Source organism: Amycolatopsis methanolica 239 (assembly GCF_000739085.1).
Classification (GTDB): Bacteria; Actinomycetota; Actinomycetes; order Mycobacteriales; family Pseudonocardiaceae; genus Amycolatopsis_E; species Amycolatopsis_E methanolica.
In genome coordinates this window covers 7,116,118-7,231,094 of sequence record NZ_CP009110.1, presented here as the reverse complement: position 1 = coordinate 7,231,094, position 114,977 = coordinate 7,116,118, and the positions used below count along the sequence as shown (strand labels likewise).

Here is a 114,977-nt window from a genome sequence, read left to right as displayed (position 1 = left end):
CGGCACGGTCGATGTCTCGGTGAGGCCTGGCGACGAGTTCACTTCGAGGAACTGGACGGTGCCGTCGGCACTCACGATCGCGTCGGTGCGCGAGATGTCCCGCAGACCGAGCAGCTTGTGCGCGGCGACAGCCAACTCGCCGACCGCCTTCGCGGACTCCTCCGGCAGGCGGGCCGGCGCAAAGAAGTCGGTAAGCCCGGCGGTGTAGCGCGAGGTGTAGTCGTACACGCCGCTCTCCGGCACGATCTCCACAGCGGGCAGCGCCTCGGGCTCCCCGTCCCGCTCGACGACCGCCACCGCGACCTCGACGCCCTCGACCAGCCGCTCCGCCAGCACGGTGTCGCCGTACGCGAAGCAGCCGACCATGGCGGCCGGCAGCTCGGCGGCGTCCCGCACGACCTGGGCGCCCAGCGCGGACCCGCCCTGGTCGGGCTTCAGGATCAGCGGCAGGCCGAGGTGGTCGACGATCGCATCTAGCACGCCCTGCGCGCCCAGCTCCCGGAACGTGCTGTGCGGCAGCACGACCCAGTCCGGCGTCGCGTACCCGGCGGCGGACAGCACGGCCTTCGCGGTCGGCTTGTCCCACGCCCGCCGGCACCCGCGCGAGCTCGTGCCCACGTACGGCACTTTCAGCATCTCCAGGACGGTCTGCACCGACCCGTTCTCGCCCTGGCCACCGTGCAGTGCCACGACGGCCGCGTCGGGCCGCTCGGACCGCAACCGGTCGAGCAGGCCCGCGTCGGTGTCCCACTCCTCGACGGTCAGGCCCTGCTCCCGCAGCGCGGCGGACAGCCTGCGGCCGGACCGCAGCGAGACATCGCGCTCATGCGAAAGCCCGCCCGCGAGAACGGCGACGGTCGGCATAACCACGCCGGCACTCTCCTCAATCAACAGTCTAAATAGGACTCAGCGCGCGGCGATCAGGCCGTGTCCGGCGACGGAGTCTCCGGACCGGGGATCGCGCGCATGCTGACGTTACCGAACGTGCGCACCAGGTCCATTTCGGACTCGAGCACCGCGGCGAGGCGCCGCACGCCCTCCTTGATCCGCTCGGGCGTCGGGTAGCAGTACGACAGCCGCATCTGCCTGCTGCCGAAACCGTCGGCGTAGAACCCGGTGCCGGACGCGTAGGCGACCCGGGCGGTGACGGCGCGCGGCAGCATCGCCTTGGTGTCGACACCCTCCGGCACCGTCACCCACACGTAGAAACCGCCGTCCGGGTTCGTCCAGCTGCAGCCGGACGGCAGGTGCTGCTCCAGGGCGGAGAGCATCGCGTCCCGCCGCTCCCGGTAGTTCTCGCGGAAGGTCTTGATCTGGCCCTTCCAGTCGTGTGTGGCCAGGTACCGCGACACGATCATCTGGTTGAGGCTCGGCGGGCACAGCGTGGCCGACTCGGCGGCCAGCACCAGCTTCTCCCGAACCGCGTGCGGCGCCAGGACCCAGCCGACCCGCAGGCCGGAGGCGAACGTCTTGGAGAACGAGCCCAGGTACACCACGTTGTCCGGGTCGAGCGACCGCAGCGCCGGGTAGGTCTGGCCGTCGAAGCCGAGCAACCCGTACGGGTTGTCCTCGACGACCAGCACGCCGTGCGCCCGGCAGATCGCGAGGATCTCGGCGCGCCGCTCGACCGCGAGCGTCACACCGGCCGGGTTGTGGAAGTTCGGGATCGTGTAGAGGAACTTGACGCGCTGACCGGCGCGCTCCGCGGCCGCGAGGGCCTCCCGCAGCGCCTCTGGCACTAGCCCCTGGTCGTCCATCACGACGTGCACAACCTTCGCCTGGTACGCGGCGAACGAGCCCAGCGCGCCGACATAGGACGGCCCCTCCGCCAGCACCACGTCACCCGGGTCGCAGAACAGCCGGGTGACCATGTCCAGGCCCATCTGGGAGCCGACGGTCACGACGACGTCGTCGGAGTGCGCGTTGATGCCCTCCATCGCCATGACCTCGCAGATCTGCTCGCGCAGCACCGGCACGCCCTGCGCGGAGCCGTACTGCAGCGCGACTAGGCCGTCTTCCGCGATGATCTCCCCCACCTGCGAGGACAGGCTGTCCAGCGGGAGCGCGGCGAGGTTCGGCATGCCGCCGGCGAGCGAAACCACCTCCGGGCGGCTGGCCACCGCGAAGAGAGCTCGGATCTCCGACGCCGTCATGCCTGCCGTGCGGGCGGCGTAACGGGCGAGGTGGGGATCGAGGTCTCGGCGGCCAGTGTGCTCGGGTGGATTCGCAGTCATCGCACTTCGCTCTGTCGAATGGTCAGTTTCCCGAGTGTAACCACTCGTCCTTGTGATATTCCCGGCCTTCCGGCGTGGGTCACAGACGCCTATCCTCGAATTCGGCCGAGCAGGCTGTGGCGGTACGCCACGCCCTGCTCCACGTCGGGCCGGCCGCCGCGAATCCGGGGAGGGGATCAGGTGTCGCGTCGAGTCGTGGGCGTCACCCTCGACAACCTGGAACACCTGCCCAAGAACTGCCGCCGGTGCGTGTACTGGGAGCTCGCGCCGCACCTGCGCGCGCAGGCGGAGGAGTTCGGCCAGACCGAGGTCGAGAAGGAGGCCTGGGTCTCCTCGGTGCTGCTGGAGTGGGGCTCCTGCGGCCGCATCATCTACAGCGACTCGCTGCCCGTCGGGTTCGTGCTCTACGCCCCGCCGAACCTGGTGCCGCGCTCGGTCGCCTTCCCCACGTCCCCGCCCAGCGCGGACGCGGTGCTGCTGACGAGCTTCCAGGTGCTGCCCGAGTTCCGCGGCGGCGGGCTGGGCCGCACCCTCATCCAGGCGGTCGCCAAGGACATGACGCGTCGTGGTGTGCGTGCGATCGAGGCGTTCGGCGACGCGAGCCCGGACGACGCCGACAACGAGCTGCTGGGGCACACCTGCGTGGTTCCGGCCGACTTCCTCACCGCGGTCGGGTTCAAGACCGTGCGACCGCACCCCAAGTGGCCCAGGCTGCGCCTGGAGATCCGGTCGGCGCTGTCCTGGAAGGAAGACGTCGAAGCGGCGCTGGAGCGGCTCCTGGGCCAGGTGAGCATCACCACGGCCGAGGCCAGCACGGCCCGCGCATAGACGGAGTTATCCACAGAAACGGTCCACAAGGCAGCAGTTGTCCACAGGTTTCTGTGGACAACTGCTGTGAACGAGTGGTTGTTATTCGGCCTTCGCCAGCTCGTGGGCGAGCACGTCGGCGAACGTGAACGTGCCGGTCGGCTGGTCGCCCTCGCCGAGCAGGTACAGGCGCTTGACGGCGATCAGGATGCCCTCGGCGACGATGTCGCGGAACGCCGGGTCGGACAGCTTCGCGCGGTCGCCGGGGTTGCTCAGGTAGCCGATCTCCATCCGCACCGCCGGGCACCGCGTCAGCCGCAGGATATCCCAGGTCTTGGCGTGCGTCCGGCAGTCCAGCAGACCGGTGCGGGCGGCCACCTCGCGCTGCAGGTAGCCGGCCAGCAGCTCACCCACCGTCGACGTGGTGCCGAGGCCGTTGCCCCAGTGGAACGAGGCGACCCCCTGCGCGTGCGGCGAGGAATTGCGGTCGCAGTGCAGCGACAGGAACAGGTCGGCGCCCGCGTTGTTGGCGAACGCGGCGCGCTCGGCCTCCGCAGGCCCGCTGTCCGGGCCACGCGAGATCAGCGCCTCCATGCCGGTGGCCTTCATCCGGCCTTCCAGACGGCGCGCCAGGTCCCACACGATGTCGGCCTCACGCAGGCCGCCGATCTCCACCCCCGGGTCGGCGCCGCCGTGACCGGGGTCGATGACGATCCGCTTGCCACGCAGCCGCGGCCCGGACTGGCGGACCTGCTCCTGCTCACGCAGCAGCACCGGGCGGCCACCACGGGCGCGCGGGGAGAGCTGACGCAGCGCGCGGACGGTCGCCGGGCCGCAGATGCCGTCGATCACCAGGCCGTAGTCGCGCTGGAAGTTGCGCAGGGCGTGCTCGGTCTTCGGGCCGAACATGCCGTCCGGACGGCCCGCGTCGTAGCCCAGCTCGGTCAGCCGGTCCTGCAGCGCGAACACGTCGTCGCCGTGCACCGGCGAGGAGATCAGGTAGGCCAGCGGCCTGCTGCCAAGGTGGAAGGTCGCGCCGCGCAGCACGTGGTAGGTGGCCGGGCCGACGACACCGTCGATGAGCAGCCCTCGGCGCTGCTGGAACCCGCGGACGGCCCGTTCGACCTCGTGGTCGAACAGGTTGCCGGCATCCGGCCGGAGCAGACCGATCGAGGCCAGCATCGACCTGATCTCAGCGACGTCGTCCCCGACGTCGCCGCGGCGGAGCACCCGCATGCACTCCTCGCTCTTTCCTTGGGCATCGATCAATAACCGATGCGGCACAAACAGTCTCGGGCTATCCTCGGGTACCCATTCTGCCCTGAGGACTCTCCGTGACCGCGCAGGGCCGGTCGGTGCGTCATCCGGGCGGGTGGCATGAAAAACCCGGGGGCCGTCCGTAGAAGACGTTTACCCCCGGGTCCTGGTTGCCTTCGTCAGGCGAGAACGTCGGAAAGGTCCGACAGCAGCGCGGCCTTCGGCTTGGCGCCGACGATCTGCTTCACCGGCTTGCCGCCCTGGAACAGGATCAGCGTCGGGATCGACATGACCTGGTAGTCGCGGGCGGTGCCCGGGTTCTCGTCGATGTCCAGCTTCGCGACGGTCAGCTTGTCCTTGTGCTCGGCGGCGATCTCCTCGAGCACCGGGGCGACCATCTTGCACGGCCCGCACCAGGTCGCCCAGAAGTCGACCAGGACCGGCTTGTCGCTGGTCAGAACGTCGTCGGCGAAGGACTTATCGGTCACCTTGACGGTGTCGGACATTTCATCTCCCTACTTGGTACGAGCTTGGAGTTCAGTTCGCGGAGCCGTAGCCGCCGCCCACCAGTTCGGGCGCGATCTCGGCTTCGGGGTTGCCGGCGTGCTCGGCCAGCCAGCGCTCGGCGTCGATGGCCGCGGAGCAGCCCGAGCCCGCGGCGGTGATGGCCTGCCGGTAGGTGTGGTCGACCAGGTCACCGGCGGCGAAGACGCCGGGCAGGTTGGTGTAGGAGGTGCGGCCCTTGGTCAGGACGTAACCCTCGGCGTCCAGCTCGACCTGGCCCTTGACCAGATCGCTGCGCGGGTCGTGGCCGATCGCGACGAAGAAGCCGGTGACGTCGAGCACCGACTCCTCGCCGGTGACGGTGTCCTTGAGCTTCAGGCCGGACACGGTGGTGTCCCCCTGCACCTCGACGACCTGCTTGTTCAGCGCCCACTTGATCTTCTCGTTCGCGCGGGCGCGCTCGAGCATGATCTTGGAGGCGCGGAACTCCTCGCGCCGGTGCACGATCGTCACCGACCGGGCGAACTTGGTCAGGAAGGTGGCCTCCTCCATGGCGGAGTCGCCACCGCCGAGTACGGCGATGTCCTGGTCGCGAAAGAAGAAGCCGTCACAGGTCGCGCACGCCGAGACACCGCGGCCGAGCAGCTCCTGCTCACCGGGCACGTTGAGGTAGCGAGCGGCCGAACCCATGGCGAGGATGACGGCCTTGGCCGCGTAGCGCGTGCCGTGGGCGGTGACGTACTTGACGTCGCCCTCCAGCTCGAGCTTCTCCACGTCCTCGGCGCGCAGTTCGGCGCCGAAGCGCTCGGCCTGCTTGCGCATCTCCTCCATCAGGTCGGGACCCTGGATGCCGTCCCGGAAGCCGGGGTAGTTCTCGACCTCGGTGGTGGTCATCAGCGCGCCGCCGAACTGGGAACCCTCGAACACCAGCGGTTCGAGCTGGGCACGTGCGGCGTACACCGCGGCCGTGTACCCGGCCGGACCCGACCCCACGATGATGAGGTTCCGAACGTTTTCCGCTGCCACCCGTAGACCTCCGCTCGTCGTGACCTGCGTACCAGGCTCAACACGATCGTAGGGTCCCGTGTTCCCAAGGTGACACGCGTCGCCCGTGTCGCGGAACGCGCTTACCCGATCACCTTGTCCAAGAGCACTCCGGCGTTGCCCGCGCCGCAGGTCGGGGCGAAGGCGACCAGCCGGAACTTCGCCAGCTGACCGGTGGTCAGCAGGGTCAGCACGGCCGGCTGCCCGTCGATGGAGCCCTGGCGGACCCCGATCGGCTTGGCGGTGTCGGCGAAGCCGGCGGCGGTCAGGCACGTCTGCAGCGCGTCCGCACCGCCCAGCGGGCCGTAGTCGAACGTGCCCTGCATCTGGCCGACCGCGCTCGCGGCCTGGTCGCTGCGCAGGTTCAGCGGCGGCTGCGGGGCGCTCTGGCCGGGCGGCGGCGCGGCGACGTTCCCGCCCGAGGAAGGCGACGTGCCGCCCGGGATGGCGATCGCCACGGCGGCCACCGCGGCGGCGGCCACGGCCACCACCCCGCTGATCCAGCCGATGCGCTTTTTGCGGCGATGGCGGGCCGCGTCCAGGCTCACCACCGGCGCCACGCCGGGCTGCTGCTGGGGGAACGCGCGGCGGGACTCCTCGGCGATCGCGGCGTCCAGGCGGGCTGCGAACTCGGCCGGCATCGGCGGGACGTCCGCGCTCAGGTCCGCCAGGTCGGCAGCGGTCACCTCCAGGGCGTCGATGATCGCGCGCGCTTCGGGATCGGCCTGCACCAGTGGCCACAGGCGGGCGGCTTCGTCGTCGTCCAGGACGCCGGCGTGCAGGTCCGCGAGCAGGTCGACAGACCAGGGCGGGCCGGCGGCCTCGATCCCCCGACTCTCGTCCGTCATCGTCCCTCCCTCTCGCGCTGTGCCCCAGACCGGCCGCCGCGCTCCCGTTTGCTTTCGGGAGTTGGGACGTTCGCTAATGCATCCGGGTTCCGGAGGTGACCGAGAACTTTGGCGAGTTTGGCGCGGCCGCGGGCGCACCGGCTCTTCACCGTGCCCTCCGCGATGCCGAGCATCTTGGCGGTCTCGCTGACCGAGTACCCCTCGACGTCGACCAGCACGATCGGCATCCGCTGATCCTCCGGCAGCTGCGCCAGGGCCTCCTTGATGACCAGCCGGGTCTCCCGGTCGGCCATCGAGTCCCGCGGCGTGGCCGGCTCGTTGACGCCGGCCTCCGGCAGCGGCACCGTCGGGCGGGCCTGCCTGCGCCGGACCCGGTCCAGGCAGGCGTTGACCACGATCCGGTGCAACCAGGTCGTGACCTGGGATTCCGCGCGGAAGTTCGCGGCGGCGCGGAAGGCGGAGATGAAGGCGTCCTGCAGAGCGTCGGCGGCTTCCTCGGGGTCGCGCAGGGTGCGCAGGGCCACCGCCCACATGCGGTCCCGATGCCGCCGGACCAGTTCGCTGAACGCGTGCGGGTCCCCCGACGCGTGCGCCGCGATGAGGTCGGCGTCCGTTGGTGCAGCTGCGGTCACCCGCAGCACCCTACTGGGCGGGGAGGAAGGTCAATTCGCCTATCTGTGACTGGTAGCCCTTGTCCGTGTCACTCAGCTGAGTGATCCAGATGATCACGTACTGCGCCTGCTGGGGCTGCGGAAGGGTGATGTCGGTGGTCTGCCCGTTCAACGTGGCCGTGCCGATCACGCGGGTGTCGGCCAGCTCCGGGTTGCGCGAGTCGGCCAGCCGGACCTCGATCGAGGTGCCCGGGCTGTCCGCGGCCACCGTGATCTTCGCCAGGTTGATCGGCTTGTCGAAGCTCGCCAGCAGCCCGACGCCCTCCTTGATGGCCGGGAACTGCTGCCGGTACTGGTCGGTCCGCCAGATCGTGGTGGGGTCGCCGTCGACCGTGTTGCGGGCCCGGCTGGTGTTGTCGCCGTTGCCGTCCGGGTTGTAGACCGTGACGCTCGCCGGGCCGACCGCGGCGCCGATCTGCGCCTGCCCGCCGGTCGACGGCGGCTGGTTCGGCGACGGGTTGACCGGGGCCGACGCGGACGCCGTCGGGGTCGGGTTGGCCACGTTGATCGGCGGGCCGCCCGAGCTGGGGTCGTCCTGGAAGAAGCTGATCGCCAGCATGCCGAGCCAGGCCAGGATCGCGACCGCGGCGACGACCAGCACGGTGACGCCGAGCGCCAGCTTGCGGCGCCGCGCGCGGTCCTTCACCGGCTTCTTCGTCGTCCAGATCGTGCCGTCGCCGTCGGCCTCCATCTGGGCCTTGATCAGCTGCGTCCGCTCCTCGGCCTCGGCCGCCATCTCCAGCGCGCGCACGATCGCCGCGCTGGTGCGGATGCCACCCGGGCCGCCGTCCTCGACCGTGCGCACCGCCAGCGACGACAGCTCCTGCGGCACCGAGGGCTGCAGCGAGCGCGGCGGGACGAGCCGTCCGTTCGGGGCGTGCGGCGCCGCCGGGATCGCGGCCGGCCCGCCCGGCAGCGGCCAGCGGCCGGTGAGCAGCAGGTACAGGATCCCGCCGATGGCCTTCACGTCGTCGCGCAGCGTCGCGTCCGGCAGCGGGCCGGGGAACGCCAGGCGGAGCGAGCCCTCGGTGGTCAGCCGCAGGCGCTGCGGGTGGTCCAGACCGAGCACGAGACCGGAGTGGTGGGCCCGCTCGACAGCCTCGGCGAGCCGCTGGACCATCCGGGCCGCGGCGAGCGGCTGGACCGGCCGGTCGGCGACCAGGTCGATCAGGTCGGTGCCCTTGGTCCACTCGGTGACCACGACGCCCAGCAGGCCCTCACCCGAGGTGATGCCGTTGCCGAGGGTGAGTACGTCGAGCACTCTGGCGACCGCTTCGTGGTTGAACTTGGCCGCGTGCGTGGCGCGTTCGAGGGTCTTGCGGGCCTGACGCGCGGCTTCGGCGTCCGCGGGGTCGCCGACGAGCAGCGTCAGCGCGACGTCCCGCCGCAGCTGGCCGTCCCGCGCACGCCACAGGTGGGCGCCCGCCCGCTCGTCGATGCCGAACTGGGCGAGCAACCGGTACCGGCCGTCTCCGACCACGCTGCCCGGCGCGAGGGAGCCTCCCCTCGCGCGGACGCCCGTCCGGATCGGACCGGACTGCTCGCTCCGCTTCTCGTTCACCCCACGCTCTCTTTCCCGCGCCCTGTGGTCGAGGGTACGTGAACACACGGGGTGAGACAGGGTTATCCGTGAGTGGTTCGTTACCCGCGCTTGATCAATCGGGTGATTCTTTTCGTGGCCGGCGACAGCTCGTCCACCCTGAGCAGCGCCAGTACGCCGAACGACACACCGAGACCCACGATGCCCTGCAGGATCAGCTTGATCCACGCGGTCAGCCGCTCGCCGAAGTCCGGGACCACCCAGCCGGCCGCGACCGCGGCCAGCACACCCAGGCCGCTCGCCACGACGGTGAACAGGATGACGCCCAGCACGCGCTTGCTGCGCAGGTTGCCCAAGCTCACCCACAGCCAGACCTGGCCCATGATCGCCCCGACCACGAACGTCAGCGAGTTGACCATCATCGCGCCCAGCACGATGTTCTGGTCCGACAGCAGCACCGGGCACAGGTACAGCAGCGGGATCTTGACCAGGGTCATCACGACCATGATCAGCGTTGGCGTGCGCGCGTCCTTCATCGCGTAGAACACCCGCAGCTGCAGCATCACCAGCGCGTACGGCAGCAGGCCGAACGCCGAGATGGCCAGCGCCTCGCCCAGCCGCGACGCCTCCGCGGTCGAGTTCTCCCCGCCGCTGAACAGCGCGACACCCACCGAGGTGCCGATCACCGACATCACCGCGGCGATCGGCACGAGCATCACCGTCGAGATGCGGGAGGCGTAGGACAGGTCGGCGACCACCTTGCGGGTGTCGCCGTCGGCGGCGTTGCGCGACAGCCGTGGCATGATCGCGGTCAGCAGCGAGACGCCGATGACGCCGTACGGCAGCTGGAACAGCAGCCAGGCGTTCGAGTAGATCGTCACACCACCCGGGTCACCGCTGGTCAGCACACGGGTGTTGACGGTGAAGCCGATCTGGCTGACCGCGACATAGCCGAGGATCCACAGCGCGAGGCCGCCGAACTCCTTCATGCGCTTGTCGATGCCCCAGCGCCACTTGAACCTGAACCCGCTGCGCAGCAGGGGTGGCACCAGCATGATCGCCTGCACGACGATGCCCATGGTCACGCCGATGCCCAGCAGCAGCAGCTTCGGCTGGCTCATCTCGACCGGGTTGAACGTGATCTCGCCGGGGGTGAGCATGAACACGGCCAGCGTGAAGATCACGACCAGGTTGTTCACCACCGGCGCCCAAGCAGGCGGCCCGAAGATCTGCTTCGCGTTGAGGACGGCCGAGAGCAGCGCGAACAGGCCGTAGAACAGGATCTCCGGCAGCAGCAGCCTGGCGAACGCCGTGGTCAGGTCCGAGCTGGTCTTGCCCGGTTCGCCGTCCAGGTACAACGAGGTCAGCCATGGTGCGGCGGCCACGGCGACCACCGTGCCGATCACCAGCAGCACGAACGCGACGGTCAGCATGCGCTGGGTGTAGGCCAGGCCGCCGTCCTTGTCGTCCTGCGACCGCACCAGCAGCGGCACCACGACACTGCTCAGCACGCCGCCGAGCAGCAGCTCGAAGACGATGTTGGGCAGCGTGTTGGCGATGTTGAACGAGTCGTTCACCACGCCGGTGCCCACGGCCCAGACCAGCATGATCTTCCAGAGGAACCCGGTGATCCGGCTGATCAGGGACGCGATCGCGATCCGGCTGCTGGACTTCGCCAGCGACGGCGCGGCCGGCTTCTCCGGCGCCTCGACCGGCGCGTGGAAGCCGGTGGCGTCCAGCCCCGGGCCCTCGCCGAACGAGGTCGACGGCGACGCCGAGATGCGCGGCATCATCCGCGTCGCGAGTGCGTCGTAGGGCCGCAGCACGTCCGGGTCGGCCACCGGCCAGCGGTTGCCGCCCTGCACCCCGCTGATCCGCGGGATCAGCATGGTCGCGTCGGGGTCGTTCGGCGGCAGCGGCGGCGCGCCGAACGGCATGCTGTCCTGGTGGCGCTGCCGCTCCTGCCGCCACGGCCGCACCGGCTGGCGGCGGTCGGGCGGGGCCTGCCTGCCGGCTGGCGGCGGTTGCCTGCGGTCCGGCGGCGGCTGGCGGCGCGGTGGCTGAGGCAGCCGGTCCGGCGGCAGTTGTCCCTGCTGACGCGTCGGCTGCGGGGGCCGTGGCCTGCCGTTCGCCGCCGGCGGGATCCGGCGGGTCTGCTCCTGCCGAGCGCGATCAGGCGGCGGCGGACGCCGTGTTCCGCGGTCGGCGGGACGCTCGGGTGGCCACCCCGGGTCTCTGTCCAACGCGCGCGCCCAATCCTCGCCGGTCCGGTTCTGGCACCCCAGAGTAGTCGGTCAGGCCTTGCGGGCCCGGACGCGACGGTAGATCTGCCGCGCGGAGAGCAGGACCAGGGCCGCCGCGCCCGCGATCGTGAGGACCAGTGTCACGACGCCGTACTCGTTGGACCGCAGCTCGAACCGCGCCGCGTTGCCCAGCGGTGTGCCGCCGGGGGTGGTCAGCGAGACGGTCAGGTTGAACACACCGGCGCGCAGGGCCTCGGCCGGGATCCGCTCGCTGCCGCCGAGGCCGGCAGGCACCAGGCGGTCCGGCACCTGCTCGACGCGCAGGCCGGGCGTGTTGCTCAGCTGGATCCGCACCGCGATCTGCACCGGCAGCCCGTTGTTGAACGACACCGGCAGCGGCGCCGACCCGGACGCCATCGAGATCGGCACCGGCGGGGTGTCCACCGTGACCCGGCCGAGCAGGCTGTCCAGTTCGGCACGGGCGTCGGCGGCCGAGGCCTCCGCGGCGCCCTGCCGCGCGCGCCAGGCCGCCGACGTGCTGCGGACCAGCGCGAACCGCAGCGGTTCGAGCAGCTCGGCCGGCTCCACCTGCGCGGCCGGGTCGATCTGCATCGCGCCCTGCAGGTCGGTCATCGTGGTCTCGATGGAGGTCATCTCGTCGGTGACCGACGTCGGGGTCGAGGTGGCCAGGTCCTCGGCCGTGTAGCTCATCTTGGCGTTGCCCGTGCTCGCGGTGGCCAGCAGCGCGGGCAGCGACTGCGGGGTCAGCATGTTGCGGTCGACGAAGTCGCCGACGTTGCGCAGGAAACCGGTCAGCTCGTCCTGCGTCGCGGTCCAGCGGCGGGGCGGGGCGACCAGCACCGGCCGCGAGGCGCCACCCGCCAGGCCGCCGCGGAAGGCGAGCGCGGCCAGTCCGTTCTGCGTCGCGATGTCCGGGTCGTCCACCGGCGTCGCCGCGGCCGCCTCGATGCTGCCGGACGCGCCGGCCAGCCCGGACAGCACCAGCGAGTCGACCTGCTGGGCCCGCAGCGCGGTGCCGTCCAGCGTGACCGCGCCGGCGTTCTGGCTGCTTGTCGACGAGTCGACCGGATCGGTGATCAGGGTGCGCACCCCGGCCCCGCTCAGCGCGCCCAGCGTGCTCTGGTCCAGCGCGTCGCCCGCCCACAGCACCCCGTTCTGCGGGGTGACGCCGAGCAGTTCCTGCACTCGCGCGCCGGTGTCCAGCGCGAACGGCAGCAGGTCACCGCTGCGGACCTTGGTCAGGGCGGTCAGGTCGGCGTCGGCGTAGGGCAGCTGGACCACGCACTGCCCGGTGACCAGCTCCCGCAGCGACTGCAGCCACGCCTTCGCGGCCTCCGCCCCGGTGCCGCCGGTGGTGCCGGTCGAGGTGCGGACCTGGTAGCCGCGGGACATCGCGTCCACCGTGTCCAGCAGGTCGGGGTCGATGGCGTAGCAGAGCGCGCGGGTCAGTTGCGGGTCGTCGCGGACCGCGCTCGCCGACTCGACCAGCCCGTACAGGCGGCCACCGGGCCGCAGCTCGGTCGCCAGGACGTCGTCCGACAGCACCGCGGTGCCGCCGAGCGGCGCGGCCACGATGCGCGGGCGGGTGTCGGCGATCGGCCACAGCATCGTGAACTGGGCCGGCGCGGAGTTCTGGCCGGTCACGCTCTTGCCCGGCGCGGACAGCACCGGCAGCAGCATGCTCATCGACGCCAGCCGCGCCGCGCCGCCGTAGTCGGGCGTGCCGTTGACGTTGACCAGCATCGGGTACACGCCGGCGCTGTTCACCCGCAGGTTGCCGCGCGTCCCGTCGAGCCGGACCGTGACGCTGAGCTGGGCGGTCTGCCCCGGCTCCAGTGTCGACGGCTCGACGTCGACCCAGTCGGTGCTCGACGCGGCGGCCGCGGCCGCGCCGCTCATCGCGGTGCGCACCTGGCGCTCGGTGGTGAGCCGCTCGCCCAGCTCCAGCCGGACCTGCAGGTCGCTGATCCGCCGGTCGCCCACGTTCGTCACGGTGCCGGTGACGTTGAGCGTCACCGAGTTCGTGGTGATCACGCGCGGGTTGAGCTGCGCGACGTCCAGCCGCAGACGGCTGGGCGCGTCCGTCTGGGCACTCGCCGTGACCGGGGTGAACATCGCGAGGAGGAACGCAACCAGCCCGGTGGCGGCGAACCGCTTCACTCCGACGCTCCTTCTGTCGCTCGCGTGTCGTCGTCGAACAGTTCCCGCGCCTTGCGCACCAGGGACCGCTCGTCGGTGTAGGCGAGCCGGGTCTCCAGGTCGGCGATCGGCACCCAGGCCACCTCGGTGACCTCCGAGTCCTCGTCGGACAGCTCGCCGCCGGTGGCTTCCAGCAGGAAATGATGCACCGTCTTGTGCACCCGCCGTCGCTCGGCCACGAACCAGTAGTCGATGGTGCCGAGCGGCCGCAGCACTTCCGCGGAGATCCCGGTCTCCTCCTTCACTTCGCGCACCGCAGTCTGCTCGATCGTCTCGCCGTCTTCGATGTGGCCCTTCGGCAGGGACCAAAGCAGTTTCCCGTGGCGGTCCAGCCTGCCGATCAACACGGCGTTCTCCCTGGCGGGATCGACCACGAGGCCGCCGGCGGAGGTCTCCACGGAGGTCGTCATCTTCCGGCCGCGGCGGCGGCGTGACCGGCGTCGCGGCTTACCCCCGCCGGAGCGACCGGCCGATCCAGACATGCTGCGATGCTAGTGCGTGGCGGCCCCTTCGTGCCGCTACTGCGTAGTTGACTGTTCACTCCTCGTCGATCGGTAGGCTGGTTCCTCGTGTCTGTCATGGTTGAGTCGACTCCCGAGGCGGTTCGATCCCGGTGAACGAACTGACCGCGAAGCGGAACGCGGTGGCCGAGCTGATGCGGATCTCGCCGCTGGCCGACGAGCTGGCCGGGCTGTTCGCGAGCGCCGGGCACCGGCTGTACCTGGTGGGCGGCAGCGTGCGGGACGCGCTGCTCGGCAGGCTGTCCGCCGACCTCGACTTCACCACCGACGCGCGGCCGGAACAGATCCTGAAGATCGTCCGCGGCTGGGCCGACGGGGTGTGGGAGGCGGGCATCGCCTTCGGCACCGTCGGCGTCACCAAGCGCGGCTCGACGCTGGAGATCACCACGTTCCGCGCGGACGTCTACGACCGGGTGAGCCGCAACCCCGAGGTGACCTTCGGCGACTCGATCGAGGGCGACCTCAAGCGCCGCGACTTCACCGTCAACGCGATGGCGATCGACTTGTCGACCAAGCAGTTCGTCGACCCGCACGACGGGATGGACGCGCTCCGGCGGAAAGTGCTCGACACCCCCGCCACCCCGGAGGAGTCCTTCGCCGACGACCCGCTGCGCATGCTGCGCGCCGCGCGGTTCGCCGCCCAGCTCGGCTTCGAGCCCGCGCCCCGCGTGGTGAGCGCGATGACCGAGATGGCGGGCGAGATCCAGCGCATCACCGCCGAGCGGGTGCAGACCGAGCTGTCAAAACTGATGCTGGGCCGGTATCCGCGGCGCGGGCTGGAGCTGATGGTCGACACCGGGCTCGCCGAGCACATCCTGCCCGAGGTGCCCGGGATGCGGCTGGCCATCGACGAGCACCACCAGCACAAGGACGTCTACCAGCACTCGCTGACCGTGCTGGACCAGGCGATCGCGCTGGAGCGCCGGGACGACCCGGACGCCGAGCCCGACCTCGTGCTCCGGCTGGCGGCCCTGTTGCACGACATCGGCAAGCCCGCCACGCGCCGGTTCGAGGACGGCGGCGGCGTGAGCTTCCACCACCACGAGGTGGTCGGCGCCAAGATGGCTCGCAAGCGCTTGCGCGCGCTGAAGTACCCGAAGCAGGTGATCGAGGACGTCGGCCAGCTGGTGTTCCTCCACCTGCGGTTCCACGGCTACGGCAAGGGCGAGTGGACCGACTCGGCGGTGCGCCGGTACGTGACCGACGCAGGTGACCTGCTGCCCCGGCTGCACAAGCTGGTCCGCGCCGACTGCACGACGCGCAACAAGCGCAAGGCAGCCGCGCTGCAGCGCACCTACGACGAGCTCGAGGAGCGGATCGCGCGCATCCAGGCCGAGGAGGACCTCGCCAGGGTGCGGCCCGACCTGGACGGCAACGAGATCATGAAGATCCTCGGCCTGCCGCCGGGGCCGATGGTCGGCAAGGCGTGGAAGCACCTGAAGGAGCTGCGCCTGGACCGCGGGCCGCTCGACCATGACGAGGCCGTCGCCGAGTTGCGCCGCTGGGCCGAGGAGAACGGCCTGTAACTTCTGGGTGCGTCGAGACGACCGGGAGGTCGTGATGTCCCCACCGCGAGCGGCGAGGTACCTGGGCACCCTGCTGCGGCGCGGCGCGCCCGCGATGGCCGGCGCGACCGGTGGACTGGACGAGGAGGTCGCCGACCCGGCGCGGGTGTCCCCGCTCGCGCGGATGCGGCGCATGGCGGGGCCGGTCGACACAGCGGCGCAGGACAACCTGCTGCTCCGCGCCACCCGGTACGTCGCGATGGTCCCGCTGGTCTACCGCGTGCTGGCGGTGGCCGGGGCGCTGGTGGCGTTCCTCGCCGGCGACCACGGTGGCGTGGCGCCGGTGGTGGCGGTCGCGGTGTGCTCGATCGCGCTGAACCTGTACGGGCTGCGCTGGCTCTTCCGGTCGACGCCGTTCCACGGTGGTGGCGCGGTGCGGCTGCTGGTGCTCGACGTGGTGTTCACGATCGCGGCCAACCTGGTGGTCGCCGCGACGGTGCCTCCGCTGGCCTTCGTGGCCGCGATGCAGGTGCCGGGCAAGCACCTGCTCGGCGGGGTGGCGTTGCTGACCCTCGCGCTGGGAGTCGGGTACGGGCTGGGGCTGACGGTGCTGAGCGTGCCGCTCGCCGGGGTCGCGTGGTGGCTCAACAACGGTGTGTTCAACGTGAAACAAGCCTTCGCCGGCTTGGGCACGATCGTGGGCGTCCTGGTGACGGCGACCGGTGCGCTGGTGCTACTCGGCCTCGGCACCCGGCTGGCGCTGGCGTACGGGATCAGGCATGGCCGCGAGGCGGAGCGCGCCCGGCAGCACCGGATGCTGCACGACACGGTGCTGCAGACGCTGGAGACGATCGCCCTGCCGTGCTCCGGCAGCAGCGAACACCAGCTCAGCGAGATGCGACGGCTGGCCCGCGCGCAGGCGATCGAGGTGCGGCAGGCCCTCGAGGGCGCGGAAGGCAGCGGCCCCCTCGGCGAGAAACTGGCGGCCTTGGCGGCGGAAATGGCCCGGGACGGCCTGCGCGCCCAGCTGGTCATGGCGGAGCTCGACCCGGACACCCTGACGGAGGTCCGGCAGGTCGCCATCCGCGACGCGGCCCGCGAGGCGCTGCGGAACACGCTGAAGCACTCGGGAACCGACCGGGTCGTCGTCCGGGCCGAGGAACGGGACGGCGGGGTGGCGGTGGTGATCCGCGACCAAGGCGCCGGCTTCGATGCGGCGGACCGCCCACCGGGCTTCGGAATCAGCGAGTCGATCACGGCGCGCCTGGCCGAGGCGGGCGGCCAGGCGCGGGTGGAGTCGAGCCCGGGCAGCGGAACTCGCGTGACGCTCTGGATGCCGCGATGATTGCCGGGGTATCGCGCGGTATGGCGCGTTCGCGCTGAAAGGGGCTGATCACGGGTGGATAACTTGCCGCGCATGACCGAAGAACAGAACGACGCCCGGAGGCTCGCCATCGAAGCACTGGAGACCGCCCGCGAAGCCCGTGTGCTCGCCGTCGCAGCCTCGAAGGAGGTCGGCGACGTGTCAGCTCAGCTGAGAGGGCACATCACGGTGCTCCACACGCTGCGCGAAACCCAGCTCGAGCAGGGGGCCCGGTTGGATCGACTCGAACGGAGGGTGGACGAGGGCTTCGCGCGGGTGGACGCGAGGTTCGAGCAGGTCGTCGACCAGATGAACGCGAGGTTCGACCAGCTGACCGCGCTGATCAAGAGCATCAAGCGCTAAAGCCGTTCCAACCCGCCCGTCTCCACGTGGTGCCCGACGGGGTACGGCAGGAAGTACGCCACCGCCCCGCCGGGCATCGCTCCCCAGGGTTGGGTCACGCCGGTCAGCACGCGCACCGGCCGCGCCACCCGGTATAGCGCCCGCTGCCCCTCCCGCTCCGGCAGCAGCGACGTCTCCGGGAACCGCGCCGTCTCGTCGTGCACCAGGTTGCCCGCCTCGCCGCCGAACCGGACCAGCGTCGTGCCGGCGGGCAGCGTGATCAGCCGCTTCGCGCGGTAGAACGTCAGCGGCGGCTCGCCCCGCTGCGGCGTGATCGGCCAGTCGCCCTCGTCGTCGACCACCCGCACCGGGTACAGCAGCAGCGATCCGAGCAGGAACCGCGCCGCCTCCTCGACCCGCGCGAACGCCGCAGGCTCCGCGCCGTCCGGGCCGGTGACCTCCCAGCTCGACTCCGTCCGCTGCAGGCTCCACGCCCCTTCGGCCCGTGCGCCGATCCGGTACGCCGAAGCCGCGATCCCGTACTCCGCCAGCCGCCGCTCCAGGACCGTCAGCACCTCCGACGCCCGCAACCCGTACGGCGGGTCGCCGCCGCGGTCGATGAGCGTGACCGCGTCCACCTCACCAGCGTCGGGCTGCGGCGGCAGCGGCCTGCCCAGCAGCTCCGCCTCCGCGGCCGCGAGCAGGTGCGCAGGCACGGTCGGCGCGCGGTAGCCCTGTGCCCGCACGTGCTCGACCAGCTCCGGCTGCGGCGGCAGACCGTATTTCCGAAGGTAGTGCGGCACCGCGGCGGCCCAGATCCACGTGCCGTCGGTGTGGAAGGCGTCGGGCACGTCGGGCTGCGCCGCCGGCGCGAACAGGTCCGGCAGCCGGTTCGGCCTGGCCACCGCGACCGGCGCCCGGTACAGGTAGTCGAACAACGCGCGGGCCTCGTCCGGCGGCAGGGCCTGCCGGTTCACCACGGGTGGTTCGCCGGGCCCGTCGACGACCGCGGCGTGCCGAAACGCCGCGTCCACCGGCAACCCGGCTTTCGCCGCGAGCCAGTCCGGGACCTGCTTCCGGTCGCGTGGGAAGTGCTCCAGCTCGGCCTCGTACGCGCGGGCGGTCGGCCGGCCCGCAGGCGACTGGCGCCAGTTCGGCTCGGCGGACGAGTCGTAGTCGAACGTGAACTCGGCGGGGGCGACCAGCGTCAACGTGCCCTTGAACCACGTCCCGGCGCCCGGCTGGTACATCGCGGCCCGCAGGTCGCCGAACAGCTGTCCGAGCCGCGGCGACGCGGGCAACGACACCGACTCGCCCTCGCCCGCGGCGCGGACCTCGATCTCCGCGTAGTCCCCGACCTGCCGGAACTGGGCGGCGATCCGCTCCCAGCCGTCGGGCACGACGTCGCGCAGCAGCCGCGCGATCTCCCGCACCAGCTCCTGCGGATCCCCGGCGCCGAGCTGCCGCATGCCGGCGGCGAAGTCGTGCCGCTCCTGCCAGATCGCGGTGATCTCGGCCTCGGTGGCGTCGACGGCGGAGTCGTGCAGGCCGAGCTGCCGCGCCCGCGTCTCGTCGGTGCCGTTCCAGCGCAGCGTCAGCCCCTCGCCGGGGGCGACGCGGTAGATGTCGTCGTCGAACAGGCAGTGCGTCTGCAGGCTGAAGGTCGCGGCGACCTCGGCTTCCGGCAGCACCTTCGCCGGCCGCCCCTCGAATTCCTGGTCGAAGTCCGCGGGCGCGTCCTCCCCGGGCGGCGTCACGAGCAGGACGGTGCCGTCCGCGCTGGAGCGTTGCGCCGGGAAGACGCGCCCCTGCCACACGGCGTACAGCCCGTCAGGGCGCTCCGCCAACTCCACTCGGTACCGCACGACTTCCCCCTGCGTCCGGAAAACGGGCCCGTCAAACTTAGCCGGGCGGGTACCGCCGCGCCCAGTCCTCCTGCAGCGACCGGCTGCGCGTGACGCCGTACAGGTTGAAGTGCAGGTAGATGTCGTTGGCGATGTTGTCCAGCAGTCCCAGCGGCGTCAGCGCCCCGACCAGGTCCGCGGGCAGGCCAGGGCCGCCGAGCCGGGCGCCGACCAGCGCCCCAGTGAGCGCGGCGGTGAGCGGCGGTTCGGCCGACTGCTGTGCGGCGGCCTGGATCGCGGCGAACGGGTCGTGCTGCCGCTTGGCGGTGGCGAACACGGCGCGCCCGGCCACCGCGAGCGGGCTCGCCGGGTCGCCGAGCGTCTCGATCTGCTCGGTGTCCGGGATGTCGCGGCCGTCGCGCATCGCGAGGACGATCGCCGCGATCTCGTCGTACGGCGTCTGCCCGGACTTCCGCAGCTCACCCAGGACGGCGTGGAACGGCCACGGCGGCTCGCCGTTGACCAGCACCTTCGTGAGCAACCGCACCACCAGCTCGATCGCGGTGGCGGCCTCGCCGTCCGCGCCGGTCAGGGCCCGCGCGACGGTCATCTGGTACGGCAGCCCGGCGTTCTCCAGCTCCAGGCCCGCGGTCATGGTCGCGGCGAGCACGGCGGTCAGCGGGTTCGGCGGCGCTTCCGGGCCGTCGCCGAGCGCGACCGAGAGCCAGCTGTCCGGCTTCGGCGCCGGCGGGAACCCCTCGGGCACGTCGCCGGTGAGGGTCATGAACGGCAGGCCGCGCAGGACGGCTTCGGTGTGCCGGAGGGCCTGCCGGGTCATCGGGCCGAGCACGTCGCCGTTGCCGAGGGCGAGGCACTCCCCGACCGCGAACCCGACGTAGGCGCCGACGACGCGGTGCCAGGCGAACAGCCCCGAGGGTGTGCCGGCGTCCTGGAACTTGCCCAGCGTCCACGGCCTCGGTTCGGTCCGCCCGGTGTGGTCGTAGTGGTTGATCAGGCCGGCCCCGGCGAGATCGGCGGGCCACTCGACCGGCCGGCCGTCGTGGCGCAGCCGCAGGTTGCGCACCCACAGGGCGTACGCGCGCGCGTAGCGCTCGCATTCGTCGGCGCTGAGCTCGTACCCGTTCTTCCTGGCCCAGCCGCCGACCGCGCGGAGCCGCTGCGTGACCAGGTCGCCGAGCCCGGACTCGGCGGCCAGCTCCGCGATCCTCGGCGAAACCTCGGGTGCGACCTCGTCGACATATCGACCCGGGTCCGGTTCGACCCTGGTGATCTCCTCCGCCAGATCGACCGCCAGGGCCAGGGCGTGCCCGGCGTCCAGGTCCAGCCGGGTCTCCCCCGCGCCCGGCCGCAGCAGGTCGCGGGGCCTGATCCGGCGCCACCGGTGCACACCGGCCGGGATCGTGCGTGTCGCGGTGTAGGCGGCGACGACGACCTGGCCGTCCCGCGTGCGGTTGCGGACCGGCTCGCCGTCCGCGCCCAGCGGAACCAGGACCTCGCAGTCCAGCAACAGCCTGCGCATGGTCGGCCCGTCGATCCAGCCGACGCGGTGCATGCCCATCAGCCTCCCCGCCGGGGTGGTGGCCTTCGGGCTGCCGAACCACTCCGGGCCGGGCCGGTGCGCGGGGTTTTCCCGGACGTTGCCGGTCGGCTGCTCGCGCTCGTCGACCTCGATCCACCGCACGATCGCCGGCTCCGGCGTGCCGAGCCCCGGGAACTCGTTGCGCCGGAACTCGGGGTCGGTGACGGCCTTCCAGTCGGTGAAGCGCTGAGCCGTCACGGCCGGATCGCCGGATAGCGCCGAAGCCATCGCTGTCCTTCCTCCCCCTCCGGGATCCCCTCGAACCGGCGGGCGACGTCCGTGACGACCCGCTCGATCAGCGGTTTGAGTTCGAGCTGGTCCACCCACTTCTGCGGCAGGTCGGGCACGCCGTTGCGCGCGCCGACCAGCGCGCCGGCGATCGCCCCGGTCAGCGCGCTGCGGCCGGAGTGGTTCACCGCGCGCAGCAGCGCGACCTCGGGGTTGTTCTCGAACCCGCTCACCGCGGCGAGCGCACGCCCGAGGACGGACGCCGTGTCGTGTCCGTCGCCGATCTCCTCGGGCTCGGGCAGGTGGTACAGGCCCTGCTCCGGGACGGCGATCAGGGACCGCGCGGCCAGCTCGCGCACGGCGTCCCACCGCGGTCCTTCCCGGTCCCGCAGCACCGCACCGGCCGACACCCACAGCGCCGGGCTGAAGGCCCGGTCCAGTCCCCGTTCCAGCAGCAGGCCGAGGAAGACAGCGAAGGTCACCTCGTCTTCGCCGGACTCGGGCAGCGCGCTGAAGGCGCGGACGGCCTCTTCGGACGCGCCGAACGGCACCTCACCGGGGCCGCCGATGGTCAGCACACCGGGCAGGGCGCCGAGCAGGACCGTCGGCCCGGACCGGAGGTCAGCCGGGTCCGGGCCGCGCGTCGAGTGCAGTTCGCGCAGGTGCGGCAGCCACCCTTCGATGCCCGGCACCGTCTCGCCCTGCGTGTGCGACCAGCGGGACACCGCCTCGGGAACCGCTGCCGCACCGCCGCGCAGGAAGGCCTCGGTGAGGAACAGCAGGCGCTGGGTGAGCGGGCCGACCGGACCGGGCTCGGTCCCGTCCGCCGAGGTGCCCAGCGCTTCCCCGAGCGCGAACCCGACGTACGCGCCGAGCACCCGCTGCCAGCTGAAGTTGGTGTCCTGGCCGACGTCGGCGAACTTGCCGAACGAGTCCACCCGCAACACCGGTTCGCCGTTGTCGTCGTACCCGAGGGTGAGGCCGAACGCGGCGGGGTCGTACGGGGGTCGCGGCGGCAGCGCCATGCCCATGCGCCGTACCCAGGACCGCCCGGTGACCACCCGGTAGCACTCGTCCGCGGTGAGCTCGAAGCCGTGCGCGCGGGCGCTGTCACCCGCGTCGACCGGCAGCTCCACCGGCTCGGGCAGTCCGATCCGCGCCGCGGTGTCGGCGGCCCAGCGGGTCAGGTCCGCCGAGGCCTCCACGCATTCGCCGGTGACCTCGATCTTGTCGCTGTACCGGGGGAACTCGGCGTGCGCCGCGCGGATCTCCTCGGTGGTGACCTCGACCGGGAGCTGCCACGGGCCGTGGATGACCAGGTCGGCTTCCGGCACGTGGGACAGCAGCGTCACCGGGTCCAGCCAGAACCACTCCCGGCTGCCCGGCGGGAAGAAGCGCGTCGACGTCCACAGCTCCACGGTGCGACGACCGTCCTTCGTGGACTGGTGGCGCACCCGGCCGTCGGACAGCGGCACCAGCACGCTCTCCTCGAGCAGCCCGATGACGAACTTCCGCTGGTCCAGCCAGCCGATGTGGCGGAACTCGACGAGGTGGTCGAGCGCGGTCCACGGCACCGGGTAGCCACGCCGGCTCGGCCCCGTCCGGTACTCGGGGTTCGGCCGGAACTCGCCGGTGTCCGTGCCGTCCGGCAGGTAGCGCTGCCAGCCCGTGATCGCGGCGAGCGGCACCCCGAGGCGGCCGAGGCCGGAGGCGGCGTACTCGGGGTCGATCACCTCGGCCCAGTGGTCGCGGCCCGGGTACTGGGCGGGGATGCTGAAGCCACCGCTGATGGGCGACGCGTGGCGCAGGTCGCCCTCCGGGTCGCGCACGATCAGCGCGGGCGGCGGGATGATCTGCTCGCCGAGGTCGCCGCCGTCGAGGTAGGCGGTGGAGTTGTAGGGGACGTACCAGCCTTCCGGGCGCCGCACGAGGTTCGCCTGGTCGGCGCGCAGGCCGGCGCCGGGGTGGACCTCGTGCAGCCACTCCTCGACCTTCGCGACCGCTTCTGCCGCTTCCACTACTCGATCCTTTCCAGGCTTGCGTCCGCCACGTGCTCGCTCAGCGGTTTCGGCAGGACGTACGCGACACCGCCCCCGGGCAGGTTCGCCCAGGGGATCGCGATGCCGGTCACGACCGCGAGGCTGCGCCGGAGCCGGTAGCGCCGCTCCTCGCGGTCCCGCTCGATGGGCAGCGAGGTCGCGGGGAACCGGGTTTCGTCGTGGTGGACCAGGTTGCCGGTCTCGTCGCCGAAGCGCTGCACGACCGTGGCCGCGGGCAGCCGGATCAGGCGTTTGTTGCGCAGCAGGGTCAGCGGCGGGTCGCCCTCGGTGGGCTGGATCGGCCAGTCGGCGAGTTCGGCCGAGGTCTCCAGCGGCGTCTCGGCGCCGCCCGTGGTCCGCGCCGGGTGCAGCAGCAGGGCGCCGAGCAGGTGCTGCGCCGCGTCCTCGGCGCGCTCGAAGTACTGCGGGCGCACCGGCGCCCCACCGGCGTAGCGCGCGACCTCCCAGCCGCGGTCGGTCGGGTTGAGGCACCACGCACCGTCGGCCCGCGACGCCAGCCGGTAGGCCGCGGGCCAGATGCCGTGCTCGGCCAGGCGCTGCGCCAGCACCACCAGCAACGCCGGGTCCTCCAGCGCCGGATCGGTGCGGGTCTCCAGTTCGGACGCGATGTCCCCGGTGGTCGGCAGCGCCTCGCCCGGATCGGCCTTCGGACGGGACCGGCCGAGCAGGTCGGCCGCCGCGGTGCGCCGGGTCAGCTTATCGACGTAGGGCGGCTGGAAGTCCTGGTCCCGGATGTGCGCGAGGAAGTCCGGTTCGGGCGGCGTGCCGTACTTGCGCAGGTAGTGCGGCACCGACGCGTGCCAGATCCACGCGCCGTCGGTGTGGTAGCTCTCCGGCACGTCGGATTCGGTGCCACCGCTGAAGATGTCCGGGCCCAGCCCGCTGCCGACCAGCACCGCGGGCTGGCGTTCGAGGTACCGCAGGAGCGCGGGCACCTCGTCCTCGGGCACAGGCGGACGGCCCATGACGGGAGCGGCGCCGTCCTCGTACGTGTCGACCACGCGGGCGTGCCGGAACTTGACGCCGAGCGGCAGGCCGGCGGCGCGGCGCCACCAGTCCGGCAGGTGCTCCGGATCGCGGGGAAACGCTTTCAGCTCGGCTTCGAGCGCGGCGGGCAGGTCGTCCGGGGGCGTCCGCCACCAAGGCGCGGTCGTGGTGCTGACGTCGAGGTCGAACTCGCCGGACGGGTGCAGCGCGTAGCGGGCCTGCAGCCAGGCGCCGACGCCCGGCTCGTACATGGCCTCCCGCAGTTCGGCGAACACCTCGGCCAGCTCGCCCGACGCCGGGTAGGTCCGGCCGGAGCCGCGCGTGAACGCGATCGGCTCCAGCTCAGCGTGGTCACCGACCTGCCTGAAGTGCAGCTCGATCCGTTCCCATCCGGACGGCGCGTCGGCCCTGGCGAGCGTGCCGATGCGCACGAGCAACGGACGGTGCGGCTCCATGATCGCCGTCGCCTCCCTGCCCATCTCCGTAGTGCCGCTCACTGTAACCAGCTCACGCGAGGATGGAGGTGCACGGGAAACCAGCCGGCCGCGCCTCCCACATGCCGAATGTGCGCCGCTGCACCGACTCGATGAAGGACTCCTCCTGTGCGGTGAGCGCTCGGCCCTCTTCCTTGGCCTGCTTGCGCATCCCGTCGACGGTGGCGTAAAGCGCGAACAACGGTCCCTCGCCGCGGAGGTAGAAGGCGCGCTCCCGCTCGGTCTCCGCGATGAACTCCGCTTCGGTCAGCGAGCGGAAGTTCGACGGCAGCTCGTCCTGCAGGACCTTCTCCAGGTGCGTGCTGTTCTCCTCGAACTGGCCCGTGCGGACGTTGAGCAGGAAACCGGTGAGGTTGCCGTCGCCGTCCCGGTCGACCTTGTAGGTCTTGTTGAAGCACTTGAAGTACTGCGGGGTCGGCACCTCGGCGGCTTCCTCGACCAGGGGTTGCTGGGGTCCGTCGAGCTTGCGGTGCCTGCCACCCCGGGACGCGCTGCCCGCGGCGCCCGGACCGGCCATGCCCGGCATCGGCGGCATCATGCTCACCGCGCCGACCGTGCCGTCCGAGGTGCGCACCTGCATGTCCAGGCCGCCGCCGTGGGCGAGGCGGTCGTCGGTGGCGAGGACCTCCAGGCCGGGGGTGCCGGCGAGCTGCGCGGCCGCGCGGTAGGCGTCGTCCGCGCTGCCGACCTGCATCCCTGCGGACGCCAGGCCGGACAGGCGTGAGGCGTCGCCGTCGAACCCGGCGAGGTTCCGCTGGAGCTCGTCCCAGCTGGGCGAGGACGCGGGGATGGCGGTGCCCCCCACCGCGTTCGCGATCCCGCCCAGCGCGGAGTCCAGCTCCTGCCTCGCGGCCGTGGCGCGCTCCAGCTGGTCGCGCAGATAGGCGTCGGAGTAGGCGGGATCGGCCGCGCGCGAGTGGTCGAAGCCGGGCTGCAGCTGGTCGCCGATGCCGCCGGCTGGGAAGCCTCCGCCTGCCGGGGCGAAGCCGGGCTGCTGGTGCCGCTCGGGCGGCTGGTGGTGCTCGGCCGGTGGCCTGAAGTCGGCTTCGACGTGGTCCGGGAACTCCGGCATCGGCAGCTGCTCGTCCCAGGCTTCCTGGACCACCGGGATCGCGTCCGGGTAGGTGATCAGGTTGACCAGGAGGCCCAGGTTGGTCAGAAGCAGGCGCCGGAAGCCCGGGTTGTTGTCGACGGCGTCGCGGAGCTCGGGGTGCTCGTCCAGCAGCCGCTGGAAAGCGTCGTCGATCCGCATGGTCTGCCCATCGACGACGACGGTGTTATCCCCGGGGGCCAGATCGTCGGCGGTCCGGTTTTCGTCCGGTTCGTCCCCGCGCCGCTCCGGTTCGGCGGGCGTGTCGTCGCGCGGACGCTCGGATTCGGCCGGTGTCTCGTCACGGGGCAGTTCCGGATCCGCCGGTGTCCCGTCACGTCGAAGCTCCGGAATCTCCCGGCCCTCGCGGCCCGGAAGCCCGTCTTCCGGAAGCTCCGCCGCCCGGCCAGGCGCCGGCGGATGTTGCGGCCCGACCGGCAAATCCGGCGCCGTGACCTGCGACGAGTGCCCATCGGCCACCCGCGGATCAACCGAAGCCTGCGGCGACTGTGTATAAGCCACGCGCGGCTCGACGGGCGCCTGGCCCTGCTGCACCGGCGGCTGCTGATGCAGGGGAGCCTGCGGCGGCTGCTGCACCGGAGGTTGCGGCGGTTGCTGCACCGGCGGCTGGTGCTGCACCGGGGCCTGCGGCGCCTGCTGATGCAGGGGAGCCTGCGGCGGCTGCTGCACCGGAGGTTGCGGCGGTTGCTGCACCGGCGGCTGGTGCTGCACGGGCGATTGCTGGTGCACGGGCGGCGGCTGCGGCGCCTGCTGCTGGACCGGCGGCCGCTGATGCACCGGCGCGACCGGCCCCTCCGTCACCGGCGTGGTCGGTGTCGGCGAGCCGTGCTGCAGCGGCGTCGTCGGTGTGTGGTGGATCTGCGGGATCTGCTGCACCGGCGTGTTCGGCACGTGCGGGGCAGCCGTGTGCGGCGCCTGCGAATGCCCGTACGGCAACGCCATCTGCGGGTTCGCTGCGAGCCCGTTGCTGGTGGCGAGCGACCCGAACGGCAGGAGACTGACGTTCGTCGGGTTGGTCGGCAGCCTCATCAGCCCGCCGTTCTGCGGGTCGATGAACACGACGCCTTCCGGCGTGTTGACGGCGAGGGCGACGTGCGACGGGTGTGAACCGTCGGGCTCCAGGAAGGACACGAAGATCACGCTGTGGGCGCCGTGCGGCATGTTCGAAACGTGGGCGATCGCGTTGTCGTACGTGCCGATCCCGTGCACCCACTTGGCGCCGAGCTGGTTCTCCAGCCACTTCATTCGGTCGAACGAGGCGAGGTCCTTCGGCAGGACCGGATCCGCCTGCGAGTCGATCCCGATCAGCCGCTGCGCGTAAGCCACGACGCACCGCGTGCAGTTGTGCCAGTAGCCCCTGTCCACGGCGCTCGGCAGGTCGCGGTTCGGGTTGACGTTCGGCAGCTCCGGGTGCCGCGCGGCGACGTAGGCGCGCTCGTTGGGGCCGACCGTGCCCGCGTGGATGGCGGGCAGCTGGTGGAGCGGTGTCGCGCTGGCCATGTTCGACCAGGGCGCCGGCTGGTTCTGCAGCAGCGGCACGCCCTGGTGGGTCAGCGGGCCGGGGTGCTGCTGCAACGGTCCCTGTTGCTGGGGCCACCCGTGCTGCGGCGGCGGCGCGGACTGCTGGTAGGGGTTGTGCACCGGCGGCTGCTGGTGCGGCGGGCCCTGCTGGTACGGCCCGTGCTGGACCGGCGGGCCCTGGTTCGGGTGCGTGGGGGCGGGTCGCTGGTACGGGTTGTGGGGAACCGGCGCCTGCTGCTGCGGCCAGCCGTGCTGGACCGGCGGGCCCTGGTTCGGGTGTGTCGGCGCGGGTTGCTGGTACGGGGTGTGGTGAACCGGTCCCTGCTGCTGGGGCCAGCCGTGCTGCGGCGGCGGCGCGGACTGCTGGTAGGGGTTGTGCACCGGCGGCTGCTGGTGCGGCGGGCCCTGCTGGTACGGCCCGTGCTGGACCGGCGGGCCCTGGTTCGGGTGCGTGGGCGCGGGTTGCTGGTACGGGTTGTGGGGAACCGGCGCCTGCTGCTGCGGCCAGCCGTGCTGGACCGGCGGACCTTGGTGCATGGGTCCGCCCTGGTGCGGCGGCGGCTGCTGGTGCACGTGCGTCGCGGGGGGTTGTTCCGACCGGCGGAACGGGTTCCATCCCCCGGGCTGCGGCATTTCGCCGTCCAGCCGGTTCCGCAGCGCGCTGCCGTCCGTGGCGTTCCAGACCGGCTCGCTGCGCTCGGGACCCCCGCCGAGCAGCTCGCTGATCCGGTTGACCGACGGTTCCGGCTGGGCGGCCGGCGTCGGCTCGCTCCGGTTGGCCAGCGGTGTGCCGTCCCCGGTGTGGGTCGGCATCAGGTGCACACCGGACGGGTTCGGCGGCAGGTCGGCGAGCCGGTTCGTCATCGCGTCGACCAGCGCCACGCCGTGCTCGGTGTTGACCACGCTGAAGGCGCGCTGCCCATCCGGCGTGTCGACCGACAGCACGGCCCGCGAGCCGACCGGCTGACCGGCCATCTCGCGCACCACGCTGTTGTAGTCCGGCATCTGCTGGAATTCGCCACCGAGCTGCCGGGACAGGAAGTCCCTGCCGCGCGGGTCGTCCAGCTTGCCCGGTTGCGCGTCGACCTGGAGGCCGTCCATCCGCATCTCGAACGCGAGCACGGACTCGGCCGAGTTGTTCCGGTAGGACTCCGGCATGCCGTCGGCGTAGTAGCCGCGGGTGTTGACGTCCGCGATCTCCGGCAGGTGCTCGCGGAGGAACCGCACCTCCTGGTGGGCGTTGCGGGTCGGGACGCTGGGACCGGTGCTCTGGACCCTGGGGTCCACCGGGTCCGTGCTGCGTGCGTGGATCGCCGGTTCACCGACGACGTCGGACGACCGGCGGATGTCGCCCCAGCCGTTCACCGGCTCGCCGATCTTCCGGGGCTCCGGTGTCTCCGTCTTCGGGCCGGTGTCCGGTTCGGACTTCGGTGGGAGGTCGGCCACCGCAGCCTCGCCGCCGAACGCCCGCGCGAAGTCACGCCTGGACGCGGCCGCGATCTCCGCTTCCTGGACATCGGCCAGGTCGCGGTTGCGGTCCATCTGCTGCTTGGCGGCCTCCGGCGGGAGGTAGCGCGGGTCGTCCGGGGTGATCTCCTCGAGCCGGATCACCCACTTCTTGCCGCCGCTGGGGGTCTCGACCTCGATCTTTTCCTTGACGACCAGCTGGGTGCCGGGCTTGTACAGGACCTCGTGTTCCGCCTTGTTCGAGGCCAGCGACTCGATGTACCGACCCGTCTTGCCCTCGATGATCATTTCGACGTCGCCGGGCCACTTCGCCGAACCGAGGTCGGCGCGGCTCGAACTGAGGAACTGCGACTCGACCACGACCGCACCGGGCTCGTACCGGCCGGCGACGATGGCCGCCGCCTCGCCTCGCACGTTGACCCGGCGCACCGTCTCGCCCTGGTAGGTGGGCATCTCGTTCAGGCCGGACGCGAGCGCACGGACCATCGGCATGACCTCGTCGAGGCTCCGGCCGGTGCGCAGCGCCTCGTTGATCTGGTCGAAGACGGCGCTCGAGGTGTAGCTGTGCACGGCGTAGGCGCCCTGGTCGCTCATGTGCCGCAGGGTCGCGTCCAGGTCGCGCATCGCCAGCGCTTCGAGGAACTCGTGCTCGTGGGTGAGCCGGCCCGTGCGCTCGTCGACGATGCCGGTCTCGATCTGGGCCTCGCCGAGGGCGTCGAAGTCGGCGCGGTCGTAGGTGCGGAAGTTCGGGTCCGCGATGTACGGCTCGTCGACCACCGGACGGTCGCTCCGGGGCGTCGCGTCGTCGGGGGACCGCTCCGGCTGGGGTGCGGTGTCCTGGTGGGGCGGGCTCTGGTCGGTGGCCGGTGTCTCGTCGCGGGGCGGGGTGGCGGTGTCTTCGGCCGCGTCGGACTGGCTGCGCTCGGCCGCAGGTGCGTCGTGCGTACGGGGCAGCGCCTCATCGAACGGGCTCCGCTCCGAGGTGGGTGTCTCGTCGCGGACAGGGGTGACCGTGTCTTCCGTGGGGTCGAAGGGGCTGCGCTCGCTGGCGGACGGCTCTTCGCGACGTGGGGTGGCGGTGTCCTGCGCCGGGTCGAACGGGCTGCGCTCGGTAGTGGATGGCTCCTCGCGGGGCGGGGTGGCGGTGTCTTCGGCCGGGTCGAAGGGGCTGCGTTCGGTGGTGGGCGCCTCTTCGCGGGGCGGGGTGGCGGTGTCTTCCGCGGGGTCGAACGGGCTGCGCTCCGAGGTGGGTGTTTCGTAGCGCGCGGGCGTGGCCGTGTCCTGCGCGGGGTCGAACGGGGTCCGCTCGGCGGCAGGCGCCTCCTCGCGGCGTGGGCCCGCGTCGAACGGGCTTCGGTCGGTCCCAGGCGTCTGCTGTGTGGCGGGGGTCCGCTCGGCGGGCGGGCCCGCCTGGTGGACCTGCTCCGGCGGGCGCGCCAGCATCCAGCGCGGGTCGACGGGCGCGCCAGGACGGCCGCCCTGTGGCGGCTGTTGCGTGGGCGGGCCGTACCCGCCCTGCGGCGGACGTTGCGCCGGAGGCCCGTACGCCGGCGGCTGCCCACCTCGCGGCGGTTGTTGCTGCGGCGGACCGTAGCCACCCTGAGGCGGTTGCGGCGGACCACCGTTCGGCGGCGCACCCATCGGGCCACGCGGGCCCTGGGGTGGCGTGTTGCCGTACCCGCCCTGCGGCGGCTGACCTTGGAACGGCGCCCCTTGGACGGGACCGCCTTGGGGCGCGCGGTTCGGCCCGCCCTGCACGGGCCCGCCGCGGACGGGGCCGCCTTGTGTGGGGCCGCCCTGGGGCGGCTGGCCGCTTTGCTCGGGGTTGCCCTGGATGGGGCCGCCCTGGGGCGGCCGGGTGGGTGCGCCTTGTGTGGGGTTGCTTTGGAACGGCCCGCCCTGGATGGGACCGCCTTGCGGTGGGCGGTTCGGGCCGCCTTGGAAGGGTGTGCCCTGCGCGGGGCTGCCCTGAGGTGGCCGGGTGGGTGCGCCTTGGGTGGGGTTGCCCTGGAACGGCGCGCCCTGGGGCGGGCCGTACTGAGGGGCGCGCGGCGGCTGTCCGCCCTGCCCGTAGCCCTGCGGCGCGCCGCCGGGGTAGCCCTGCATCGGCGCGGCGGGAGACGTCTGTGGCGACTGCTGTTGAGGCGCTCGGTCGCCCTGTTGAGGGGCTCCGCCGGTCGGGCCGAAGGCGCCGGGGGCGTAGCCGGCGGCGGTCACACCGTCCGGGCGCGTCGGCGGCGGGTCGTTGGGCCCGAACCCGCTGCCCGGCTGCACCGGACTCGCTCCCGCCGGGACCAGCATCCGGTCCGCGCCGCTCACTGGGGCGCCGTCCGACCCCGACCCACGGGACGCCCCGGCCGAGGACGCGGAACCGGCCGACGAACTCACCGGCGATCCGGCGGAGCCCACCGAGGACCCGCCGCCGATCGAGGAACCGGCGGAGGAACCCACCGAGCCTGCCGAGGAGCCGGCCGAAGAGGAGCCCGCGGAGCCAGCTGACGAGCCGGCAGCGCCTGCGGAGGAGCCTGTGGAACCGGCTGAACCGGCCGAGGAACCTGCCGATCCCGCCGACGAACCGGCGGAAGAACCGGCCGAACCTGCTGACGAGCCGGCGGAAGAACCGGCTGAGCCGGCCGAAGAACCAGCGGAACCGGCCGAGGAGCTCGGCGAGCCCGCCGAGGATCCTGCCGAACCGGCTGATGAACCGGCGGAAGAACCAGCCGAACCGGCCGAGGAGCCCGTGGAACCGCCCGAACCGGCCGCGCCAGCCGGTGAGCTGGTCGACGAAACTCCCGCCGTTCCCGCTGGGGAACCACCGCCCTGGTTCGGTGCCGCGGCGGCGGGCGCCGCTGTCGCGGGGGGCTGGCTGCCCTGGTGCGTGGCGGCACCGTCCGAAGTAGACCGTGGCGGTTCAGCCGTCGTGGCCGGCCGGTCCGCCACCATCGCGGACTGGCCGCTCACCCGGTCGTTCGCGAGCGCGTTCGAGACCGAGCCCGACGAACCGCCCGAGTGGGACGACGGCGCGCCCGCCACCGCCGGCTCCCGGGCGCCCGACGAGCCACCCGCCGAAGAACCGGAGTCCGAACGGGACGAACCACCCGAGTCCGACGAGCCGGAATCCACCGGCGATCCGTCGACCTTGATGTTGCCCGCCCGCACGTCGGCGTTGAAGCTCTTGATCTCGTTGATCTGGTCCTTGGCGCCACCGGTCGCGCGGTCCACGGCGCCCGCGGACGCGCCCATCGCCAGGTCCTGCATCTTCAGGTTGCCGAGGTCGCCGGTCAGCGCGGCCTGCCCGACCGTCGTGGCCACGCCTTCGACGGCCCCGCGCGTGCCCTCCCGCACGGCGCGGTCCGCGATCTGCCCGGCGACGCTGTCCTGCAGCCCCTTGGTCGCGCCCTTCGGGATCGCGTGCCCGGCCGCCCCCGCGACACCGCCGGCCACACCGCTGGCCAGCGCGCCGGCGGTCTTGTCGAAGTCCCAGCTCTTGCGGTCGCCCTTGGCCATCTGCAGCGCCTGGATGCCGCCGTCCAGCGCCAGGTTCATCGCGACGTTCATCGCGATCTCCTTGGCCAGCCGCTTCAGCAGTTGCATCGCGACCTTGCGGAACCCCTCCTGCAGCATCTTCTGCACGAGCTGCCGGAAGACCATCTGCACGGTCATCCGCGTGGCCACCTGTGCGGGCACGATGCCCGCCGTCGACCCGCCGAACGTCACCACGGCCGCCGCGATCATCGCGGCGATCTGGATCGCCAGGATGATCAGCGAGGCGATGATCATGTACTTCGTGTACTCGACGTCGAGCGCCGTCGCGTCCGCCGACTGCGCCAGCGCCTCGCACGCCTTGGTCAGGTTCGTGAAGTAGGCCTCGTCACCGGTGACGAACTTGTCCCACATCTTCTGGAACTCGACCGAGGGCTGACCGGTCCAGGTGGTGAGCACCTCCGCAGCGGCCGCGTTGGCCTTGTCGACGATCGGCCCCAGCGCGTCGCGGGTGGCCAGCCACGCGTCCCGGACCTCGCGCAGCTTGTCCTCGTCGCCTTCCGGCCAGTGCTCGCCGACGACGATGGGCAACAGCCACTTGACGTCCTCGGGGAACTCCATCCCCATGGTCAGACCTGACCCGTGTTCTTGATGACCTTCTCGGCGTCCTTGTGCGTGCCCTCGGTCGCGTCCGCGGCGTCCTTCACGGCCTTCGCCACGTCCTTCAGCGCCTGGCTGAGGCTCCCGAAGGCCTCGGTGCAGTTCTTCGCGGCCGGTTCGTAGTCCTTGGCGAACGCCTGGCCGGACTCGTCGTTGCCCCAGCAGGCGCCCTGCGCTTCGAGCGCGGCCTTGAGCGCCGCGCCGGCGGCCTTCAGGTCGTCACCCGCGGGCGGGAACTTCCCCGCGCCGGATCGGACGGTGTCCGGGTCCATCTCGTGGCCGGTACCGGCTCCGGTCATCGGTCACCCCGCGTCATCCAGGTGTCGGGCATTTCGTCGTCGTCGTGGGTGGGACGCCGGCGGCGCGCCGCCGGTTTCGGCGCAGGCGGAGAAATCGGCGCGTCCCGGCGCATGATCGTCTGCGACTCCGGGTCCTCGGCGGGCCGTGGCTCCGGTTCCGGCTCGGGTTCGAGGAAGTCCGGGATGTCCGGCATCAGGCCGGCCAGTGACGGCGCGCCCTCGATGAACTCGGACAGGTCGGGCAGGTCCGCGGTCAGCGGCCGGAACAACTCGGCCTGCTGCTGCTTGACCTGCAGCATCCCGCGGCGCACCAGGTCGCTGATCGTGCGCGCGAGCGCCTCCGGCCGGGTGCGGTCGAACGTCGTCGGCGCGAGCTTGAGGTCGGCGAGCGTCCCCTGTGCGTCGATGGTGACCTTGACCAGGCCGTCCGGCGAGGACAGTTCCGCGGTGAGGGCGGACGCGGCCTGCTGCGCCTCCCGCAGCTGCGCCGTCTGCTGGTGGAACTTGTCCATCAACTGGTCGACGGTCTCACGCATGGCCGCGTTGCGGGCTTCCTTCTGCGCGCGGTCGTCCCCCGGGGTGCTCACGCGGGCCACTCTAGTGGGCCGTCTTCCGCCGGTCGGCGTAATCGGGAAAATTCCGTCACTCGGTGCGGGCGCGTCGCGCGATCACCAGGTATCCGGCCGCGCCGAGCAGGTACAGCGCGGTGGCGACGAGCAGCAGCGGCACCGACCGCCCGGTCAACGGCACGATCGTCGCGGCGAGCGAGACCGCGATCACCTGTGTGATGTTGAACAGGGTGTCGTACAGCGAGAACACCCGGCCGCGGGACTCGTCGCGCACGTCGTGCTGGATCGAGGAGTCCACGCACAGCTTCACGACCTGGCCTGCGGCGGTGATGACGAACGACGCGACCAGCACGGTCGGCAGCTGCATCGGCAGGCCGAGCCCGGCCTGGGCGACCGCGGCGACCACCAGCGCGCCGGGGATCGCGCGGCGGCGGCCGAGCCTGCGCACCAGCCGCGGGGTGAGGAAACCGGCGAACAGGATCCCGGCGCCCGCCATCGCGGCGAGCTGCCCCAACCCGGGCAGCCCGGCCTTGAGCAGCCCGTGATCGGTGAAGGTGAACCGCAGCAGCAGCACCGTGATCAGCAGCGAGATGCCGTAGGACGCGCGGTGCGCGAGCAGCGCGACGAACCCGGCGACGACACTGGGCGCACCGAGCGCGGCCTTGGCCCCGTCGACGAGACCGCGGGCCACGGCGAGCACCGCGTCGCTCGGCTCGTCGACCGTGTCCGGACCGAGCGCGCCGCGGGCGAACCGGCGCGCGATCGCGGCGGAGGCGAGCGTGCCGAGCACCGCGACGGCCGTGGTCCAGCCGGAACCGGTGTTCCCGGCGCCGATCAGCGACCGCAACCCGATGGCGACGCCGCCGCCGAGCACCGCGACCAGCGAGCCGAGCGTGGTCGCGACCGCGTTGGCCGTCACCAGGGTGCCCGGTGGCACGACGTGCGGCAGCGACGCGGACAGACCGGACCCGACGAACCGGGAGATGCCCTCGACGATCAGCGCGAGCACGAACAGTTCCAGGCCGGCGAACCCGAGCCCGACCGAGACCGCGGTCGCGACGATCGCCGTGCCGCGCAGCAGGTTGGCCACGATCAGCACCCGCCGCCGGTCCCAGCGGTCCAGCAGCGCGCCGGCGAACGGCCCGATGAACGAGTACGGCAGCAGCAGGACGGCGAACCCGCCCGCGATGGTCAGCGGGTCGGCGCCGCGCTCGGGGTTGAACAGCATCGCCCCGGCCAGCCCGGCGCGGAACATGCCGTCGGAGAACTGGGCGGCGAAGCGGGTGAACAGCAGCGTGCGGAAGCCCGCCATCGCGAAGAACGCGCGCGGTGACACCTTCTCGACGGACTGTGCACTCACTGTCACGGCTCACCAGCTTACGGTGCCGGGGCGCCGGAAGGAGGGGGAGATTTCGAGGGCCGGCGCACTTGGTCGCCTCTCGGCGGCATTGCGCAGTGTGGCTCCTGCCGAACGGTATTCCACAAAGGCTTTTCTTCAGTGAGCCCGGGGGACACGGAGTGCGCCGGCCACCCTGTTCAACGGGTGGGGGCCGCGCCTTGTTCCCGGCCGTGCGGCCCGGTTTTGCGGGAATGGGATCATGGGGGCGTGCCAGCGGACGCCGAGGTTGAACCGGGATCGCTCCTGGTCGCCGCTCCTACGATGTTCGACCCCAACTTCCGCCGCACGGTGGTGTTCATCATCGACCACCGGGAGGAGGGAACGCTCGGGGTCGTCCTCAACCGCCCGAGCGACGTGCCGGTCGACGACGTGCTGCCCAGCTGGGGACGGCACGTGGTGGAGCCCCAGTCGGTGTTCGTCGGCGGCCCGGTGGAGAAGAAGACCGCGTTGTGCCTGGCCGCGCTGCGCGCCGGGGAGACCGCATCGGGTGTGCCGGGGCTGATCGGCGTGCGCGGCCCGGTGGCGCTGGTCGATCTGGACGCCGATCCGGACGCGCTGGTGCCGAAGGTGCGCGGCCTGCGGGTCTTCGCGGGTTACGCGGGCTGGGACTCCGGCCAGCTGGACGGCGAGATCGACCGCGGTGACTGGCTCATCGTCCCAGCGCTGCCCAGCGACGTGCTGGCCACGCCGGAGCGGGACCTCTGGGGCCAAGTTCTGCGTCGCCAGGGTGTGCCGACGGCCTTGCTGGCCACGCACCCGGGCGACTTGCAGCGAAATTAAGCGCGCTGCACAGCGCAGCCACCGCAAGCGCAACCGGAGCAGCCGGCCGGCGCGGCGGGAGCGGGCGGCGGCACGGCGGCCGCGGCCCGGTTGCCCAGCACGCCACCACCGGCGACCAGGGCGAACATGCCGACCAGGCCGATCGCGGTCGCGGTCAGGGCACCCGCCGTGCCGGGCATGAGCAGGCCGGCGATCCCGGCCACGATCCCGACCACCCCGGCGACCATCGTGGGCAGCCCGGCGACCCGGTTCGCGACGCGGAACGCCTCGTCGGAGCGCAGGGTGGCGGCCGTGCGCACACCGGCGCCGCGGTCGCGCGGGAGTTTCTCCCGCCAGCCGAGCAGGCCTCCCCAGCCCACGACGACACCCAGTACGAGCGGAACCAGCGCGACTACGAACACGTCAACGAGGATAAGCGTGATGTTGGCGCTACCCGCTGGATACCCACATGCGCTGTGCTGCACGCCATGCTGAAGCGACTCTCGGTCGGCGCCCTCGCCGGCTCTCTGCTCTTGACCGTCGCTCCCGCCGCACAGGCCGCTCCCACGCCCGTGCGTTTCCTGGGGGAACAAATCATCTCGCACGCACTGCCCGTCGGCGACTACACGATCGGGGAGTTGTCGAGCATCGACTACGACCCGCGCACCGGCGAGTACGTCTTCATCGCCGACGACACCTCCGAGGCGCCCGCCCGGTTCTTCACGGCGAAGGTCCCGGTGTCCGCCAACGGGCTCGGCCCGGTCACCTTCACCGGCGCGCAGCTGTTCCGGCAGCCCGACGGCGGCACTTACCCGGAGGACTCGGTCGATCCCGAGGAGATGCGGGTCGACCCGTGGACCGGCGCCTACTTCTGGAGCCAGGAGGGCTTCCGGTCGGACACCGCGCTGATCGACCCGTCGGTGCAGGTGGCCCGGCGTGACGGCGGTTATGTGCGCACCCTGCCCACGCCGGACAACGAGCGGATGCGCCCGGACTCCGGCCCGCGCCGCAACCTCGTGCTGGAAGGCCTCACCTTCGCCGCCGCGGGTACGCTCGTCGTCAGCTCGGTGGAGGGCCCGCTGCTGCAGGACGGCCCGGTCGCGACGCCCGAGCGGGGCGCGCTGTCCCGGATCACGGTCCAGGCCCGCACCGGTCCGGTCCTCGCGCAGTACGCCTACCCGCAGGAGCCGGTCTTCGCCGACTCGAACCCGCCCGGCGGCGCCACCGACACCGGCGTCTCGTCGATCCTCGCCGCCGATCCGCTCGACCCGGCGCGCTTCCTCGTGATGGAGCGCTCCTACGTGTCCGGCGTCGGCAACAAGGTGCGGATCTACGAGATCAACACGGCCGGCGCCACGAACGTCCTGCACACCGCGTCGCTGGACGGCGCGAAGGTGCGGCCGGTGCGGAAGAAGCTGCTCCTCGACCTGGCCGACTACCCGCTGTCCAAGGTCGACAACCTGGAGGGCATGACCTGGGGGCCGCGTCTGCCGAGCGGCGAGCGGACACTGCTGCTGGTCAGCGACGACAACCTGTCGACCCGCCAGATCACGCAGGTCATCGCATTCGCGGTGCGCTGAGAGCCGGGCAGGCCGGGCCGCTTACCATGGTTGGGTGAGTGAAGCAATCGAGGAAACGCCCGGCCACCGGTACAACGCCGAGCTGGCCGGTCGGGTCGAGCTGCGCTGGCAGAACTACTGGGCCGATCACGGCACCTTCCACGCACCGAACCCGGCCGGCTCGCTGGCGACCGACTCCAGCGTTCCCTCGGACAAGCTCTTCGTGCAGGACATGTTCCCCTACCCGTCGGGGGCCGGTCTGCACGTCGGGCACCCGCTGGGCTTCATCGCGACGGACGTCTACGCCCGCTACCACCGGATGATCGGGCGTAACGTCCTGCACACCATGGGCTTCGACGCGTTCGGCCTGCCCGCGGAGCAGTACGCGGTGCAGACGGGGCAGCACCCGCGCACGACGACCGAGCAGAACATGGAGACCTACCTGCGGCAGATCCGCAGGCTGGGCCTGGGCCACGACGAGCGCCGCCGGATCGCGACGATCGACCCGGATTACTACAAGTGGACGCAGTGGATCTTCCTGAAGATCTACAACTCCTGGTACGACGAGAAGCTGGGCAAGGCCCGCCCGATCGTCGAGCTGGAGGCCGAGTACGCGCAGGACAAGCGCCGCACGCCCGACGGCCGCGGCTGGTGCGAGCTGACCCGCGCCGAGCAGCTGAAGATCCTGGACGAGCACCGGCTGGCCTACATCTCCGAGGCGCCGGTGAACTGGTGCCCCGGCCTCGGCACGGTGCTGTCCAACGAGGAGGTCACGCCGGACGGCCGTAGCGAGCGCGGCAACTTCCCGGTGTTCCGCCGCAACCTGCGTCAGTGGATGATGCGCATCACCGCCTACGCCGACCGCCTGGTCGACGACCTGGACCGGCTGGAGTGGCCGGAGAAGGTCAAGTCGATGCAGCGCAACTGGATCGGCCGCTCGCACGGCGCGCGCGTCACCTTCGCCGCGGGCGAGCACAAGATCGAGGTCTTCACCACCCGCCCGGACACGCTGTTCGGCGCCACGTACATGGTGCTGGCGCCCGAGCACCCGCTGGTCGACGAGCTGACCACGACGGAATGGCCGTCCGATGTGGACGAGCGGTGGACGGGTGGGGCCGCCACCCCGGCCGAGGCCGTCGCCGCCTACCGGCGCGCCGCGTCCCGCAAGTCCGAACTGGACCGCCAGGAGAGCAAGGACAAGACGGGCGTCTTCGTCGGCTCGTATGCGGTGAACCCGGTCAACGGCAAGGAGATCCCGGTCTTCATCGCCGACTACGTGCTGATGGGCTACGGCACCGGCGCGATCATGGCGGTGCCGGCGCAGGACCAGCGCGACTGGGACTTCGCGGAGAAGTTCGGCCTGGAGATCGTGCGCACGGTCCAGCCGAGCGAGGGCTTCGACGGCAAGGCGTTCACCGGCGACGGGGTCGCGATCAACAGTGGCTTCCTGGACGGGATGAACGTCGACGACGCCAAGAAGACGATCATCCAGTGGCTGGAGGAGAACGGCCACGGCGCCGGCACGGTGCAGTACAAGCTGCGCGACTGGCTGTTCTCGCGGCAGCGGTACTGGGGCGAGCCGTTCCCCATCGTGTACGACGAGGACGGCCAGGCGCACGCGATCCCGGAGCACCTGCTGCCGGTCGAGCTGCCTGAGGTGGACGACTACTCGCCGCGCACCTTCGACCCGGAGGACGCCGACAGCGAGCCGTCGCCGCCGCTGTCCCGCGCGACCGACTGGGTCGAGGTCGAGCTGGACCTCGGCGACGGCAAGAAGACCTACCGCCGCGACACCAACACGATGCCGAACTGGGCCGGTTCCTGCTGGTACCAGCTGCGCTACATCGACCCGGACAACGCGGAGCGGTTCGTCGACGCGGGCAACGAGAAGTACTGGATGGGCCCGCGCCCGGCCGAGCACGGCGTGAACGACCCGGGCGGTGTCGACCTGTACGTCGGCGGCGTCGAGCACGCGGTGCTGCACCTGCTGTACTCGCGGTTCTGGCAGAAGGTGCTGTTCGACCTGGGGTACGTCAGCGCTGAGGAGCCGTACCGGCGGCTGTTCAACCAGGGCTACATCCAGGCCTACGCCTACACCGACGAGCGCGGCTTCTACGTCCCGGCCGACGAGGTCGAGGAGAAGGACGGCAAGTTCTTCCACCAGGGCAAGGAAGTCAAGCAAGAGTACGGGAAGATGGGCAAGAGCCTGAAGAACGTGGTCACGCCCGACCAGATGGCGGCGGACTACGGGGCCGACACCTTCCGGTTCTACGAGATGTCGATGGGCCCGCTGGCCGACTCCCGGCCGTGGGCGACCAAGGACGTCGTCGGCGCCCACCGGTTCCTGCAGCGCGTGTGGCGGCTGGTGGTCTCCGAGCAGACCGGTGAGCTGCGCGTGTCCGGCGCGGAGGCGACGGACGAGGACCGCCGGATCCTGCACCGGACCATCGCCGGGGTCCGCGACGACTACTCGGGCCTGCGCTTCAACACCGCCGGCGCGAAGCTGATCGAGTACAACAACCACCTGACCAAGGTCTACGGCGCCGCCGAGGCGACGCCGCGCGAGCTGGTCGAGCCGCTGGTGCTGATGCTGGCGCCGCTGTGCCCGCACATCGCCGAGGAGCTGTGGCACCGGCTGGGCCACGAGGACTCGCTGGTGCACGGCCCGTTCCCCGTCGCGGACGAGAAGTTCCTGGTCGAGGACACGGTGGAGTACCCGATCCAGGTCAACGGCAAGGTCCGCGCCCGGATCCAGGTGCCCGCCGACGCGGCGAAGGACGCCGTAGAGGCCGCCGCGCTGGCCGACGAGAAGATCGTGGCGCTGCTGAACGGCGGCACGCCGCGCAAGGTCATCGTCGTGCCAGGCCGCCTGGTGAACGTGGTCCTCTAGGGGGTGTCGAGGCCGATCTCGCGCGCGAGGTCGGCCAGCAGCGCGTCGAACACGGCGTCCGGCTTGGACATCGGGATCGGGTAGTTGCCGAACACCTCCAGCGTCACGTGCCCGTAGAGGCGCGCCCAGAACTGGATCATCACGTACGTGGTGCCCAGGTCGAGCTTGTCGGGCGGGAAGTCGACGCCGGATTCGCGCAGCACCGCCAGCAGGTCGTCCTGGAACGCGGCCAGGTCGTCGTGCAGTTCGACGGGCACCGCTTCGGCGGGCGGGATCTCCAGCTGGAAGTTGGCCAGCAGGTGCCCGGCCGCGGTGAGGAAGATCCGGCCGAACGGCTCGTTGGCCCGGTTCAGGGTCGCCACGCTGCCCGCGGCCGAGCCGACCTCGCCGGTCGGCGACGCGAACACGAGCGTGAACTCCTTGGTGTGGGTGAGCGCCCAGCGGCGGAAGCCGCGGCAGATCGCGAAGAGCTGGACCGCGCCGTCGTCGGGCAGCCCGGAGAGTTCTTCGGTGAGTTCGGCGGCCAGGTCGGCGACGACGTCGAGGCGGAGGTGCTCGACGAGGTCGTCGCGTGAGCCGTAGTACCGGTAGAGGGCGGGTGCGGTGATGCCGAGCTCGCGGGCGATGGCCCGCAACGTCACGGCTTCCGGTCCGTGCTCGACGAGGAGCTTGCGCGCGGTGCGGCGGATGTCCTGATCGGTCGCCGCGCGCTCGCGACCCCGTCGGGTCGGCTTGTCCATCCCGGCATTCTAGAAGGTGAGCGCGGCATTTCCGACGGAATCGGGCGCCGCCGGTACCGATCGCTCGGGGGGCTACGCGATCGGTACCAGCGACCCGATGCCCGGCTTCCGGTGGCGCAACCGGTGCCGGACGCCATGTGAGAGCCCGCGTGAACCCTGGCGGGACGGCCCGATGTCGAGATTGCCCCGATCGGGTGAACGTCGCGAACGCTCACTCTAGTGTCGCACCATCAGCCGCAGAAGTTACAAGAATCTTCACGTTTGCATTCCGAAGAGTGCCCGGACGGGCTACCCGGCGGTCGGGTCGCGCGGCCCGCCCAGGCCGACGGCTGCGGAAGCCGCGGGTTCGTGGAACGCTGGTCGGGAACGGATCCGGAGAGGGTATGGTCTAGACCATGTCGGAAACGAGGCTGTCCGGGGTGCCGGTGAGCCCGGGTCGCGCGAGCGGTCCGGTCGTCGCCGTGGCCGAACCCGCCGGCGCGCCCGAGAGCGGGCCCGCGCCGTCCGATCCGCAGGCCGAGGCCGCGCGGATCGCCCCCGCCGCGCGCGTGGTCGCCGAGCGGCTGGAAGCGCTTGCGGGCCAGGCGTCCGGCGACGCCGCGACGATCCTGCTGACCAGCGCGGCGATGGCGGGCGACCCGGCGCTGATCAGCGAGGCGGAACGGTTGGTGGCCGCGGAAGGCAGGCCTGCCGAGCGGGCGGTCTACGAGGCGGCGAACGGCTTCGCGAAAGCGCTTGCAGCAGCCGGTGGGTACATGGCCGAGCGGGTCCGCGACATCGAGGACATCCGGGACCGCGTGATCGCGGAGCTGCGGGGTGTGGCGCCGCCGGGCGTGCCGGACCTGGCGGGCCCGAGCGTGCTCGTCGCGCGGGACCTGGCGCCTGCCGACACGGCGGGCCTCGACCCGGCGCGGGTGCTCGCGTTGGTGACCGAAGAGGGCGGGCCGACCAGTCACACCGCGATCCTGGCCCGGTCGCTGGGCATCCCGGCGGTGGTGGCGGTGCGCGGGGTCCTCGCGCTGGAGGCGGACGCGCTGCTGGTGGACGGCGACACCGGCGTGGTGGAGGTCGTCGCGGCGGACGCCCCGGTGGTCGCCGCGACGCGCGAGGGCGCGTCGGAGTGGAACGGCATCGGGGCGACGGCGGACGACCACCGGGTCAAGGTGCTCGGCAACGTCGGCTCACCCGCGGACGCCCGCGCCGCCGCGGACGCGGGCGCGGAGGGCGTCGGCCTGTTCCGCACGGAGTTCTGCTACCTGGATGCCCCGGCCGAGCCGCCGGTCGGCGAGCAGCGTGCCGCGTACGCCGCGGTGCTGGCGCCGTTCGCGGGCAAGCCGGTGATCGTGCGGACGCTCGACGCGGGCGCCGACAAGCCGCTGGCCTTCCTGTCCCCGGCGGCGGAACCGAACCCGGCGCTCGGCGTGCGGGGCCTGCGCGTGGCGTTCGACCGGCCGGACGTGCTGGACCGGCAACTGGAGGCGATCGCGGGCGCGGCCGCGGATTCGGGCGCCGAGGTGTCGGTGATGGCGCCGATGGTGGCGACGGCCGAGGAGGCGGCGTGGTTCGCGGAACGCGTGCGGGCGGCCGGGATCGCGCGGGCCGGGGTGATGATCGAGGTGCCCGCGGCGGCATTGGCGGCCGAGGAGATCCTGGCGGCGGTCGACTTCGTCTCGGTCGGCACGAACGACCTGGCGCAGTACACGTTCGCCGCGGACCGGCAGCTGGGCGCGGTGGCGGGCCTGAACGACCCGTGGCAGCCCGCGCTGCTGCGGCTGATCGCGATGATCGGCGCGGCCGCGAAGGCGAGCGGCAAACCGGCGGGCGTGTGCGGTGAGGCGGCCGCGGACCCGCTGCTGGCCCGCGTGCTCACCGGCCTGGGCATGACGAGCCTGTCGATGAACGCGAGCGCGATCCGCGCCGTGGGAGCCGGCCTGGCCACAGCTACGCTGGCGGACTGCGAGGCAGCGGCTCGGGCGGCGCTCAAGGCCGCGACACCGGCCCAGGCCCGGGCCGCTGCAAGGGGCTGACCCGCACACCGCTGGTGGGGCAGTGCTGCTGGCGATGTGCTGCTCGCGGGGTGCTGCTGGCGCCAACGGTTGCCCGCGCGCCAGGTCCCGCGTCACACCGACCCGCAGCGCCTTGGGCGCCCGGGAATGACCGCCCGCAGCTGACGGCGCCCACGGACCGTGGTGCCCCGCCCGAGGGTGCGCCGCCCTCGGGCGGTCTGCCGTTTCGGCGGATTTGCCGGCCCTCCAGAGCTGACCGCCGGGCGGCGGCACCCTCCGGCGCGAGTGCGCCACCGAGGAGGGCGGCGGCGCGACCGCCCTCAGCCGCGCCGGTGCCGCCCGCTCTCCGACCCCCCGACGCCATCGCGCCTCCGGCGCGCTCTCCGGCGCGCCGCCCCCGACCGCCGCTACAGGCCGAAGATCCCCCGCCGCGGGTGGCGGATCACCAGCGAGCCCCCGTGCAACCGTCCGGCGAACACCAGCCGCGGGTTGCCCGGCCGGCCATCCGAACCCGTCTTGTCCTGCAGCGAGCCGTACTTGATCTCGGTGATCGCGTTCAGGTCGACCGCCGCGTGCTCCGGGATGATCACCTCGACCGAGCCCCACTTGCAGTCCAGCTCGACGCGCACCACCGGGCTGCTCACCTGCGCCTCGCTGAAGTCGAGCTTCGTCGAGCCGTACCGGTTGCGCACCACGACCTCCGGCGGCACCAGCCAGCGGCCGTTGCGCACCAGCGCCGAGTACTTCGCGTTCAGCTCGAGCCGCTGGTCCGGCGAGTACGACACCGGCGGCGCGGCCGGGTAGACGTCGGGGTGCACCAGCCCGGGCAGGTCCGCGAGCACCGCGTTCAGCTCGCCCCGAGTGCGCGCCGCGAGCGCCGTGTCGGTGCGCTCGGTGAACTCGTCCAGGTCGATCATGCCGCGGCCGATCGCCTTCTGCAGCACCTCGACGACGTGCTCGCGCTCCGCGTCCGACACCCGCAGGTCGCGCGGGCTCATCGGCTTGGTCCCGGTCTCCTCGCCCATGCCACCACGCTACGGCCGCGGACCCCGAGCCGAGATCCGGGAAAATCCCTAGTCTTTGTCCAGCCCGTGCTCGATCGCGTAGCGCGCGAGCTCCACGCGGTTGTGCAGTTGCAGCTTCCGCAGCGTCGACTGCACGTGGTTCTCCACCGTTCGGTGCGACAACACGAGCCGCTCGGCGATCTGCCGCGCCGTGAGGCCCTTCGCGACCAGCCGCAGCACGTCGGTCTCCCGTTCGGTCAGCCGCGGCGGAGCCACCCCGCCCGCCGGCGCGTCCGCCATCCGCCGGTACTCGCCCAGCACCAGTCCGGCCAGCCCGGGCGTGAACACCGGATCGCCCTCTGCCGTCCGGCGCACCGCCCCGACCAGTTCCCGCACCGACGCCGACTTCACCAGGTACCCGGACGCCCCGGCCTTGACCGCCTCCAGCACGTCGCTGTGCTCACCGCTGGCCGACAGCACCAGCACCCGGGTGTCCGGCAGCGACGTGGTGATCTCGCGCGTCGCGTCCACCCCGGAGGTGCTGCCCAGGTTCATGTCCATCAGCACCACGTCCGGCCGGACCGCGGCCGCGATGCGCACCGCGGCGGTGGCGTCCGGCGCGGTCGCCCGCACGTCGAAGCCGTTCTCGGTCAGGTCGCGCGCCACGCCGTCGCGCCAGATCGGGTGGTCGTCGACGACCATCACGCTGATCATTTCCTCGGCACCCGGATCTCCCATTCGGTCCCCTGCCCTGGCGCGGTCTCCAGGGAGATCGTGCCACCGAGTTCCGCCACCCGTCCCCGCATCGAGCGAACAACGCCCAGCCGGCCCTCACCCGCCGCATCCGCGAGCCGTCCCTCGGGGATGCCCGGGCCGTCGTCCCGCACGGTCACCACGACTTCGCGGCCGACGTCCTCCAGCAGCACCCACGCCTTGGCCGCCGGACCGGCGTGCTTGTCGACGTTGGACAGCGCCTCGCGGACGACGGCCACCAGCTCCGCGGTCGTCCGCGACGGCAGGTTCACCTCACCGGCCGGAGCGGAGACCTGCACCTTCGACGACCCCAGCAACTGCAGCGCGGCACGCAGGTCGGTCTCGCCGGTGCTGTGCCGCGTCGGCGCGGTGGTGACCAGCGCCCGCAGCGCGATCTCCTGCTCACCGGCCAGTTCGGCGAGCTCGGCCGCCTCCCCGCCCAGTTCGGCGCCGCGCCGCCGGACGCGCGCCAGCACCTGCAGCACGCTGTCGTGGATGTCGCGCGCCAGCCGTTCCCGCTCGGCGTTCGCGACCTCGGTGCGCAGCGCCTCGGCGAGCACCGCCGCCGACTTGCGGGCGGTCGTCGCGCTCATCCCGATCAGCAGCCCGCTCGCGACCAGCAGCACACCGTCGCGCGCCACGTCGAGCGTGAACCCCTGTCGCGCGATCCCCGTCGCGGCCGCGACCACGAGTCCCGCGGCCACCCCACCGACCCCGCCGAAGCGGGTGCCGGCGGCGACCGGCGCGCCGGCCACCCACACGGTCGTGATCAGCGGCGCCACGGCCGCGTTCTGCGCGTCGGTCAGGATCCACGGCGAGGTCAGCATCAGCGCGCAGGTGACCACGACGTCGGCGAGGACGAACCAGCGCCAGCGCCACCGCAGCGCCTCGCGCGCGTAGACCAGCGCGGTCGCGATCGTCCACAACGCCATCGCGCCGAGCACGGTCCAGGCCAGCCACGGGCGCTGGTAGCCGTCGCTGTGCACGATCACGGCACCCAGTGCGAACAGCAGCGTCAGCACGCGCAGGCCGATCGTGCCCCACCACAGCGGGGTGGCCGGTTCGCGCGCCGTCGGGCCGAACCGGCGGCTCACGACTTGCCCGGTTCGCCGGGCTCCTCGTCCGCCTCCGCGGGTTCGGCGTTGGGCACGGCTTCGATGTAGTGCAGGACGTCGACCTCGGCCGGGTCCGGATCGGTTTCGTGCAGCAGCGAGCGCACCCCGGCGTTGATGATCGACATCAGCGGCACCGCGAGCAACGCGCCCGGGATGCCGTAGATGACGAGGCCTGCGGCGATCCCGAGCACCACGGCCAGCGGGTGCAGCTTCACGGCACGGCCGAGCAGCAGCGGCTGCAGGATGTGGCTCTCCAGCTGCATCACCGCGATCAGGATCGCCAGCACGATCAGCGCGGTGACGAAGCCCTTGGTGACCAGCGCGACGAGTACGGCGACCGCACCGGTGATCACCGCGCCGAAGATCGGGATGAACGCGCCGAGGAACACCAGCGTGGACAGCGGGATCGCGAGCGGGACGCCGAGGATCGCCAGGCCGATCCCGACGCCGACGGCGTCCACGACCGCGACCGCGGCCGTGGCGCGGACGAACGCGACGAGCGAGGCGAAGCCGCGCCGCCCCGCGACGTCCACCCGCTGCCGGACCTGGCCCGGGACGCCCAGCATCAGCCAGCTCCAGATCTTTTCCCCACCTGCCAGGAAGAAGATCGTGACGAACAGCGTCAGCACGAACCCGGTGAGGATCTCGCCGACGGTGGTCGCCGTGGTGAGCGCGCTGTTGGTGAACGCCGCCTGGTTGTCCTGCAGGAACGCGATCGAGTTGTCGAGGAACTGCTGGATCTGCTCCTGCTTGAGGTGCAGGTCGTTGATCAGCCAGTCGCGGATCTGGTCGAGGCTGTTGTTGACCTGGCTGGTCAGCGCGGGCAGGCCGTTGGTGACGTTGATGACCACGAACGCGAGCAGCCCGCCGAGCACCGCGAGCCCGCCGATCAGCACGATCGCCGTCGCGAGCCCCCGGGGCACCCGGACCTGCACGAGCCGCGCCACCGCCGGGGCGAGCAGCGCGGCGAGCAGCAGCGCGATCGCCACCGGGATCACCACGACCGACAGGAAGGCGAGCAGTCGCAGGATGAGGTAGGCGGCCGCGGCCACCACGAGGAACCGCCAGCTGAACGCGGCGCTGACCCGGAGCCCGCGCGGGACGACCGAGTCGTCGCTGAGGAATCCGTACTTCGGGGGCTGCGGCTCACTCACGGATCCACCCTATCGAGCCGGACGAATACGGCAGCGCAACTCGCGCAAGCGGCGTCCCGCCCTGGTCGTCACACGATCAGGCGCAGTGCCGGCAGCCGGCCAGCGCAGGTTCCGCCGGTATGTCAACCTCGGTCAAGATCGACACTGCGTGATCGCGTTGAGCACCTAGCGCGATGAGGGGAGTGGAAACTTCTCCATGTCGCGACGGACCACGGCCGGGACCACCCCGGTGCGCGTGCTGCTCGGTATCGCCGGGGCGTTCGCGGTCACGCTGGTGTCCTGGCTGCTCGCCTCCTCGGCGTCAGCCGCCGAGGAGTGGCCGGATCCACTGGCCCCGTTGACCGACCTGGTCGGCACGGCGACCAAACCGGTGCACGAGGCCGTGCGGCAGGTGACCGAGGTGGTCGTGCCGCCGCTGCGGACCGACCGGATCGTCGCCGGGCTGACCGGCACCAAGCCGGTGTTCCGGGAACCGGTGCGCCCGCACGCGACCGGGACCACCAGCGCGACCCGGGCGAGCGTCCCGCCACCGGCCCCGCCTCGCCGAGCCGCCCCGGCGACGCCACCACCGAAGCCGCAACCGGTTCCGGTGCGGGTCACGCCGCTGGCGCCGCAGGCAGTCAAGGACGTGGTCGCGCCGGTCCGGCTCCCGGAACCGGCGCCGGACGCGGTGCCCGACCAGCCGCGGCCGGTGGAGCCGAGGCCGGACGTGCCGGAACCGGCGGCTCCGGTGCCGCCCGCGAACGGAGTCTGCACGGCTACAGCGCACCCCACGGACACGGCCGGCGCGTGCCCGCCACGTCCGGCGCCACCGCCGGTGTCGGCCGGAACCGCCGACCGCTTCCGTCCGGACTTCACTGAATTCATCCGGGCGGACCGCCCGCAGGTCTCCCCCGACTGATTACCGCGTAATTATCAGCGAGTTTTCCAACTGTTCCCCGATGTGCCCTTTTTTAGCCGCTCTGACCAGCAGTTGGGCGGCTGTTTGTGCTGCCCGGAAACGCTTTCTTCACACTTCTGGGTAGTCGATCTGGTGAATTCTTCCATTCGACGTTTAACGTCATTTGCGACGGGAGTGCGTGGAACTTCCGGCCGAATGAAGAGGAGTGCATTGACGATGTTCAGCAAATTCCGCAAGACGACGGCGGCGGCGGTGCTGGTGGGGGCCGGCCTGCTCGCGATGGGCGCCACCGGGGGGACGGCGTCGGCGGCGACCGGATCGGAACCGTCCGGCCTGACCTGCCCCGCGCAGGTGCCGTCGGGGCCGACCGGCAGCGACTACGTCAACGCGTGGAACCAGTCCGGGGCCTGCTTCGGCGCCGGCGCCGCGGGGCTCGTCAGCTCGGCGTGGGCGGGCGCGATCCCGTCGATCCTGCAGGGGGCGGCGGGGGCCACCGGCGTCCGGGACGACAGCGGACTGACCGCTCCGGTGGTCGTGCCGTCGCACCCGACGGGCGCGGACTACGTCAACGCCTGGAACGAGTCCGGTGCGCTCGCCGGCGGGGGCGCCGCCGGCCTCGTCAGCTCTGCCTGGGCGGGTGCGATCCCGTCCATCGTGCAGGGCGCCCTCGGATAGCGCTTTCACCCACAACCACAACACAAGGAGTGCACGTCATGCGCAAGACCCTGATCCGCGGCACCGCCGCTTTCGCTCTCGCCCTCGGCGCCTTCGCCTTCGCCGGAACGGCGTCGGCCGACGAGCTGACCGCTCCGGTGGTCGTGCCGTCATATCCGACGGGCGCGGACTACGTCAACGCCTGGAACGAGTCCGGTGCGCTGGCCGGTGCGGGTGCCGCCGGCCTCGTCAGCTCTGCCTGGGCGGGTGCGATCCCGTCCATCGTGCAGGGCGCGCTGGGCTGATTTTCCCTTGGTGCGCCCAGGATCCCTCGCATCCTGGGCGCACCAGGGTGTGGTCACCTCCAGTGAGGCCCGACCACACCCAGTGTTCTTCACACGATCGTGCGATCAAGTCGTGTCGAAGGTGCGAGGGCCGCCCGGGGTTTGGTTATCTCGACAGCGCAAGCGGTTACCGCATCAATGCGAATACGTTTCGGACACGATCCGGCGGGGACACCGCGATCAACTTTTTCGACAGGAGAACGGTGTTGCAGGCGAACGCGGCCATGGGACGGGGTACGGCATCCGCCGTGCGCTGGCTCGTCCGCGCCCTGCTCGTGATCGCCGGTGCCGCACTCGGCACGGCGGCCGCCTGGCTGATCGGCGACGCCACCGCCTCCGCCACCCAGATCGCCCCCGCTCCCGCCGACACGCGCACGAGCGGTGACGAGCCGACCCCGGTCACCGACCGCGTGGTCACCGCGACCGACGACCTCACCTGGGGCGCGTCCGACCTGGTCGGCAACGCCACGGCGACCGTGCTGAAGTACGGCATGGCCGGCGGTCCGGTCGACCCCGCCCGCGGCGACGAGGCCGCGGCGGACCTGCGCCAGACGATCCACTCGTTCACGCGCGATGCGGTGCTGCACCCGGTCGAGCGCACCCTCGGCACGGCCGAGCACATCAGCCGCAAGCCGCAGGACGCGCCGCAGGTGATCGGACAGGCACTGACCCCGCCGCCCGCGGTCAAGGACTTCGGCCACAAGGTGTGGAACGTCCTGCACCCGACGGGCGCAAGCCTGAGCAAGCTGCCGAGCCTGGACGGCTCGGGCGACGACGGTCAGCCGGCCGCGCTTCCCGCGGCCGAGGTCCTGCCCGCTCCCGCCGCCGACGCCGTGATGGGCCCGGTCGCCAACGCGCTTTCGGGCAGCACGCACGGCCAGTCGGCCAAGGACGGTCAGCACGACCGCGCCGCGGACCGTACCGAGGGCGAGCACGGAGACCAGTTCCCGCACTCGCCGCTGCGCGGACCGCTCGCGCCCGCGGGTGTTCCGTTCTCCCCCGGTGGCGCTGTCACCGGGGGTCACATCGACGGCCTGCTGTTCGGCGTTCCCGCCGGCGGCCCGGCCGTGCGTGGTGTGGACGACCGCAGCGCCGTCCGCATCGTTTCCCGGCACACGCCGGTTCAGCCGGGCGAGCAGCCCGGTGTCACTCCTGACTGATTTCCGCGCGGGGTAGCTCGAAGCGCCGCCCTGTTCGCCGTGCCCCTTCTTCGGGCCGGTGTCGCGCGCGCAGCCAGAGCACCCCGCTTTTCAGCCCTCGCGGGCGCACTCACCCGTGCCCGCGAACCCCGGTGCTCCGTGAGCGCACCGACCCTCAAGCCCCGCAAGGGAACCCGAAGAAAAGGAGAAACCCACGATGCAGACCTGGGCAAAGCGCGGAATCCAAACCGCGCTGGTCACGGGTGGCTTGCTGATGCTGGGTACCGGCATCGCATCTGCCGACGAGAACGTCAACCCGGACAGTCCGGCCGGTCCGCTGGACGTCAACCTGAGCGTGCCGGTCGACATCCAGGACAACGCCCTGGGCACCCTGGGCAAGCAGATCAACCTGCCTGAGGTCCACAAGGAGATCAGCACCAAGCCGATCACCGACGCCGCCAACAAGGCCGCCGCCCCGGTCACCAAGACCGGCGCCCTCAAGCCCGCCGCCCCGGCGACGGGCGCCGCCAACGGCGTGATCGCCAAGGCCACCGACGCCGCCACCGGTGCGGCGCAGCGCGTGGGCCAGGCCACGAACCCGGGTGCGCAGCGCGCCACGGTCGCGCAGGACGCCGCTCCCTCCGTGCAGGACAACGGGGACCCGTTCCACGGCAACAAGGTCTCGCTGAACGCCGCGCTGCCGATCCTGATCAGCGGCAACGCGCTCGGTGTGCTGGGTGACGCGGCCGTCGAGTCGGACGCCACGCAGACCTACGAGCACAACTCGGACGTCAACACCGACGGTTCGCACGGCGGCCTCGCCGGCAACGTCGTCGCGCTGGACTGGGCCCTGCCCGTCCAGATCTCGGGCAACGCGCTCGGCCTCGTCGGCAGCGGCCACACCTCGGGCAGCGCGACCCAGGAGACGTCGACCACCGGTGACATCGTCACCGACGGCACCAACGGCGGCCTGTCCGGCAACGTCATCGCCCCGCAGGGCGCGACCCCGCTGCAGGTTTCGGGCAACGCGCTGGGCTGGTTCCTCGGCCACGCCGAGACCGACTTCGAAGGCTCCAGCGAGGCGGAGTCCGGCGGCTCGATCGAGACGCACGGCTCGAAGGGCGCGGGCACCGGCAACGTCGCGGGCGTCCCGGTGGCCCTGCCCGCCAAGGTGTCCGGCAACGCCATCTCCTGGGGTGGCGACGCCGACGTCCCGGCCGGCTCGTACGACGCCGAGGCCGAGGCCGGCGACACCGCCGACGGCCCGCGTGGCCCGAGCTACATCCAGACCGACGGTGACGACTCGTTCCTGGCGGGCAACGTCGCGCAGCCGCAGCCCGCGGTGCCGGCGACCGTCGCGGGCAACGCCGCGGCCTGGATCGGCAACTCGCTCGTCGGCGGCGGCGCGGACCGCCAGGCCGGTGGCGTTGACCTCGGCAGCGAGGCCACCTCGGGCGGGACCACCAGCACCAGCGGTGAGAACGCGGCCGGCTCCGGCAACATCGCCGACGCGCCCGTCGCCCTGCCCGTCGAGGCGTTCTGCGTCGGCGGCACCTGGATCGGCAACGCGCACGCCAACGGCTGCGACAACGAGACCGAGGCGCAGGCCGGTTCGGACACCTTCACCTCCGGCAACGGCAGCTTCCTCGGCGGCAACAGCGTTTCGGCCCCGCCGGCGGGCACCGTCGAGGTGTTCGGCGTGGGCGGCTCGTGGATCGGCAACGCCTCGGGCAGCGCGACCGAGACGAAGGACGTCAAGGCCGGTGGCTACACCGGGACGCTGGGCAACGACTCGGCGGGCTCCGGCAACGCCGTGCAGGTCCCGGTGGCCGTGCCCGCCGAGATCTTCGGCGTGGGCGGCTCGTGGATCGGTCAGGGGGCCGGCGAGGCTTCCGAGACCAAGACCGTGACCTCCGGTGGCGACGGCAACACCCAGGACGACAACGCCGCGGCCTCCGCGAACCTGGTCCAGGTTCCGGTGTCGGCCCCGGTTCAGGTGTTCGGCATCGGTGGCGCGTGGATCGGCCAGGGCGCCGGTGCGGCCACCACCGACACCACCTCGACCGCGGGTGGCGACGGCAAGGCGTCCGGCAAGGAAGGCTTCGCGGCAGGCAACCTCGCCGCGGTTCCGGTTTCGCTGCCCGCCCAGGTGCACGGCCTCGGCGCCGCGTGGATCGGCAACGGCTTCGGCGAGTCGGAGAACGTCACCGACTCGACCGCGGGCGGCGACCTGAACACCACCGGCGAGGGCGGCTCCATCGCGGGCAACATCGTCGAGGCGCCGGTCGGCGCCGTGGCCACCGTCTTCGGTGACGCCGCGGTGTGGGGCGGCGTGGTCAAGGGCGACGCGTCCAACGACGTCGTCTCGACCGCGGGCGGCGACGCCACGACCAACGGTGACGGCGGCTCGATCGCCGGCGACGTGATCGCGGCGCAGGCGCTGCCGGTGGCCCAGGTGTTCGGCAACGCCGCGAGCCTGGTCGGCGTCGCGCACGCGGCCGGCGTCAACAGCACCGAGGCCAACTCGGGTGGTGACATCACCACCTCGGGCGAGGGCGGCGCGCTGTCCGGCGACATCTTCGACGTCCCGGCCGCGGCCGTGGCGCAGGTGTTCGGCAACGCGGTGTCCGTCGGCGGGGTCGCGCACGCGATCGCCGACAACACCACCACCGGGACCGTCGGCGGCACGGACACCACGTCCGGCCCGACGAAGGCCCTGTCCGGGATCAGCAAGCAGGTGCCGCTGGGTGTCGTCGCCCAGGTCTACGACATCCCGCTGGGCCTGATCGCGGTCACCAGCACGACGGTCAGCAACGCGACGGACATCTCGGTCGCCGGCCAGGAGCCGCAGATCGACCTGCCGATCACGATGCCGGAGATGGGCGCCACCGCCCTGCCGACGCTGCCGGCGCTGCCGGCCCGCTCGGAGCGCTCCGCGCTGCCGCAGGTCAACACGCTGCCGGTCGAGCTGCCTGCGGGCGTCGAGGGTGTCCTGCCCGCCGGTGACCTCCCGGCCATCGCGCAGCTGGACTCCAACCCGACCGCCGTCTTCCAGCAGGTCAACGACCTGGTCAGCGGTAAGGGGATCAACATCAAGGGCTGATGCCCTGACGAAGTGAAAACGGGCCCGGTGGTGCTTCCGGGCCCGTTTTCCTTTTCTCAACCGATCTGCACGGACCGTTTCGCGAGGCCGTACCAGTAGCCGTCGATGACCGTTTCCGGCCTGGCGTCCTCGGAACCGGCGCCGAGGCTGACGAACAACGGCGCGAAGTGCTCGATGCGCGGGTGCGCGAGCGTCGCGGCGGGCGCCTTGTGGCGGAAGTCGAGGAGCGCGTCGATGTCGTTGGCGCGCAACGTTTCCGCGCCCCACTGGTCGAACTCGGTGGACCACTGCGGCGGGTTGCCGTCCACGCCGACGCCCATCGCGGAGAGGTTGTGCGTGAAGAACCCGCTGCCGATGATCAGCACGCCCTCGTCCCGCAGCGGCTTCAGCTTGCGGCCCAGCTCGAACAGCTTGTGTGGGTCCAGCGTCGGCATGGACATCTGCAGCACCGGCACGTCCGCGTCCGGGTACATCTCGACGAGCGGCACGTAGGCGCCGTGGTCGAGGCCGCGGTCGGGGGCCTCGTGCACCTCGGTGCCCGGGCCGGACAGGAGTTTCCGCACCTTCGCGGCCAGCTCGGGCGCGCCGGGGGCCGGGTAGGTCACGGTGTAGTAGTGCTCGGGGAAGCCCCAGAAGTCGTAGACCAGCGGAACCGTGGTGGTCGCGCCGACGGTCACCGGCGCCTCCTCCCAGTGCGCCGAGACGACGAGGATCGCCTTGGGCTTGGGCAGGTTCGCCGACCAGTCGGCCAGCTGACGGGTCCACCGGGCGTCATCGGCGAGCGGCGGCGCGCCATGGCTCAGGTAGAGCACGGGAGTCGCACTCATCGCAGCCTCCATGTTTGAAAGTTCAACTACTACGGTACCCGACGCCCCGGGGGCGCGCAGTATTCCCGCGCGCGGAACCGGTACAGAGTGGCCGTACCCCGACGGCGCGCGCCTATCCTGAGCCATGGTGGTCAACGTGGCGATCTACCTGGTCGTGTGTGCCACGCCGCCGGTGCTGTTCTGGCTCGCGAGCAAGGCGCCCGCGGTGGCCGCCGCCCTCCGTCGCCGCCGCGAACCGGGACCGGTCGGCCTGCCGATCGAACGCCTCGCGGCGGACCTGCGCCGGGTCCACCGCTGCCTCGCGGACCTCGCCCCGGACGCGCCGATCGTCCGCCGCCGCGCGACCCACCAGGCCTACGACGCGCTGCTGGTCCAGGCGTGCGCGGCGCTCGGCCTGCGGCACTGGCTGGACGAGCTGCCCGAAGGCGTGGAACGCGACATCGAGCGGCTGCGGGTGGAGGAGGCGTTGCGCCGGGCCGGGTTAGTGGTTCCCTGACATCCGGGCCAGGTGCCGCCCGGTCTTCGACCCCGCCTGACGGGCCAGCTCCGCGGGCGGTCCCTGGAACAGCACCCGCCCGCCGTGCCGTCCCGCGCCGGGACCCAGGTCGACCACCCAGTCCGTCCTGGCGATCACGTCGAGGTTGTGCTCGATGACGACGACGGTCGAGCCGGCCGCCACCAGCCGGTCGAACAGCTCGACCAGGCCGGCGACGTCGGAGGGGTGCAGGCCGGTGGTGGGTTCGTCGAAGACGTAGGTCCGGCCGGGACGGGACAGCTCGACGGCGAGCTTCAGGGAGCTTCGTGCAGTCCAGCGCGAACTTCCCGCTCAGCAGGCACCGCGGGGTCGTCCGGTTCGACGCGCCGGTCTCGCCGCGACGGGAGGGTGAGGCCGCGAGCGTTCCGCTGCACCACCGCGCGGGCCCCTCCGTGTACCGGTCCCGCACACCGCGCGCGGGCCCGCGGCCCGTGGTCGCCGCGGCGTGGGTGGGAGACCGGGGTGGTTCCGGGACATCCGGGTGCTGCCGGACGGGTGCGTCGACCGGGTGTGGGACGGGCGCGAGCTGGCGGCGGTCGTGACCCGGGATGCCGCCCTGCGAGTTCCGCTGCGCTCCTCGTGGTCGGCTGGTCTGCGGTTGCGCTGCGGGACCTGTGGCCGGAGGTCCGCGCGGACCGGTTCGCCGCGTGCACCACCCCGGCGCAAGCGCTTGCGCTGCTGGACGACCTGGTCGGCGGCCGTGTGGTGGAGCCGGATCCGGTGGTGTCCGCGGCGGTCTCCCTGCTGTCCGGGGCCCGGGTGCCCGCGCTGGCGGCCGGCACCGGGACGAGTGAGCGCGTGCTGCGCCGCCGGTTCACCCACGAGGTCGGCATGTCGCCGAAGCGGCTGCAGCGGGTGCTGCGGTTCCAGGCCTTCCTGGCCGGGTTGACGCAGGCGACCGCGCTGGCCGTGGCCGCCGCCGAGCACGGCTACGCCGACCAGTCCCACCTCGGCCGGGAGACGCGACGGCTCACCGGCGCCTCGCCCGCCGAGCTGGTGCGCGGCAGGCGGTTGGCCGAAACGTTCCAGACCCCGGGGCGCGGTGAGCCGCAGGATCGTGGCCATGACGTTCCGGCTGACGACCGCGGTGCGCACTGACGACCTCGACCTCAACGGGCACGTCCGCGGCCCGGCCTACCTCGCCTACGCCGACCACGCGCGGTGGGAATGCCTGTGGGCGGCCGGGATCGACCCGGACCGGCTGTGTGCGAAGGGGCTCGGGCCGGTCAACCTGGAGACCACGATCCGGTTCCGGCGCGAGCTGCGGGCACGCGCGACGATCACGGTGACCACGGACTTCACCTGGGGCCCCGGCAAGGTCTCACGGGTGTCGCAGGAGTTCCACGACCCGGACGGCGTGCTGGTGGCCGAGGTGACGAGCGTGTCCGGACTGCTCGACCTGACGCGGTGGCGACTGGTCGAGGAGCCCGGCGGCTACTGGCGCGCGCTCGCGGACCGGCCCGAGCTGCTCGGCCTATGAGGTGAGGAACTCGCCGATCGCGTGGCCGAACTCGGGTTGCGCGACCGCGCTGAGGTGGTTGCCCGGCACGCTCACGTACCGCCCGTTCGGCAGCGCCGCCGCCAGGTCCGGCGCGGTCTCGTTGTGCGGGTCCTCGGTGCCGGCGACCACCAGCGTCGGCGTTTCGAGGCGCGCGAGGTCCGCGCGGGGCGTGTCGACCGAGGTGTCCAGGACGTGCAGCAGCGCGTCGCGATCGCCGCCGATCTGCTTGAAGAACGCCTCCGCCCGCCACTCCGGGGTGCCGCGCTCGAAGGTGCCCAGACCGGTGAGCACCTTGCGGAAGTGCGCGTTGCCGCCGCTGGTGTGCTCGATGCCGTGCAGCCCCATCCCGGCGACGACCGCCCGGCGCGGCCGGGCCCCGCGCACCAGCATGCGGATGGTCGTCCGGCCGCCCAGCGAGTAGCCGCCCAGGTCGTAATCGGTCAGCCCGAGGTGCTCGACCAGGTCGAACGCGTCGTCGGCGAGCACGTCCGGCGGGTAGGCGGCCGGGTCGTGCGGCTTCGCGCTTTCGCCGTGGCCACGCAGGTCCGGCGTGATCACGCGGAACCCGAGGCCGGCGAGGTGCGCGGCGTGGCCATAGCTGATCCAGTTGACCTGCGACGTGGAGAAGTAGCCGTGGATCAGCACCAGCGGACGGCCCTCGCCGGTCTCCCGGTAGGCCAGTTCGGCCCCGTCGCGCGCGGTGAAACGCCGGAGCGCGGTTCTGGTCGACTGCGGGCCCGTCAACTCTGGGCCAGGTCGGCGAACCGGCTGTAGTGCAGCTGGTGCGCGACGACGATGGTGCTGGTCGGGCCGGCGCGGTGTTTCGCCAGGATCAGGTCGGCCTCGCCCGCGCGCGGGTCGTCCCGCTCCCACGCGTCCGGCCGGTTGATCAGGATGACCATGTCGGCGTCCTGCTCCAGCGAGCCGGACTCACGCAGGTCGGACAGCATCGGGCGCTTGTCGGTGCGTTGTTCCGGACCGCGGTTCAGCTGGCTGATCGCGATCACTGGCACCTCGAGCTCCTTGGCCAGCAGCTTGAGCTGACGGGAGAACTCCGAGACCTCCTGCTGCCGCGACTCGACGCGCTTGCCCGACGTCATCAGCTGCATGTAGTCCAGGACCACGAGCTTGAGGTCGTTGCGCTGCTTGAGCCGCCGCGCCTTGGCGCGGATCTCCATCATCGTCATGTTCGGCGAGTCGTCGATGAACAGCGGCGCCTCGCTGATCTCGCTCATCCGACGGGCCAGCCGCGTCCAGTCGTCGTCGGACATCCGGCCGCTGCGCATGTCGGCGAGCCGGATCCGGGCCTCCGCGGAGAGCATGCGCATGACGATCTCGATGCGGCTCATCTCCAGGGAGAAGATGACGCTGGTCATGCCGTGCTTGATGGAGCACGACCGCGCGAAGTCCAGGCCCAGGGTCGACTTGCCGACACCGGGACGGGCGGCGACGATCACCATCTGGCCGGGGTGCAGGCCGTTGGTCACCTCGTCGAGGTCGGCGAAGCCGGTCGGCACGCCCTGCGACACCCCACCGCGGGAGGCGATCGCGTCGATCTCGTCCATGGTCGGCTGGAGCAGTTCCTCCAGCGCCACGTAGTCCTCGCTGGTGCGCCGCTCGGTGACGTCGTAGATCGCGGCCTGCGCGCGGTCCACGACCTCGTCGATGTCGCCGCCGTCGTTCGCGGCGCCGTAGCCGTACTGCACGATCCGCGTGCCCGCCTCGACCAGGCGCCGCAGCACGGCCTTCTCCGCGACGATCTGTGCGTAGTAGCCGGCGTTGGCCGCGGTCGGCACGGTCGCGATCAGGGTGTGCAGGTAGGGCGCGCCGCCGACGCGGGCGAGCTCGCCGCGGCGTTCCAGTTCGGCGGACACGGTGATCGGGTCGGCAGGCTCGCCGCGCGCGTAGAGGTCGAGGACGCAGTCGTAGACCGCCTGGTGCTTGGGCAGGTAGAAGTCGTTGGGCGAGAGCACCTCGACGACGTCGGCGATGGCGTCCTTGGACAGCAGCATGCCGCCGAGCACGGACTGCTCGGCCGGGATGTCCTGCGGCGGCTGACGGTCGAACTCGCCGTACCGCGGCCCCGGGTCCTCGGGGCCGGGATCGGACGGATAGGCCGGACCACGGTCGTCAGTCAGCGCCACCGCGCGGATACCTCCCAGACAGCGAACACCAGTTCGATTATGCCGGATCCCCGGCCGGAGTGTGGGACCGGCGCGACCCGCGAGAACCGTGTCCCGTGGCCACCCAGTGCTACTACTCCGGCGGGCACCGTAGATCGCTCGGACGGACCAGTGCAAACCTGCTTGGGGACCGCTCTGTGGACAGCCTGTGGAGGAGCGGGGGCAACCAGTCACAGGCACGCCGCACCCTGTGGACAAGCTGGGGGCAACTCCGGGGACCACCAGGAAAACCCCAGGTCAAACCCTGTGGGTAAGCTGTGGAGAACTCTGCTGAAAAAACTTCGGCGTGTCGCCGGGAAGCCGATCTTCGGCGTGTCGCGGCGGAGTGCAGGCCTCGACCTGTGGATGAGCCTACGGACAGTAGAAGACCCCCCACTCGGCCGAGTGGGGGGTCCGACGTGTCGATCAGCCCAAAGATCGAATCGCGTTGTGTAGTCGTTCACCGATCGCCTGCGGCGTGCCGGGAGTCAGCACGATCAGCGACTCGCCGGTGCCCGGCCGCTCCTCCATCAGCCAGCGGCCCTCGGCCGTGTCGATGAAGTTCAGCGCGCGGTCGCACCGCTTGCGCGTGCCGGCGCGGGTGCGGGCAGCGGCGTACAGACTGCCGGCCGCGACCCGCGGCGCCTCGAGGATGCGCTTGATCTCCTTGCCAGGTTCGGCCGCCGTCCGGCCGCCGCCACGCATGATCGACACGTCCTCGCCGGACGAGCGGCGCCCGCCGCCGTAGACCTCGCTCTTCGGAGCGACGATCGGGCTGCTGCCACCCGGCGGCACCCGGGGGATCTGGTCCAGGAACGCCGGAAGCAGCTGATCCGGACGCTGCGGCCGCATCACCACGACGTCTTCCTTGATGTGCCGGGCGAGCACGAACCCGCCACCGGGGCCGCTGCCCGCGAGCACCGCGAAGTTCTGCGGCGCGTCGTCCGGGAACGAGCCCTCGAACCAGCCGTAGAACTCCACCCCCGGCCGCGCGATCGACTCGATCATCGCCGCGAACTCGCGATCCATGCCCCGCGGGCCCATCAGCCCGTGGTGCGCGAGGACCGCGTTGACCTGCTGGTCGATGATCCGCTGGGCGGTCTCGTCGTACCAGGTCGGCGTGGGCGACAGCGTGTTGTGCGGTTCCGCGCCCCGGCGCTGCAGCAGGTTGAGCAGCGTCGGGGTGGTGATCGTCAGCGGCCGGTTCACCGGCATCGTCCCGGGCCTCATTCGCCGATGACGGGCGGAGCCGTCAGCTCGTCGGTCCCGAACAGCTCGTTCGGGTCGTCACCCACCATGTACTTGTTCTGGTGCTCTTCGTCTTCCTCGCCCTCGCTGCGACCACCGCGGCCGCCCATGCCCGGCGCCCCGGCCATGCCGGCGCGGCCCGCGCCACGGCCGGATCGCCCGCCCGCGCCACCAGCGCCCGCGCCACCAGCCCCGGCGCCCGTGCCCGCCGTCGCGCCCGTGCCTATCCCGGCGCCCGGCCCGAACCCGGCTCCGAACCCGGAAGCGCCGACACCACCGCCGCCGGCACCGGCGCCGCCCGCGCCGGCCCCACCGCCGGGGCCGAACCCGCTGGTGGAGGTCGGCGTGTAGCCCGCCGCCGTGGTCCCGTCGAAGGCCGGGTTGTACCCACCCGAACCGGTGCCCGGCGTGAAGCCGGCCGGGGTCGCGGTCTTCGGGACGGTCGCCGACGGGTTGGTGGAGTTGAACTGCGGCAGGTCACCGGTGCTGGCCGGCTTGAAATCGCCAGGCATCCCCGATGCGCTGGGCATGTTCCCGGCACCGCCGGCCCCACCGGGCACCCCGCCCGGAACGCCGCCGCCGGAGAAGACGTTGCCCTGCCACGCCGTGTACTGCGGCATCCCGCCCGCGTTGTTCATGCTGGCCTGGTAGTAGGCGTTGAACGCGTCGACGTTCGCCTTGCCCCGCTGGTTGTACTGCTCGATCTGGTCGTCGACGTCGGACAACGGGTTGATGCCGTCGAGGAAGTTGCCGTCCGGCGGCTGAGCAGGCACCTCCTGGACCTTGGTCTTCACGGTGTCGAAGGCCGTCGCCTGGTCGTTGAGGTAGGTGTGGCTCTTGCCGAGGTTCGTGGCCGAGTCCTGCAACCAGATGCCCAGCGGGTGCGCGCCTGCCTGCGCCTGACCGGAGGCCATGCCCTTCCAGGCGTTGTCCATCAGGTCGTTGATCTGCTGGATGAGCCGCCCGCGTTCCTCGTGCACGCTCTTCAAGCTGTTCGCCGCGTTCGCAGCGGTCACCAGCGAGGTCGCGTTGCCCGGGCTGATCTGCTCCCAGATCTGCCGCGCGTCGATGGTGCGGCCGGCGATGTTCGCCTCGTGGTGTTCCGCCTCGGGCGTGCTCATCAGGCCGACGAGACCGCCGACGACCGCGCCGACGCCGGCGCCGACCGCCGTGCCGACACCCGGGACGACCGAGCCGACCGCCGCGCCGACGGCCGCGCCCGTCGCGACGCGCCCGACCGTGTAGTCGTCAACCACGGCTCCACCCCTCCTGCTGCCGAATCTGCATCACGCGTCCCCCTTCAGGTGCTGAACCATCGCGACGGCGACCTCTTCGACGATGGGACAAGGATTCGTGGCGTTAGGACCGACGAGGATGCTCGACGTGACCCCGACCGCCAGCTGGTCGGTGACTCCGACCCACAGCGCGCACGAGCCGTTGGGCCGGAGGTCGGCGTTGTCCGCGTACACGGCCGGGTAGCCGGCGACGGTCGTCGGTTCGAAGTACTTCGACGCTCCCCTGGTGGCGTAGACCCCGGTCAGACCGTTGTCCTGCACGGCGAGCGGCGAGATGAAGATCTTGTTGGCGTCGTGCGCGGCCGACTGCCACTGGCACCGCGAGCCGGTCTGGCCCGGGATGACTTCGCCCGGGGTGGCGAGCCCGATGGCGCTCGCCTGGCCGTCCGACAGTCCCGCGCACGGGTTGCCGGCCAGCGCGTCGGCGGCCAGCGGGGCGGGCACGCGCAGCGACGGGTCGATCGACGGGGCGGTGCTCGGTGCGGCGGCGGTGCCCCCGCTCGACGAGCAGCCGGTGAGGAGTGTGGCGGCAGCCACGGTGGCAGCCGCCAGGCACGTGCGGATCATGCTCAGACTTCCCGGTACCGGCCCACCGACTGGTGCGTATCGGCCTCGTGCTCTTCGACGATGCCCGCGGCCTTCTCCAGCGCCGCGATGTAGTTCTGGACGTAGTCGACCATCCGCTGGTGCTGCAGCAGGAGGGTCTCGCCGGAGGCCTTGGCCGCCTTGTTGACGAAGTCTTCGCTGGCGAACTCCTTGCCGGGGGGCGCGACACGCGCGACCGCCTGCGCGTTCGACAGGTCCGTCTGGAGGTCGTCGCGCAGCTCTTTCCACTTGCTGATCACGCCGCGCACCTCGTCCGGGGAGAACTGGTACCCGCCCGGGCTGCCGTTGCCGCCCACCTGGATCGGCGCCGGCGGTGGCACCTCCGTGAGCCTGTCGGTCGGCTTCTCACCGGTCATCGCCAGGAACCCCCTACGTTCTCGCCTGTCCGCGTTGATCGCCCGGATTGGATGCTAGCGCAGGCCACCCGGTTCCGTGCCCGAACAGCAAAAACCGGGCAGGCCCCGCAACCTGCGGAAACCTGCCCGGTTTTCGGTTCGACGACCTACTGGCCCGCCTTCACCTCGAGGCGGACCGAGGCCTGCACCTCGGGGTGCAGGCGCGCGTTCACCGCGTGCTTGCCGACGGTCTTGATGTGCCCGTCGGTCTCCAGGACGCGCTTGTCGAGCAGCGGGCCGCCCGCCGCCTTGATCGCGTTCGCGATGTCGGCGGTGGTGACCGAGCCGAAGAGCTTCTTCGAGCCCTCGGCGGCCTTCGCGGTCAGCTCGACGGTGCCGAGACCCTCCAGCGCGGCCTTGACCTCACGAGCGTGGTCGAGGTCGCGGATACGGCGGGACTCCTGCGCGCGACGGATGGTCTGCACGTTCTTCTCGGCGCCCTTGGTGGCCTGGATGGCGTAACCGCGGGGCAGCAGGAAGTTGCGCGCGTAGCCGTCCTTGACCTCGACGATGTCGCCGGGGCCGCCGAGGTTCGCCACGTCAGTGGTGAGGATGATCTTCGCCATGATGTGGTCCCTCCTCAGCGCGCGGTCGAGGTGTAGGGCAGCAGCGCCATCTCGCGGGAGTTCTTGACCGCGGTGGCGATGTCGCGCTGGTGCTGGCTGCAGTTGCCGGTCACCCGGCGGGCACGGATCTTGCCGCGGTCGGAAATGTACTTCCGCAGCAGGTTGGTGTCCTTGTAGTCGATGATTTCCGGGTGGCCCTTCTGCTCGGCCTTGCAGAACACGCAGACCTTCTTCTTGGGCTTGCGGATGGGTGGCTTGGCCACGGTGATGCTCCTGGGAATTCAGTACGAGTGGTTGGTCAGAAGGGGGGCTCGTCGGCGAAACCGCCGCTGTCGCCCGCAGGCGGGGCGGAACCCCACGGGTCGTCGGCGGGGGCACCACCGCCGGTGTTCCCGCCGTAGCCGCCGCCACCGCCACCGCTGCCGCGGCTGACCTTGTTCACCTTGGCGGTGGCGTAGCGCAGCGACGGACCGATCTCGTCGACCTCAAGTTCGACGACGGTCCGCTTCTCGCCTTCCTTGGTTTCGAACGACCGCTGCTTGAGGCGGCCCTGCACGACGACGCGTGCACCGCGCGTCAGGCTCTCCGCGACGTTCTCCGCCGCCTGCCGCCAGATGTTGCAGCGCAGGAACAGCGCCTCGCCGTCCTTCCACTCGCCGGACTGGCGGTCGAAGGTGCGCGGCGTGGACGCAACGGTGAAGTTCGCGACCGCGGCGCCGGACGGGGTGAACCGCAGCTCGGGGTCGGACGTCAGGTTGCCGACCACGGTGATGACGGTGTCTCCAGCCATGGGCTATCCGCCTCAGGCCTTCGCCGCGGTCTTGGCGGCCTTGCGCGGGACCGGCTTGCGGACGACCTTGGTGCGGAGCACGGTCTCCTGCAGCGACAGCTGCCGGTCGAGTTCCTTCACCGCGTCGGGCTCGCTGTTGAGGTCCAGCACGGCGTAGATGCCCTCGGCGTGCTTCTTGATCTCGTACGAGAGCCGACGACGGCCCCACACGTCGACCTTCTCCACGCTTCCGCCGGACGTGCGGATGACGTTGAGGAACGTGTCCAGAGTCGGGGCGACCTTACGCTCGTCGAGCGTGGGGTCGAGGATGACCATCACCTCGTAATGGCGCGACACAACCACTCACCTCCTGTGGGCTTCACGGCCACGGGCTTTCCGTGGCAGGAGGGTTTGCCGGTTGTCCAGTCTAGGCCGTGCCGCGGAGCGGCTCCGTTGAGGGTGGTGGTGGGCGACGGGGGGCCTACGGGGTGGCTACGACAGTTTGCGCAGCACCCAGGTCCGCACCAGAGCGGCGCTCACCCCGGCCAGCGCGACGACCGCCAGGAGCATCGGCAGCTGGACGTTGCCCGCGGCCGGCTCGCCGCCGATCGCGCTGGCGTTACCCGCGTTGCGCACGTCCGCCTGGCCGCCGGCCGAGGTGGACTGGCCGCCCAGCACGCCGACCTGCGGCAGTGCCTGGTCGGGCAGCGTGGCCGAGGACGGGTAGAGCGCGCTCGGCGGCACCGCGGCGCCTGCCACGCCGGGCACGGCCGCCGGGATGTTGCCGTAGTTGCGCGGCGGCGCGGTGGCCGAGCCGGTGCCCGAGATGCCCGGGACGGTCGTGGTCGCCGGGGTGCCGGGCGCGGGTGCGGTCGTGCCCGGTTGCGAGGAGGGGAGGCCGGGCTGGGTGTAGTTGTTCGCGTACGTGGTCAGCCCGCAGTTGCCCGTGACCTTGTTCGTGATCGCGTCGAGGGTCTTCTTCTGCTGGTCGCCGCCGATGCCGAGGCCGACGGCGTACGGGTCGCCCGCGTTCTTCAGCGTGGTGGCGACGGCGGTGGCGATGGAGTCGCCCGCGATCGCGCCGCTGGCCGCGTTCGCCGGGATCTGGCCGACGGTGATCGCGCCTGCCTTGCTGACCGTGTCCGCCACCTTCTGCGGGTCCACGCCGTTGAGGTGCAGGAACCACTCCTGCTCCTGCGCGCCTGCCTTGACCACGTCCGCGAGGTCCTTGCCCTGCACCGCGACGCTGTCGCTGAGTGCGCCGATCACGGTGCCGGTGCATGCCTGCGACAGCACGGTGCTCGCCGACGCGGTGCCCGCGGACAGCAGCGAACCGCCGGCGATGGCCGCGGCGATGGCGGTGGCGGTGAGCGCTCTACGGGTGGTCTTCGTCAGGCCGGTGTTGCGCACGAGCGCGGACCTCCAGTGATCGCAGGCGTGTGTCCCCGGAAGGGATTAACGACGAGCGGACCCAAAGGATACTAAGCGGTAGCTCCCCGTAAGACCCACGAGCGTACGAGACCGGCGCTGACACCCGATAGAGCGACAACGGCGATGAGCATCGGTAGCGCAACGTTGCCACCGCCGCCCGAACCGCTCGGCAGCGCCTCCGCCTGGCCCGCGTTCTGCACCGCCTGGCCGGACTGCGCGGGCTGGCCGAGCGCGCCGTACTGCGGGGCGTAACCGGGGATCTGGCCGCCGTAGCGCAGGCCCGGCGAGGGCGCCCACAACGCGGACACCGCGAACGGCAGGCCCGCGTAGTTGCGCATCGGCGCGTACGCGCTGCCCGAGCCGAACGGCAGGAAGTCGAAGGTGGACGGGTCGCCTCCCAGCACGGGACTGGTCGATCCGGGGATCACGGCAGGCGCGGCGCCCTCGGTGCGGCCGGGCGTGGCTCCCGGCGGCGTCTGCTGGTTGCCGCCGCCCGGCGGGGTCTGCGGCTGTGGCTGGCTCCCGCCGCCCCCGCTGAGCGCCTTGCCAGTCTGGTCGACCGCGCCGGTCAGGCCGTTGGTGGTGCCCGCGACCGCGCCGTTGACCGCGCTCGCGGCCGGCGCGCCGACGACCGGCAGCGGCTCGACGGCCGTGTCCACGACCTTGACGGTGATCTGGCACAGCCCGCCGAGCAGGCCGCCGACGATCGAGGTCAGCCCGTCGGTGACGGTCTTCAGGCCGAGCGGGGTCCTGATGACGTCGCCGGGCTTGGCCGTCACGGTGTCGCCGCACTGGGCGCTGATCGTCTCCGCGCTCGCCGTCGCGGGCACGGCGAGCGCGACCGATCCGGCCAGTGCGAAAGCGGCGGCGCCCACCGCGGCGGTCCTGCGTGTCCGACCCTGCATCTTCGTCCTCCAGCGCGTCGCTACTGGTTTCAACGAAGCTAGGGCAGGTGCGTGACGCCCGCACCCCGGAACGTGACCGTCAGGCGCGCCGCATCCAGGCGCGGGTCAGCGCGGCGGCCACGACCGCGAGCGCGAACACCGCGATGATCAGCGGCAACCGGGCGGGCGCCGCCGACGACGGCATCGCCTCGGCGGTCCCGGAGTTCTGCGTGACCAGCGGCGGCTCCGTCCCAGCCGGTGGGACGAGCCCGGGCGCGGCTGGCGGGACGACGCCGGGCTGGATCAGCGCCGACAGCGGCGGCGTCGGCGGGGCGATCCCGGACGCGGCAGGCAAGCCGCCGGTGACGAACGACGCGGGCACGATCCCACCGTTGACGGCCGGGAGTACCGGGGTCACGTCCTGGCTGGGCTGGGGTGCGCCGGGCGCGGGCCGGCCGGGAGTGGGGCGGGACGGCGGGTCGAGCGGCTCACCGGAGACGACGCTCTGGGTGGCCGCGGACAGCGTGTTCACCGTGCCCTGCACGCCGGGGCACAGCTGCTCGGCCGCCAGGTCGCCGACGACGGGCGCGTCCCCGACGCCCAACGCTTTCGCCAGGTCCGCGACCGGCAGCGCCAGCAGCGGGTCGCGCTGGTCCGGGCCGGTTGGCGCGGACTCGCTGCCGGTGCCGACGGTGAGCACACCGGGCTGGTCGAGCGGGGCGCCGACGTCGAGGGTGAGGGCGTCGCCCGGCTGGTCCCGCAGGGTCGCCCCGCAGCTGCCGGCCAGCGCGGGATCGGCCTCCTCGGCGAACGCGCCCGGCGCGGCCAGCGTGACCGACAGCGCCAGCACGAACCCGGCCACCCCGGAACGGCGTGCGGTCTTCCCCATGAGTCCCCCTCAGGTGTCACGGACCGCGCTCACGGTACTTCAAAGCGTTCCCGAGGTTGGCGAGAACCGAGCCGATTCCGCCGGTAGCGTGGCCACATGCAGATCGGTGCGCACGTCCGTGACGACGACCCGCTGACCGCGGCCGGGGAGCGCTCGGCCGACGTGGTGCAGTTCTTCCTGGCCGACCCCCAGGGCTGGAAGAAGCCGGTGGCCCAGCCGCCGCGGGCGCACATCGAGGCGGCCGGGGTGGAGGTGTTCATCCACTCCCCCTACATCGTCAACGTGGCCTCGCTGAACAACCGGATCCGCATCCCGTCGCGCAAGCTGGCCGCCCAGCACGCGGCCGCCGCGGCGGAGATCGGCGCGAAGGGCCTGATCGTGCACGGCGGTCACGTGGGCCGCGGCGAGGACGTCGCGGAGGGCCTGGCGAACTGGCGCAAGCTGTTCGAACGGCAGGCGGCCGACGGCGGCTTCGCGGTGCCGATCCTGATCGAGAACACCGCGGGCGGCGACGGCGCGATGGCACGCGAGATGGACGTGCTGGCGCGGCTGTGGGACGAGGTGGCCGAGTTCGGCGCCGGGTTCTGCCTGGACACCTGCCACGCGTTTGCCGCGGGCTGGGAGCTGGGCGACGTGGTCGAGAAGGTCATGTCGATCACCGGCCGCATCGACCTGGTGCACCTGAACAACTCGCGCGACGAGTTCGGGTCCGGGCGGGACCGCCACGCGAACGTGGTGCACGGCGGCGGCACGATCGACCCGGAGGCGCTGGTGGCCGTCGCGGCGGCCGCGGGAGCGCCCGTGGTGGTCGAGACCCCGGCCGAGGGCCAGGCCGATGACATCGCCTACCTGCGGGACAAGCTCGGCTGACCCCTGCCGTGATCACGACCGCTCGTCGTTGCGCCAGGGCTGGCCCCCGCCGGGATGGGCAATCACCTTGCCCGGGACGACCAGCAGCAGCGCCCCCGGCCAAGCGTCAGCGCCAACAGCACCCGCAGGCCGATGGCGCAACGCCAGCACCGCGCCGGGCACCTTCGGGTCACCGGCAAGTGGACCTCGCCCTACGACGGGCAGACCGGCAAGGTCGAATCGGGCATGGAGGTCGACCACGTGGTGGGCACCGCGGAGGCCAACCGGTCCGGCGTGCGCACCTGGTCGAAGGCCGACAAGGAGCGGTTCGGCAACGACGAGCGGTTCCTCGTCGCGGTGAGCAAGGGCAGCTACCAGCAGCGGAACGGCCAGGACCCGGCGCGCTGGCTGCCCCGGGGCCATCGCTGTGAATACGCCGCGCTGTACGTGCAGGCAAAGGCGACCTACCGGCTCACGGTGGACCAGGCCGAGAAGACCGCGCTGTCCGGTGTGCTGCGGGGCTGCCGACTCAGACCGCGTGCCGGGCCCGCCGCCGCGGGAGCACCACCACGTCGCGGGCCCGGTCCAGCACCCCGCCCGCCGGGTCGTCGTCGCCGGCGACGCGCACCAGGTCCTCGGCTGGGCGGTAGATCTCCCGCAGCACCAGCACGCACAGCCCGACCACGGCCAGGTCCCGCAGCGCGACGAACCCGAGGAACCAGTCGGGCGGCAGTCCCTTGTGGTCGGTGCCGAGGTAGTAGAACATCCGCGGCACCCACACCAGCGCGTCCAGCAGCATCCACCCGAGCAGCAGCCGCCACCGCGGGATCGCCAGCACCGCGAACGGCACCAGCCACAGCGAGTACTGCGGGCTCCACACCTTGTTGGTCAGCAGGAACGCGGCCACCACCAGGAAGCACAGCTGCGCCAGCCGCGGCCGCACCGGCGCGGACAGCCCGACGTAGGCGATCCCGGCGCAGCAGGCCAGGAACAGCGTGCCGCTGACGATGTTCAGCCAGGTCGGTGTCTGCCCGGCCGCGAGGGGGCCGTCGAAGCCCGCCCAGCCGGTGAAGTAGGAGATCACGTTGTAGATCGAGTCCGGGTCCATCCCGCGTTGCGCGTTGAGCCGGAAGAACTCCTGCCAGCCCGCGTTCAGCGTGAGCGCGATCGGCAGGTTCACGGCCAGCCACGTGCCGCCCGCGGCGCCCGCGGTGATGGTCCACGGGCGGAGCTTCCCGGCGCGGATGCACAGGATGAGCAGCGGTCCGAGCAGGAACAACGGGTACATTTTCGCGGCCGCGCCGAGCCCGATCAGCAGCCCGGCGACCGCCGGTTTGCGCCGCGCCCAGGCCAGCAGGCCGGTGGCCGCGAACGCGGTGGCGAGCGTGTCGAAGTTGGTGAACGCGTGCACCAGCACCAGCGGTGAGATCGCCGCCAGGCACGCGTCCCACGGTCTGCGGTTCGCGGTGCGGCCCACCGCCCACACCGTGACCAGCCAGGCCAGCGCGAGCCAGAACGCGGTGATGTTGAAGTAGATCGCCACCGGCAGCGCGCCGGGCAGCCAGCCGGTGTCGGAGATCGCCTTCCACACCTGCGTGATCTTCGCGTTGGCCCACTGGAACAGCCCGGTCAGCACCGGGTACTCCATGTAGCGGACGTGCGCGTTCGGCGTGCCGGCGTCGTCGACCCAGCTCGTCCGGTACGGGAAGGTGCCGGGCTGGTCCAGCCGCTCGGCGCTGAACAGCGGCACGACGTCGCTGTAGCACATCGCGACGTACGGGCGGCCCGACCGCCAGTCCAGCTGGGTCTGCCCGTTCGCGTCGACGTACTGCTGGATGCAGCTGGCCTTGCCGAACCAGCACAGCATCAGCGCCAGCGTGGCCAGCGCCAGCCCGACCCGCTGCGGCGTCCAGAACCAGTGCCGCCCCACGGCCGCGTGCTCGCCGAGCGGACCGCCGATCGGTCTGCTCGCGGCCGCGACCAGCGGATCGGTCCGGGACGGCGCGACCCGCTGACCGGCGTCGAGTGACGCCGGCGCGGGTTCGGCCGAGGTGGTCTCGTCGGTCGGGCTGGACACCCGCGCGATGTTACGGCCTCCGGCGTGAGCCGGGGATCAGCCGTTGTCGCGGGTGTTCGTCGGCCCGAAGTCGTTGCCGCCGCCGGGGAACGTGAAGGTCGGCGTGTTCCGGCGGCTCGATGTCGTGTCGGTCGACTCCGGGGTGCTCGGCGGTGTCGACGGCGGGGGCGACTCCGGCGTGCTGGAGTTCGTCGTGCTCGGCCTGCTGGTCGCCGGTTTTGTCGAGGACGAGGCGTCGTCGCTGGCGGTCGCGTTCTTGCCGATCGGCGACACCGTGGGGAACTTCTCGCTGGGCTTGCCCTTGAGGTAGTCGTTCATGAACTGCTGCCAGATCTTGGCGGGCAGCCCGGTCGACGAGATCGGGTCGCCGTTCTTGTCGTGCAGCGGTTGGTTGCTGCCGGTGCCGACCCAGGCGGCCGCGGAGACCGACGGCGTGTACCCGACCATCCACACCTGCGAGTTGTCCTTCGAGGTGCCGCTGGCGTTGGCGCCGCTGGCGTCGTACTGCTGGGTACCGGTCTTGCCGGCGCACTCGTGGCCGCTCGGGCAGCTCAGCTTCGAGAACTCGATGACCGGCTTGAGCGCATTGGTCACGTTGCCCGCGATCTGCTTGCTCTTGCTCGCGTCACCGTCGGCGAACGCCGGCTTCGGGTTGCTCGACGGCTGGTACACGATGTCGCCGCCCGGCGTGGTCACCTTCTGCACGAAGTGCCGGTCCAGGTAGGTGCCGTTGTCGGCGATCGTCGCGTAGCCGGACGCCATGTCCAGCGGCGTGACCTCGGTCGTACCACCACCGAGCGAGATGTTGTTGTCCACGGCCTTCAGCGAGGTGACCCCGGCCTCCTGGGCCGCGTCGGCCACCGCCTGCGGCCCGGTCACGTTGGCCACCATGTCGAAGAACACGGTGTTGGTCGAGCGCATGGTGGCCTCGGCGACCGTGCACTCCTTCGAGCAGCTGTTGGACGCGCCGGCGTTGTTGATGTAGCGCGGCTGCCCGTTGGGCAGCACGCCGAACTGGCGGTGGGTGCTGCCGTCGAACGTCTCGCCGAGCCCCTTGCCCATCTTCAGGAACGCGACGAGGTCGAACGTCTTGAACGACGACCCGGGGTTGCGCTTGGTGTTGGCCCAGTCGCGCTGGTCGGCCTTGTTGTTCGGCCCGCCGTAGTAGGCGATCACGCCCCTGGTCTTCGGATCGACCGCGACCAGCGCCTCCTTGAGGGCGTCCGGCTGCCCCTGCATCACGTCGTTGACGGCCTTCTCGGCCAGCCGCTGCGCGTTCGGGTCGATCGTCGTGTAGACGTTGTAGCCGTTGGCCTGGATCTTCTCCTTGGAGTAACCCGCCGCTTCGAGTTCGGCCTCCACCTGGCCCTGGACGAACGCGTTCGGCCCGGTGATCGCCTGCGGCTTGGTCTGGTCCTTCGGCAACGGCGTCGGGTACTGGGCGGACTGGCGGTCGGCCTCCGTGATCCACTTGTACTTGAGCATCTGGTCCATCACGTAGTTCCAGCGCCACGTGGTGTACTCGGCGTTCTCCGACTTGCCAGGGCCCTGGATCATGCCGGCCAGCAGCGCCGCCTCGGACTGGGTCAGCTCCGCCGACGTCTTGTTGAAGTACGCGTGCGCGGCCGCCTCGATGCCGTACGCGCCACGTCCGAAGTAGACGATGTTCAGGTAGGCCGTGATGATGTCCTCTTTGGACTGCGTCTGGTTCATCTTGAACGACTTGACCAGCTCGGTCGCCTTGCGGGTGAGCGTGGGCGCCTCGTTCTCGGTGGCCTTCTTGATGTACTGCTGGGAGATGGTCGAACCACCGCCGGAGCCGCCGGTCAGGTTGTTGTAGACTGCGCCGAGGATGCCCATCACGTCGAACCCGTTGTTGGTCTCGAACGTCGCGTCCTCGGCGGCGTACACGGCGTGCTTGACGGTGTCCGGGATCTGCCCCGGCTTGAGGATCTGGCGGTTCCCGCTGTCCGGGATCTCCTTGCCCATCACCGAGCCGTCGCTGTAGTAGTAGGTCACCACCTGGTCCTGCTGGGCCAGGACCTCCTCCGGCGTCGGCACGTCGACCAGGAAGTAGGCGATCGTGAACGCGATCGCGGGCAGCACCACGAACACGCCGAAGAAGGCGTACAGGCTGCGCCGGATGATCTTCCAGCGCCGCTTCTTGCGTTGCTTCGGCGTCAGGGCCGCCTTGCCCTTCTTCCCCTTCCCGGTCTCCTCGGGCGCGTCGTCCTCGGGATCGGAGTCGGTCACGGGCTCGTCGACGTAGTCGTCGTAGTCGTCGTGGTACCCGCCGGAGCGCAGCTCCGCGTGGGTGAGCAGGCCGGGCTCGGAGTCGCCCATGCCGGGACGGCGGCCGGCGGAACCCGCGGCGGCACCGGCGCCCGCGGCCGCGGCGGCCGGGCCCGCGGGCGGGCGGTAGCGGCCGCGCATCGGCCGGTCGGCCGGGTTCTGGGGTCCACCGTTCTGCGGTCCGCCGTTCGGGGGCGGCGGGCCGGGGCGGCGCGGCGGCGGCGGAGGCATCCGGTTGCCCGCGGGCGGGACGCGGCGTGCGCCACGCGGGGCGTCCGGGTCCTGGCCGCCCGGCCAGCCGGGGCCACCGCCCTCGCCGGGCCACTGCGGCCCCTGCGGGCCACGGGCCTGCGGGCGCTGGGGAGGCGCGGGACGCCGCGGTGGTTCGTCACCGCTCGGCCAGGCCGGGCCGCCGCCCTCGCGCGGCCACTGGGCACGACGGGGTTCATCGGGCTCCTGACCAGGCCAGGAGCGATTGCGGTGGTCGTTCACGAGTGAGCCTCCCAGACCGGCGGTACACCGGGCGCCGTTCTGTGATCGAGTGCCAGCGCTGCGCTACGTCCCCTCACTGCCCGGCCGTCCTCCGGGACGGGCCGTGCGGGGTTCCGTTGCCCGAGACGTACGAACGCACCAGGTGGTTCCAGCGGCACGTCCGGCACACCTCCACCACATGGACGTTGAACTCCCCGACCAGGTTGGCCAGGCGGGTCAGTTCCGTCGGTGTCCTGGCCGAGCCGGAGACGTGCTTGAGCTGTTCCCCGAACACCCAGGACACGTTCGTCAGGCCGTCCTTCCCGCACAGCGGGCAGGGGGCCTCGCTCGGTTCGCCGTGGAACCGGGCAGCTCTGAGCAGGTACGGATCGGCGTCGCAGACGTCGCGCGTGCCGACACGACCGGAGCGGACGCCGGCCAGCAGCGCGCGGCGCTGCAGGGCGTAGTCCACCACCTGTCGCTGGTTCTGCACGGTGACAGAGTACGTGGCCGCCGTGTGTCCGCCATGAGCTGTGCGGACTAACGGTCTGGACCGCGTGCGCGACACGCCGACCCTTCCATAACGCTCTGGTGAACATCACGGCTGCGGTTCAGGCCGCATTGGGTGATCATTGGTGTTGGCTACACCACTTCGATGTATCGGCCCGATATAATTCGGCGTTAGGTTGCTGGAGTGTCGTGGAAATCCTCGAAAGGGGGTGCACCGTGCTGGAGTTCGCCATCCTGGGGCTGCTGCACGAGGCACCGATGCACGGCTACGTGCTGCGCAAACGCCTGCACGACACGCTCGGCATGTTCCGCACCTTCTCGTACGGCTCGCTGTACCCGACCTTGCGCCGGTTGCAGCGGGCGGGGTTCATCGAAGAGGCCGACAGTGACGTCGGGGGAGCCGGAGAGCCCGTCAAGGGCTGGGGCCGGCGGGCTCGGACGGTGTACAAGCTCACAGCGGAGGGTAAGGAGCACTTCGCGAAGCTGCTCGTCGACGCCGGGCCGCAGACCTGGGAGGACGAAGGGTTCGGGGTCCACCTGGCCTTCTTCTCCCGGACACCGGCCGATGTCAGGATGCGGATCCTGGAGGGCAGGCGCCGCCGGGTCGAGGAACGCCGTGAAGGACTCCGGGCGGCGCTCGCCCGGGCCGAGGAGAAGATCGACCGGTACACGCGTGAGCTGCACCGCCTGGGGCTGGAGAGTAGCGAGCGCGAGGTGCGCTGGCTGAACGAACTGATCGCGCACGAGCAGGACGAGCAGAACCGCGGGCTTCAGAGCTGAGACCGCATCCGAAATCGGCAAGACATCACTGAACGAAGGAGAAACCGGCATGGGCGACAACAGCGGCCGCGTACGGGTGGCCATCGTTGGCGTCGGAAACTGTGCGGCGTCGCTGGTGCAGGGGGTGCACTACTACCGCGACGCCGATCCGGCCTCGCGGGTGCCCGGCCTGATGCACGTGCGGTTCGGCCAGTACCACGTCGGTGACGTGGAGTTCGTGGCCGCGTTCGACGTCGACGCCAAGAAGGTCGGCCAGGACCTGTCGTCCGCGATCCTCGCCAGCGAGAACAACACGATCAAGATCACCGACGTGCCGCCGCTCGGTGTGCCGGTCCTGCGCGGCCCCACGATGGACGGTCTCGGCCGCTTCTACCAGGAGACCATCGAGGAGTCCGACGAGGAGCCGGTCGACGTCGTCGCCGCGCTGCGCGAGGCTCAGGCCGACGTGCTGGTCTCGTACCTGCCGGTCGGGTCGGAGGAGGCCCAGAAGTTCTACGCCCAGTGCGCCATCGACGCCGGGGTGGCCTTCGTCAACGCGATCCCGGTGTTCATCGCCTCGAACCCGGAGTGGGCGCAGAAGTTCACCGACGCGGGTGTCCCGATCGTCGGTGACGACATCAAGTCCCAGGTCGGCGCCACCATCACGCACCGCGTGCTGGCGAAGCTGTTCGAGGACCGCGGGGTCCAGCTCGACCGCACCATGCAGCTGAACGTGGGCGGCAACATGGACTTCAAGAACATGAAGGAACTGGAGCGGCTGGAGTCCAAGAAGGTCTCCAAGACCCAGGCCGTCACCTCGCAGATCGACCGCGACCTCGGCAAGGCCAACGTCCACGTCGGCCCGTCGGACTACGTGCAGTGGCTGGAAGACCGCAAGTGGGCCTACGTCCGCCTGGAGGGCCGCGCCTTCGGTGACGTGCCGCTGAACCTGGAGTACAAGCTCGAGGTGTGGGACTCGCCGAACTCGGCGGGCATCATCATCGACGCGGTGCGCGCCGCGAAGATCGCCCTCGACCGCGGCGTCGGCGGCCCGCTGCTGTCCGCCTCGTCCTACTTCATGAAGTCGCCGCCGGAGCAGTACGACGACTCGACCGCGCGGGACGCGGTGGAGAAGTTCATCACCGGCGACATCGAGCGCTGAGTGCCGAGGGCCCGGTCCTGGACCGGGCCCTTTTTTCATCCCCGGAGCGCGGCCGGCAGGTCCGCGACGGTGTCCAGCACGCGGTGGACCTGCGCCAGCACCGCCGGATCCGGCGGGAAGTGCGGGTTGGGCACGGCGTAGACGGTCATGCCCGCGGCCAGCGCCGCCTTGAGCCCGTTGGTGGTGTCCTCGACCGCGGCGCACCGCGCGGGGTCCTTGCCCAGCCTGCGCGCGGCTTCGAGGTACACGTCCGGCGCCGGCTTGCCCGCGGCGACCTGCTCGCTGGACAGCGCCGCCGCCACGAGCCCGGTCAGGCCGGTGGCCTCCAGGAACGCTTGGATCAGCACCGGCGGCGACGAGCTGGCGATCGCCACCGGGTACCGCTCGCCGACCGCGCGCACGGCCGCCGCAGCGCCGGGCAGCACGGGTGGCCCGCCCGCGTAGCGCTGGGCCATCTGGTCGATCACGACCTGGGCGATCCGGTCCGGCGTGAGCCGCGCGCCGAGGTGTTCGACGAGGTAGCGCGCCCATTCCGGGGTGCTCATCCCCTGCATCGCCCTGGTCGCCGTGGCCGTCCAGCTGCCGCCGTGGTCGGCGACCACCGCCCGGCGGACCTCGTCCCAGGTCTGCTCGGAGTCCACGAGCACCCCGTCGAGGTCGAAAACCACCGCGTCCATGCTCGTGACCGTACCTACTCGTCCGCCGCGAGGCGCAGGATCGGGTCGAGCAGGCCGGGGAAGCGTTCGTCCAGGTCGTCGCGGCGGACCTGGATCCGCCTGTGCCTGCCGTCCACGGTCATGGTGATCACCCCCGCCTCCCGCAGGATCCGCCAGTGGTTGGTCAGGGTGGACATCGGCACGTCCAGGCCGTCGGCCAGCACGGCGCAGGTCGATCCCGGGCTGCCGGAGGCGCGCCGCACCAGCTCCAGCCGCACCGGGTCGCCGAGCGCGTGCAGGACCGGCGCGAGTGTCAGCGACTCGCGTGCGGGGTGGGGTAGCGATCGCATGGGGCGAGCGTAGCAAACAGTTCGACACTTCGGGATTGTCGAACTATTGTCCGGTCCCATGACGAAGATCGGAACGCGCCCGGGAGCCGGGCGGCGCTGCTCACGCTGACCTGCCTCGGCCAGTTCATGGTGCTGCTCGACAGCACCATCGTCGGCGCGGCGCTGCCCGACATGCGGGAGCGGCTGCACGTCGGGATCAGCGGGCTGCAGTGGATCGTCGACGCCTACGTGCTGCTGGTCGCCATGGTGTTGCTGTCCGGCGGCGTCTTCGCCGACCGGTTCGGCCGCAAACGCGTGTTCCTCGCCGGGGTGGCGGTGTTCACGGCCGTCCGTGGTGTGCGCCGTCGCGCCGTCGATCGGATGGCTGATCGCCGGGCGGGTGGTGCAGGGCATCGGCGCGGCGGCGCTGAGCCCCGCCGCGCTGGCCCTGCTCAGCGCCGCGTACCCGGTTCCGGCTGAGCGGGTCAGGGCGATCGGGCTGTGGGCCGATGCTGCCGTTGCGGCTGTTCCGGGAGCGGTTGTTCACGGTGTCGAACACGGCGATGGTCGTGGTGGGTTTCGCGTTGATGGGCTCGTCGTTCTTCCTTTCGCAGTTCTTCGTGCAGGTCCAGGGCAGCTCGATCCTGGTCGCCAGGTTGCGGACGCTGCCCGCGTCGTTCGGCATGGTGGTGGTGAGCCCGTTCGCGGGCAGGCTGGCGGCGCGGCACGGTCCGGGTCGTGGTCACCAGCGGCCTGGTGCTGGCCGGAGTGGGCCTGCTGGTGCTGGGGTTCGTGGACGCGAACACCGGCTACGGCAACGTGTGGTGGCGGCTCGCGGTGGTCGGCGTGGGGTTCGCGCTGGCGATGTCGCCGCTGACCGGGGCCGCGATCCAGGCGGTGCTGGGCGCGGTCGTCCAGACCGGGGTCGGCCTCGGCAGCGCGTTCGTGGTGGCCGGGGCGGTCACGCTGGCTGGCTTCGCGCTGACCGGACTGTGGCTGACGAAGTCGCTGTGAGCCGAACAACTTAGACAACCTAAGCAATAAAGCTTAGGATAGCTAAGTGAATCCAGGAGTAGCAGAGCTCGCGCACGAGCTGCGCCCGCTGGTCTTCCGCCTCTACTACGTGGTCCGGCGGCTGACCCCGCAGCACCAGCTCACCCTGACCCAGGGATCGGTGCTCAGCGAGCTGGTCCACGGCGGCCCGCGGCGCATGAGCGTCCTCGCCGAGCTGGAAGGCGTGCGGCAGCCGTCGATGACGGACCTGGTCCGCCGGCTGGAGCGGCTCGGTCTGGTGAGCAGGCGCCCCGATCCGGCCGATCGGCGCGCGGTGCTCATCGCGGCGACCGAGTCGGGCACGCGGTACGTGACCGACCTGATCACGGCCCGCGAGGAGTTCCTGCGCGAGCGCCTCGCCGCCCTGGATCCGGCCGACCGCGACGCGATCGACGCGGCGCTGCCGGCCTTGCGGAGGCTCATCGATCCGGTCAAGAAGGAGGAACTGCTCGCATGAGCAGTAACAGTCACGGGAGCCTGCTGGACGCGCTGAAGAACCAGCCGAAGCAGGTGTGGATCACGGCGTTCGCCGCGGTCATCGCGTTCATGGGGATCGGCCTGGTGGATCCGATCCTGCTGTCCATCGCCGAGGGGCTGCACGCCACGCCGTCGCAGGTGACCCTGCTGTTCTCGTCCTACCTCGGCGTCCAGGTGATCGCGATGCTGGTCACCGGCGCGGCGAGCGCGAGGTTCGGTCCGAAGCGGACGGTCCTCGCCGGACTGGCGCTGATCGTGGCCGCGACCGCGCTGTGCGCCGCGGCCGGGTCGATCGAACAGCTCGTCGCCCTGCGCGCGGTGTGGGGTCTCGGCAACGCGTTCTTCATCGCCACCGCGTTGTCCGTGATCGTCGGCGCCGCGACCGGCGGACAGGCCGGCGCGATCCTGCTCTACGAGGCCGCGCTCGGCGTCGGTCTCGCGGTCGGGCCGCTGCTCGGCGCCCTGCTCGGCAGCATCTCCTGGCGCGGCCCGTTCGTCGGCACCGCCGTGCTGATGGCCGCGGCGCTAGTGCTGTGCTCGACCTTCCTGGCGAGCGACAAACACGAGAAGCGGACCCCGATCCGGCTGCTCGACCCGCTGCGCGCGCTGAAGCACGCCGGGCTGCTGCGCACCTCGATCGGCTCGGCGTTCTACACCGCCGCGTTCTTCACCGTCCTGGCGTGGACGCCGTTCGTGCTGGACTGGAGCGCCGTCGCGGTCGGCCTGATCTTCTGCGGCTGGGGCCTGTGCGTCGCGGTCGCCGGGGTGGTGCTCGCGCCGAAACTGGCGGCCCGGCTCGGTGAGCGCCACGCGACCGTGGTGTCCGTGCTCGGCTACGCGGTGCTGATGGTGGTGCTCGTGGTGCCGAGCAAGCCGGTGATCGTGGTCGGCGTGATCGTCTCCGGGCTGGTGTCCGGCCTGCTGAACACCCTGTTCACCGGCACCGCGATGTCGATCAGCGGCGCGCCCCGCCCGGTCGCCAGCGCGGGCTACAACTTCTGCCGGTGGCTCGGCGGCGCCGTGGCCGCAACCCTCGTCGGGCACGTCGCCGAATGGCTCGGGTCGGAGCACGCCCCATTCGTCATCGCCGCGATCCTCTGCGTGCTGGCCGGCGGGCTTCTCGCCGTCCGGACGAACAGCGCGGACCCGCACCGCGTGCCGCGTGAGGCAGCTCTCGTCGGGGAAGAGCTTTGACTGCCGTTCACCTGTAGTTTGAGGACACCTGGCCTCTGTCGCTTAACGTCACCAGCGTTTCCCCTGACTGAGTGACTGGAGACCAGGTGTCCTTCACCCCCGGGCGGCTGCTGCCCCTCCTTACCCACGCGAGCGGCCGGTCCGCCACCACGTGCATCTACCGTTGTGGCAACCAGTGCGCTCACGAAGCGCCCAACGAGTCGTCGAACGAGTACTTCGGTGACGTCGTCAAGGGCATGTCGCGCCGCGGCGTGTTCAAGGCCGGCGCGGTCATGGCCGCCGCGGCCGGCGGGTTCGCCGCCCTGAACGCCGGCGCCACCGCCTCCGCCGCGGTCCCGCCCGCGCTGGCGGGCAAGCGTCCCGGCCGCCCCGTGCCCGGAACGGACTTCACCCCGGTCGCGCCGAACAAGGCCGACGCGGTCGTCATCCCGGACGGCTGGGAGCAGAACGTCGTGATCCGCTGGGGCGACCCGGTCGTCACCGGCGCGCCGGAGTTCGACATCGCCAAGCAGACCGCGGCCGCGCAGGCGAAGCAGTTCGGCTACAACAACGACTTCGTCGGGCTCATCCCGCAGGACCGGCAGGGCAAGCGCTTCCTGATGGTCGTGAACCACGAGTACACGACCGAGACGCAGATGTTCCCGGCGGGCCAGTACGACCCGGCGAACCCGACCGAGGAGCAGGTCAAGATCGGCTGGGCCGCGCACGGCCTGTCCGTCGTGCTCGTGGAGAAGCAGCGCGACGGCGGCCTCGAGGTCGTGCCGAGCCGCTACGGGCGGCGCATCACGCTGGACACCACCTTCGAGGTGCGCGGCCCGGCCGCGGGCTCGAAGTACCTGAAGACCTCCGCCGACCCGACCGGCACCAAGGTGCGCGGCACCCAGAACAACTGCGCCGGCGGCGTGACGCCGTGGGGCACGGTCCTGTCCGGCGAGGAGAACTTCCACCAGTACTTCGCCAACTCGGACAAGATCACCGACCCGGTGCAGCAGGCGCGGCTGACCCGCTACGGCATCGGCAAGGGGACCACGACCCGCAAGTGGGAGCGCTTCGACAAGCGCTGGGACGTGCCGCAGGAGCCCAACGAGGTCAACCGGTTCGGCTGGGTCGTCGAGATCGACCCCAACGACCCGGACTCGACGCCGATCAAGCACACCGCGCTGGGCCGCTTCAAGCACGAGGCCGCCAACGTCAAGATCACCAAGGACGGCCGGGTCGCCGTCTACTCCGGTGACGACGAGCGCTTCGAGTACATCTACAAGTTCGTGTCGAAGGGCAAGTACAAGCCGGGCACCAGCGCCCACGCCCGCCGCCACAACTCGGCGCTGCTCGACGAGGGCACCCTGTACGTCGGCAAGTTCACCGGCGACAGCCCGGCGAGCCAGATCGACGGCACCGGCAAGCTCCCGTCCGACGGCGAGTTCGACGGCCGCGGCGAGTGGATCCCGCTGGCCAGCGGCGACAAGTCCTTCGTGGACGGCTTCACCGCCGAGGAGGTCTACGTCTTCACGCGCCAGGCCGCGGACAAGGCGGGCGCGACCAAGATGGACCGTCCCGAGGACATCGAGCCGAACCCGGTCAACGGCCGCATCTACGCCGCGCTGACCAACAACAGCGACCGCGGCGCGGCGGGCAAGGCCGGCGCCGACGAGGCGAACCCGCGCATCGGCAACAAGAACGGCCACGTGCTGGAGTGGGAGGAGGACCGCGACGACGCGGCCTCGACGAAGTTCTCCTGGCGTCTGCTGCTGGTCTGCGGTGACCCGGCCACGGCCGACACCTACTTCGGCGGTTTCCCGAAGGACCAGGTCAGCCCGATCTCCTGCCCGGACAACGTGGCGTTCGACCCGTACGGCAACCTGTGGATCTCCACCGACGGCAACGCGCTGGGCATGAACGACGGCCTGTTCGCGGTGCCGGTCGACGGCCCGAACCGCGGCCAGGTCAAGCAGTTCCTCACGGTGCCGATCGGCGCGGAGACCTGTGGTCCCAACGTGACGAGCGACTTCGTCACGGTCGCGGTGCAGCACCCCGGTGAGGGCGGCACGGTGAGCAACCCGCAGTCGCACTGGCCGGACGGCGGGACGAACCTGCCCCGCCCCGCCGTCGTCTCGGTGTGGCGCAAGCGCTAACGCCTGGACCGGGGACGGGCACCCAGCGCGAGGGCGACGCAGGCGCCTGCCACCATGCAGGCGCCGACGACCCACAGCCCGGTGCGCTGGGTTCCCGTCACGTCCTTCAGCCAGCCCGTCACGTACGGCGCGGCGAAGCCGGAGATGTTGCCCAGCGAGTTGATCAGCGCGATGCCGCCGGCGGCCGCCGCGCCGGAGAGGAACGTCGAGGGCAACGCCCAGAACGTCGGCAGCGCCGCGCACACCCCCACGGCGCAGACCGTCACCGCGACCATCGCCGCGTATGGGTTGCCCAGGTAGAGCGCCACCGGGATCGCCACGCCGCCGACGATCATCGGCAGCGCGACGTGCCACTTCCGCTCGCGCGTGCGGTCGCCGTGCCGCGCCCAGAAGAGCATCACCACCGCGGCGATGACGTACGGGGTCGCCGTGACCAGCCCGGCCTGCACGGTGGACAGCTTCGTGCCGAACTCCTGCCCGAACCCGGCGATGATCGTCGGCAGGAAGAACCCGAGCGCGTACAGGCCGTAGGCGATCGCGAAGTACACGAACGCCAGGCCGAGGATGCGCGGGTGGGTCAGCGCCTTGCGCAGCGGCCAGTGGTGCTCGGCCTCGGTCGCCTTGCGCTCGTTGTCCAGTTCGGTTGTCAGCCAGCGGCGCTCGTCCTCGGTGAGCCACTTCGCCTGCTCGGGGCGGTCGGTCAGGTAGAACCAGGTCGCGAACGCGAGCAGGATCGCCGGGATGCCCTCGACGAGGAACATGAACCGCCATCCGGACAGCCCGAACACGCCGTGCCCGTGCGCGATCAGCAGGCTGGACACGGTCGCCCCGATCGCCGACGACACCGGCACGGCCGCCATGAACAGGGCGACGGCCTTGGCCCGCTGCGCCGCCGGGAACCAGTACGTCAGGTACAGGATGATGCCGGGGAAGAAGCCCGCCTCGGCGACGCCGAGCAGGAACCGCATGATCACCAGCGTCGTGGGGTTGGGCACGAACGCCAGCACCGTCGCGATGATCCCCCAGGTGATCATGATCCGGGCGAGCCACCGGCGCGCGCCGAACCGGTGCAGCGCGAGGTTGCTGGGCACCTCGAGCGTCAGGTAGCCGAGGAAGAAGATGCCGGAGGCGAACCCGAACGCGGTCGCGGACATGCCGAGTTCGGCGTTCATCCCGTTCGGCCCAGCGAAGCCGATGTTGACGCGGTCCAGGTAGTTCACGAAGTACAGCAGGGCAAGGAAGGGCATGATCCGCAGCGCGACCTTGCCCAGCACGCGGTCACCCTCGGCGATCGTCCTCGTCGACATCCCCGCATTGCATGCCACGTTCGAGTGGTTCGTCAAGATCTGCCCAGAACAAGTTCGATCTCGTTGCGCGGGTACGGCGTCATCCGGCTCGCCGTGTGCAGGCGGAAGTAGAAGTCGTTGACGAGCGCGGCGACCGGTGCGTGCCGCCGGACGACCTCCGCGGCCGCGGGCGGCAGTGCGGGGAGGTCGCCGGTGCGGATGGCCGTGTTGCGCAACGGGACTTCGGCGATGCCGCCGAGTTCGCACACGATCCAGTTGACCAGGTGGGTGAGCACGTAGCTCCGGTCGTGTGTCGCGTGGTCGACGAGGAACCGGCGCTCGGCGGCGGTGAGGTCGAACCGGGACGCGGACGCCAGCCCGAAGTCGGTGAGGTATAGCCGTTCGCCGTCGGTGAGGGTGTTGCCGAAGTGCGCGTCGAAGTGCCACAACCCGAGCCGGCTCAGCGACTCGGCGATGGCCGACAGGTCGCGCTCGGCCATCCCGCACGCGCCCGCGTGCATCCAGCGATGCAGGTCGTGCGGCACGTGTTCGAGGAACAACACCAGGTCGGCCGGCGCCGTGGCGAGCGCCTCCAGCCTCCGCCGCACGCCCGGGTGGCCATGCCAGAACGCGACCTGCTCCGCCCGCTCGGCCGCGGTCGGCACCGGCCGCGGCCTGGCGTCGAGGACGCGCCAGTGGTGCAGCAGCAGGAAGTTCTCGCTGCCGCCGGCGAGCACGTCGTCGCTGGTCAGCACGTGCGCGGCCAGTTCGCGCCAGGCGCCGCCGCCCGCCGAGCCGACCCCGTAGTGCGACCAGACCGGCAGGCCGAAGTGGTCGGCGGTCGAGCGCGGGCGCGCCAGCTCGACCCCGGTGACCGGCACCCGCTTCACGAAGACCGGCGCCCCGCCGAGGTCGGCGAGCCAGGTGGTGCCGCCGATGCCCGCGCCGAGCGGCTGGGCGGACTCCAGCAACGCCTTCAGCCGTAGCTCGCTGAGCTGCGTCAACGCGGCGGAGACCCGCGCGTGGCGCGCCCGCCGGGCGGGGAGGGACTGCGGCAACGGGATCTCCTCCAGCGGGCCGGGATCAACCACCTAACGTAGGGGCATGCCCGAAAGTCCTCTCGCCCTCGTCACCGGTGCCTCCCGCGGGATCGGCGCCTCCGTTGCCCGCGCTCTCGCGCCCGCGTACCGCGTGCTGCTCGGCGGCCGCGACGTCGACGCGCTCGCCGATCAGGCCGCCGAAACCGCGAACGCCGAGCCGTGGCCGGTGGACCTGAGTGACCTCGACGGCGTGCGCGGGGCGGTCGCCGGCATCGACCGGCTGGACGTGCTCGTCCACTCGGCGGGCACGGCCGAGCTGGGCACCGTCGAGCAGGCCGCGCCCTCGGCGTGGCGGCAGAACTTCGAGGTCAACGTCGTCGCCGTGGCGGAGCTGACCCGGCTGCTGCTGCCCGCGCTGCGTGCCGCGCATGGGCACGTCGTGATCATCAATTCCGGCCAGGGCCTGTCCGCCCGCGCCGGCTGGGGCCCCTACGCGGCCAGCAAGCACGCGGTGCGCGCGTTCGCCGACGCGCTGCGCGACGAGGAGCCCGGCATCCGCGTCACCTCGGTCTACCCCGGCCGCACCGACACCGAGATGCAGCAGGCGATCATCGCCGGGGAGGGCAGGGAGTACGCCCCGGCCCAGTACCTGCGGCCGGACTCGGTCGCCGCGGCGGTGCTGTCCGCGGTTACCGCCAGCCCGGACGCGCACATCTCCGACGTGAGCATCCGGCCCCGGCCGCACTAGACGTCGGGGCCGATCGAACCGACGAACTCGCGGAAGTCGCCTGCCAGCGCGTCGAACTCCGCACGCGTGCAGGTCAGCACGGCGCGGACGACGGCGCGCTGTCCCGCCCCCTCGCCCATCGCGAGGTGGACCTCGCTGCGCACGAACGTCTCGTCGCCGGCCGTGAACCGCAGCTCCTGCACGAACCCGCCGTCGCCGATCTCGTCACCGCTGAGCACGGTCACCTCGTCGGCCGTCTCGCGCAGGTCCCTCGCGGATTCGGCGGCGACCTCGCGCAAGGGCGTCGCGACCGGCCACATCCCGCCGGTCAGCATGATCCCGGCGGTGGGCGACCGCACCGCGGCGAAGGCGGCGTCCCGCGACGGCACCGGTTCCCAGCCGTCGGGAAGTCCGAAGTGGACCGGAACGGGCAGTGTCATCCGAACAACCCCTTGACGGACTTGCCGACGTCGACGACGTCGTCGCCGAAGTCCTTGATGCCTTCGCCTGCGGCCTCGATGCCGTCGCCGACCGCGTTCGCGGCCGACTTCGCGGTCTCCGCGACCTTGTGCCCGTCGACCTGCAGGTCGAACCCGACCTCGCCGCCGATCCCGAGCGCCGCCCCGGCGTTGCCCTTGATGTGGAACTTGCCGTCCTCGCCCTTGCCGACGGTGAACCCGGCCTCGGCGCCGAGCCCGGCCCAGCCCTCCGCGGTCGCGCCCGCCCCGACGCCGCCGACGTCGACGGCGCCGCGCAGACTGCCGCGTGCCCCGGCGAACACCCCGGCCTTGGCTTCGACCGCCTCCTTCGTGGCCTTGAACCCGGCGCGGCCGCGGACGCCGAACATGCCTTCGGCCTTGCCGTCGAGACCGAGGACGCCGTAGTCGAGGCGGCCGGTCGCGGTGCTCTTGACGCCGTCGATGGTCTCGGCTTCCAGGATGAGGCCCTTGTTGTTCAGCGCCGCCTGGAGGTTGGTCTCGATGCCGACCATCGTCTCGACCTTGCCGGTGAGGGTCAGGTCGCCCTTCTGGAGCTTGCCCTCGGCGACCTGGTGCAGCAGGTAGGCGTAGTAGCGGTAGCGGCCCAGCTTGCCGTGCTCCGGCGGGATGAACTTGTTGCCGTACTCCCACGTCTTGATCGACGAGCTGCCACTGGCATCCCACCCGCTGGTGATCGCGTCGACGAGACCGCCGATCGCGCTGCCTGCCGCGGCCTCGATGGTGCCGATGACGCGTGCGGCGTCGACGGCTTCGCGTTCCAGCTGGCCACGGGCCCGGTCGAGCAGTTCCCGCGCCTGCTGCTGGAGCTGCTCACCCTGCCGCACCGCTTCTTCCGCGGCATCCTCGGCGGCCTGCCCGGCGGCTTGCTCGAGAGCGCGGCGGCCGTCGTTCCACAGCTCGATCGCCTCCCGGGCCTGCTCCTGCGCCCAGCGCAGCGTGTCGGCGTAGCGGCTCAGACCGCCCGCGGCGGCCGCGAGGCTGTCGGCCGCCTTCAGCCACTGCGGTGGCAGCCGGTCGATCAGCTCGCCGAAGGCGTCGGAGGCCGCGCCCTGCCAGCCCGGCACGCCGAAGCCGGCCAGCCCGGAGCCGACGCCCTCGAACTGCTTCGCCTGGTCGAGCAGGGTGCGGACGTGCTCGACGATCGTGTCCGGAGAGCCGGGGACGAGCGCGCGCGGATCGTCGGTGGAGCCGAGCTCCGCGCTCACCGCCCGGCCCGGCGGATGGCGGCCTCGTTGTCGAGCTCGGCGCCCTGGAACAACGTGGCAGTGTTGCGCAGCGCGGTGCCCGTCAGGCCGACCCGCTCCTGCAGCAAGCGCGCGGCGACGCGCGCCAGTCCGGTGAACTCGCCGAGCCTGCTCGCCAGACCGGGATCGCCGTAGACGTCCGCCGTCGCCGCGATCCCGGCGAGCGGCGAGTGGTCCAATTTGGTCAGTAGATCGTCCAGGTGGCCCGCGGCTCCACCCAGATCGTCCGGCTCGGCGTCAAGAACTCCCCACACGTGCTCCGATGTAAGCCAGCGGGCGGGAACGGGCGGTGAACGAGCGTGTGAACCGGGGTGAACCGTCCGCTAAGATCAAGATCGCGCGATTCCGTTTTGCAACGTTCTGACCACGGTGTCCACGATGCCGTGCCGGGGCACGCCGGACAGTTCGCCCTCGGTGTGCCCGGTGTACACCAGCGCGCACAGCACCCGCTGGATCCACTATGGAGTGAGCCCGGGTCGAACACGCCGTCGGCCTGCCCGCGTTCGATGAGTGCGATCACCGGATCGTCCGGCGGCGTGCCGCCCTCCGGGCCGTGCTCGGCCAGCACCCGCGGGTCGCCGAACAGGAAGACTGGCCGGTCCCCGACCGCCACCATCGCGCCTACCAGCCTGCGCATGGCGTCCAGCGCCGGCCCCTGGTCGATCGCCGCGTCGGCGACGGAGGACTCGATGGCTGCGATCGAGTCCTCGACGGCGGCCTTGATCAGGGTAGCGCGGTCCGGGAAGTAGCGGTGCAGGGTGGTCCGCCCGACCCCGGTCGCGGCGGCACTGAGGATGGCGCTGCGGGTCCGAGTGGGCGGCCGCGCACGTCTCGTTGTTCCGTTAGGCGCGCAAGCGGGCGGCCGCGTCGCGGGCCGCGGACTGGACCTTGCCGCGATCGACGCGCACCGGCTCGCGGTCGGACACCACCTGTTCGCCGGCCACCCAGACGTCGCGGACCTGACGGGATCCGGACGCCCACACCAGGTTCGAGATCACCTGCTCGTCCGGCTCGTCCAGCCCGGTCGCGAACGCCGGGCCGTCCGGGTCGACGTGCACGAAGTCGGCCCAGCGGCCGGGCTCCAGCGCGCCGATGTCGGTCCGGCTCAGCGCGTCCGCCCCACCGCGGGTGGCCAGCAGCAGCGCGTCCTTCGCCCGCAACGCGGTCGAGTCCTGTGTGGACAGCCGGGCGAGCATCGCGGAGAGCTGGACCTCCTCCCACAGGTCGAGGTCGTCGTTGCTGGCCGGGCCGTCCGTGCCGAGCCCGACCGCGACCGCCGCCGCCCGCAGGTCGGTCAGCCGCGCGATGCCCGACGCCAGCTTCGCGTTCGACCCGGGGCAGTGCGCCACCCCGGTGCCGCGCGCCGCGAACAACGCGACGTCCTCATCGGACAGGTGGACGGCGTGCGCGGCGAGCACCCGCCCGCCCAGCATGCCGACCTCCTCCAGCAGCCGCGGCACCGAGCCGAACTCCGCGCGCTGCCGGGCGTCCTCGTCCGCCGCCTCGGCGACGTGGATCTGCACCAGCGCACCCCGCGCCGCGGCCGATTCGGTGACCTGCCGCAGCGCCTCGACCGGCAGCATGTACGCCGAATGCGGCGCGTAGGACAGCTCGATCCGCTCTCCGGGGCCGAATCGCAGGCCGTCGGCGTCGATCCAGCGGTCCGCCACCTCGATCATGCGCCGCCAGTCGACGCCGGGCAGGTCGATGATCGGGCCGCCGAGCACCGCCCGCGCGCCGGTCTCCAGCACCGCCTCGGCCATCTGCTCGGCGAAGAAGTACATCTCCGCGCTGGTGGTGACACCGTGCCGGAGCATCTCGACCGAGCCGAGCAGCATCCCGGCACGCACGTCCTCCGCACGCAGCTTCGCCTCGGCGGGCCAGATGATCTCGTTGAGCCAGCGCAGCAGCGGCAGGTCGCCGCCCATGCCGCGCAGCAGGGTCATCGGGCTGTGCGCGTGCGCGTTGATCAGGCCGGGCAGCAGGATCCCGGTCAGCTCGGTGACCGGCAGGTCGCCGGGCGCCTCGCCGGCCGGGCCGCAGAAGGTGATGCGCCCGTCGTCGCCGACGTCGACCACGCCGTCCCGGATGACCGAGCAGGCCGGATCGCAGGGCAGGACGACGGGGGCGCGGAAGCGTTGCGGCATCCTGGGATTCTAGGTCTCCCGCCGGGCCGTGGCGGCCAGCGACCCGAGCAGCGCGAGTGCCTCGGCGCTCGGCGAACCCGGTTCGGCGTGGTAGACGACGAGCTCCTGCCCAGGGCTGGAACGGACGTCGAAGGTCTGCATGGTCAGGGTCAGCGGACCGACCTCGCGGTGCGCGAACTCCTTGCGCTCCAGGCTCTTGCCGCGCGCGTCGTGACTGGTCCACAGCTCGGCGAACTCCGGGCTGGCGGCGAGGAGTTCGGCGAGGACCTGCCGGACCCGCGGGTCGTCCGGGTTCTTGCCGTAGCCGAGCCGGAACCCGGCGACCGAGTTGCGCGCCACCTCGTGCCAGTCCCGGTAGAAGGTGCGGGCGGCGGGGTCGGTGAACACGACGTGCATCAGGTTGCGCGAGTGCGCCCAGTCGTGGAACAGCGCGTCGGCGATCGCGTTGGAGGCGAGCACGTCGTAGGCGAGGTTGTAGACGATGGCGGGGTTGTCCGGCCAGGCGCTCATCAGCTGCAGCAGGCTCGGGCCGACCCGGGCGGGGACCGGGGTGAGCCGGGTGCGCGGGCTGAGCCCGGCGAGGCGGAACAGGTGCTGTCGGCCGTCCTCGCCGAGGCGGAGCGCGGCGGCCAGGGCGTCGACCACCTGCGCCGACGGGGTGCGCTCGCGGCCCTGCTCCAGGCGGACGTAGTAGTCCACACTGACGCCCGCCAGCAGCGCCACCTCCTCGCGGCGCAGGCCGGGCACGCGGCGCTGGCCGGTGCCGGGGAGGTTGACCTCCTCCGGGCGCACCTGGGACCGCCGCGAGCTGAGGAAGTCGCCGAGTTCGGACCGTGGCATGCCGTGATCGTAGGTCGGCGGCGGCGGTACTACCTGGGTGCAGCGCTCCCAGGAAGACCGCGCCCTGCCGCGGTCCGGCAGGCCGGGCCACCGTCGGTGCCATGAGCAAACTGGATCTCACCGGACGGGTCGCCGTCGTCACCGGCGCGGCGCGCGGCATCGGCCGGGCGTGCGCGACGAGTTGCTGCGTGCTGGTGAACAACGCCGGGCGGACGCTGAACAAGCCGGTGACCGAGACGACTGTCGAGGACTTCGAGGCGATCCTGCGGGTCAACGCGCGCGGGAACTTCGTGCAGGCGCGGGAGGCGTTCCGCGTGATGGCGGCCGGGGGGCGGGTCCATCGTGTCGATCGCGTCGGTGTCGCCGGTGGTGGCGTTCGAGACGCAGACCGTCTACGCCGCGTCGAAGGGCGCGCTGGCCCAGATGACGCGGGTGCTGGCCATCACGGGCGGGCCGGCCGGGATCCGTTCGAACGCCGTCCTGCCGGGCGTCGTCGACACCGACATCATGGAGGGGGTGGTCGACAACGGCCGCGAAATGCTCGCCTCGTTCGGCCCCGCCCACCCGATCGGCCGCATCGGCACAGCCGACGAGGCCGCCGAAGCGGTGGCGTTCCTGTCCTCCGACGCGGCGAGCTTCATCACCGGAGCGCTGCTCCCGGTCGACGGCGGCTGGACGGCGCAGTGACTCAGCGCGGCAGGAGCGGTTCGAGGCTGATGGCCAGGTCCTGAGCCGCGGCGCAGGCCTCCGCCTGCAGGTCGGCGGAGAGCAACACGACGGTCGTCGCGGCCTGGGCGTGCCCGGGGACGTCGAGCACGACCTCGCACGTCCCGGGGCCGGTGAACTGGCCGATCAGCGCCTTGCGGCCGTTGACGTCGAACGGCGCCGCCCCTGCCGGTTCCCCCTGCTCCTGCTCCAGGGTGATGCTCACGGTGCCGTAGCCCGGTTTGGACGCGCCGCACTCGTCCCGTACGCCGATCGGCCTGCCCGGCGTGAACCCCTGCCCGGCGAGCAGCTGGTCGAGGACGGCGCAGGCGGACAGCGGCTCCCGCGGGCTCGCGGTGGGTGCCTCCGTCGTCGGCGTCGGCCTGTCGCTGTCGGGTGTCGAGCAGGCTGTGAGACCGGCCGCCGCGACGACCGCGGCCACCAGCGCCGCCCTGCGCTCCATGAACGGAAAGCCTGCACCCTGCGTGGCTAGTCCACCAGTCCGCTGCGCCACGCCCAGGCCGCGACCTCGACGCGGTTCCGCGCGCCGACCTTGCCCTGCACCGCGGCCAGGTGCGTCTTCACCGTCGACAGGGACATGTACAGCTCGGCGCCGATCTCCGTGTTCGTCAGGCCGCGGGCCGCCGCCTTGACCACGTCCAGCTCGCGCGCCGTCAGCGGCTCCTTTGGCGGATCGACCTGCCGCCGCGCGGACGCGCCCTCGAAGTGCTTCAGCAGCCGCACCGTCACCTGCGGCGACACCAGCGCGTCGCCGCGGTGGGCGGCCCGGATCGCCTCGATCAGCAGCGCGGGGCCGGCGTCCTTGAGCAGGAAACCGCTCGCGCCGTTGCGCAGCGCGGTGTGCACGTACTCGTCCAGGTCGAACGTCGTCACCACCACGACCTTCAGCGGGTCGGCCACGTTCGGCCCGGCCAGCTGGCGCGTCACCTCCAGCCCGTCCAGCCCGGGCATCCGGATGTCCAGCAGGCACACGTCCGGCCGCAGCTCACGCGCCTTCGTCACCGCCGCGACGCCGTCCTCGACGTCCGCGACCACCTCGATGTCGTCCTGGGCGTCGAGGATCATCTGGAACCCCATGCGCACCATGCTCTGGTCGTCGGCGATCAGTACGCGAATCAATCCTGCTCCTCCACCGGCAACCACGCCTCCACCACCCAGCCCCCGTCCGGCGCCGGGCCCGCGGCGAGCCGGCCGTGCAGCAGCTCGACCCGCTCGCGCATCCCGACGAGACCGTATCCCCCGGAACCTCCCGCCGGACGCGCCACCACCTGGCGGCCGTCGTCGGCCACCCGGATGTGCAGTTCGCCGTCCCGGACCTCGGCCAGCACGCACGCCCGCGTCGCGCCCGCCGCGTGCTTGCCGATGTTCGTCAGCGACTCCTGCACCAGCCGCAGCGCCGAGCGCGCCACCTCCTGCGGCAGGTCCGCGGGCACTCGCACGTCGGCCTCCGCGGGGACGCCGTGGTGCCCGGACTCCACGAGCCGCCGCAGGTCCGCGTCCAGGTCCATGGTGGCCTGGTCGGTGACCGCCTCCCCGCCCGCGCGCATGCTGCCGACCAGCCGGCGCATCGCGGTCATCGCCTCGGTGCCCGCGGCCTCGATGCGTTCGATGACCTCCAGCGCGACCTTCGGGTTCTGGTCGGCGATCACCTTCGCCGCTTGCGCCTGCACGATGATCCCGGTGACGTGGTGCGCGACCAGGTCGTGCAGTTCCCGCGCCAGCGCCATGCGCTCGGAGTTCTGCGCGTCGGCGACCGCGGCCTCGACGACCTTGCGCCGCTCGGAGTCGCGGGCCCGGAAGTACAGCCCGGCGGCCACCGCGATCCCGAGCACGAGCACCGCGGCGATCACCAGGTCGCGCAGGTCCGACATGTGCGCCCGGCCCCGGCCGCTGACCACCGTGGTGAGCGTGGTGAACGCGACCGCGGCCGACATCAACGCGATCGCGCCCCACGCCCGCTTCGGCTCGACCGACCGGACCAGCAGGACCACGACGATGATCCCGGCGACGATCTCGGTGAATGGCAGGGCGCCGAAGCCAAGCAGGTACTGCCGCGGCGCGATCCACAGCGCCGCCGAGGTGGCGGAGATGATCCCGGCGAGCAGCAGGCCGGCGCGCAGCGGGCGGCGGGTCGCGTAGACGGCCGTCGCGGCCGCCGCGAGCGAGCAGGTCAGCGCGGGCAGCGCCCGGATGTTGCTGTCCAGCAGCTGGTACAGCTCCAGGAAGACGGGCAGGCTGAGCGCGCCGATCAGCGGCCACTGCTCGCGCACCAGGTCGCGCACCGCGCTCTCCTTGCGCGGGGCCTGCCCGCGCCGGAAGTGCAGCCCGGCGAGCACCACGGCGACCAGCAGCACCATGCCGAGCAGCATCGTCTCGCTCAGCCCGCGGCTGTCCGAGCCGTTGCGGTAGGCGGTGGCGAGCAGGGTGGCGAGCACCAGCGTGCCGGTGCCGACGATGGACTCCGCCCACCGCACCCACCGCACGCAGAAGAACACCAGCTCCAGCCCGGCGACGGTCTCGCTCAGCGACACGTGGCTCAGCAGCGTCGTGTAGGCCGCCGCGTCGGTCGCCCGGATCAGGAAGGTCGACGCGAACAACGTCGCGGCGCCCGCGAACACGGCCACCGCGGGCCGGGTCCGCGCCCACAGCGCGCACGCGCCCAGCGCGACCATCCCGGGCAGCAGCAGGAGATCCCGGCCCCGCGGTCCCAGCGAGTCCACACTGGCCGGCAGCACCACCGCGAGATCGCACAGGAAGGCGGCGAGCAGCAGGACGCCTTCGAGACCCAGCCATCGCCAGGCCGAGGTCACGCGATCGGAGAACGGCACAACGGAACGGTAGAGGATCCGCGCGTCCCCGCACCTTGGCCGCCCGGCCACCCCGTATCGGCCGATCGGCCGATCCGGGCACCCAGCCCCACCTGTGAACCTGCTGTGCGGGAACAACGGAAGGGGAAGGTTCATGACTCCACAAGGGAGTGTCGTGTTGTCCGGGCGGGGGCTCGTCAAGCGGTACGGCGAGCAGCTGGCGCTGGCCGGCGTCGACGTCGACGTCCACGCCGGGGAGGCGCTCGCCGTCGTCGGCCCGTCGGGCTCGGGCAAGACGTCGCTGCTGCACGTGCTGGCCGGGATCCTGCGGCCGGACGGCGGCGAGATCCTGCTGGACGGCAGGCGCGTCGACCAGCTGTCCGAGACCAAGCGCAGCGAGCTGCGGCGCACCGAGTTCGGTTTCGTGTTCCAGCAGGGGATGCTCGTGGCCGAGCTGTCCGCGGAGGAGAACGTGGCGCTGCCGATGCTGCTCGGAGGAGCCAGGCGCCGCGAGGCGATCGGCGCGGCGCGGGAGTGGCTCGGCCGCCTCGGGCTGCGGGGCCGGGAGGGGGCCCGCCCCGGTGAGCTGTCCGGCGGTCAGGCGCAGCGGGTGGCGATCGCCCGCGCGCTGACGCACCGGCCGAAGGTGATCTTCGCCGACGAGCCGACCGGCGCGCTGGACACCCGCACCGGCAAGGACACCATGGACGCCCTGCTGGTCGCGGCCTCGGACGCGGGCGCGTCGGTGGTCATCGTGACGCACGACGTGGAACTCGCCGCGTCGCTGCCGCGCACGGTGACCATCCGGGACGGGCGCATCGCGGAGCAGGTGGGGGTGCTGCCGTGAGCCCGGTCCAGCTGGCGTTCAAGGTTCTGCGGGCGGACCGGCGGACCAGGACCGCCACCCTGCTCACCGCGGTGGGGGTCGCGGTGGCCACGGGGCTGGTCCTGTTGCTGCTGAGCCTGCCCTTCGCGACGCAGGCCCGCGCCGAGCGCGCGGTCTGGCAGGAGCAGTACGGCTCCCGCGACGGCGGCACACCGACCCTGTCGATCTCGTCGAGCACCGACTTCTTCGACGGCAGGCGGATCGACCGCGTGGACGTGGCACAACTCGCCGGCGGGGCCGCGTTGCCCGCCGGGGTGCCGAAGTTCCCGGCGCCAGGTGAGGTGCTGGTGTCGCCGGAGCTGTTCCAGGCGATGAACCGGCTGCCCGCGTCGCAGCTGGCCGACCGGTTCCCCGGCAAGGTGGTGGGCACCCTCGGCGAGGACGCCCTGCGTTTCCCGGACCAGCTCGTCGCGCTGGTCGGGCACAGCCCGGAGACGATGCCGGTGAACGCGAACGAGCGGAACGGGTTCGTGCCGCCGTCGGAGGCGCGGGTGGACGCGCTGCTCACGCTGCTGGCCGGGGTCGGGGTCGTGGTGCTGCTGGTGCCGAGCCTGGTGCTGGTGGCCTCCTCGGCGCGGCTCATCGCGGCCCGCCGCGAACAGCGGCTGGCGGCCCTGCGCCTGGCCGGCGCGACACCCGGACAGGTCGTGTCGATCACCGCGGCCGAGACCGGGATCGCCGCGGTCGCTGGCGCGCTGCTCGGCTGGGCGATCAGCCCGCTGCTGTGGTCGCTGGCCCGGCTGGTGCGGTGGGACGGCGGCACGTGGCTCGCCGGTGACTTCCGCGTGCCGGTCGGGCTGACTGTGTTCGTGCTGGTCGCCGTGCCTGCGCTGGTGCTGCTGGCCGCCGTGCTCGGGTTGCGGCGGGTGGTGAGCAACCCGGTCGGTGCGGTCGTGCAGCACACTCCGAAGCCGCTGCGCTGGTGGCGCCTGCTCTCGTTGCCGGCGACCGCGTTGTTCTTCTTCTTCGCCATCGAGCAGGGCGACGACGTCAACCTGATCCTGCTCGGCCTCGGGCTGATGATCGCCTCGGCGATGCTGGTCGGGCCGTACGTGACGGCGGTGATCGGCGGGTTCTTCGTGAGCCGCTGGCGCAAGCCGTCCGCGCTGCTGGCCGGGCGGCGGCTGCGCAACGACCCGCGCGGCGCCTACCGCGCCTCGGCCGGGGTCGTGCTCGCCGTGTTCACCGGGTCGATGGCGCTGACGCTGATGCCCAGCTTCGACGCGATGGCCGGTGGCGGCGGAACCTACCGCGACTCGGTGCTGTCGGTGGACACCTCCGGCGAACGGGCAGGCACGATCGCCGCACAGGCCAACGCGACACTGGAGCGCTACAACCTGCCCGCCCGCGCGGTGTCGATGCCCGAGGTGACGCTGAAGTCGGTGAACGGCTCCACCTACACCGGTGTGGTCGTGTCCTGCGCCGACGCGGTGCAGCTCTACCGCGTGCAGGCCACCTGCACCGGCCCGGGGATTTACAGCACCCACGACCTGGAGCTCGGCGGTTTCCGGGTGGCAGGCGACTACGACGCCGAAGGCGTGCCGTTCGCCGCGGGCACCGCGGTCAAGCCGATGACGCAGACCGACGACGACGGGTACGCGCCGCTGATCATCGACCCGGCGGTCATGCCGGCCGGTGTCGTGCCGTCGTACGCGCGGGTCGCCGTCGACACCACCCCGGCCGACCGCGAGCTGGTGCGCACCGCGCTGGTCGGCGCGGCCGGCGGCGAAAGCGTGTACAGCCGGGAGCTGTACCTGGACGGCCAGCGCGACCAGCTGGACGACCTGCGCCGCGTCACCGTCATCGGGGTGACGGTCGCGGCGGTCCTGGCCGGGTGCAGCGCGGCGATCGCGACCGCCGGATCGGTGATGGACCGGCGTCGCACGTTCGGGGCGCTGATGGCGGCGGGCACGCCGACCCGGGTGCTGTCCAGGGCGCTGCGGATGGAGGCCGCGCTACCCGCGCTGGTCGCCACGATCGGGTCCGGGCTGCTGGGAATGATCGCCGGCCTCGGGTTGTTCTCGATCATTCAGGAATCCCAGAACGCCTCGGCGGTGATCAGCCCGTGGCTGGCCGCGCCGGTGGTGCTCGGGTTCGCCGTGGCGGTCCTCGCCGCGTCGGTCTGCACCCCGGCCCTGAACCGGGTGCGCGCGGAACCGCTGGCCAACGAATGAGCTCGTCCGGCCGCCCCTCGTCGGGGGAGGGGCGGCCGGTCAGCCCACGCGTTCGAAGATCAGGTCCCGGCTGATCCGGCCCTCCTGGTCGGCCCGCTGCTCGAACTTGGTGACGGGCCGCCAGCTCGGCCGCGGCGCCCAGTCGTCGAAGCGGTTGCGCAGCGCGGGCTCGGCCGAACACACCTCGAGCATCTGCTCGGCGTAGTGCTCCCAGTCGGTGGCCATGTGCAGGATCCCGCCGGGCGCGAGCCGCGACGCCACCAGCTTCACGAAGTCGGGCTGCACCAGCCTGCGCTTGTGGTGGCGCTTCTTCGGCCAGGGGTCCGGGAAGAAGATCCGCACCCCGGACAGCGAATCCGGCTCGATGTGCTCCTTCAGCGCGATCACCGCGTCGCCGTGCAGCAGGCGCAGGTTCTCCAGGCCGAGCCGCTCGGCGCGCAGCATCAGCTGCCCGAGACCGGCCTCGTACACCTCGACCGCGACGTAGTTGACCTCCGGCTCGGCGGCCGCGAGCTGCGCGGTCGTCTCACCCATGCCGGAGCCGATCTCCAGCAGCACCGGAGCCGGGCGGCCGAACCACCTGGCGAAGTCGATCGGACCGGGCGGCAGGTCGGCCACCCGGCGCCCGATGTCCGCCCACTGGCGTTCCCAGGCACGCTGCTGGCCGACCGTCATCCGGCCACCACGCTGCACGTAACTGACGACACTCCGCAGGCGGGGCTGCTGCTCGCTCTCCACCCGCCCAAGTTAACGGTCCTAGCGGACGGCCTCGAACTCCCCCAACCGGGAGCGCAGGCCGCCGACCCCGTGCACGGCGATCGGCGACGGCGTCGTGCCGGTGTGGGCGGGCAGCACGTCGATCCACCCGTCGTGGCGGCTGGTGGTCAGGATCGTGGTGGGGATCTTGTGCCCGGAGCGCCCGTTCTCCGACGGCATGAACTCCCAGTACCCGGATTCGCCGTCCGCGGCCCACGGCACGTACTCCCAGCCGGGCCGGCGGGACAGCAGCTGTGCCACCCGGTCCTCGATGCGGAACCCGGTCTCCCGCGAGTCCAGCCTGCCCTCCGCGAGGGCGCGCAGCCACCACGGGGCCGGGATCATCTCGCCCCGGGCGCTCACGGCGCGGAACAACGCGAGAACTTCGCTTTCGGCGGCCCGGTGGATCCACGCGCGCCGGATCTCCGCCGGTCTCGTCGCGGTGGACACGATCCGGGGCAACTCCACGGCCTGCGACCATTCCAGCGCGTCGAGCGGTTCCAGAGCGGGCGGATGCGCGACGGCGCGCGGGGCGGTGATTTTCCGATCGATATCCACCGTCAAGGGTCACCTCCGTGGAGTCGCCTGACGTGGTGATTCCAGAATGCCTGGTCAGAGGCGGTGCGTCCGCTTCCTGTGAGGCCAGCCACAGGTGCTTTACGCGGTATTAACCCAGGGGTCGTAACGGCATCACCGGATTAATCGATTCGACCTTCCCGGAGGTCGCCGGATGCACTACAGGCGAAGGCCCGGGCCACCCCCCGAATTAGGTGGCCCGGGCCGTTCTTCTTCCCCGTGCTCCGGTCCCCACCGGAGCGTCCTGTGGTGGTCTTTCGCTCAGGCGTCGCGCTTGCGAGCCGTCGCGACCGCGATCGCCAGCAGCGCGACTGCGACCGCCGCGAAGTAGGCCAGCGACCAGCCCTGCGACAGCGCGGCCGTGGACATCGGCGCGCCGGCGTCGACGTTCCGGCCCATGTTCGACGCGCCGTCGCCGGTGAGGAACTTGTTGGCGACGTTGAACGGCAGCCACTGGTAGATGTCGTCGCCGACGCTCGGGATGAGCCGGATCAGGTCCTCGACCGCGAGCGCGTAGATCAGCAGCAGTGCGATGGCGCCGGCGCTGTGGCGGAGCAGGATGCCCACGGCCACCGCGATCACCGCGGCGAGCGCGTAGATCGCGCCGACCCCGGCCACGTTGATCCAGTCCGCGGCGGTGTCCAGCGCGAGCGGGGCGTTCGGCTTGAGCACGAGCGCCAGCGCCCACGAGCCGAACGCGCTCAGCTCACCGATGACCAGCGCGACCAGCGCGACGACGGTGGTCTTCGCGACCAGCGCGGCGGCCCGGTTGGGCACCGCCTGGAAGGTCGTGCGGATCGTGCCGAAGCGGTACTCGGTGGTGACCGCGAGCGCGGCCAGCACCATGATCACGGCCATGCCGAAGCTGTAGCCGAACTGGGTCGAGGCGACGGTGGCGGTGAACTCGCCCCCATCGTCCGCGTTGCCGACGACCAGGGCGGAGAACCCGATCGTGGTGGCCAGCGCCACCAGTGCGCACCACCACGGCGAGCGGGTGGTGAACAGTTTCATCCGTTCCACGGCAAGCAAAGTCATGATGTTCCCCTAAAAGCGTGTTTCGAGCGGCGCAGCCGCTTGGTGGGCCGTGCGCTTGCACCGCCGCGGGTTCCGCTACCCGCACCGCCACGCAAGCCAGGTCCGGGACGGTCTTAATTCGCCGGCTCGAGAGCGTGCCGGGCCTCGGTCTCCAGACCGGTGTGGTACTCGACGGAATCGCCCGTGATCTGCATGAAAGCCTGCTCCAGCGAACCCGTCTGCGGGCTCAGCTCGTGCAGCACGATGCCGTTGCTCGCGGCCAGCTCGCCGATCTTCTCGCTGTCCAAACCGGATACGAGGATGCCGTCGTCGGTGTCGGTGGCGCTGTCGGCGGGCAGCAGCGAGCGCAGCTTGGCCAGCTGCGGGCTGCGCACCTTGACGGTGTTCTCGCTGGCCCTGGCCACGAACTCCTTCGTGGTGCTCTGCGAGATCAGCTTGCCCTTGCCGATGACCACGAGGTTGGAGGCGGTCAGCGCCATCTCCGACAGCAGGTGGCTGGAGACGAAGACGGTGCGGCCCTCGTCGGCGAGGCGGTGCATGAACTTGCGGATCCAGAGGATGCCCTCCGGGTCGAGGCCGTTGACCGGCTCGTCGAACAGCAGCACCTCCGGGTCGCCGAGCAGGGCCGCTGCGATCCCCAGCCGCTGCGACATGCCCAGCGAGAACCCGCCGGCGCGCTTGCCCGCGACGCTGGTCAGGCCGACGATGTCGAGCACCTCGTCGACGCGGCGCGCCGGGATGTGGTTGGACTTCGCCATCCAGGCCAGGTGCGCCCGCGCCGAGCGGTTCGGGTGCACCCACTTGGCGTCGAGCAGTGCACCAACGGTCCGAAGTGGATTCTTCAGTTCCGTGTAACGCTTTCCGCCGATGGTCACCTGGCCGCTCGTCGGATTGTCCAGGCCCAGGATCATCCGCATGGTGGTCGATTTCCCGGCACCGTTCGGACCGAGGAAACCGGTCACCTCGCCGGGGGCGACGTCGAAGGACAGATCGTTGACGGCGAGCGTTTTTCCGTAGTGTTTGGTGAGGCCCCGTGCCTCTATCATGGTTGCTCCCCTGTGCTGGTCAAAAGCCTGTTGTTCCCCGTGCGGCTCTCATGTTGACCGATCGGGGCACGCGTGCGCGTCATCCTGTGGTTCGAACTTCCCACCCGACTGCGGTAGTAGCCTCCCGCGATTCGCGTGCGCACGGGATCGGTGATGACCCTGAATCGCCCCTGAGCTTTGGGGCCCGGTTTTGTCGGGGTCGGGCGTTATCGTGCCCGCATGACGGCGAAGACGGTGCTGGTGACGGGTGCGACCAGGGGGTGCGGTCGCGCGATCGCGGTGGAGCTCGGTCGCGGCGGCGCGACGGTGTACGTCACCGGGCGTACGACCCGCGGGTCGTCGTCGCCGATGCAGCGGTCGGAGACGATCGAGGAGACGGCCGAGCTGGTGGACGCGGCGGGCGGCCGGGGCGTGCCGGTGCGGTGCGACTTCACGTCGGTGGCGGACGTGGACGCGCTGCGGGAGCGGGTCGAGGCGGAGTCCGGCGGTCTGGACGTCTTGGTCGACGACGTGTGGGGCGGTGACCCGTTCGTCGACTTCGAGCGGCCGTACTGGGAGTCCAGCCTGGACGACGCGCTGACCCTGGTGCACAACGCGCTGGACACGCACCTGATCGCGCTGCACCGGCTGCTGCCGCTGGTCGTGCGGCGCCCTGGTGGTTTCGTGATCGAGGTGACCGACGGCGACGACGACGAGTACGTGGGCGCGGGCATCCCGTACTACCTGGCGAAGTGCGGGGTGCGGGCGCTCGGCAGGGCGCTGGGTGCGGAGCTGGCTGGGCGGGGTTGCGTCGGCCTGTCGGTGACGCCCGGTTTCCTCCGCTCCGAGGCGATGCTGGACCTCTTCGGCGTCGCGGAGCCGAACTGGCGAGACGCGGTGACCGGCGCGGGCGGCCCGGACTTCGCGCTGTCGGAGACGCCGTACTACCTGGCGCGCGGGGTGGCCGCGCTGGTGAACGACCCGGACGCGGCCCGCTTCGCCGGCCGCACGATCGCCTCGTGGACCCTCATGCGCGAGTACGGGGTCACCGACGTGGACGGCACCCGGCCGGACTGGGGCCGCTGGTACGCCGAGGTCCACAAGGCGGGCCGCAACCCGGCGGAGGTGGACCCGGCCCCCTACCGCTGAACCTCTCCCTCGGATGCCCCCGGAGCCCGAGTGCTCGCCGGCGGCGGGTGAGCGGGCGCCGGCACGCCGAGGTCGAGGCGGAGCTGGACTCACCGCCCTGCCGCGGACGCGCGAACCGGCGGCGCCACGCGGCGCGCCGCTGCCAGGCGATCGATCGCCCGGACCAGAACCTCCGGGCCTGCTCCAGCTCACGCCAAGCCAGGCCGGATCAGGCCCGTCTCGTAGGCCAGCACCACCGCCTGCACGCGGTCCCGCAGCCCGAGCTTCGCCAGGATCCGGCCCACGTGCGTCTTGACCGTGGCCTCGGAGAGGAACAGCTTTTCCGCTATCTCCACATTGGACAGGCCCTTCGCGATGAGCACCAGCACCTCGCGCTCCCGCTCGGTCAGCACGTCCAGCTCGGCTTCGTCGCGCGGTGGGGCGCCGCCGCTCATGAAACGGTCCAGCAGCCGCCGCGTCACCGACGGCGACACCACGGCGTCCCCGGACGCCACCGACCGCAGCGCCGACACCAGGTGGTCCGGCGGCGTGTCCTTCAGCAGGAACCCGCTGGCCCCGTTCTGCAGCGCCGCGTACACGTACTCGTCCAGGTCGAACGTCGTCATCACCAGCACCCGCGACGTGCCTTCCTCGACGATCCGCTTCGTCGCCTCCACGCCGTCCATCACCGGCATCCGCACGTCCATCAACACGACGTCCGGCCGCAGCGAACCGGCCAGCGACACCGCGTCCGCGCCGTTCCCGGCCTCGCCGACCAGGTCGATGTCCTCCTGCGCGCCCAGCACCATGCGGAACCCGACCCGCATCAGCTCCTGGTCGTCGACCACCACCACGCGGATCACGGGTCGAGCCTCGCGGGGAAGCTCGCGTGCACCCGCCAGCCACCCCCTGGCCGCGGCCCCACCTGCAGTATCCCGCCGAACAGGTGCGCCCGTTCGCGCATCCCGATCACCCCGTTGCCTCCCGGCAGGTCCGGCCCGGGCACCAGCTCCCGTGCCTTCCCGGCCCCGTCGTCCACGATCTCCACGTCCACCAGGTTCTCGGTCCGCCGCACCCGCACCTCCGCCCGGGCCCCCTGGCCGGCGTGCTTGAGCGTGTTGGTCAGCGACTCCTGCACGATCCGGTACACGCCGAGCGACACCCCGGCAGGCAGCTCGGCGAGCGACCCCTCGATCGACAGCTCCACCGGCACCCCCGCGGTCCGCACCCGCTCCGCCAGGTCCGCCAGCGACTCCGCCGTCGGCTGCGGGATGCGCGGCTCCCCGGCCACCTCTTCGTCGCGCAGCACCTGCAGCAGCCGCCGCAGCTCGGTCAGCGCCTGCCGGCCCGTCTCGGAGATCGTGCGCACCGCCCGCTCGGCCAGCTCCGGGCTGGACCGCAGCGCGTAGGACGCCCCGTCGGCCTGCACCACGATCACGCTCACCGCGTGGGCCACCACGTCGTGCAGCTCCCGCGCGATCCGCCCGCGTTCCTCGGCCACCGCGATCCGCCCGGCCTGGTCGCGTTCGGTCTCCAGCAGGTGCAGCCGCGCCTCCACCTCCGCGTGGTAGGCCCGCCGCGCGCCGACGAACTCGCCGAGCACCCAGCACAACGCGAAGATCAGCCCGATGAACAGCAGCGGCGCCCACCCCTGCGCCGACCAGAACGCCCACATCTGCAGCACGCTGATCACGGCCTGCGCGGCCAGGTACAGCGCGGCCTGCCGCCGACCGACGTAGACGACCACCGTGTACAGGGCCACGCAGCTCGCCGTCGCGCTGCCGACGCCCAGCTCCAGCACGCTGTGCGGCACCGTCATCAGCAGGATCACGTAGGCCGTGACCAGCGGGTACTTCCGGCGGAACGCCACCGGCCCCACCATCGCGAGGTCCAGCGGGATCGCGGCGTACCACCGCTGCCCCTCGCCGGGAGCGGCCCGCGCGACCAGGAGCAGCAGGTCCACGAGCAGCAGCAACAGCGCGAGCAGGACGTCCCCGACCATCGGGTGCGCCCGCATCCACAAGCTCAGTCGCCGCACACGGTTCACCCTAGGTCGGCGGGAACCCACTCCGCGTCATCCCGAGGTATCACCGCACGTGGGACTTCGGGCCGAGCTTCATGGCAGGATTCGGGGGCACAACGCAGGCACTGGGAGGGGGCGACGTGACGGCGACGACGGATCAGGGCCGCCTGGCCGGTCCCCTGTCGATGTCGGTGGCCAACCTCTGCCGCCGCCTGCAGCCGCAGGTCTCCGCCCGCACCGCCGCCGGGTTCGCCGAGGTGCTGCGACGCCTCGGCGCGCCGCTGCAGGTCGCGGTCGCCGGGCGCATCAAGTCCGGCAAGTCGACGCTGGTCAACGCGCTGATCGGGCGGCGGGTCGCGCCGACCGACGTCGGCGAGTGCACGCGCCTGGTGACCCGCTTCCAGTACGGCACGGTCGACCGCATCGAAGTGGTCTTCACCGGCGGGCACAAGCAGGTGCTCCCGTTCGCGCCGGACGGGTCGATCCCGGCCGAGCTGGGCGTGGACATCAGCAAGGTCTCGCACATCGAGGCGTACCTGACCAGCGCGGTCCTGCAGGACATGACCGTGATCGACACCCCCGGCCTCGGTTCGCTGGACGCCGCGTCGGTCTCGCGCACGGAGCAGCTGCTGGGCGCCGCCCAGGCCGAAGACGGCGGTGACGAGCTGGACGAGACCTCCCGCAACGCGGTCGCCGGCGCGGAAGCCGTCCTCTACGTCGTGACCCAGGGCGTGCGCGCGGACGACCAGCAGGCGCTCGCCGCGTTCACCGCCGCGACCGCGAGCCGCGAGGCGGGCCCGGTCAACGCGATCGCTGTGCTGAACAAGGCCGACACCATCCCGCCGGAGTCCGTCGAGGGTTCCGGCGGCGACGTGTGGCGGGCCGCGTCGATCCTCGCCGAGAAGCAGGGGCTGCTGCTCAAGCCGCGGGTCGCCGACGTGCTGCCGGTGATCGGGCTGATCGCCGAGTCCGCCGAATCGGGCAACTTCACCTCCGCCGACGCCGACGCGCTGCGCCAGCTGGCCGCGCTGGACGACGCGACGCTGGAGACCATGCTGATGGCGGCCGACATCTTCACCAGCTGGGACTGCGAGGTCCCGGCAGGCACCCGGCTGCGGCTGCTGGAGAAGCTCGACCTCTACGGCATCCGCCGCGCCATCGACGCGATCCGCGCCGACGAGACGATCACCGCGGGAGCCCTGCGCAGGTTGCTGCTCAGCGCCTCCGGTCTGGACGCGGTCCGCGCCCGGCTGAACACGGTCTTCGCCGCCCGCGCGGACGGGATCAAGGCCGCCGCCGCGCTGGCGTCGGTCACCGCGCTGGCCCACGCCTCCGGCGACCCTGCCGAACGGCAGCGCGTGCACGACGCCATCGAGGTGCTGCTCGCCAAGCCCGAGGCGCACCAGCTCCGGCTGCTCGAGGCCCTCACCCTGGTCGTGGCCGGCGCCGTCGACATGCCCGAGGACCTGGCCGAAGAGGTCCTGCGGGTGGGCAGCAACGCCGACATCGACGAGCAGCTGGGCCTGCCCGGCGCGTCCCGGCCGGAGCTCGCCGCGCACGCGCTGGAGCGCGCCGGGTGGTGGCGGTCGTTCGCGTCCTTCGGCGCGACGCCCGCGCAGAGCCGGGTCGCGCACGTCGTGCACCGGGCGTACTTCCTCATCTGGCAGCAGCTGAGATGAACGGGGGGTGGTGAGCGTGGCTTCCTGGTTCCGGCGCCGGTCCGCGGACGACTCCCCGACCGGGCAGATCCCCGGCGCGCAACTGGCGAAGATCATCGACGAAGTCGAGGGAACCACAGCGGCGCAACCCCCGTCCAACACCGATGTGAACCGTCTATCCGATCTGGCCGCCGCCGGCCCGGAAGCGCTGGAGCAGGCGCGGGCCGACCGGCAGGAGCTGATCCAGCTCTGCCTCTACGCCCTGGACCGGGCGCGCAGCGGGGGCGTGGTCGAGCGCCTCGAACAAGGGCTGGCCCGCGTCGGGGTGGAGGCGGTGCGGCCGGACGGGCAGCGGTTCGACCCGTCAGTGCACGAGGCGGGCGGCGCGATCAAGACCGACGACCCGGCGCTGGACGGCGTGGTCGCCGAGACCGAGGTCGTCGGGTTCACCGACGGCGGCCGACTGCTCCGCGCGCCCGTCGTGACGGTCTACACGAAGCGCTAAGGTCCGGTCGTGACCGCTCCGCCGCTCTCGTCCCTGCCCAACCAGGTCAAGCAGGCCCGCGAAGCCCTGCTGACGCTGCTGCGGGAGAACGACCCGAAGGCGGCGGCGTGGGTCGAGGAGGTCCGCCGGTCGCGGCCGAAGAAGCCGCAGGTCGTGGTGGTCGGCGAGACCAACCGCGGCAAGAGTTCCCTGGTCAACGCGCTGCTGGCGACCCCGGGCCTGTCCCCGGTGGACGCCGACGTCGCCACCGCCGGCTACCTCGTCTTCGACCACGCGCCGGAGTGGGGCGCGCAGGCCTGCTACCCCGGTCAGCTCGCGCCGGTCGCCGTGCCGCTGCCCGAGCTGGTCCGCTGGGTCTCGGCCGCGCACGAGCTCCCCGACGGCCAGCTGCCGCCGCGGTACGTCGAGGTCACCGGCCCCGTCCCGATCCTGGAACGCCTGTCGCTGGTGGACACCCCCGGCGTCGGCGGGCTCGATTCGATGCACGGCGAACTGGCCGCCGAGGCCGCGGCGAACGCGACGGCGCTGCTGTTCGTCGTCGACGCCTCGGCCCCGTTCACCGCCGGTGAGCTGGAGTTCCTGCGCCGCGTCGGCGACCGCGTGGAGACCGTGGTGTTCGCACTGTCCAAAACGGACGCCTTCCGCGGCTGGCGCGAGGTGCTGGAGGCCGACCGGCGGCTGCTGGCCGAGCACGCGCCGCGCTTCGCCGACGCGGTGTTCCACCCGGTGTCGGCGCGGATGTTCGAGATGGCCGCGAAGGCGCCGAACGAGCAGGCCGCGGTGATGCTGCGGGAACGCTCCGGCGTGATCGAACTGCAGGCCGCGCTGCAGGAACTCGTCGTCGGCCGGTCGGCGATGCTCAGCGAGGCCAACACGCTGCGGGCCCTGTCCAGCGCGCTCGGCGAGGTGCACGCCGGCCTGCTGGCCGAGCAGCGGGCCCTGTCCTCCGGCGAGGCCGAGGCGGAGCGGCTGCGCGAGCGGCGCGACGAGCTGGCGGCCCAGCGCAAGACGTCCACCCGCGGCTGGCAGCTCAAGCTGCGTGGCGAGATCCAGCGGGCCAGGGTCGACCTCGGCCACGAGACCAGCCGCCAGGTCCGGGACGCGCAGTCCTACTTCCGTGCGCAGATCGACAACGCCAAGCGCGACCAGCTGGCCCAGCTGCCGCAGCAGGTGGACGCCGCGCTGCAGATGATCTCCCAGCGCGTGTCGGCGACGATGGCGCAGCGGCTGAACCGGGTCACCGAGATCGCGCTGGCCGAGCTGTTCGCGCCGGAGGAGCTGGACGTGATCCGCTCGCAGTTCCTCCGCGCGGGCGGCCCGCAGGTCGTGCTGCGCCCGCCGGACCGCAAGCCGTCCACGCCCGAGGACAAGCTGCTCATCTTCATGGGGATCTCCGGCGGCGTCGGCGCGGGCAAGATCGCGGCGCTGCCGCTGGCCGGGGTCGCCCTGCTCAACCCGGTGGTGCTGCCCGCGACGATCGTCGTCGGCCTCGGCGCCGGCTGGTGGATGGCCCGCACCCGGCGGCACGCCGCGGACAAGCAGCACCTCAAGCAGTGGCTGGTCGAGTCGATCGCGGAGGCGCGCTCGATCCTCGACCAGCTGGTCGCCGAGCAGCTCATCGAGGCCGAACAGCAGCTGTCGCTGGCGCTCGACGAGGCGCTGTCCCGCCGGATCGACGCGATCGAGGCCGAACTCAAGCAGGTCGACAAGTCGATCAAAATGGGCGCGCAGGAGCGGGCGAAGAAGCTGGCCGCGGTGAGCCGGAAGCTGAAGGAGACCGGTGACGGCCGTGATCGGGCCGAGACCCTGCTCGGGCGCATCCGCACCCTGCGTGAGCAGGCTTGAACGGGTTGGTTGTGCCGGGGAACCGAACCGGCCTAACGTGAGTCAAAGCGTGTGACTTCATTGGTGTGAGATTGGGGAGTTCGGCGTGTGGATCGATGAGACCGGCGGGGTTGAGCCCACCGACGCCACGACCTCCGACGGTGACCTGGAGATCACGGTCGACGGGCAGACCTACACGGCCGAAGAGAACATGGACCTCAACCACGACGGGGTCAACGAGACGGTCCGCCTCGACAACGCCGACGGCACGATCACCGCGTACGTCGACACCGACGACGACGGGCACGCCGACCAGTACGTGCACACCGACACCGAGGGTAACGTCGTCGAGCTCGCCCGCTACGACGAGACCACCGGCGACTGGATCGCCGACCACGACTCCGAGGCGGGCGAGCCGGACGCCACCGAGACCGGCCGCGCCGGCGAGATCACGGCCGACATGTCGGACGGCACCGTCGAGGTCGGCCCGGCCACTGTGGACAGCGACAACGACGGCACCGCCGACACCGCGGTCGTGACCGACGACCAGGGCAACACGCGCGTCTTCACCGACGTCGACGGCGACGGCCAGGCCGACGTGCAGACGATCATCGCGCCCGATGGCGAGACGACCACGTACCAGCACACCGGCCCCGGCGAGTGGACCGAGACGACGAACGGCTTCACCGCCGAGGTGCCGCCGGACAGCGACCAGCTGTGGGGCGGCGGCGCGCAGGCCGTGGAAGGGGTCGCGAAGATCGACTCCGGCACCGGCCAGTGGATCTCCCAGAACTGACTGCGCAGAACCGAACTTCCCGAACTGACCGGTAACCCCGGCGAAATCAGGCCCCGGTCGTCCCTGGCGGACGGCGGGGCCTGATCGCGTTTCCGGGCAAATCGCCCACCCCCGATATCGGCGAGATCACGCGCAAGCCGAAGAACTTTCTCCGCTACGCCGGTTCAGCGATATCTGAATCGATTCCCTGATCGTTCTTGTGAGAGAACCGACAGGTCAGGCCTCGGTTACCGGCCGTCCATCCGGCTACTCTCGGGGAATCCCAGTATTTCCAGCACACCGGTAGGGCAGCCGGTGTGCGAAGCCATTCGGTCGCAGGCGACGGAGCGCTTCCCCGGACCAGGTTCCGGGCTGGCGTTCCTGCCGTCGAAGTCAGGAGAAGGAATGACTGCAGTAGCCATCCCGGGACTGGACAAGGCGCCGACGTCGCACAGCGGTGTGCTTGCGTGGGTACGGGAGGTCGCCGAGCTGACCACCCCCGACCGAGTGGTGTGGTGCGACGGCTCCGACGAGGAGGCCGAGCGCATCAACAACGAGCTGGTCGAGGCCGGCACGTTCGTCCCGTTGAAGGCGAAGCCGAACTCCTTCTGGGCCGCCTCGGACCCGAGCGACGTCGCGCGGGTCGAGGAGCGGACCTTCATCTGCTCCGAGAACGAAGAGGACGCCGGGCCGACCAACAACTGGATGCACCCGGACGAGATGCGCGCCACCATGACCGAGCTCTACCGGGGCTGCATGCGTGGCCGGACGATGTACGTCATCCCGTTCTGCATGGGCCCGCTCGGTGACGAGAACCCGAAGCTGGGCATCGAGGTCACCGACTTCGCCTACGTCGTGGCGTCGATGCGGGTGATGACCCGCATGGGCACCAAGGCGCTGGAGAAGTTCGTCAAGGAGGACGGCACCGAGCGCGAGTTCGTGCCCGCCCTGCACTCGGTCGGCAAGCCGCTGGAGCCGGGCGAGAAGGACGTCGCCTGGCCGTGCAACGACACCAAGTACATCTCGCACTTCCCGGAGAGCCGGACGATCTGGAGCTACGGCTCGGGCTACGGCGGCAACTCGCTGCTGGGCAAGAAGTGCTACTCGCTGCGCATCGCCTCCGTCATGGCCCGTGACGAGGGCTGGCTCGCTGAGCACATGCTGATCCTCAAGCTGATCTCGCCGGAGAACAAGGCCTACTACGTGGCGGCCGCGTTCCCGAGCGCGTGCGGCAAGACCAACCTCGCGATGCTGCAGCCGACCATCCCGGGCTGGCGCGCCGAGACCATCGGCGACGACATCGCGTGGATGCGGTTCGGCGAGGACGGCCGCCTGTACGCGATCAACCCCGAGTTCGGCCTGTTCGGCGTAGCGCCCGGCACCGGTGTGAAGACCAACCCGGTGGCGATGAAGACCATCGAAGCGGGCAACACCGTCTTCACCAACGTCGCGCTGACCGACGACGGCGACGTGTGGTGGGAGGGCATGACCAAGGAGCCGCCCGCGCACCTCACCGACTGGAAGGGCCGCGACTGGACCCCCGAGTCGGACGAGCCCGCCGCGCACCCGAACTCGCGGTTCTGCACCCCGATCGCGCAGGTCCCGACGCTCGCGCCGGAGTGGGACGACCCGAAGGGCGTGCCGATCTCGGCGATCCTGTTCGGTGGCCGCCGCGCCACCACGGTCCCGCTGGTGACCGAGGCCCGCGACTGGCAGCACGGCGTGTTCATGGGCGCCACTATGTCGTCCGAGAAGACCGCGGCCGCTGCGGGCAAGGTCGGCGAGGTGCGCCGCGACCCGATGGCGATGCTGCCGTTCCTCGGCTACCACGCCGGCGCGTACTTCCAGCACTGGCTGGACACCGGCAAGAACGCCGACGCCGCGAAGCTGCCGAAGATCTTCTACGTCAACTGGTTCCGCCGTGGTGACGACAAGCGGTTCCTGTGGCCGGGCTTCGGCGAGAACTCGCGGGTGCTCAAGTGGATCGTCGAGCGCCTGGAGGGCCGCGCGGGTGCGGTGGAGACCCCGGTCGGCCTGGTGCCGCGCGCCGAGGACCTCGACCTGGACGGCATCGCCGAGCCGATCGAGGACGTCCAGGAGTCGCTCGCGGTCAAGCCGGAGGAGTGGCGCCAGGAGATCCCGCTGATCGAGGAGTGGTTCGCCAAGATCGGCGACCGGGTGCCCTCCAGCCTGCACGACGAGCTGGCGGCCCTGAAGCAGCGCCTCGGCTGATCGCCTGACGCGAACACGGGAGGCCACCCCTGGCGACGGGGTGGCCTCCCGTGCTTTTGTCGGAACATGCTGGGGATGCGCTTCGGCGTGAACATGGTGGAGCCCGGATCGCGGGCGGAGTTTCGTGGACAAGGTGCGGCGGGCCGAAGACCTCGGGTTCGACGTCGTGACTGTGGCCGACCACCTGGGGATGCCGGCGCCGTTCCCGGCGCTGGTGCTCGCCGCGGAGGCCACTTCGACGGTGCGGCTGGGCACGTTCGTGCTCAACGCGCCGTTCTACCACCCGCCGTGCTGGCGCGGGACGTCGCGACGACCGACCAGTACAGCGGCGGCCGCCTGGAGCTGGGGCTCGGCGCGGGGTACGTGCGCGAGGAGTTCGAGGCGGCCGGGCTGCCGTGGCCGGGGCGCCGGGTCGACCACGTCGAGCGGACGGTGGTGGAGCTGCGCAAGCTGTTCGCCGACCCCGAGCACCAGCCGCGGCCGGCGCAGGACGGCGGTCCGCCGCTGATGCTGGGCGGCTGGGGCGACCTGATGCTGACGCTGGCCGCCGAGCACGCGGACACGATCGCGCTGACCGGCGCGCCGACGGCGAAGGGCGGTGGGCTGGTCGGCCTGGCCGGCGTGGACGCGTTCGCGGAGCGGGTGTCGTTCGTGCGGTCACGGCTCGGCGGCCGCACGGCGGAGATCAACGTACTGGTGCAGATGGTCGTGGTGACCGACGACCGCCGCGCCGCGCTTACCGACCTGGAGCGGTTCGCGCCGGACATGAGCGTCGACGCGATCGGCGAGCTGCCGACGCTGCTGGCCGGCCCGGTGCCGGAGATCGTCGCCCAGATCGAGCGCATGCGGGAGCAGTTCGGGATCACCTACGTGTCGGTGCTGGAACGCAGCCTGGACGCATTCGCCCCGGTACTAAAACACCTGAAGTAACCCGCGCCCCCCACGCCGCCCCGCGCCGCGAGTCCCACGTTCCGCCGCGCGAGTCCCACGCTCGGCGCCGCGAGTTCCCCGCTCAGTGCCGTGAGTTCCCCGCTCCGCTGCGCGAGTTCGCCGTCAGCCGGTCGGTACGCCGGTGATCGCGTCGCGCAGGGCGTCCAGTGGCAGCCCGACGGCGTCCGCGAGCGCGACCACCGTGAAGAACGCCGGCGTCGGGATGCGGCCGGTTTCGATCTTCCGCAACGTCTCGACCGAGACGCCTGCCTCCAGCGCCACCTCGGCCATGCTGCGGGAACCCCGCGCGGCTCGCAGTACGGCACCGAGACGCTCGCCGCGTTCGCGTTCGGCTTCGGTCAGCGGGACTCGCACCATGTCCACAGTCTATCCGCCCACCTGTCCCCAGCCTGTGGATAACTCTGTGCACAGGCTGGGGACTACCAGAAGAAAAGTGGCGTGAAAACCGCCGGAACGGCAACTCTCCTGGTGTGTCGCACGTCTCACTGGGTACCAGTCGGAGAGGAGGCCGCCATGTTGCTGGCCGGCGGTCTGATGTTCGTGTTGACCCTCGTCTACCTGGTGCTGTGCGCCTGCACGGGCCGGTTCCGCGAGCTGAAGGAAGAACTGAAGAACCCCGCCGAGAGCGAGCCCGGCGGGGTTCTGAAGACCGAGAACTAGGCGGTCGGGTCAGGCAGCGGCATACCAGGCAGCGTCTGGTCCCGCGGCGCCACCCCGTCCACGAGGAAGTCCTCCACAACCTTGTCCACCGCCGCGTTGCCCCCGGCGTAGATCCCGTGGTCACCCTCGCCGGTCACGGTGATCATCCGCGAGCCCTTGAACGCGCGGTGCGCGCGCTCGGCGCCCTCGATCGGCGTCGCCGGGTCGTGCGTCGACTGCACCATCAGCACCGGCGGGACGCCCCGGCCGTCCAGGACCGGCAGCGGCTCCGGCTTGTTGTTCCAGAAGATGCACGGCTGGATCAGCCATCCCCAGCCCAGCAGCGGGTACTGCGGCCCCAGCTGCGCCGACTGCCGCACCGCCGTGTTCCGGTTGCCGAACCACGGGCCCTCGTTGCACGGGATCGTCCAGAAGCTCGCGTCGTAAGCGTCGTCGTAGTCGGTGGGCACCACCAGTGGCTGCGGGCCGACCGCATCGGTCACCGCCTTCACCTGGTCCAGCAACGCGGTCTGCTGCTGGGCCGACGCGGTGCCCTGCGTCAGGTTCCGCACGTTGACCAGGTAGTCGGCGAGTTCCGGGAAGTACCGCTTGTTGTACAGCTCGGAGGCGATGAACGAGTCCAGCGCGTTGGCCGACAGCTTGGTCCCGTCGACCTCGACCGGGTTCTGCGTCAGGGCGTAGCGCACCTGCTCGTACGTCTGCCGGGCCACCTCGGCGGTCGTGCCGAAGTGGTACAGGCTGTCGTAGGACGCCATCCACGGCAGGAAGTCCTCCCGCCAGCGCCGCTCGAAGCCGAGCGGCTGCCAGTCGAACGACTTCTGCCAGGTCGTGGTGAACTCGGTGTTCGAGTCCAGCACGAACTTGCCGGTGCGGTTCGGGAAGGCCTGCGCGTAGTGCGCGCCCATCCAGGTGCCCGCCGAGTAGCCGACCCAGTTGATCTTCTGCCGCTTCAGCAGCACGCGCAGCAGGTCGAGGTCGTTGATCGTCTGCCGGGTGTTGATGAACGGCCCGAGGTCGCCGGACTTCACCTGGCACGAGTCGGCCGCGTACTCGGTGGCGTCCAGGATCAGCTTCAGGTTCTCCCGGCTGCGGTCCCGCGGGTCGAGATCGCTGCCGGTGCCGATCGCGCCGCCGCAGGTGATGTTCGTGCTCTTGCCGGTGCCGCGCGGGTCGAACCCGATGATGTCCTGGTGCTCGCGCACCCGCGTCTGGTTGCGCAGCCGGGCCGGGAACATCCGGCCGGGCGCGCCTGGCCCGCCCGGGTTGACGAACGTGCTCTCCGTCGCCTCGCCGGTCGCCTTGAGCCTGCTGACCGCGATCGTCACGTCGATGCCCTGGTTCGGCGCCGACCAGTCCCGCGGCGAGAGGTAGGTGGCGCACTCGATGCCCTCGGCGCCGGAAGGCGGGGTCTGCCCCGACAGCTCGTCGGGCGTGCAGGTGTGCCAGTTCAAGGTCTGGAGGGCGTAGCGATCCGGGATGCCTGTCGAGTTCAGTGCCGGCCCGGCCGGCGCCGCGATCGCTGGTGTGCCCGCCGCCAGCAGGGTGCCGGCCAGAGCCGGGATCACCACCGCCCAGCGCGTCCGTGTCATGCTCGCCCCTTCGTCACTAGCCGCCCGCGCGCGTACCCGCGGCGGGCCTATTCATATCGGCAGCGCGGGGGCCGGGCAACCTGCGTTCGTCTGGTGTTGCCCTGATCAAATCGATATTCGCCGGAGCGTGACGGCGAGTGGCCCAGGATCTAAGGTCAAGCCGCCCTATCCCGTCCAAGTGAGGTCACATGTCTGGCAAAGCTGCCGGGAAGGTCACCGGGCTCCAGATCAGCCCGTGGAACCTGATCCTGCTGTTACCACTGCTGATGCTCGTCACGCCGTGGTTCAACTTCGACAAGCCGCGGGTGCTGGGACTGCCGTTCTTCTACTGGTACCAGTTCCTCTTCGTGTTCGTCGGTGTCGTGTCCGTGGCGGTCGTCTACGTCATGACGAAGGGGAAGCCGGTAGTGACGGGCAAGCCGGACCGGCTCGCCGCCGAAGAGCTGGACGAGGGTGAGAAGTGATGGCACTGGCACAGGCGCCCGGCAGCGGGCTGCAGTGGGTGGAGCTGAGCGTCTTCGTCCTGCTGTTCCTGGTGGTCAGCGTGATGGGCTTCGTCGCGTCCCGCTGGCGCGCGGCGGCCTCGCTGGACCACCTCGACGAGTGGGGCCTCGGCGGCCGCAAGTTCGGCTCGTGGATCACCTGGTTCCTCGTCGGCGGTGACCTCTACACCGCGTACACGTTCGTCGCCGTGCCCGCGCTGGTGTTCGGCGCCGGCGCGCTGGGCTTCTACGCCCTGCCCTACACGGTGATCCTGTATCCCATCGTCTTCCTGCCCGCGCTGCGGATGTGGTCGGTGTCCCGCTCGCGCGGCTACGTGACGCCGGCCGACTTCGTGCGCGGCCGCTACGGCTCGCCGACGCTGGCGCTGCTGATCGCGATCACCGGCATCGTCGCGACCATGCCGTACATCGCGCTGCAGCTGGTCGGCCTGGAAGCGGTGCTGCGGACGATGGGGCTCAACGGCGGCGGCATCGCCGGTCACCTGCCGCTGCTGATCGCGTTCCTGGTGCTCGCGCTCTACACCTACCAGTCGGGTCTGCGCGCGCCGGCGCTGATCGCGTTCGTCAAGGACGGCCTGATCTACATCGTCATCCTGGTCGCGGTGTTCTACCTGCCGTCCAAGCTCGGCGGCTGGTCGCACATCTTCGACACGAGCGCGCAGGCACTGTCGCAGCCGAACCCGAACACCGGGAAGCCGAAGGGCTCCATCCTGCTGACCGGCACCAACCAGCTGCAGTACATCACGCTGGCGCTGGGGTCGGCGCTGGCGCTGTTCCTGTACCCGCATTCGCTCACGGGTGTGCTCGCCTCGCGCGGCCGCAACGTGATCAAGCGGAACATGATCGCGCTTCCCGCGTACTCGCTGCTGCTGGGCCTGCTCGCGTTGCTCGGTTACGTCGCGCTGACCGCGGGCGTCAAGCCGATCACCAACGCGGCCACCGGCAACGCCGACTCCAACACCGTGGTGCCGGTGCTGTTCGACACGCAGTTCCCGTCGTGGTTCGCGGGCATCGCCTTCGCCGCGATCGGCGTCGGCGCGCTGGTGCCTGCCGCGATCATGTCGATCGCCGCGGCGAACCTGTGGACGCGCAACATTTACAAGGAGTACCTGAAGCGGGACGCCACCCCGTCGCAGGAGGCCAAGCAGGCCAAGATCGCTTCGCTGGTCGTGAAGTTCGGCGCGGTCGCGTTCATCCTGTTCATCGATCCGCAGTTCTCGATCGACCTGCAGCTCATCGGTGGCGTGCTGATCCTGCAGACGCTGCCCGCCGTGGCGATCGCGCTGTACACGCGGTGGTTCCACCGGCTCGGTCTGATCGCCGGGTGGGCCGTGGGTATGGCGTGGGGTATCGCGATGCTGTACAGCATCCCGAACCCGAACACCAAGCGCGCCCACTTCGGTGGCTCCGCGCTGCCGCTGAAGGACCTGTCGATCTTCGGCTGGCACCCGTTCCCGGGCTCGATGGTCCAGATCTACCCGGGTTTCGTAGCGCTGATCGCGAACCTCGTGGTGGCCGTGATCGTCACGGTGATCGCCCGGAGCCTGAAGATCTTCAACGGCACCGACGACACCGAGGGCACGGATTACCACGCCGACGAGCACGACAAGGACCTGCGCCCCATCGGCGCAGCCCACTAGGAGGAAGACGTGGACAGCCGGTTCGGTGTCACGGAGCTGGAAGACCTGCCCGAGGACCTGCGGGAGCGCATCGGCGTGATCGCGGAGAAGTCGGGGTTCGTGCCGAACGTCTTCCGGGCGCTGGGGCACCGGCCGGCTGAACTGCGCGCCTTCCTCGACTACCACGACGCGCTCATGGAACGCTCCGACGGCCTGAGCAAGGCCGAACGGGAGCTGGTCGTGGTGGCGACGTCGGGGGCGAACCACTGCACGTACTGCGTGGTCGCCCACGGCGCGATCCTGCGGATCCGCGCGAAGGACCCGCAGCTGGCCGACCGGGTCGCCACCAACCCGTGGCAGGTCGAGCTGGACGAGCGGGGCCGCGCGATCGTCGACCTGGCGCTCGCGCTGGCCCGCAAGCCCGAACTTTTCGGGGAGGCCGAGATCGAGGCCGCCCGCAAGGCGGGGCTGACCGAGGACGAGATCTGGGACGTCGGCGCGATCACCGCGTTGTTCGCGATGTCCAACCGGCTGGCGCACCTGACCGCGCTGCGGCCGAACCCCGAGTTCTACGCGATGGGCCGCGATCAGAAGCGGTAGAGCGATTCGTGCAGGTCGCGCTGGATCTCGTATTTGCGGAGCAGGCGGCCGAGCAGCCGGGCCCACCACTTCGCCGGGTGCCGGTAGGCGCGCACCCACAGCGGCGGGATGCGGTCCGGGATGCGCGGGTCGGCCTTCGGGCGGAACTTGTCGCCGGTGAGGACGACGGTCGGGTGCCCGCGCGGGCACGCGGTGGTCACTGAGATGACGCCGGGCGTCAGGTTGTGCACCCACTCCACCTCGTCGATGCCCATCAGGGTCCGGGTGTCGCAGGTTTCGCAGTAGACGACGAACACGTGGTCACAACTCCCGCCGCCAGGTCTCGCCGACGAGGTCGTGACCGAAGCTGTGGTGGGGTTGCGAGTCGACGAGTTCGAACCCCGCCCGCCGGTAGATGTGCCGCGCGGCGACCAGGACGCTGTTGGTCCACAGTTCCATCGCGGTGTAGCCGTGTGCCCGCGCGAAGGCCAGGCACTCGTCCACGAGGCGCTTGCCGACGCCGTGCCCGCGGGCGTGCGGTTCGACGAGCAGCAGGCGCAGTTTCGCGGTCTTGTCGTCAGGTCCGCGGACGCAGAACACGCAGCCGACGCGTTCCCCGCCCAGCTCGGCGATCCACCCGGCCTCGCGGGCCGGGTCGTGGTGGTCCACGTAGTCGGCGATGATCCGGGCGACGAGCGCCTCGTAGGTGGCGTCCCAGCCGTACTCCTGCGCGTAGATCGCGCCGTTGCGCTGCACGACCCAGCCGAAGTCGCCGGGCCGGGGCGGGCGCAGCACGAGCGCCGGGGCGGGTTCGCGTTCGCCGACGAGGTGGCGGATGGTGCGCATGGACGTGACCAGGCGGTGCTGGTCGTCGTCGGTGAGGCGGCTGAGGAGCTGGCCGATCTGTTCGACGGTGCGGTCCTCGAGGACCTGCTGCTCGGCGCGGCCGGCCTCGGTGAGCCGGACGAGCTGACGGCGGCCGTCGGTCTCGTGGCGCTCGCGGACCAGCAGGCCGCGGCTTTCCAGCCGGCCGAGCAGGCGGCTGGCGTACCCGGCGTCCAGGTCGAGGCGGCGCCGCAGCTCGGCGACCTCGGTGACGCCCTCCTGGGCGAGCTCGTAGAGCACGCGGGCCTCGCCGAGGGAGTAGTCGC

Annotated in this window: 103 protein-coding genes and 2 pseudogenes (2 of these 105 only partly in view); 40 read left to right on the top strand and 65 right to left on the bottom strand. The window is 71.6% G+C overall.

Annotated elements, in window-relative coordinates:
• Both AMETH_RS35355 and AMETH_RS35350 read right to left on the bottom strand, forming a co-directional pair.
• A protein-coding gene (locus AMETH_RS35355; protein WP_026153655.1) for a D-alanine--D-alanine ligase family protein crosses the window boundary here: on the bottom strand, positions 1-870 show its 5' portion. 81 nt of this gene lie to the left of the window's left edge; only the first 870 of its 951 coding nucleotides appear in the window; its start codon is at positions 868-870; the stop codon falls past the left edge of the window.
• A 50-nt stretch (positions 871-920) separates the two neighbouring features.
• Positions 921-2,234 (bottom strand): aminotransferase-like domain-containing protein, encoded by a 1,314-nt coding sequence (locus tag AMETH_RS35350; protein ID WP_026153654.1) that lies wholly within the window; start codon positions 2,232-2,234, stop codon positions 921-923.
• A gap of 180 nt (positions 2,235-2,414) precedes the next feature.
• Here AMETH_RS35350 and AMETH_RS35345 point away from each other — a divergent pair, with 180 nt between their 5' ends.
• Positions 2,415-3,062 carry a GNAT family N-acetyltransferase gene (locus tag AMETH_RS35345; RefSeq protein ID WP_026153653.1) on the top strand — a complete coding sequence of 216 codons (648 nt, stop codon included), beginning with the start codon at positions 2,415-2,417 and terminating at the stop codon, positions 3,060-3,062.
• Between the two features lie 81 nt (positions 3,063-3,143).
• On the opposite strand, the gene AMETH_RS35340 is transcribed toward AMETH_RS35345, so the two are convergent.
• The 9 genes from AMETH_RS35340 to AMETH_RS35300 all read right to left on the bottom strand — a co-directional run bounded on the left by AMETH_RS35340 (position 3,144) and on the right by AMETH_RS35300 (position 13,850).
• Entirely contained in the window at positions 3,144-4,277 is a 1,134-nt protein-coding gene (locus AMETH_RS35340) for an N-acetylmuramoyl-L-alanine amidase (protein WP_017985935.1), read from the bottom strand.
• A 200-nt stretch (positions 4,278-4,477) separates the two neighbouring features.
• A complete protein-coding gene (gene trxA, locus AMETH_RS35335) occupies positions 4,478-4,804 on the bottom strand; it encodes a thioredoxin (protein ID WP_017985934.1) in 327 nt (108 codons plus the stop codon).
• Between the two features lie 31 nt (positions 4,805-4,835).
• Complete coding sequence (gene trxB, locus AMETH_RS35330; RefSeq protein WP_017985933.1) at positions 4,836-5,828, bottom strand: thioredoxin-disulfide reductase; 993 nt, start codon at positions 5,826-5,828, stop codon at positions 4,836-4,838.
• A 101-nt stretch (positions 5,829-5,929) separates the two neighbouring features.
• Positions 5,930-6,694 (bottom strand): anti-sigma factor family protein, encoded by a 765-nt coding sequence (locus AMETH_RS35325; protein WP_017985932.1) that lies wholly within the window; start codon positions 6,692-6,694, stop codon positions 5,930-5,932.
• Positions 6,691-7,326, bottom strand: coding sequence for an RNA polymerase sigma factor SigM (gene sigM, locus AMETH_RS35320; protein WP_026153652.1), 636 nt, complete (start codon positions 7,324-7,326; stop codon positions 6,691-6,693). Before sigM ends, AMETH_RS35325 begins: the two co-directional genes overlap by 4 nt.
• Before the next feature lie 10 nt (positions 7,327-7,336).
• On the bottom strand, positions 7,337-8,926 hold the full coding sequence (locus AMETH_RS35315; RefSeq protein ID WP_017985930.1) for a protein kinase family protein: 1,590 nt from the start codon (positions 8,924-8,926) through the stop codon (positions 7,337-7,339).
• Between the two features lie 80 nt (positions 8,927-9,006).
• Positions 9,007-10,842 carry a murein biosynthesis integral membrane protein MurJ gene (gene murJ / locus AMETH_RS35310; RefSeq protein ID WP_017985929.1) on the bottom strand — a complete coding sequence of 612 codons (1,836 nt, stop codon included), beginning with the start codon at positions 10,840-10,842 and terminating at the stop codon, positions 9,007-9,009.
• A gap of 357 nt (positions 10,843-11,199) precedes the next feature.
• Complete coding sequence (locus tag AMETH_RS35305) at positions 11,200-13,329, bottom strand: DUF6049 family protein (RefSeq protein ID WP_017985927.1); 2,130 nt, start codon at positions 13,327-13,329, stop codon at positions 11,200-11,202.
• Entirely contained in the window at positions 13,326-13,850 is a 525-nt protein-coding gene (locus AMETH_RS35300; protein WP_026153651.1) for an NUDIX hydrolase, read from the bottom strand. Before AMETH_RS35300 ends, AMETH_RS35305 begins: the two co-directional genes overlap by 4 nt.
• Before the next feature lie 131 nt (positions 13,851-13,981).
• On the opposite strand from AMETH_RS35300, the gene AMETH_RS35295 reads away from it, so the two are divergent.
• From AMETH_RS35295 to AMETH_RS35285, 3 genes are all read left to right on the top strand, one after another.
• Entirely contained in the window at positions 13,982-15,415 is a 1,434-nt protein-coding gene (locus tag AMETH_RS35295) for a CCA tRNA nucleotidyltransferase (protein ID WP_017985925.1), read from the top strand.
• Between the two features lie 34 nt (positions 15,416-15,449).
• Positions 15,450-16,739 (top strand): sensor histidine kinase, encoded by a 1,290-nt coding sequence (locus AMETH_RS35290; protein ID WP_017985924.1) that lies wholly within the window; start codon positions 15,450-15,452, stop codon positions 16,737-16,739.
• A gap of 72 nt (positions 16,740-16,811) precedes the next feature.
• Complete coding sequence (locus AMETH_RS35285) at positions 16,812-17,120, top strand: hypothetical protein (RefSeq protein ID WP_017985923.1); 309 nt, start codon at positions 16,812-16,814, stop codon at positions 17,118-17,120.
• Here the strand turns inward: AMETH_RS35285 and AMETH_RS35280 are convergent.
• From AMETH_RS35280 to AMETH_RS35240, 8 genes are read right to left on the bottom strand one after another with little or no spacing between them, the layout of a single operon-like run.
• A complete protein-coding gene (locus AMETH_RS35280; protein ID WP_026153650.1) occupies positions 17,117-18,964 on the bottom strand; it encodes a TNT domain-containing protein in 1,848 nt (615 codons plus the stop codon). The genes AMETH_RS35285 and AMETH_RS35280 overlap by 4 nt on opposite strands.
• A gap of 37 nt (positions 18,965-19,001) precedes the next feature.
• The gene (locus AMETH_RS35275) at positions 19,002-20,771 is read right to left on the bottom strand and encodes a hypothetical protein (protein ID WP_017985921.1); all 1,770 of its coding nucleotides are present in this window, start codon (positions 20,769-20,771) and stop codon (positions 19,002-19,004) included.
• Positions 20,738-22,789 carry a YrhB domain-containing protein gene (locus AMETH_RS35270; RefSeq protein ID WP_017985920.1) on the bottom strand — a complete coding sequence of 684 codons (2,052 nt, stop codon included), beginning with the start codon at positions 22,787-22,789 and terminating at the stop codon, positions 20,738-20,740. Before AMETH_RS35270 ends, AMETH_RS35275 begins: the two co-directional genes overlap by 34 nt.
• The gene (locus tag AMETH_RS35265; RefSeq protein WP_017985919.1) at positions 22,789-24,297 is read right to left on the bottom strand and encodes a TNT domain-containing protein; all 1,509 of its coding nucleotides are present in this window, start codon (positions 24,295-24,297) and stop codon (positions 22,789-22,791) included. The genes AMETH_RS35270 and AMETH_RS35265 overlap by 1 nt, the downstream gene beginning before the upstream one ends.
• Positions 24,298-24,325: 28 nt before the next feature.
• Positions 24,326-32,521 (bottom strand): WXG100-like domain-containing protein, encoded by an 8,196-nt coding sequence (locus AMETH_RS35260; RefSeq protein WP_051962088.1) that lies wholly within the window; start codon positions 32,519-32,521, stop codon positions 24,326-24,328.
• Positions 32,522-32,523: 2 nt separating this feature from the next.
• Complete coding sequence (locus AMETH_RS35250) at positions 32,524-32,853, bottom strand: WXG100 family type VII secretion target (RefSeq protein ID WP_017985918.1); 330 nt, start codon at positions 32,851-32,853, stop codon at positions 32,524-32,526.
• Entirely contained in the window at positions 32,850-33,440 is a 591-nt protein-coding gene (locus AMETH_RS35245) for a YbaB/EbfC family nucleoid-associated protein (protein WP_017985917.1), read from the bottom strand. The genes AMETH_RS35250 and AMETH_RS35245 overlap by 4 nt, the downstream gene beginning before the upstream one ends.
• A 55-nt stretch (positions 33,441-33,495) precedes the next feature.
• Positions 33,496-34,734 (bottom strand): MFS transporter, encoded by a 1,239-nt coding sequence (locus AMETH_RS35240; RefSeq protein WP_038533739.1) that lies wholly within the window; start codon positions 34,732-34,734, stop codon positions 33,496-33,498.
• Positions 34,735-35,028: 294 nt separating this feature from the next.
• On the opposite strand from AMETH_RS35240, the gene AMETH_RS35235 reads away from it, so the two are divergent.
• Entirely contained in the window at positions 35,029-35,601 is a 573-nt protein-coding gene (locus tag AMETH_RS35235) for a YqgE/AlgH family protein (protein WP_026153647.1), read from the top strand.
• On the opposite strand, the gene AMETH_RS35230 is transcribed toward AMETH_RS35235, so the two are convergent.
• The gene (locus tag AMETH_RS35230) at positions 35,598-36,002 is read right to left on the bottom strand and encodes an SdpI family protein (protein WP_017985914.1); all 405 of its coding nucleotides are present in this window, start codon (positions 36,000-36,002) and stop codon (positions 35,598-35,600) included. The genes AMETH_RS35235 and AMETH_RS35230 overlap by 4 nt on opposite strands.
• Positions 36,003-36,068: 66 nt before the next feature.
• On the opposite strand from AMETH_RS35230, the gene AMETH_RS35225 reads away from it, so the two are divergent.
• Together AMETH_RS35225 and leuS are read left to right on the top strand one after the other, a co-directional pair.
• On the top strand, positions 36,069-37,160 hold the full coding sequence (locus AMETH_RS35225; protein WP_026153646.1) for an esterase-like activity of phytase family protein: 1,092 nt from the start codon (positions 36,069-36,071) through the stop codon (positions 37,158-37,160).
• Positions 37,161-37,194: 34 nt separating this feature from the next.
• Complete coding sequence (gene leuS, locus AMETH_RS35220; protein ID WP_017985912.1) at positions 37,195-40,029, top strand: leucine--tRNA ligase; 2,835 nt, start codon at positions 37,195-37,197, stop codon at positions 40,027-40,029.
• On the opposite strand, the gene AMETH_RS35215 is transcribed toward leuS, so the two are convergent.
• Positions 40,026-40,769 (bottom strand): TetR/AcrR family transcriptional regulator, encoded by a 744-nt coding sequence (locus AMETH_RS35215; protein ID WP_017985911.1) that lies wholly within the window; start codon positions 40,767-40,769, stop codon positions 40,026-40,028. The genes leuS and AMETH_RS35215 overlap by 4 nt on opposite strands.
• A 395-nt stretch (positions 40,770-41,164) precedes the next feature.
• On the opposite strand from AMETH_RS35215, the gene ptsP reads away from it, so the two are divergent.
• Positions 41,165-42,796, top strand: a complete 1,632-nt coding sequence (ptsP, locus tag AMETH_RS35210; protein ID WP_017985910.1) for a phosphoenolpyruvate--protein phosphotransferase — start codon at positions 41,165-41,167, stop codon at positions 42,794-42,796.
• A gap of 386 nt (positions 42,797-43,182) precedes the next feature.
• Here the strand turns inward: ptsP and AMETH_RS35205 are convergent, their stop codons facing one another.
• The 4 genes from AMETH_RS35205 to AMETH_RS35190 are packed head-to-tail and all read right to left on the bottom strand — an operon-like array spanning position 43,183 to position 46,801.
• Positions 43,183-43,800, bottom strand: coding sequence for a DUF1707 SHOCT-like domain-containing protein (locus AMETH_RS35205; RefSeq protein WP_017985909.1), 618 nt, complete (start codon positions 43,798-43,800; stop codon positions 43,183-43,185).
• 48 nt (positions 43,801-43,848) lie between these two features.
• Entirely contained in the window at positions 43,849-44,493 is a 645-nt protein-coding gene (locus tag AMETH_RS35200; protein WP_017985908.1) for a response regulator, read from the bottom strand.
• A complete protein-coding gene (macS, locus tag AMETH_RS35195) occupies positions 44,490-45,626 on the bottom strand; it encodes a MacS family sensor histidine kinase (protein ID WP_017985907.1) in 1,137 nt (378 codons plus the stop codon). The genes AMETH_RS35200 and macS overlap by 4 nt, the downstream gene beginning before the upstream one ends.
• Positions 45,623-46,801 (bottom strand): AI-2E family transporter, encoded by a 1,179-nt coding sequence (locus AMETH_RS35190; protein WP_017985906.1) that lies wholly within the window; start codon positions 46,799-46,801, stop codon positions 45,623-45,625. Before AMETH_RS35190 ends, macS begins: the two co-directional genes overlap by 4 nt.
• A gap of 196 nt (positions 46,802-46,997) precedes the next feature.
• Here AMETH_RS35190 and AMETH_RS35185 point away from each other — a divergent pair, with 196 nt between their 5' ends.
• The 5 genes from AMETH_RS35185 (at position 46,998) to AMETH_RS35165 (ending at position 52,942) form a co-directional block, all read left to right on the top strand.
• Entirely contained in the window at positions 46,998-47,702 is a 705-nt protein-coding gene (locus AMETH_RS35185) for a hypothetical protein (RefSeq protein WP_017985905.1), read from the top strand.
• 216 nt (positions 47,703-47,918) lie between these two features.
• Positions 47,919-48,377 carry a hypothetical protein gene (locus AMETH_RS35180; RefSeq protein ID WP_017985904.1) on the top strand — a complete coding sequence of 153 codons (459 nt, stop codon included), beginning with the start codon at positions 47,919-47,921 and terminating at the stop codon, positions 48,375-48,377.
• Between the two features lie 38 nt (positions 48,378-48,415).
• Positions 48,416-48,661 carry a hypothetical protein gene (locus tag AMETH_RS35175; protein WP_017985903.1) on the top strand — a complete coding sequence of 82 codons (246 nt, stop codon included), beginning with the start codon at positions 48,416-48,418 and terminating at the stop codon, positions 48,659-48,661.
• 287 nt (positions 48,662-48,948) lie between these two features.
• Positions 48,949-49,860 (top strand): hypothetical protein, encoded by a 912-nt coding sequence (locus AMETH_RS35170; RefSeq protein WP_156131769.1) that lies wholly within the window; start codon positions 48,949-48,951, stop codon positions 49,858-49,860.
• Positions 49,861-50,056: 196 nt separating this feature from the next.
• Complete coding sequence (locus tag AMETH_RS35165) at positions 50,057-52,942, top strand: beta strand repeat-containing protein (protein WP_017985901.1); 2,886 nt, start codon at positions 50,057-50,059, stop codon at positions 52,940-52,942.
• 56 nt (positions 52,943-52,998) lie between these two features.
• Here the strand turns inward: AMETH_RS35165 and AMETH_RS35160 are convergent, their stop codons facing one another.
• Positions 52,999-53,769: a dioxygenase family protein gene (locus AMETH_RS35160; RefSeq protein ID WP_026153644.1), complete on the bottom strand. Its 771-nt coding sequence runs from the start codon at positions 53,767-53,769 to the stop codon at positions 52,999-53,001.
• A 124-nt stretch (positions 53,770-53,893) separates the two neighbouring features.
• Between AMETH_RS35160 and AMETH_RS35155 the strand changes: the two genes are divergently transcribed.
• On the top strand, positions 53,894-54,265 hold the full coding sequence (locus AMETH_RS35155; protein WP_017985899.1) for a hypothetical protein: 372 nt from the start codon (positions 53,894-53,896) through the stop codon (positions 54,263-54,265).
• Here AMETH_RS35155 and AMETH_RS39495 read toward each other — a convergent pair.
• Entirely contained in the window at positions 54,251-54,448 is a 198-nt protein-coding gene (locus tag AMETH_RS39495; RefSeq protein WP_017985898.1) for a hypothetical protein, read from the bottom strand. The two genes, AMETH_RS35155 and AMETH_RS39495, sit on opposite strands and share 15 nt — an antisense overlap.
• Positions 54,449-54,883: 435 nt before the next feature.
• On the opposite strand from AMETH_RS39495, the gene AMETH_RS41185 reads away from it, so the two are divergent.
• Both AMETH_RS41185 and AMETH_RS35140 read left to right on the top strand, forming a co-directional pair.
• Complete coding sequence (locus AMETH_RS41185; protein ID WP_017985897.1) at positions 54,884-55,402, top strand: helix-turn-helix domain-containing protein; 519 nt, start codon at positions 54,884-54,886, stop codon at positions 55,400-55,402.
• Positions 55,368-55,784: an acyl-CoA thioesterase gene (locus AMETH_RS35140; protein WP_017985896.1), complete on the top strand. Its 417-nt coding sequence runs from the start codon at positions 55,368-55,370 to the stop codon at positions 55,782-55,784. Before AMETH_RS41185 ends, AMETH_RS35140 begins: the two co-directional genes overlap by 35 nt.
• Here the strand turns inward: AMETH_RS35140 and AMETH_RS35135 are convergent.
• The 13 genes from AMETH_RS35135 to AMETH_RS35075 form a co-directional block, all read right to left on the bottom strand.
• Positions 55,779-56,549 carry an alpha/beta fold hydrolase gene (locus tag AMETH_RS35135; protein WP_017985895.1) on the bottom strand — a complete coding sequence of 257 codons (771 nt, stop codon included), beginning with the start codon at positions 56,547-56,549 and terminating at the stop codon, positions 55,779-55,781. The two genes, AMETH_RS35140 and AMETH_RS35135, sit on opposite strands and share 6 nt — an antisense overlap.
• Positions 56,546-57,949, bottom strand: a complete 1,404-nt coding sequence (dnaB, locus tag AMETH_RS35130; protein ID WP_017985894.1) for a replicative DNA helicase — start codon at positions 57,947-57,949, stop codon at positions 56,546-56,548. The genes AMETH_RS35135 and dnaB overlap by 4 nt, the downstream gene beginning before the upstream one ends.
• Before the next feature lie 444 nt (positions 57,950-58,393).
• On the bottom strand, positions 58,394-59,182 hold the full coding sequence (locus AMETH_RS35125; RefSeq protein ID WP_017985893.1) for an ESX secretion-associated protein EspG: 789 nt from the start codon (positions 59,180-59,182) through the stop codon (positions 58,394-58,396).
• 11 nt (positions 59,183-59,193) lie between these two features.
• A complete protein-coding gene (locus AMETH_RS35120; protein WP_017985892.1) occupies positions 59,194-60,471 on the bottom strand; it encodes a glycine zipper domain-containing protein in 1,278 nt (425 codons plus the stop codon).
• Positions 60,472-60,501: 30 nt separating this feature from the next.
• On the bottom strand, positions 60,502-61,077 hold the full coding sequence (locus AMETH_RS35115; protein ID WP_017985891.1) for a DUF3558 domain-containing protein: 576 nt from the start codon (positions 61,075-61,077) through the stop codon (positions 60,502-60,504).
• 2 nt (positions 61,078-61,079) lie between these two features.
• Positions 61,080-61,472 carry a hypothetical protein gene (locus AMETH_RS35110; protein ID WP_017985890.1) on the bottom strand — a complete coding sequence of 131 codons (393 nt, stop codon included), beginning with the start codon at positions 61,470-61,472 and terminating at the stop codon, positions 61,080-61,082.
• Between the two features lie 146 nt (positions 61,473-61,618).
• Entirely contained in the window at positions 61,619-62,077 is a 459-nt protein-coding gene (gene rplI / locus AMETH_RS35105; protein WP_017985889.1) for a 50S ribosomal protein L9, read from the bottom strand.
• Positions 62,078-62,091: 14 nt separating this feature from the next.
• Positions 62,092-62,340, bottom strand: coding sequence for a 30S ribosomal protein S18 (gene rpsR, locus AMETH_RS35100; protein WP_017985888.1), 249 nt, complete (start codon positions 62,338-62,340; stop codon positions 62,092-62,094).
• A 35-nt stretch (positions 62,341-62,375) separates the two neighbouring features.
• Positions 62,376-62,867, bottom strand: coding sequence for a single-stranded DNA-binding protein (locus tag AMETH_RS35095; protein WP_017985887.1), 492 nt, complete (start codon positions 62,865-62,867; stop codon positions 62,376-62,378).
• Positions 62,868-62,879: 12 nt separating this feature from the next.
• On the bottom strand, positions 62,880-63,203 hold the full coding sequence (gene rpsF, locus AMETH_RS35090; RefSeq protein WP_017985886.1) for a 30S ribosomal protein S6: 324 nt from the start codon (positions 63,201-63,203) through the stop codon (positions 62,880-62,882).
• 135 nt (positions 63,204-63,338) lie between these two features.
• Positions 63,339-64,256 (bottom strand): hypothetical protein, encoded by a 918-nt coding sequence (locus tag AMETH_RS35085; RefSeq protein WP_017985885.1) that lies wholly within the window; start codon positions 64,254-64,256, stop codon positions 63,339-63,341.
• Positions 64,257-64,327: 71 nt separating this feature from the next.
• Complete coding sequence (locus AMETH_RS35080) at positions 64,328-65,152, bottom strand: hypothetical protein (RefSeq protein ID WP_017985884.1); 825 nt, start codon at positions 65,150-65,152, stop codon at positions 64,328-64,330.
• Between the two features lie 109 nt (positions 65,153-65,261).
• A complete protein-coding gene (locus AMETH_RS35075) occupies positions 65,262-66,050 on the bottom strand; it encodes a hypothetical protein (protein WP_020486754.1) in 789 nt (262 codons plus the stop codon).
• A gap of 96 nt (positions 66,051-66,146) precedes the next feature.
• Here AMETH_RS35075 and AMETH_RS35070 point away from each other — a divergent pair, with 96 nt between their 5' ends.
• A complete protein-coding gene (locus AMETH_RS35070; RefSeq protein ID WP_017985882.1) occupies positions 66,147-66,920 on the top strand; it encodes a deoxyribonuclease IV in 774 nt (257 codons plus the stop codon).
• 508 nt (positions 66,921-67,428) lie between these two features.
• Here AMETH_RS35070 and AMETH_RS35065 read toward each other — a convergent pair.
• From AMETH_RS35065 to AMETH_RS35055, 3 genes are all read right to left on the bottom strand, one after another.
• Complete coding sequence (locus AMETH_RS35065) at positions 67,429-68,976, bottom strand: glycosyltransferase family 87 protein (RefSeq protein WP_017985880.1); 1,548 nt, start codon at positions 68,974-68,976, stop codon at positions 67,429-67,431.
• Between the two features lie 36 nt (positions 68,977-69,012).
• The gene (locus AMETH_RS35060; RefSeq protein WP_017985879.1) at positions 69,013-71,409 is read right to left on the bottom strand and encodes a transglycosylase domain-containing protein; all 2,397 of its coding nucleotides are present in this window, start codon (positions 71,407-71,409) and stop codon (positions 69,013-69,015) included.
• 424 nt (positions 71,410-71,833) lie between these two features.
• A complete protein-coding gene (locus AMETH_RS35055) occupies positions 71,834-72,232 on the bottom strand; it encodes a DUF5318 family protein (protein WP_017985877.1) in 399 nt (132 codons plus the stop codon).
• A gap of 233 nt (positions 72,233-72,465) precedes the next feature.
• Here AMETH_RS35055 and AMETH_RS35050 point away from each other — a divergent pair, with 233 nt between their 5' ends.
• Both AMETH_RS35050 and AMETH_RS35045 read left to right on the top strand, forming a co-directional pair.
• On the top strand, positions 72,466-73,029 hold the full coding sequence (locus tag AMETH_RS35050) for a PadR family transcriptional regulator (protein WP_017985876.1): 564 nt from the start codon (positions 72,466-72,468) through the stop codon (positions 73,027-73,029).
• 49 nt (positions 73,030-73,078) lie between these two features.
• Positions 73,079-74,170, top strand: coding sequence for an inositol-3-phosphate synthase (locus tag AMETH_RS35045; RefSeq protein ID WP_017985875.1), 1,092 nt, complete (start codon positions 73,079-73,081; stop codon positions 74,168-74,170).
• A gap of 35 nt (positions 74,171-74,205) precedes the next feature.
• Here AMETH_RS35045 and AMETH_RS35040 read toward each other — a convergent pair whose 3' ends face one another.
• Together AMETH_RS35040 and AMETH_RS35035 are read right to left on the bottom strand one after the other, a co-directional pair.
• On the bottom strand, positions 74,206-74,847 hold the full coding sequence (locus AMETH_RS35040; protein ID WP_017985874.1) for an HAD family hydrolase: 642 nt from the start codon (positions 74,845-74,847) through the stop codon (positions 74,206-74,208).
• 14 nt (positions 74,848-74,861) lie between these two features.
• Positions 74,862-75,176: an ArsR/SmtB family transcription factor gene (locus AMETH_RS35035; RefSeq protein ID WP_017985873.1), complete on the bottom strand. Its 315-nt coding sequence runs from the start codon at positions 75,174-75,176 to the stop codon at positions 74,862-74,864.
• A 126-nt stretch (positions 75,177-75,302) separates the two neighbouring features.
• Here AMETH_RS35035 and AMETH_RS39490 point away from each other — a divergent pair, with 126 nt between their 5' ends.
• From AMETH_RS39490 to AMETH_RS35015, 5 genes are all read left to right on the top strand, one after another.
• The gene (locus AMETH_RS39490; protein WP_026153643.1) at positions 75,303-75,635 is read left to right on the top strand and encodes an MFS transporter; all 333 of its coding nucleotides are present in this window, start codon (positions 75,303-75,305) and stop codon (positions 75,633-75,635) included.
• A 258-nt stretch (positions 75,636-75,893) separates the two neighbouring features.
• The gene (locus AMETH_RS39485) at positions 75,894-76,169 is read left to right on the top strand and encodes a hypothetical protein (RefSeq protein WP_026153642.1); all 276 of its coding nucleotides are present in this window, start codon (positions 75,894-75,896) and stop codon (positions 76,167-76,169) included.
• Between the two features lie 46 nt (positions 76,170-76,215).
• Positions 76,216-76,665 (top strand): MarR family winged helix-turn-helix transcriptional regulator, encoded by a 450-nt coding sequence (locus AMETH_RS35025; RefSeq protein ID WP_017985872.1) that lies wholly within the window; start codon positions 76,216-76,218, stop codon positions 76,663-76,665.
• The gene (locus AMETH_RS35020) at positions 76,662-77,879 is read left to right on the top strand and encodes an MFS transporter (protein ID WP_017985871.1); all 1,218 of its coding nucleotides are present in this window, start codon (positions 76,662-76,664) and stop codon (positions 77,877-77,879) included. The genes AMETH_RS35025 and AMETH_RS35020 overlap by 4 nt, the downstream gene beginning before the upstream one ends.
• 86 nt (positions 77,880-77,965) lie before the next feature.
• Positions 77,966-80,011: a PhoX family protein gene (locus AMETH_RS35015; protein ID WP_017985870.1), complete on the top strand. Its 2,046-nt coding sequence runs from the start codon at positions 77,966-77,968 to the stop codon at positions 80,009-80,011.
• Here the strand turns inward: AMETH_RS35015 and AMETH_RS35010 are convergent.
• Together AMETH_RS35010 and AMETH_RS35005 are read right to left on the bottom strand one after the other, a co-directional pair.
• Positions 80,008-81,318 (bottom strand): MFS transporter, encoded by a 1,311-nt coding sequence (locus AMETH_RS35010; protein WP_017985869.1) that lies wholly within the window; start codon positions 81,316-81,318, stop codon positions 80,008-80,010. The two genes, AMETH_RS35015 and AMETH_RS35010, sit on opposite strands and share 4 nt — an antisense overlap.
• A 32-nt stretch (positions 81,319-81,350) precedes the next feature.
• The gene (locus AMETH_RS35005; RefSeq protein WP_017985868.1) at positions 81,351-82,388 is read right to left on the bottom strand and encodes a BUD32 family EKC/KEOPS complex subunit; all 1,038 of its coding nucleotides are present in this window, start codon (positions 82,386-82,388) and stop codon (positions 81,351-81,353) included.
• A 13-nt stretch (positions 82,389-82,401) separates the two neighbouring features.
• Here AMETH_RS35005 and AMETH_RS35000 point away from each other — a divergent pair, with 13 nt between their 5' ends.
• Positions 82,402-83,085, top strand: coding sequence for an SDR family oxidoreductase (locus AMETH_RS35000; RefSeq protein WP_017985867.1), 684 nt, complete (start codon positions 82,402-82,404; stop codon positions 83,083-83,085).
• Here AMETH_RS35000 and AMETH_RS34995 read toward each other — a convergent pair.
• The 5 genes from AMETH_RS34995 to AMETH_RS34970 all read right to left on the bottom strand — a co-directional run bounded on the left by AMETH_RS34995 (position 83,082) and on the right by AMETH_RS34970 (position 87,795).
• The gene (locus tag AMETH_RS34995; RefSeq protein ID WP_017985866.1) at positions 83,082-83,504 is read right to left on the bottom strand and encodes a hypothetical protein; all 423 of its coding nucleotides are present in this window, start codon (positions 83,502-83,504) and stop codon (positions 83,082-83,084) included. The genes AMETH_RS35000 and AMETH_RS34995 overlap by 4 nt on opposite strands.
• Positions 83,501-84,769 carry a putative T7SS-secreted protein gene (locus AMETH_RS34990; protein WP_017985865.1) on the bottom strand — a complete coding sequence of 423 codons (1,269 nt, stop codon included), beginning with the start codon at positions 84,767-84,769 and terminating at the stop codon, positions 83,501-83,503. Before AMETH_RS34990 ends, AMETH_RS34995 begins: the two co-directional genes overlap by 4 nt.
• Complete coding sequence (locus AMETH_RS34985) at positions 84,766-85,062, bottom strand: hypothetical protein (RefSeq protein WP_223843012.1); 297 nt, start codon at positions 85,060-85,062, stop codon at positions 84,766-84,768. Before AMETH_RS34985 ends, AMETH_RS34990 begins: the two co-directional genes overlap by 4 nt.
• A gap of 588 nt (positions 85,063-85,650) precedes the next feature.
• Positions 85,651-86,955, bottom strand: a complete 1,305-nt coding sequence (locus tag AMETH_RS34975) for an amidohydrolase family protein (RefSeq protein WP_017985861.1) — start codon at positions 86,953-86,955, stop codon at positions 85,651-85,653.
• Positions 86,956-86,964: 9 nt separating this feature from the next.
• On the bottom strand, positions 86,965-87,795 hold the full coding sequence (locus AMETH_RS34970) for a helix-turn-helix transcriptional regulator (RefSeq protein WP_017985860.1): 831 nt from the start codon (positions 87,793-87,795) through the stop codon (positions 86,965-86,967).
• 101 nt (positions 87,796-87,896) lie between these two features.
• Between AMETH_RS34970 and AMETH_RS42305 the strand changes: the two are divergent.
• Positions 87,897-88,067, top strand: a pseudogene (locus tag AMETH_RS42305) (short-chain dehydrogenase); the annotation flags it as partial.
• Positions 88,068-88,137: 70 nt separating this feature from the next.
• On the top strand, positions 88,138-88,482 hold the full coding sequence (locus tag AMETH_RS42300; RefSeq protein WP_017985859.1) for an SDR family NAD(P)-dependent oxidoreductase: 345 nt from the start codon (positions 88,138-88,140) through the stop codon (positions 88,480-88,482).
• A 1-nt stretch (position 88,483) separates the two neighbouring features.
• Here the strand turns inward: AMETH_RS42300 and AMETH_RS34960 are convergent, their stop codons facing one another.
• From AMETH_RS34960 to AMETH_RS34950, 3 genes are read right to left on the bottom strand one after another with little or no spacing between them, the layout of a single operon-like run.
• On the bottom strand, positions 88,484-88,963 hold the full coding sequence (locus AMETH_RS34960; RefSeq protein ID WP_017985858.1) for a DUF3558 domain-containing protein: 480 nt from the start codon (positions 88,961-88,963) through the stop codon (positions 88,484-88,486).
• Between the two features lie 26 nt (positions 88,964-88,989).
• The gene (locus tag AMETH_RS34955; protein WP_017985857.1) at positions 88,990-89,640 is read right to left on the bottom strand and encodes a response regulator; all 651 of its coding nucleotides are present in this window, start codon (positions 89,638-89,640) and stop codon (positions 88,990-88,992) included.
• The gene (locus AMETH_RS34950) at positions 89,637-91,349 is read right to left on the bottom strand and encodes a sensor histidine kinase (RefSeq protein ID WP_017985856.1); all 1,713 of its coding nucleotides are present in this window, start codon (positions 91,347-91,349) and stop codon (positions 89,637-89,639) included. Before AMETH_RS34950 ends, AMETH_RS34955 begins: the two co-directional genes overlap by 4 nt.
• Before the next feature lie 133 nt (positions 91,350-91,482).
• Here AMETH_RS34950 and AMETH_RS34945 point away from each other — a divergent pair, with 133 nt between their 5' ends.
• Entirely contained in the window at positions 91,483-92,175 is a 693-nt protein-coding gene (locus tag AMETH_RS34945; RefSeq protein ID WP_026153640.1) for an ABC transporter ATP-binding protein, read from the top strand.
• On the top strand, positions 92,172-94,388 hold the full coding sequence (locus tag AMETH_RS34940) for an FtsX-like permease family protein (RefSeq protein ID WP_017985854.1): 2,217 nt from the start codon (positions 92,172-92,174) through the stop codon (positions 94,386-94,388). The genes AMETH_RS34945 and AMETH_RS34940 overlap by 4 nt, the downstream gene beginning before the upstream one ends.
• 39 nt (positions 94,389-94,427) lie before the next feature.
• Here the strand turns inward: AMETH_RS34940 and trmB are convergent, their stop codons facing one another.
• The 4 genes from trmB to AMETH_RS34920 form a co-directional block, all read right to left on the bottom strand.
• Positions 94,428-95,126, bottom strand: coding sequence for a tRNA (guanosine(46)-N7)-methyltransferase TrmB (gene trmB / locus AMETH_RS34935; protein ID WP_017985853.1), 699 nt, complete (start codon positions 95,124-95,126; stop codon positions 94,428-94,430).
• An 18-nt stretch (positions 95,127-95,144) separates the two neighbouring features.
• Positions 95,145-95,708, bottom strand: a complete 564-nt coding sequence (locus tag AMETH_RS34930; RefSeq protein ID WP_017985852.1) for a hypothetical protein — start codon at positions 95,706-95,708, stop codon at positions 95,145-95,147.
• Positions 95,709-95,981: 273 nt separating this feature from the next.
• Complete coding sequence (locus AMETH_RS34925) at positions 95,982-96,755, bottom strand: ABC transporter permease (protein WP_026153638.1); 774 nt, start codon at positions 96,753-96,755, stop codon at positions 95,982-95,984.
• Between the two features lie 113 nt (positions 96,756-96,868).
• Positions 96,869-97,801: an ABC transporter ATP-binding protein gene (locus tag AMETH_RS34920; RefSeq protein ID WP_017985850.1), complete on the bottom strand. Its 933-nt coding sequence runs from the start codon at positions 97,799-97,801 to the stop codon at positions 96,869-96,871.
• Between the two features lie 219 nt (positions 97,802-98,020).
• Here AMETH_RS34920 and AMETH_RS34915 point away from each other — a divergent pair, with 219 nt between their 5' ends.
• Positions 98,021-98,929, top strand: coding sequence for an SDR family NAD(P)-dependent oxidoreductase (locus AMETH_RS34915; protein WP_017985849.1), 909 nt, complete (start codon positions 98,021-98,023; stop codon positions 98,927-98,929).
• Positions 98,930-99,117: 188 nt separating this feature from the next.
• On the opposite strand, the gene AMETH_RS34910 is transcribed toward AMETH_RS34915, so the two are convergent.
• The gene (locus AMETH_RS34910; protein ID WP_017985848.1) at positions 99,118-99,771 is read right to left on the bottom strand and encodes a response regulator; all 654 of its coding nucleotides are present in this window, start codon (positions 99,769-99,771) and stop codon (positions 99,118-99,120) included.
• Entirely contained in the window at positions 99,768-100,910 is a 1,143-nt protein-coding gene (locus AMETH_RS34905; protein ID WP_017985847.1) for a sensor histidine kinase, read from the bottom strand. Before AMETH_RS34905 ends, AMETH_RS34910 begins: the two co-directional genes overlap by 4 nt.
• Before the next feature lie 116 nt (positions 100,911-101,026).
• On the opposite strand from AMETH_RS34905, the gene AMETH_RS34900 reads away from it, so the two are divergent.
• The 6 genes and pseudogenes from AMETH_RS34900 (at position 101,027) to AMETH_RS34875 (ending at position 108,855) form a co-directional block, all read left to right on the top strand.
• Complete coding sequence (locus AMETH_RS34900) at positions 101,027-102,610, top strand: dynamin family protein (protein ID WP_085929385.1); 1,584 nt, start codon at positions 101,027-101,029, stop codon at positions 102,608-102,610.
• Positions 102,611-102,617: 7 nt separating this feature from the next.
• Positions 102,618-103,094: a nucleotide exchange factor GrpE gene (locus AMETH_RS34895; protein ID WP_017985845.1), complete on the top strand. Its 477-nt coding sequence runs from the start codon at positions 102,618-102,620 to the stop codon at positions 103,092-103,094.
• A gap of 9 nt (positions 103,095-103,103) precedes the next feature.
• Entirely contained in the window at positions 103,104-104,939 is a 1,836-nt protein-coding gene (locus AMETH_RS34890) for a dynamin family protein (protein WP_017985844.1), read from the top strand.
• Positions 104,940-105,024: 85 nt separating this feature from the next.
• Complete coding sequence (locus AMETH_RS34885) at positions 105,025-105,714, top strand: DUF6802 family protein (RefSeq protein WP_017985843.1); 690 nt, start codon at positions 105,025-105,027, stop codon at positions 105,712-105,714.
• Positions 105,715-106,098: 384 nt separating this feature from the next.
• Positions 106,099-107,925: a phosphoenolpyruvate carboxykinase (GTP) gene (locus AMETH_RS34880; RefSeq protein ID WP_017985842.1), complete on the top strand. Its 1,827-nt coding sequence runs from the start codon at positions 106,099-106,101 to the stop codon at positions 107,923-107,925.
• Positions 107,926-108,049: 124 nt separating this feature from the next.
• A pseudogene (locus tag AMETH_RS34875) lies at positions 108,050-108,855 on the top strand (TIGR03621 family F420-dependent LLM class oxidoreductase).
• Between the two features lie 123 nt (positions 108,856-108,978).
• Here AMETH_RS34875 and AMETH_RS34870 read toward each other — a convergent pair.
• Positions 108,979-109,233: a helix-turn-helix domain-containing protein gene (locus tag AMETH_RS34870; protein ID WP_017985840.1), complete on the bottom strand. Its 255-nt coding sequence runs from the start codon at positions 109,231-109,233 to the stop codon at positions 108,979-108,981.
• Positions 109,234-109,389: 156 nt separating this feature from the next.
• Between AMETH_RS34870 and AMETH_RS38910 the strand changes: the two genes are divergently transcribed.
• Entirely contained in the window at positions 109,390-109,536 is a 147-nt protein-coding gene (locus tag AMETH_RS38910; protein ID WP_017985839.1) for a hypothetical protein, read from the top strand.
• Here AMETH_RS38910 and AMETH_RS34865 read toward each other — a convergent pair.
• A complete protein-coding gene (locus tag AMETH_RS34865; protein WP_017985838.1) occupies positions 109,533-111,125 on the bottom strand; it encodes an alpha/beta hydrolase in 1,593 nt (530 codons plus the stop codon). The two genes, AMETH_RS38910 and AMETH_RS34865, sit on opposite strands and share 4 nt — an antisense overlap.
• Before the next feature lie 188 nt (positions 111,126-111,313).
• Between AMETH_RS34865 and AMETH_RS34860 the strand changes: the two genes are divergently transcribed.
• From AMETH_RS34860 to AMETH_RS34850, 3 genes are read left to right on the top strand one after another with little or no spacing between them, the layout of a single operon-like run.
• Positions 111,314-111,589 (top strand): DUF3311 domain-containing protein, encoded by a 276-nt coding sequence (locus AMETH_RS34860; protein WP_017985837.1) that lies wholly within the window; start codon positions 111,314-111,316, stop codon positions 111,587-111,589.
• On the top strand, positions 111,589-113,268 hold the full coding sequence (gene mctP / locus AMETH_RS34855) for a monocarboxylate uptake permease MctP (protein ID WP_017985836.1): 1,680 nt from the start codon (positions 111,589-111,591) through the stop codon (positions 113,266-113,268). The genes AMETH_RS34860 and mctP overlap by 1 nt, the downstream gene beginning before the upstream one ends.
• Before the next feature lie 9 nt (positions 113,269-113,277).
• The gene (locus AMETH_RS34850) at positions 113,278-113,847 is read left to right on the top strand and encodes a peroxidase-related enzyme (protein WP_017985835.1); all 570 of its coding nucleotides are present in this window, start codon (positions 113,278-113,280) and stop codon (positions 113,845-113,847) included.
• Here AMETH_RS34850 and AMETH_RS34845 read toward each other — a convergent pair.
• Both AMETH_RS34845 and AMETH_RS34840 read right to left on the bottom strand, forming a co-directional pair.
• Positions 113,835-114,143: a hypothetical protein gene (locus tag AMETH_RS34845; protein WP_017985834.1), complete on the bottom strand. Its 309-nt coding sequence runs from the start codon at positions 114,141-114,143 to the stop codon at positions 113,835-113,837. The two genes, AMETH_RS34850 and AMETH_RS34845, sit on opposite strands and share 13 nt — an antisense overlap.
• Before the next feature lie 4 nt (positions 114,144-114,147).
• Positions 114,148-114,977, bottom strand: the 3' portion of a protein-coding gene (locus tag AMETH_RS34840) for a bifunctional helix-turn-helix transcriptional regulator/GNAT family N-acetyltransferase (RefSeq protein WP_017985833.1). Its footprint extends 100 nt past the window's final position; the window shows 830 of its 930 coding nt (coding positions 101-930); its start codon lies off the right edge, out of view; its stop codon occupies positions 114,148-114,150.

Excerpts from the sequence above, each read along its gene's own strand:
- AMETH_RS35350 (WP_026153654.1), bottom strand. The coding sequence starts at position 2,234 with ATGACTGCGAATCCACCCGAGCACACTGGCCGCCGAGACCTCGATCCC.
- AMETH_RS35340 (WP_017985935.1), bottom strand. The coding sequence starts at position 4,277 with ATGCGGGTGCTCCGCCGCGGCGACGTCGGGGACGACGTCGCTGAGATC.
- trxA (WP_017985934.1), bottom strand. The coding sequence starts at position 4,804 with ATGTCCGACACCGTCAAGGTGACCGATAAGTCCTTCGCCGACGACGTT.
- AMETH_RS35325 (WP_017985932.1), bottom strand. The coding sequence starts at position 6,694 with ATGACGGACGAGAGTCGGGGGATCGAGGCCGCCGGCCCGCCCTGGTCT.
- murJ (WP_017985929.1), bottom strand. The coding sequence starts at position 10,842 with ATGCCGTTCGGCGCGCCGCCGCTGCCGCCGAACGACCCCGACGCGACC.
- AMETH_RS35300 (WP_026153651.1), bottom strand. The coding sequence starts at position 13,850 with ATGTCTGGATCGGCCGGTCGCTCCGGCGGGGGTAAGCCGCGACGCCGG.
- AMETH_RS35290 (WP_017985924.1), top strand. The coding sequence starts at position 15,450 with ATGTCCCCACCGCGAGCGGCGAGGTACCTGGGCACCCTGCTGCGGCGC.
- AMETH_RS35285 (WP_017985923.1), top strand. The coding sequence starts at position 16,812 with ATGACCGAAGAACAGAACGACGCCCGGAGGCTCGCCATCGAAGCACTG.
- AMETH_RS35275 (WP_017985921.1), bottom strand. The coding sequence starts at position 20,771 with ATGGCTTCGGCGCTATCCGGCGATCCGGCCGTGACGGCTCAGCGCTTC.
- AMETH_RS35265 (WP_017985919.1), bottom strand. The coding sequence starts at position 24,297 with ATGGGCAGGGAGGCGACGGCGATCATGGAGCCGCACCGTCCGTTGCTC.
- AMETH_RS35260 (WP_051962088.1), bottom strand. The coding sequence starts at position 32,521 with ATGGGGATGGAGTTCCCCGAGGACGTCAAGTGGCTGTTGCCCATCGTC.
- AMETH_RS35250 (WP_017985918.1), bottom strand. The coding sequence starts at position 32,853 with ATGACCGGAGCCGGTACCGGCCACGAGATGGACCCGGACACCGTCCGA.
- AMETH_RS35240 (WP_038533739.1), bottom strand. The coding sequence starts at position 34,734 with ATGGCGGGCTTCCGCACGCTGCTGTTCACCCGCTTCGCCGCCCAGTTC.
- AMETH_RS35225 (WP_026153646.1), top strand. The coding sequence starts at position 36,069 with ATGCTGAAGCGACTCTCGGTCGGCGCCCTCGCCGGCTCTCTGCTCTTG.
- AMETH_RS35215 (WP_017985911.1), bottom strand. The coding sequence starts at position 40,769 with ATGGACAAGCCGACCCGACGGGGTCGCGAGCGCGCGGCGACCGATCAG.
- ptsP (WP_017985910.1), top strand. The coding sequence starts at position 41,165 with ATGTCGGAAACGAGGCTGTCCGGGGTGCCGGTGAGCCCGGGTCGCGCG.
- AMETH_RS35205 (WP_017985909.1), bottom strand. The coding sequence starts at position 43,800 with ATGGGCGAGGAGACCGGGACCAAGCCGATGAGCCCGCGCGACCTGCGG.
- AMETH_RS35200 (WP_017985908.1), bottom strand. The coding sequence starts at position 44,493 with ATGATCAGCGTGATGGTCGTCGACGACCACCCGATCTGGCGCGACGGC.
- AMETH_RS35185 (WP_017985905.1), top strand. The coding sequence starts at position 46,998 with ATGTCGCGACGGACCACGGCCGGGACCACCCCGGTGCGCGTGCTGCTC.
- AMETH_RS35180 (WP_017985904.1), top strand. The coding sequence starts at position 47,919 with ATGTTCAGCAAATTCCGCAAGACGACGGCGGCGGCGGTGCTGGTGGGG.
- AMETH_RS35175 (WP_017985903.1), top strand. The coding sequence starts at position 48,416 with ATGCGCAAGACCCTGATCCGCGGCACCGCCGCTTTCGCTCTCGCCCTC.
- AMETH_RS35165 (WP_017985901.1), top strand. The coding sequence starts at position 50,057 with ATGCAGACCTGGGCAAAGCGCGGAATCCAAACCGCGCTGGTCACGGGT.
- AMETH_RS35160 (WP_026153644.1), bottom strand. The coding sequence starts at position 53,769 with ATGAGTGCGACTCCCGTGCTCTACCTGAGCCATGGCGCGCCGCCGCTC.
- AMETH_RS35155 (WP_017985899.1), top strand. The coding sequence starts at position 53,894 with ATGGTGGTCAACGTGGCGATCTACCTGGTCGTGTGTGCCACGCCGCCG.
- AMETH_RS35140 (WP_017985896.1), top strand. The coding sequence starts at position 55,368 with ATGACGTTCCGGCTGACGACCGCGGTGCGCACTGACGACCTCGACCTC.
- AMETH_RS35125 (WP_017985893.1), bottom strand. The coding sequence starts at position 59,182 with ATGCCGGTGAACCGGCCGCTGACGATCACCACCCCGACGCTGCTCAAC.
- AMETH_RS35115 (WP_017985891.1), bottom strand. The coding sequence starts at position 61,077 with ATGATCCGCACGTGCCTGGCGGCTGCCACCGTGGCTGCCGCCACACTC.
- AMETH_RS35110 (WP_017985890.1), bottom strand. The coding sequence starts at position 61,472 with ATGACCGGTGAGAAGCCGACCGACAGGCTCACGGAGGTGCCACCGCCG.
- rplI (WP_017985889.1), bottom strand. The coding sequence starts at position 62,077 with ATGGCGAAGATCATCCTCACCACTGACGTGGCGAACCTCGGCGGCCCC.
- AMETH_RS35095 (WP_017985887.1), bottom strand. The coding sequence starts at position 62,867 with ATGGCTGGAGACACCGTCATCACCGTGGTCGGCAACCTGACGTCCGAC.
- AMETH_RS35075 (WP_020486754.1), bottom strand. The coding sequence starts at position 66,050 with ATGGGGAAGACCGCACGCCGTTCCGGGGTGGCCGGGTTCGTGCTGGCG.
- AMETH_RS35070 (WP_017985882.1), top strand. The coding sequence starts at position 66,147 with ATGCAGATCGGTGCGCACGTCCGTGACGACGACCCGCTGACCGCGGCC.
- AMETH_RS35060 (WP_017985879.1), bottom strand. The coding sequence starts at position 71,409 with ATGCGCGGCCGCTACCGCCCGCCCGCGGGCCCGGCCGCCGCGGCCGCG.
- AMETH_RS35045 (WP_017985875.1), top strand. The coding sequence starts at position 73,079 with ATGGGCGACAACAGCGGCCGCGTACGGGTGGCCATCGTTGGCGTCGGA.
- AMETH_RS35040 (WP_017985874.1), bottom strand. The coding sequence starts at position 74,847 with ATGGACGCGGTGGTTTTCGACCTCGACGGGGTGCTCGTGGACTCCGAG.
- AMETH_RS35035 (WP_017985873.1), bottom strand. The coding sequence starts at position 75,176 with ATGCGATCGCTACCCCACCCCGCACGCGAGTCGCTGACACTCGCGCCG.
- AMETH_RS39490 (WP_026153643.1), top strand. The coding sequence starts at position 75,303 with ATGGTGCTGCTCGACAGCACCATCGTCGGCGCGGCGCTGCCCGACATG.
- AMETH_RS35020 (WP_017985871.1), top strand. The coding sequence starts at position 76,662 with ATGAGCAGTAACAGTCACGGGAGCCTGCTGGACGCGCTGAAGAACCAG.
- AMETH_RS35010 (WP_017985869.1), bottom strand. The coding sequence starts at position 81,318 with ATGTCGACGAGGACGATCGCCGAGGGTGACCGCGTGCTGGGCAAGGTC.
- AMETH_RS35000 (WP_017985867.1), top strand. The coding sequence starts at position 82,402 with ATGCCCGAAAGTCCTCTCGCCCTCGTCACCGGTGCCTCCCGCGGGATC.
- AMETH_RS34995 (WP_017985866.1), bottom strand. The coding sequence starts at position 83,504 with ATGACACTGCCCGTTCCGGTCCACTTCGGACTTCCCGACGGCTGGGAA.
- AMETH_RS34975 (WP_017985861.1), bottom strand. The coding sequence starts at position 86,955 with ATGCCGCAACGCTTCCGCGCCCCCGTCGTCCTGCCCTGCGATCCGGCC.
- AMETH_RS34970 (WP_017985860.1), bottom strand. The coding sequence starts at position 87,795 with ATGCCACGGTCCGAACTCGGCGACTTCCTCAGCTCGCGGCGGTCCCAG.
- AMETH_RS34960 (WP_017985858.1), bottom strand. The coding sequence starts at position 88,963 with ATGGAGCGCAGGGCGGCGCTGGTGGCCGCGGTCGTCGCGGCGGCCGGT.
- AMETH_RS34945 (WP_026153640.1), top strand. The coding sequence starts at position 91,483 with ATGACTCCACAAGGGAGTGTCGTGTTGTCCGGGCGGGGGCTCGTCAAG.
- AMETH_RS34925 (WP_026153638.1), bottom strand. The coding sequence starts at position 96,755 with ATGACTTTGCTTGCCGTGGAACGGATGAAACTGTTCACCACCCGCTCG.
- AMETH_RS34920 (WP_017985850.1), bottom strand. The coding sequence starts at position 97,801 with ATGATAGAGGCACGGGGCCTCACCAAACACTACGGAAAAACGCTCGCC.
- AMETH_RS34915 (WP_017985849.1), top strand. The coding sequence starts at position 98,021 with ATGACGGCGAAGACGGTGCTGGTGACGGGTGCGACCAGGGGGTGCGGT.
- AMETH_RS34905 (WP_017985847.1), bottom strand. The coding sequence starts at position 100,910 with ATGGTCGGGGACGTCCTGCTCGCGCTGTTGCTGCTGCTCGTGGACCTG.
- AMETH_RS34900 (WP_085929385.1), top strand. The coding sequence starts at position 101,027 with ATGGCAGGATTCGGGGGCACAACGCAGGCACTGGGAGGGGGCGACGTG.
- AMETH_RS34880 (WP_017985842.1), top strand. The coding sequence starts at position 106,099 with ATGACTGCAGTAGCCATCCCGGGACTGGACAAGGCGCCGACGTCGCAC.
- AMETH_RS34870 (WP_017985840.1), bottom strand. The coding sequence starts at position 109,233 with ATGGTGCGAGTCCCGCTGACCGAAGCCGAACGCGAACGCGGCGAGCGT.
- AMETH_RS38910 (WP_017985839.1), top strand. The coding sequence starts at position 109,390 with ATGTTGCTGGCCGGCGGTCTGATGTTCGTGTTGACCCTCGTCTACCTG.
- AMETH_RS34865 (WP_017985838.1), bottom strand. The coding sequence starts at position 111,125 with ATGACACGGACGCGCTGGGCGGTGGTGATCCCGGCTCTGGCCGGCACC.
- AMETH_RS34860 (WP_017985837.1), top strand. The coding sequence starts at position 111,314 with ATGTCTGGCAAAGCTGCCGGGAAGGTCACCGGGCTCCAGATCAGCCCG.
- mctP (WP_017985836.1), top strand. The coding sequence starts at position 111,589 with ATGGCACTGGCACAGGCGCCCGGCAGCGGGCTGCAGTGGGTGGAGCTG.